We start from the raw sequence: 114629 nt of genomic DNA, 5'->3' as shown, positions 1-114629 counted from the left end.
GGCGTGGACTACATCGACGAGTCCGAGGTGCTCTCGCCCGCCGACTACGTCAATCACATCGACAAGTGGCCGTTCACGGTGCCGTTCGTGTGCGGCGCGACCAATCTCGGTGAGGCCCTCCGGCGCATCACCGAAGGTGCCGCCATGATCCGCTCGAAGGGCGAGGCCGGCACGGGCGATGTATCGGAGGCGACCAAACACATCCGCACGATCACCGGCGAGATCAATCGGCTCCGGTCGCTGACGAAGGACGAGCTGTACGTCGCGGCGAAGGAGCTGCAAGCGCCCCACGAGCTCGTCGCGGAGGTTGCCGAGACCGGCGTGCTTCCAGTCGTGCTGTTCACCGCCGGCGGCGTGGCCACCCCCGCCGACGCCGCGCTCATGATGCAGCTGGGCGCCGACGGCGTCTTCGTCGGCTCGGGCATCTTCAAATCCGGCAATCCCGCCCAGCGCGCGGCGGCGATCGTCAAGGCCACGACGTTCTTCAACGAGCCGGCGGTGCTCGCGGAGGTCTCCCGGGGCCTGGGCGAGGCGATGGTGGGGATCAACGTCAGCGACCTGGCCGCCCCGCACCGCCTGGCCCAGCGCGGCTGGTAGTGATGACCGCTCGGCCCCGCGTGGGGGTGCTCGCCCTGCAGGGCGACGTGCGCGAGCACGCGCGGGTGCTCACGGTCCTGGGCGCCGACGTGGTGCCGGTGCGGCGCCCCGAAGAACTCGCCGCCGTCGAGGGCATCGTCCTGCCCGGCGGGGAGTCCAGTGTCATCGACAAGCTTGCCCGCGCGTTCGGGATGCAGCGTCCGCTGCGCGACGCGATCGCCGGCGGCCTGCCGGTCTACGGCACGTGCGCGGGGATGATCCTCCTCGCCGACGAGATCACCGGCGGGATCGCCGGGCAGGAGACCTTCGGCGGCCTGGACGTGCGCGTGGCCCGAAACGCCTTCGGCAGTCAGGGCGACTCCTTCGAGACGGAGCTGGCGGTGGAAGGGTTCGACCGCCCCGTGCATGCCGCGTTCATCCGTGCGCCCCTCGTCGAGCATGTGGGGGAGCGCGCGCGGGCGATCGCGTCGCTCGCCGACGGGCGGGTCGTGGCCGTCGAGCAGGGGCCGCTGCTGGCCACGGCCTTCCACCCCGAGGTCACCGGTGAGACGCGTTTCCACGAGCGGTTCCTCGCTCACGTGCGGGCACGCTGAACCAGGATCGCGCAGCACGGTGCCGCTGGCGGGGGCCTACGCTGGGCGCGTGACGGAGTGGGTGGCGCTGCTGCGCGGAGTGAATGTCGGGGGCATCACGGTGCGCAGCGCCGATCTGCGCGAGGTGCTCACAGGTCTCGGGCTGACCGACGTGCGCACGATCCTCGCCAGCGGCAACGCGGCGTTCCGCGCCGACGAGTCGCGGACGCACCTGAGGACGCGGATCGAGAAGGCTCTGCGCGACCGATTCGCCTACGACGCGTGGGTGCTGGTGTTCCGCCGGGACGAGCTGGCGGCCGCCGCAGCGGGCTTCCCCTTCGATGCCGGCGACGACTCGCGTCAGCCCTGGCTCCTCTTCTGCTCGGATGCCGCGACCCGCGACGAGCTCGTCGCCGCCGCAGCATCCCTCGATGCCACCCTCGACCCCGTGGCCGCCGGCCCGGGCGTCGTCTACTGGAACCCGCCCAAGGGATCGACGACGGACACCCCGTTCGCGAAGCTGATCGCCAGGCGCGTCTACAAGGAGCGCACGACCAACCGGAACCTGCGGACGGTGCTCAAGATCCTCGCGTGAGGGGCACGAGCCGGCCGAACGCCTCGACCGTGCGACGGATGTCGGACTCCTCCGTCGACCACGACGACATCGCACACCGCAGCACCGCGTGACCGGCCCACTCCGCGCCCGTGACCGCCGCGGTCCCCTCCTCGAGGATCGCCGCCCCCAGCGCACGGGTGGCGGCATCGTCGTCCAGGCGGAACATGACCTGCGTGTAGTCGACCTCGTTCACGATCGTCACCCCGGGGATCTCCCGCAGCCCGCGCTCCAGCGCGAGCGCGTTGAGGTGCAGTCGCTCCACGAGCTCCGCGACTCCTCTCCGGCCGAGGCTGCGCAGTGCCGCCCACACCGGCACGCCGCGGGCGCGACGGGACAGCTCGGGGGTGACGTCCCACGGATCCAGGCTCGAGTACATGAGATAGTCGCCGCCGGTGCGGAACACCGCGATCGAGTCGGCCGGGTCCCGCACGATCGCCATGCCGCAGTCGTACGGGACGTTGAGGGTCTTGTGTGCGTCGGTGGTCCACGAATCGGCGGCGTCCATGCCGATCGTCAGATACGCCAGAGCGGGGGATGCCGCCGCCCACGCGCCGAAGGCCCCGTCGATGTGCACCCATGCCCCGGCCGCCTGCGCGAGCGGGACGAGGTCGGGAAACGGGTCGAACGCCCCCGTGTGCACCTCGCCGGCCTGCAGGCACACCACCACGGGATCGTCGCCGCACTCCCCGAGCGCACCGGTGAGGGCCTCCGGCAGCGTCCGGCCTTCCCCGTCGGCGGCCGCGACGACCAGATCGTCCTGGCCGATCCCGAGGAACCGGGCGGCTCGATCGACCGAGCCGTGACGGTGCGCGCCCACGACGAGCCGCACACGCGGTGCTCCGTACAGTCCCTGCCTGGCGAGATCCCACCCGCGCCGGCGGAGGACGGCGGCCCGGGCGGCGGCCAGGCACACGAAGTTCGACACCTGCGCGCCCGTGACGAATCCCACCGATGCGGTGGCCGGCAACCCCAGCAGGTCGAGGATCCACTCGCCGGCCGTGCGCTCCAGCGCCACCGTCGCGGGGGTCAGTGTGCTGGACCCCGAGTTCTGGTCCCATGCCGACACGAGCCAGTCCGCGCCCAGGGGCGCCGGGAGGGTCGCACCGATCACGAAACCGAAGAAGCGCGCCCCGGGGATCGCGACCAGCCCCGGATCGGCGCGTTCGGCCAGTTCGCGCACCACCTCGTCCGCGGGGCGTCCCTCCTCGTCGAGCGGGCCGCCGACCCGTTCGAGCATCTCGGCCAGGTCGGCCCGCGGCCACACCGGGCGCTCGGGCAGCGTGGCCAGGAAATCCGTTGCGGCGGAGTGCGCGGCCGCCAGTGCACGTTCACGTTCGTCCACGACGTCAGTGTGGACCCGGGCGAGACGGGGGACAAGGCCGCCCGCAGCGACGGTGCATCAGAGCCCGGGGGATCAGCGCAGCGGATCAGAGCAGCTGCCGTAGCCACTCCAGCGTCACGGTGGCCTGTGCGCCCTGGAATGCACGCAGATGCGGGATGCCCGGGGGATGCGGCCGGCCCGATGACCACAGCATCCAGCCCGCCCATGCGGCGACCAGGCGCCGCACCGCGTCCGGGTCGGCGCCTGCCGCCAGAGGAGAGCGGGCGAACACCTCCGCGGCGGCGGGGCCGCCCTCCAGCGACACGGTCGGGGCGAAGAAGACCGCATCCACCCACGGCGCACCGCGCCCGGCGTGCGGCCAGTCGAGCACATGCACGGTGTCGCCGTCGAGGAGGACGTTGTCGCTGCGGAGGTCCATGTGCACGATGGCGTCACCGCCTGCGTCATCCGCCACGCACCCCCGCTCCCACCGGGAGAATTCCCCGACGTGCGCGGCCGCCCAGGCGGGCACGCGTGCGTCGCCGCCCGCCCGAAGGCGACTCCACCCGACGAACAATTCGCGCAGGCGCGGCCCGATGGGTTCGAGCACAGGGGGAGCCGCATGCGCGGCCAGCGCGGCGTGGCCGGCGAGGATGCGCGCCAGGTCGGCGTCGCTCCACGGGTTGCCGGGGTGGCGGCCGTCGACCGCGTCGAAGGCCAGGACGACCCATCCGTCCTGCACGAGACTCCAGCGCAGGGCCGGGGCGACACCGGCGGGAAGCGCGCGCGCGATCTCGGCCTCACGCGTGTGCAGCCGGAAGGTCTCGGCGTTGGTGGTCCCGTCGCCGGCCTTCACGAAGAGCCTCCCGCCGCCGGCCAGGTGCAGCACGCCCGCGAAACCGGGACTGAAGCCGGTCGCTGCCAGATCGCTGGCGACGACATCAGCGCCTGCGGCGGCGATGATCGTCCGCCGCACCGCCGCGGGGAGATCGTGCCACGCGACACGCCCCGTCGGCGGCGGATTTGCCTGCGCGATCATCCGCCCATTGTGCCCCCGCATAGAATTGCCTGCATGTCCGGCCACTCCAAGTGGGCGACGACCAAGCACAAGAAGGCGATCATCGATTCGCGCCGTGCCAAGTCGTTCGCCAAGCTCATCAAGAACATCGAAGTCGCCGCCAAGATGGGCGGCGCCGACCTCGCAGGCAACCCCACGCTGTACGACGCTGTGCAGAAGGCCAAGAAGACCTCGGTGCCCAATGACAACATCGACCGCGCCATCAAGCGCGGAGCGGGCATCGGCGGGGAGGCCGTCGAGTACACCTCCATCATGTACGAGGGGTACGGCCCCAACGGCGTGGCCCTCATGATCGAGTGTCTGACCGACAACAAGAACCGGGCTGCCGCGGAGGTGCGCACGGCCCTCAGCCGCAACGGCGGCAACCTCGCCGACCCCGGCAGCGTCGCCTACAACTTCACCCGCAAGGGCGTCATCGTGGTGTCGTCCGAGAACACCACGGAGGACGACGTGATGCTCGCCGTTCTCGACGCCGGGGCCGAGGAGATCCAGCCCCACGGGCAGGGTTTCGAGGTCATCACCGAGGCCTCCGATCTCGTCCCCGTGCGCACCGCCCTGCAGGATGCCGGCATCGACTACGAGTCGGCGGACGTGGAGTTCGTCCCCAATCTGAAGGTGGAGATCGACGCCGACACCGCTCGCAAGGTGTTCCGCCTCATCGACGCGCTCGAAGACAGCGACGACGTGCAGAACGTCTTCAGCAACTTCGACCTCACGCCCGAGGTCCAGGCCGAGCTCGAGAACGACGAGGACTGAGCCGGTAGCGCACCTCCCTCCGGGCGCGCCTCGGGGCGGAGCGGGCGCGCGGGCATAGCGTGGGGGAGTGACTTCCCGCACGTCCCTGCGCGTCCTCGGCATCGACCCAGGACTCACCCGGTGCGGCGTGGGGATCGTGGATGTCGCCCCCGACCGCAGCGCGCGGCTGGTGCACGTGGGCGTCGTGCGTTCGGCCACCGACCTGCCGATCGAGCGCCGTCTCGCCGCGATCGCGGCCGGGCTGCGCGAGGTGATCGCCGCGCACTCGCCTCACGTGGTGGCGGTGGAGCGCGTCTTCGCACAGGACAATCTGCACACCGTGATGGGCACTGCTCAGGCCAGCGGCATCGCGCTCCTCCTCGCCGCAGAGCACGGCCTGCCCGCTGCCACCCACACCCCCAGTGAGGTCAAGGCGGCCGTGACCGGATACGGCTCGGCCGACAAGCGGCAGGTGCAGACGATGGTCGCCCGCGTCCTGCGCCTGGACGAGCTCCCGCAGCCCGCTGACGCGGCCGACGCCCTGGCCCTCGCTCTGTGTCATGCATGGCGGTCGGGGCCCGGCAGCGCGGCGGCGACGGGCGGCGCGCTCACCCCGGCGCAGAAGGCGTGGCGCGACGCCGAGCAGCGCACCACGCGTGTCGCTCGAACAAAGATGCGAACTCGCACGTAGGCTCGGAGAATGATCTCCTCACTGACGGGCGCCGTCGCCCACGTCGACGATGACGCGCTCGTCGTCGTCGTCGGCGGCGTCGGGTTCAGCGTCGCGGTGGTTCCGCAGCTCGCCCGGACGATCGCCGTCGGCTCCGACATCCACCTGCACACCAACCTCATCGTGCGCGAAGACGCCCTCGCGCTGTTCGGATTCGAGACCCGCGAAGAGCTCGTCGTGTTCGGCCAGCTGCTCAGCGTCACCGGCGTCGGTCCGAAGTCGGCGCTGGGCGTGCTGTCATCACTCACGGTCCCGCAGATCGCCGAGGCCGTGGCCGCCGACGACGACGCCCCGTTCAAGCGGGTCTCCGGCATCGGCCCCAAGACCGCCAAGCTGATCGTCGTCCAGCTGGCCGGCAAGCTCGCCCCGCCCCGGTCGGCCGCGCCGGCGACGGCACGGGCCGCCGGCGCCATTCCCGCGCAGGTGGCGCAGGCACTCATCGGCCTGGGGTGGTCGGAGCGGGTGGCCGCCGAGGCCGTCGCGAGCGTCGCCGACGGAGCATCCGAGGCTGATCGCGCGTCGGTGCAGGCGCTGCTGCGGCTGACGCTGTCGGTCTTGGGGCCTGCACGTCGGGAGCCCGCCGGTGGTTGACGTGCGCGACGCCGACCCGCCCGAGGACGAGGGCGAGCTCGCGATCGAGGGCGCTCTGCGCCCCACGTCCCTCGCCGATTTCGTCGGCCAGCACAAGGTGCGCGGTCAGTTGCAGCTCCTGCTCGACGCCGCGCGCATCCAGCAGCGCTCGCCCGACCACATCCTCCTCTCCGGTCCTCCGGGACTGGGGAAGACGACCCTGGCGATGATCGTCGCCCACGAGAGCGAGCGCCCGCTGCGTCTGTCCAGCGGCCCCGCCATCCAGCACGCCGGCGACCTGGCGGCGCTGCTGTCGAGCCTCACGCCGGGCGAAGTGCTCTTCATCGACGAGGTGCACCGGATGGCGCGCTCGGCCGAGGAGATGCTCTACCTCGCGATGGAGGACTTCCGCATCGACATCATGGTCGGCAAGGGCGCCGGCGCGACGAGCATCCCGCTCGATCTCGCGCCGTTCACGCTCGTGGGCGCGACCACCCGCAGCGGGCTGCTGCCCAACCCCCTGCGCGACCGCTTCGGGTTCACCGCTCACCTGGAGTACTACGAGCCGGAGGAGCTCGAGCGGGTCGTCGAACGTTCATCGGCGATGCTCGGCGTCCCCCTTCCGCCGCTCGCACGCGCCGAGATCGCGCGACGCTCCCGCGGCACCCCGCGCATCGCCAACCGGCTGCTGCGGCGCGTGCGCGACTATCTCGTGGTGCACGGCGAGCTGGATGCCGACCTCGATGCCGTCGGCGCCGCCCTCACCCTGTACGACGTCGACTCCATCGGGCTCGACCGCCTCGACCGTGCCGTGCTGGACGCTCTCGTCCGGCGGTTCCGCGGCGGGCCGGTGGGCCTGTCGACTCTCGCGGTGGCCGTGGGGGAGGAGGCGGAGACGATCGAGTCGGTCGTCGAGCCCTATCTCGTGCGCATCGGCTTCATGGGGCGGACGCCGCGCGGGCGCATCGCGACACCGGCAGCCGCCGCGCACCTGGGCGTGCACGCCGACGACGGTGCGCTGCGACTGCATGACCTATAATCGCTGAAGGCTATCGCCGCCAACTTCCCTTATGGCAGTGCCGCAGCGGCGCGCCCGAACCGAAAGGTGCCCGACTGATGGATCTCGCGGACTTCTTCGCCAATTACGGGCTCATCATCCTGCTCGTCCTTCTCCTGGTCTTCATGTTCTGGAGCTCGCGCCGCCGCATGCAGAAGCAGAAGCTCGAGATGGAGGCCAAGGCCCGCCAGACCGTGCCGGGCGCCGAGGTGCTGCTGCAGGGCGGCCTGTACGGCACCATCGTCGAGTACGACGCCGATGACCTGGACAAGCCCGCCCGCGTGGAGATCGCCCCCGGCGTCGAGATCAAGGTGCACAGCCAGGCCATCCTGCGCATCGTGAACGCCACCGAAGACACCGTCACCGAGGACGATTTCATCGAGGCCGAGGAGACCGAGGCCGAGTACGTCGCCGGAGTCGCAGACGGTGACGTCACCTCGATCAGCGACGACCAGAAGCGCGCACGCGACGCCGACGGCGAGCCCACGGACAAGCCCCAGGCCTGACCTTCCCGCTTCCACGTACAGAGAGCTGACTTCGTGGCGCCTTCCACCCCCGTTCGATCCGCGTGGCGCGCGCTGACTGGACTGCTGGTCATCACGGCCGTGCTGTTCGGCGTGAACGCTCTGGGCGTGCACGTCTTCCAGCAGAGTTCCTGGACGCCCGAGCTCGCGCTCGACCTGCAGGGCGGCACGCAGATCATCCTGGAGGCGCAGACCGCCGACGGAGCTGCCCCGTCGGCGGAGCAGATGCAGCAGGCGGTCACGATCATCCGTCAGCGCGTGGATGCCACGGGCGTCGGTGAGGCCGACATCACCACCGAGGGTGGACGCAACATCGTCGTCCAGATCCCCGGCGAGGCCGACCCCGAGACGCGCGAGCGCATCGAGGCGACGGCGCAGCTGCAGTTGCGCGCCGTCCTCTACGCCGGAGCGCCGGCGACCACGTTCGTCGGCGAGGACGGCGCCGAGACGCCCTACCCGTCACCCGATCCCGCGCTGCCGGCCACCCCGACGGCCGAGCCCACCAACGGCAGCGACCTCGCGTGGATCACCCCCGCGCTGCAGGCCCAGTTCCTCGCGTACGACTGCGCGAACCCCGGCAACGATCCCGCCGACGCGCCCGCCGATCAGCCGCTCATCACGTGCGACGCCGGTCAGACCATCAAGTACATCCTCGGGCCGGTGGAGCTGGACGGCACGTCGATCGATGACGCGACCAACGGCGTCGACCCGCAGAACGGCCGCTGGGTCGTCAACCTCGACTTCAACGACGCGGGCACCGAGGTCTTCGGCAAGATCAGCCAGCGCCTGTACGGAGCCACGCCGCCGCTGGACCAGTTCGCCTTCGTGCTGGACGGGTCGGTGCTCTCGGCACCCCAGATGAACGGCATCATCCTCGACGGGAACCCCTCGATCAGCGGATCGTTCACGCAGGAGTCCTCCAAGACCCTCGCCGATCAGCTGAAGTACGGGGCCCTGCCGCTCAGTTTCGCGGTGGTCAGCTCCGACACCATCTCGGCGACCCTCGGCTCGCAGCAGCTGCAGATCGGCCTCATCGCCGGTCTCATCGGGCTCGCGCTGGTGGCCATCTACTCGCTGGTGGTGTACCGCGCCCTGGGCTCGGTCATCATCGCGTCCCTCGCGGTCATGGGCGTGCTGACCTACATCGCGCTGTGCATCCTCGCGTGGCGCATGGGCTTCCGCCTGTCGCTGGCCGGTGTGGCCGGGCTCATCGTGACGATCGGATTCACCGCCGACTCGTTCATCGTGTACTTCGAACGCATCCGAGACGAGCTGCGCGACGGCAAGTCGATCACCAGCGCGGTGGAGGATGGATGGTCTCGCGCCAAGCGCACGATCTACATCTCGAAGTCCATCAACATCCTCGCCGCCGTCGTGCTGTACATCCTCGCCGACGCGACCGTGAAGGGCTTCGCGTTCACGCTGGGGCTCACCACCGTCATCGACATCCTCATCTTCATCCTCTTCACCCACCCGGTGATGCAGCTGCTCGCACGCACGCGCTTCTTCGGATCGGGGCATCCGCTCTCGGGCATGGATCCGAAGTCGCTGGGTGCGGTGTACCGGGGGCGGGCGCAGTTCCGTGCACCGGTCGTGACCGAGCGCGGCCGCGCGGCACGCTCCCGCGGTGAGGCGCAGCGCCGCCAGACGATCGCCGAACGCAAACAGGCCGAGTTGTCGGGCTCGAAGGGCCGGAGCGGCGATACGCTCACGGCCGTCAAGGAGGATGACGACTGATGCGCACCATGGGTCAGCTCGGTAACGACCTCTACACCGGCAAGACGTCGTTCCCCTTCGTCGGCCGCCGCCGGCTGTGGTTCATCATCGCCGCCATCCTCGTGATCGGATCGGCGCTGGTGCCGCTGTTCCGTCCCGTGCAGCTGTCCATCGAGTTCACCGGCGGATCGCAGTTCACCGTGTCCGGGCTCACGGCGCCCGACCAGACGATCGCGAGCGAGGCGGTCGAATCCGTCGTCGCCGACGCGACCACCCGCGTGACCACGGTCGGCGACTCCGCCGTGCGCGTGCAGACCGACCAGATGAGCAACGCCGAGACGCTCGAGGTCTCCTCGGCCCTCGCCGAGGCCTACGACGTCTCCACCGCCGAGGTCACGGCGTCGTTCATCGGCCCGTCGTGGGGCGCCGACGTCACCCGGCAGTCGCTGTGGGGACTGGCGATCTTCCTCGCACTGACCTTCCTCATCCTCGCGCTGTACTTCCGCACGTGGAAGATGTCGGTGGCGGCGATGGTCGGCGTCGTCGACGTCCTGATCATCACGGTGGGGATCTACGCCCTGTGCGGCTTCGAGATCTCACCGGCCGCCGTCATCGGATTCCTCACGATCCTGTCCTACTCGCTGTACGACACCACGGTCGTCTTCGACAAAGTGCGGGAGAACACCAGCGACGACGGGGAGATCTCCGGTCGCACGTTCGGGGAGTCGGTCAACCTCGCCGTCAACCAGACGCTCATCCGCTCGATCAACACGACGGTCGTCGCCGTGCTGCCGGTGGGCGCGATCCTGTTCATCGGCGCCATCTGGCTGGGCGCGCGCACCCTCAGCGACATCTCGCTGTCGATCTTCGTCGGAACGATCGTCGCGGCGTACTCGACGCTGTTCGTCGCCGCCCCGCTGTACTCGCTCATGCGCGAGGGCGAGCCGGCGCTCAAGGAGCGCGACGCACGCCTGCGGGAGTCGCGCGAGCGCGCCGGCGTCCCGGCCTGAGCGGGATCGGCGCGGGCGTAGGATGAGCGCTACGAAGCGAACAGGGGAGGTGGCCACATGACCGAGATCGTGCCACCGGTGACCCAGACCTCGTCCCTGCGCCGCCTCGTTCCCCGCATCTTCTCCCGTTCGGCCAAGCGCGACGGCGTCGACCAGCTGCTTCGCACCGTGCGCACGCACCATCCCAAGGGCGACCTCGGCATCATCGAGCGCGCGTACGCGGTCGCCGAGCGCAAGCACGAGGGCCAGAAGCGCCAGAGCGGCGAGCCGTACATCACCCACCCCCTCGCGGTCGCGCAGATCCTCGCCGACCTGGGACTGGGACCGAAGGCGATCGCGGCCGCCCTGCTGCACGACACCGTCGAAGACACCGGCTACCCCCTCGCGGAACTCGCGGCCGAGTTCGGCGACGAGGTCGCGATGCTCGTGGACGGCGTCACCAAGCTCGACAAGGTCAAGTACGGCGAGAGCGCCCAGGCCGAGACCGTCCGCAAGATGATCGTGGCGATGTCGCGGGATATCCGCGTCCTCGTCATCAAGCTCGCCGACCGGCTGCACAACGCGCGCACATGGGGCTTCGTGCCGCCGGAGAAGGCCGCGAAGAAGGCCACCGAGACGCTCGAGATCTACGCTCCGCTCGCCCACCGCCTCGGCATCCAGGCGATCAAGAGCGAACTCGAGGAGCTCTCCTTCGCCGTGCTGCACCCGAAGCTGTACGCCGAGATCGAGAGTCTCGTGAAGCAGCGCACGCCCCAGCGCGAGCAGTACGTGCAGAACGTGATCGCCGCCGTCGACGCCGACCTGCGCGAGCTGCGGATCCGCGGGCGCGTGGTCGGCAGGCCGAAGCAGCTGTACTCCGTCTACCAGAAGATGGTCGTGCGAGGCCGCGAGTTCGACGACATCTACGACCTCATCGGCATCCGCGTGCTGGTGGGCACCGTGCGCGACTGCTACGCGGTGCTCGGCGCCATCCACGCGCGGTGGACGCCGCTCCCGGGGCGGTTCAAGGACTACATCGCCACGCCGAAGTTCAACCTCTACCAGTCGCTGCACACGACCGTCATCGGCCCGGGCGGCCGCACGGTGGAGATCCAGATCCGCACGCACGAGATGCACCAGCAGGCCGAGTACGGCGTCGCTGCGCACTGGAAGTACAAGGAGCGGGTGGCCGGCGGCGGCAAGACCGACGGCAAGTCGGTCGACACCGACATGGCATGGCTGGCGCACATCTCCGACTGGCAGGCCGAGACCGCCGATCCGGGCGAGTTCCTGGACGCGCTGCGGTTCGAGATCGGCGCGAAGGAGGTGTACGTCTTCACGCCCAAGGGCCGTGTGATCGGCCTTCCCGCCGGTGCCACGCCGGTGGACTTCGCCTATGCCGTGCACACCGAGATCGGTCACCGCACGATGGGCGCCAAGGTCAACGGCCGGCTCGTGCCGCTGGAGTCGGAGCTGAAGAGCGGCGATGTGGTGGAGGTGTTCACCTCCAAGAACCCCGACGCCGGGCCCAGCCAGGACTGGCTCAGCTTCGTCCAGAGCACCCGCGCGCGCAACAAGATCCGCGGATGGTTCACCAAGGAGCGCCGCGAAGAGGCCATCGAGCAGGGCAAGGAGGCGATCGCACGCGCGATGCGCCGGCAGAACATGCCGCTGCAGCGCCTCATGAGCCAGGACTCCTTCACCGAGGTGGCCCACCAGCTGCGGTACGAGGACGTCGCCGCGCTGTATGCGGCTGTGGGGGAGGGCCACGTCTCGACGCAGTCGGTCATCGAGAAGGTCACCGCCCTCGTCGGAGCCAACGACACCTCGACCGGGCCCATCGACCTGCCGCAGGTCGGGCGCAGCAAAGCACCGCGCGGAGGCGATTCCGGCGTGCTCGTGCGCGGGGCTCCCGACATCCTGGTCAAGCTCGCCAAGTGCTGCACCCCGGTTCCCGGCGACGAGATCGTCGGATTCGTCACCCGCGGGAGCGGGGTGTCGGTGCACCGCGCCGACTGCACGAACGTGAAGTCCCTCCGCGAGGACCCCGAACGCATCATCGAGGTGGAGTGGGCCCCGACGTCCAAGAGCGTCTTCCTCGTCCACATCCAGGTCGAGGCGCTTGATCGCTCGGGCCTGCTCAGCGACGTCACCCGGGTGCTCAGCGAGCACCACGTCAACATCCTCTCGGCCACCGTGCAGACCACCAACGACCGCCTCGCGATCAGCCGGTTCGTCTTCGAGATGGGCGACACCGTCCATCTGGACCGCGTCCTCAACGCGGTCCGCCGCATCGACGCCGTCTACGACGTCTACCGCGTCACCTCCTCCTGACCCGCATCCACTTCCGGCCGGGCAGCAGCTCTCAGCTCGGCCAGCAGCTCCGCCGCGCGGCGCCGATGCGGGATGCGCGGATGCGCCGCCAGCCACGACAGCCCCAGCTCGGCGACCTCCGGGTCTCGTGCCGACCACGAGCGCAGCGCCTCGGGATGGCCGTCACCGGGTGTGCGGGCGAGGTCGGCCGCCGTGCGCGCGGGCGTGGTCACGAGGACGCCGCCGACGCGGCGCAGGTCACCGGCTCCGATCCTGGGATCGTGGTAGATTACGCGCCGGTCGATGACGTGGTGCAGGCGCTGCAGCACCGCCCGCTGCACGCTGTGGCGGGCGGGCGGGTCATCCACCCCGCCGTAGACCCACGCGGCGCTCAGATGCGATGCCGCCAGCGCGTCGCCCAGCAGCGCAGTCAGGCTCGCCGCCCGCAGTGGCGCCGTCTCGATCAGGTCGGCGGGGACGAATCCCTCACCGAGCGCGATGAGGTGGCCGTCAAGGCACGCCGCCGACAGCTCCGCCTGCGACAGCCGCTCCCCGGGGAAGTAGAGGAAAGGGGATGCCATGCCGGCAGTCTTGCGGCCCACGGCCCGTCGGGCGGCGCGTCGTCATGAAGCTGTGGACAGCCCTGCGGCGGGCAGGCCGGGGGAGGAGACGCTCAGCCGCCGACGGCGCGCAGCCACGTGCGGCGCGCTTCCAGCGCCTCGCGCGCCTGCTTGGCTGAGCGCTCGTCGCCGCGGGCCTCCGCCTCGGCGACCTCGGCCTCGAGCTTGTCGATGGCCTCCGTGAGCTGGCGGGTCATGTCGTTGGCGCGCGCCTTGGTCTCGGGGTTGTTGCGCTTCCAGTCCGCTTCCTCACGCGTGCGCACGCCCTGCTCGATGGCGCGGAGCTGGTCGTCCAGCGACCGCTCGACATCGCGGGGGTGCACGCGTCCGATCTCGTCCCAGCGGCGCTGGATGCCGGTCAGGAGCGCGCGGGCGCGGGCGACGTCCCGCTCATCGGCGATCGGCGCAGCCTCGGCGAGCAGTGCGCGCTTGGCCTCGATCTTCTCCTTGGAGGCTTCGACATCGGCGGCCTCGCGCTGAGCCCGGGCGCCGTACAGCGCATCGCCGGCCGCCTTGAACCGCGCCCACAGCGCGTCGTCGACCTTCTTGCCGGCGCGACCGGAGTTCTTCCACTCGTCCAGGAGGTCGCGGTAGGCACCGATCGCATCTTCGCCGCGCGGAGCCAGCGCCTCCGCGCGCTCGACGAGGCGGGTCTTGGCGTCGCGCGCGGCCTTGTGGGTCTGGTCGAGGCTCGCGTAGAACTCGCGGCGGTGGCGGTCGACCGTCGCGCGCGCATCGCGGAAGCGTCGCCACAGCTGCTGGCCGACGGCGCGGGGGAGTCGCGGTCCGTTCTGCTGGTGGCTCTGCCACCGGTCGAACAGCGCCGTCATCTCCTCCGACGCCTGCTTCCACTGCACCGTCTGCGGGTCGCGGGCGGCCATCGCCTCGGCTGCCTCGACGATGCCGGTGCGCTCACGCACGGCTTCCTCCACGGCCTCCTTGGCGGCGGCCGTCTCGGCTTCGCTGGCTTCGGCGAGGGTCGCGGTGAGCGCGTCCAGGCGCGTGCGGAGGTTCTCCAGATCGCCCACGGCCGCTGCATCCGCAGTGCGCGTGCGCAGCGTCTTCGCCGTGGAGCGCAGGTCGGCGGCGGATGCTCCGCCCCGGCGCGCCCGCGCCTCCAGCAGTGTCACCTCGCCGGCCAGGTCGGTGAACTTGCGCTGGTAGTAGGCGAGGGCCTCTTCGGCCGTGCCGTCGGGGTACTGCCCCACGACGCGCCAGGAATCGCCCTCGCGCACCGACACGGTGCCGTCGTCATCGACGCGGCCCCAAGCGGTCTGCGGGGCGGGGTTGGTGTCGGAAGTCTCGGCGTCGGCAGTCACGGAAGGCACCTCATCGCGGCTCGGGCCGCCTACGGTTAGGGACCCCTTGAGCCTAGTACGTCACCCGGCGGTGGCGCAGGGCGCACGTCACGGCGTGGGTGCGATGTCGCCGGGCGTGGGCGTGGGTCCCGGCTCGGTGGGCGGTGCGGGCTCGGTGGGCTCGGCGGGCGTCGTCGGGGTGGCGCTGGGCGAGGGCTCGGGTGTGCCGGGGCCGACGGTGAAGTAGGCCACCTGGCCGCCGACGGCGGCGAGGATGACGGCTCCGCCCAGGACGGCCGCGAGCACGTTGTCGCGGCGACGGCGGCGGCTCTGTCCCTCGTGGTACTGCCGGCGGGCCTGGTAGACCCGTGCGCGCTCGCGCGCCTCGCGTGTATCGCGCCCCTTGCCGGCCACAGCGTCCTCCTCCGCCCGGTGCTCCCAGGCGCGAAGCATCCTACGCACGGCGCACGGTCGGGGCCAAAAGCGGCATTCGTGGGGGTGGGCCCGGATAGCCTGGAGCGATGACGTCCTCCGCCGCGCTCTTCCGGGGGCAGACCCCGCTCGCGGTGCGGATGCGGCCCACTTCCCTCGACGAGGTCGCCGGCCAGGGGCATCTCCTGCGTCCCGGTTCCCCCCTCGTGGCGCTGGCGTCCTCCGACGCATCCGCCGCCGGGTCGTCGGTGATCCTGTGGGGACCACCGGGTACGGGCAAGACCACGCTCGCCCAGGCGATCGCGCGGTCGTCGGGGCGGCGGTTCGTCGAGCTCTCCGCGATCACGGCGGGCGTGAAAGACGTCCGCGAGGTCATGCAGGACGCGCTCAACCAGCGCGACCTGTACGGCCAGTCCACGATCCTGTTCCTCGACGAGATCCACCGCTTCACCAAGGCGCAGCAGGACGCCCTGCTGCCGGGCGTGGAGAACGGATGGGTCGTGCTGATCGCGGCGACCACGGAGAACCCCTCGTTCTCGGTCATCTCGCCCCTGCTCTCGCGGTCGCTGCTGCTGACACTGCGGCCCCTCGACGACGAAGACCTGGGGCTGCTGGTCGACCGCGCGATCGACGACCCGCGGGGCCTGGCCGGCGCGGTGACCCTCGAACCGGACGCGCGCGCCGCGCTCATCCGCCTCGCCTCAGGCGATGCCCGGCGGGCGCTGACGGCGCTCGAGGCCGCCGCATCCGTCGCCGCCGATGACGCCGAAGACGACGCGACCCCCGTGGTGACGGCCGAGCACATCGGGCAGGCGGTCGATCGCGCGCTGCTGCGCTACGACCGGCAGGGCGACGAGCACTACGACGTCATCAGCGCCTTCATCAAGTCCATCCGCGGCTCCGACGTCGACGCGGCCATCCACTATCTCGCGCGCATGATCGAAGCCGGCGAAGACCCGCGGTTCATCGCGCGGCGACTGGTGATCTCCGCCGCCGAGGACATCGGGCTGGCCGACCCGCAGGCCCTGCAGATCGCGGTGGCCGCCGCCGACGCCGTCGCCTTCATCGGGATGCCGGAGGGCCGCATCCCGCTCGCCGAGGCCACCGCCTACCTTGCGACCACGGCCAAATCCAACGCCGCCTACAACGCCATCAACGCGGCCATCGCCGACGTCCGCGCCGGCGGATTCGGGCGGGTGCCGGCGCACCTGCGCGACGCGCACTATCCCGGGGCCAAGCGCCTGGGCCACGGCAAGGGCTACAAGTACCCGCACGACAGCGACATCGGCATCGTGGCGCAGCAGTACCTCCCCGACGAGCTGCGCGGACGCCGCTACTACCAGCCGACCAACCACGGCACCGAGCGCGACGTCTCGGCGCGGCTGGAGAAGATCCGCCGCATCGTCGACGGGCAGTGACGTCCGGCCCCCGCCCGAGATCAGGAGAATCGCCCGGATCAGGACGAAAGGCCGCTGTTTCCTCCTGAATCGGGCGGATCTCCTGAATGCGGGCGGACGCTGCCGCGGGATCGGCGGCGGCGGATGGCGCGGATCGGGGAGCGCAGGGGAGCTCTGGTAGACTGAATCGGCTCGAAACCGAGTTTTCGGGCATCCCCCTCTTCCTGAACCACCGTACGGTGCGCCCCGGCGTGCGAACCGGACGGGCGGAAGGGGTTGATACGTCCGTGAGCCGCGAAGTGCGCGGCCACGTCTTCGGAAGGAATCCTTCGTGGCAACGAAGTCCCAGGACCGCCGTAAGGTCCGCCTGTCCCGCGCGCTCGGCATCGCGCTGACGCCCAAGGCAGCCAAGTACCTCGAGAAGCGTCCCTATGCTCCGGGTGAGCACGGACGCACCAAGCGCAAGCAGGACAGCGACTACGCCGTCCGTCTCCGCGAGAAGCAGCGTCTGCGCGAGCAGTACGGCATCCGCGAGAAGCAGCTGCGCATCGCCTTCAACGAGGCCCGCCGCACCGAGGGCCTGACCGGTGAGAACCTGGTCGAGTTGCTCGAGATGCGTCTGGACGCCCTCGTCGTGCGTTCGGGCCTGGCCCGCACCACCGCGCAGGCGCGCCAGCTCGTGGTGCACCGCCACATCCTCGTCGACGGCCAGACCGTCGACCGCCCGTCGTTCCGCGTGAAGCCGGGTCAGCTCATCCACGTCAAGGCCAAGAGCGAGGGCCTCGAGCCCTTCCAGGTCGCCGCCGCCGGCGGGCACGCCGAAGTGCTGCCCCCCGTCCCCGGCTACATCGAGGTCGAGCTGGACAAGCTGCAGGCGCGCCTGGTGCGTCGCCCCAAGCGCGCCGAGGTGCCCGTCACGTGTGACGTGCAGCTCGTCGTCGAGTACTACGCCGCGCGCTGAGCCCTGCTCACCGTGCACGAAGGGCGTCGGGTTCTCCCGGCGCCCTTCGGCGTCTGCCGTCTACGATGAGGGGATGCCGCGTGTGCGGCCCCGATCCGAGGAAGTGACGATCGTGAAGAACGTGCTCTGGTTTGTGCTCGGTGTCGCCGGTGGCTTCGCCGCCGCCCATCTCATGAACAAGGACCCGCGCGGGCACGAGGTGCTCGCGCAGGTGGACGCGCGCATCACCGAGTTCACCGACCGGCTGGGCGTCGCGTACCGCGAGCAGGAAGCCCGTTTCGCCGGCCCCGCGGCCGAGGTGAAAGACGCCGCCACGACGGCGTTCGAGACCGCCAGGGATGCCGTCGCCTCCGCGACCGGCACGGCGAAAGAAGCCATGACCTCCGCGGCCGAAGACAGCGCGGATGCCGCCATGGCCACCGAAGGCGCCGCCGAGGAGTCCGCATCCGGCGACGACCCGGACTCGCGTACCGTCTCCTCCTGACCGCCCCCTGCCTCCCTGCCCGTCGCCCGGGCCGGATGACTGCGCCTCCCGAAAGGCCCGCTGAATGAAGACCGCTGAGATCGCCCAGCGCTACCTCGATTACTTCGAGAAGAACGACCACACGATCGTCCCCTCCGCCTCCCTCGTCACCGACGACCCGTCGCTGCTGTTCACCGTCGCGGGGATGGTGCCGTTCATCCCGTATCTGACAGGGGTCGTGCCCGCGCCCTACCCGCGCGCGGCCGACGTGCAGAAGTGCATCCGCACCAACGACATCGAAGAGGTCGGACACACCGCCCGGCACGGCACGTTCTTCCAGATGCTGGGCAACTGGTCGTTCGGCGACTACTTCAAGGAGGGGGCGATCTCCTACGCGTGGGAGCTGCTCACCTCCTCGGAGTCCGAGGGCGGCCTGGGCTTCGCCGAGCGCGACCTGTGGGTCACGGTGTACCAGGACGACGACGAAGCCGCCGAGCTGTGGCAGAAGATCGCCGGCCTTCCCGTCGAGCGCATCCAGCGCCTGGGGCGCGAGGACAACTACTGGTCGACCGGCCAGCCGGGCCCTGCAGGGCCGTGCTCCGAGATCTACTTCGACCGCGGTCCCGCCTACGGGCGCGAGGGTGGCCCGGCCGTGGACGACAACCGGTTCACGGAGATCTGGAACCTCGTGTTCATGCAGTACGCGATCACCAACGTCCGCTCCAAGATCGATTTCGACATCATCGGCGATCTGCCGGCGAAGAACATCGACACCGGGATGGGCCTGGAGCGCGTCGCCTTCATCAAGCAGGGCGTCGACAACATGTACGAGACCGACCAGGTGCGCCCGGTGCTCGACCGCGCCGTCGAGCTCTCCGGCCGGCGCTACGGGGCCGACCACGAGGACGACGTGCGCTTCCGCGTGATCGCCGACCACGTGCGCTCCTCGCTCATGCTGCTCTCCGACGGCGTGACGCCCGCCAACGACGGTCGCGGCTACATCCTGCGCCGCCTGATGCGCCGCAGCGTCCGGGCCATGCGGCTGCTGGGGGTGGATGCTCCGACCTTCCCCGAGCTGTTCGCCGCATCCCGCGACGCGATGAAGGACGCCTACCCGGTCGTGGAGACCGACTGGCAGCGCATCTCGCAGTACGCCGTCGCGGAGGAGGAGACGTTCCTGCGCACCCTGGCGGCCGGTTCGACGATCCTCGACCTCGCTGTCGAAGACACCAAGAAGACCGGCGGCTCGACGCTGTCGGGGCCCGAGGCGTTCCTGCTGCACGACACGTACGGCTTCCCGATCGACCTCACGCTGGAGATCGCGGAGGAGGCCGGCCTTTCCGTCGACCGCGCGGCCTTCGACTCGCTCATGCTCGAGCAGCGCAACCGCGCCAAGGCCGACGCGAAGTCGCGCAAGCGCGCGTTCGCCGACCAGAGCGTGTACCGCGACTTCCGTGCTCACGGCGAGACGGTCTTCACCGGCTACACCGATCTGGAGACCGAGTCGCGCGTGCTCGGCGTGCTCGTGGACGGCGTCTCGGTCGACCGCGCCCGCACAGGCCAGGTCGCCGAGGTCATCCTCGCCGAGACGGCGCTGTACGCCGAGTCGGGCGGTCAGGTCGCCGACAAGGGCGTCATCGTCGGTCCCGGCTACGAGGCCGACGTGCTCGACGTGCAGAAGCCGGTGCCCGGCCTCATCAGCCACACCGTTCAGATCACCACCGGAGAAGTCGCCGTGGGCGAGCCGGCAACGACCGTGGTGGATGCGGCGAACCGCCGTGCCGCCCGGCAGGCGCACTCCGCCACGCACCTCGTCCACGCCGCCCTGCGCGACACCCTGGGCAAGTCGGCCACGCAGGCCGGCTCGCTCAACCGCGCCGGGTACCTCCGCTTCGACTTCTCGTGGGGTCAGTCGCTGTCACCGCAGACGCGGTCGGAGATCGAGGAGATCGCCAACAACGCGGTGCGCGACAACCTCGAGGTCACCACGCGCGTACTGCCGCTGGATCAGGCACGCGAGCTCGGCGCCGTGGCGCTGTTCGGGGAGAAGTACGGCGACACCGTCCGCATGGTCGACATCGGCGGCCCGTGGTCGCGCGAACTGTGCGCGGGGACCCATGTGTCCACGAGCGCCGAGGTCGGGCTCATCAACCTCGTCGGAGAATCCTCCGTCGGCGCCGCCAACCGCCGGGTGGAGGCCCTCGTCGGGCTCGACGCGTTCCGCGACCTCGCCGCCGAGCGCGCCATCGTCTCGCAGCTGACGTCGTCGCTGAAGACCCCGCGGGATCAGCTCCCCGCCCGCATCGCGGAGCTCACCGCGAGCCTGAAGGCCGCCGAGAAGCGCATCGCGCAGTTCGAGGCGCGGGCGCTGGCCGACCGCGTGCCGCAGCTGGCGAACACCGCCACCACGGCGGGACGCGTGCGGGTCGTCGCGCAGTCGATCGGCGCCGCGTCCTCTGCCGACGACGTCCGCTCGCTCGCGCTGCAGATTCGCGACCGCATGGGCGAGGGCCCCGCCGTCGTCGCCCTCGGTGCGACGCTGGGCGAGCGCGCGACCGTGGTCGTGGCCACCAACGACGGCGCCCGCGCAGCCGGGGCGAAGGCCGGGGCACTGGCCAAGGTCGCCGCGGCGGCCCTGGGCGGGGGCGGCGGCGGACGCGACGACGTGGCGCAGGGCGGCGGCACCGATGCGGGAGCGCTGGGCGCTGCGCTGGATGCCGTGGCCGCAGAGTTGGCCGCGCAGGGGGAGTGACGGCCATCCGCCGCGGCATCCGGCTCGGCGTCGACGTCGGGAAGGCGCGCGTCGGGGTCGCCCGCAGCGACCCCGACGCCCTGCTCGCCGTGCCCGTGGAAACGGTGCCACGCTCGGACACGACGATCCGGCGGCTTCTGGAGCTGGCCGCCGAGTACGAGGCGCTGGAGTTCCTCGTCGGCCTCCCGACGAACCTCAGCGGCGCAGACACGCCTTCCACGACCGACGCCCGTGACTTCGCCGCCGCGCTGGCGGCGGCCTCACCGACTCCCGTGCGGCTGGTCGACGAGCGCCTCAGCACGGTGAGCGCACACAGCGCTCTGCGATCCGCCGGGCGTTCCCAGCGTCGTTCTCGTAACATTGTTGACCAAGTCGCCGCCGTCGTCCTCCTCCAGCAGGCGCTCGATGTCGAGAGAAGCTCCGGCAACCCGGCCGGAGTGGCACTCCCTCCGGGACAGGAGCCCGCCTGACATGCCCGACACCTCCTCTGGATTCGACGATCCGTTCCCGGATCTGTACGGAAAGCTGCCCGACCCGCATCGGCGCGGCAACGCCGGCGACTCGACTCCGAGGTCGCGGCGGGAGGCGCGGGCGGCCCAGCGTGGCCGCAACGACGCACCGGCCGCACGCGACGACGGCACCGGCGAGACCCTCGGGGGCGAAGACACTGCCGCGCACGGACCCGCCCGTACGGCCGGCCGGGCGCCGGAGGACGGGCCGGTACCCGTCGCCGCCCGTGAGCGGGAATTCGTCGGTGCCTCTTCGGCTGCGCGCCCGGCTGGAGGAGGCCGCCCGGCAGCGGCTGCGACCCTGGACGATCTGTTCTCCGGGGACGAGTCCACGCGCGACCTCGGCGCCCCGCCGCCGCGACCGAGCAGGAAGCGGCGCAGGACGGCCGGTTGGATCGCGCTCGCGATCGTCCTCGCGCTCGTCGGCGGCGTCGCGGCGGGCGGCCTGTGGGTGTGGAACACGTATGAAGACGGCATCCGCTCGTTCATGGGGTGGGAGGAGCCCAACGACTACGAGCCGGGGCTGGCCCACGGCGAGACGACCATCACGATCGCCAGCGGCGACACCGGGGGGCCCGTGTCGCAGAAGCTGTTCGACGCCGGGGTGACCAAGACCCCCGAGGCGCTGTACGACTACATGATCGACAACAGCGTCGCCTTCACCTTCCAGCCGGGCGTCTACCGCCTGCAGCTGCAGATGAACGCCGCAGCAGTCCTGGAGAAGCTCGCCGATCCGGCCAGCCGGATGGAGAACACCGCCCAGCTGCGCGAAGGCCTCACCGCCGAGCAGAGCCTCACCACGCTGTCCGAGCAGCTCGAGATGCCCCTTGAAGAGCTGCAGGCCGCCGCGGCGGATCCCTCCGCGTACGGTGTGCCGTCGGACTCGCTGGAGGGGTGGCTCTTCCCCGCCACGTACACCTTCGATCCGGCGGCGACCCCGAGTGACGTGATCGCCCGGCTGGTCTCGCGCACCGTCGAGTCCCTCGATCAGGCGGGCGTGCCTGAAGCCGACCGGCAGCGCGTGCTGACCGTCGCGTCCATCGTGGAGCGCGAGGGCAGGCCCGATGACTTCGCCAAGGTGTCCCGCGTCATCCAGAACCGCCTCGACCAGGGCATGAAGCTGCAGATGGACTCCACCGCACAGTACGGCTACGGCGAGCTCCACGCCGGCTCGGCCAGCACGTCGGACGAGGCGCAGTTCGACGACAACCCGTGGAACACGTACGTCATCGACGGGCTGCCGGCGGGGCCGATCGCCAACCCCGGCGACGCGGCGATCGAGGCGGCCATGCACCCGGCGGACGGGCCCTGGCTGTTCTTCGTCACCGTCAACCTCGACACCGGCGAGACCGTCTTCACCTCCACCGCCGACGAGCACGAAGCAGCACGCCAGCAGTGGATCTCCTGGTGCAAGGACAACCCGGGCAAGGGATGCTGACGGGCACCAGACTCGCCGTCTGGGGAGATCCGATCGCGCACAGCCGCTCGCCGCGCCTGCATGCCGCGGCGTATCGCGTGCTCGGGCTGGACTGGGAGTACGGGCGCCGCCGCGTGAGCGAGGATCGGTTCGACGCCGAACTGGCAGGGCTCGATGCCACGTGGCGGGGGCTGTCGCTGACCATGCCGCTCAAGCACGCCGCCGCCCGCGCGGCGACGGTGCTGGACCGCCATGCGCAGGTGACCGGCGCCGTCAACACGCTGCTGCTCGGCGCGGAGCCGCACGGATTCAACACCGACGTCGGCGGCCTCGTGCGCGCCCTGCGCGAGCAGGGCGTCGATGAGGCCCCCGCGGCGCGGATCCTCGGCGCCGGCGCCACGGCCACCTCGGCGCTGGTGGCGCTGGCCGACCTCGGCGCGCGCCGCGTCGAGGTCGTCGCACGGCGTCCCGACGCCGTCGCCGCCCTCACTGCGCTGGGTGAGGCGCTCGGCGTGCTCGTCACCGCGTCCGGCTTCCACGAGGCCTCATCCGATCGCGTCGCGGTGACCATCGCGACGCTGCCCGGCGGCACCGACCTCGGCGCGCAGGCCGACCGTCTGGCGGCGGCGGGCGGCGTGCTGGTCGACGTCGTCTACGGCAACTGGCCCACCCCGCTCGCCGCGGCGTGGGAGCGGGCGGGGGGCGTGGCCTTCTCGGGATACGGGATGCTGCTGCATCAGGCTCTGCTGCAGGTGCGCGTCTTCGCCTGCGGCGACCCCGGCACCGCGCTGCCGGAGGAGCCTGCCGTCCTGGCCGCGATGCGTCGGGCGCTCGTGGGAGACTAGGGCAATGCTCCGCGTGCTCACGGCCGGCGAATCCCACGGCCCCGAACTGGTCGCCATCATGGAGGGTCTCCCCGCCGGCGTGCCGATCTCGTCCGATGCCATCCGCGCCGACCTCGCGCGGCGCAAGCTCGGCTACGGCCGCGGCTCGCGCATGAAGTTCGAGGAGGACGAGCTCACGATCTCCTCCGGCGTGCGGCACGGCTTGACCCTCGGCAGCCCCATCGCCCTGCGCATCGGCAACACCGAATGGCCCAAGTGGGTCGAGGTGATGAACCCGGAGCCGACCGAACTGACCGAGAAGTCCCGCGGACGTGGCGCCGCCCTCACCCGCCCCCGGCCCGGTCACGCCGACCTCGTCGGCATGCAGAAGTACGACTTCGACGAAGCGCGTCCGATCCTCGAGCGCGCCAGCGCCCGTGAGACGGCGGCCCGCGTGGCGCTGGGCGCCCTGGCGCGCGCCTTCCTGTCGGAGCTCGGCATCCGCCTCGTCAGCCACACCCTCTCCATCGGTCCCATGCGCGTCCCCGAGGACGCATCCCTGCCCACCCCCGACGACGTCGACGTGCTCGACGCCGATCCGCTGCGCTGCTTCGACGCCGCCACCAGCGCCCGCATGGTCGCGGAGGTCGACGACGCACGCCGGGCCGGCGACACCCTCGGCGGTGTCGTCGAGGTGCTCGCATACGGCCTGCCGCCGGGGCTCGGTTCGCACGTGCACTGGGACCGCCGCCTGGACGGCAAGCTCGCGCAGGCGCTCATGAGCATCCAGGCGATCAAGGGCGTGGAGGTCGGCGACGGATTCGTCACGACCACGCGGCGCGGGTCGCAGGCCCACGACGAGCTGTTCGCGACGGCGGAGGGCATCGCCCGTGCGAGCGACCGCGCCGGCGGTACGGAGGGCGGTATGTCCACCGGGACCGTGCTGCGCGTGCGGGCAGGCATGAAGCCGATCGCGACCGTGCCGCATGCTCTGCGCACGATCGATGTCGCCACCGGAACAGCCGCCACCGCCCACCACCAGCGCTCCGATGTGTGCGCCGTGCCGGCGGCCGGCGTCGTGGCCGAGGCGATGACGGCGATCGTGCTGGCCGAGGCGGTGCTGGAGAAGTTCGGCGGCGACAGCGTCGGGGAGACCCGGCGCAACCTGCTGTCCTACCTCGACGCCCTCCCGGATGCGTTGCGCACGACGCCGGCCAGCGATGCGGCGGCGGCCGCCACCGATGCCGGCGTCTGACACCATCGCCCTCATCGGTCCGATGGGGGCGGGCAAATCCAGCGTGGGCCGCCGCGTCGCCAAGCAGCTGGGCGTGACCTTCACCGACACCGACGCCATCCTGGCCCGCACCCACGGTCCCATCCCCGACCTGTTCGCAGCGCACGGCGAAGAGGGCTTCCGCCGACTCGAGCGCGACGCGGTCCGCGAGGCGCTCCAGGGCGGCGGCGTCGTGTCGCTCGGCGGGGGCGCGGTGCTGCACCCCGACACCCGCGCCGACCTCGCGCCGGTGCGCGTCGTGCTCCTCACCGTCGACCCCGCCGTCGTGGCCGGCCGCATCCGCGGCGGATCCCGGCCGCTGCTGGCCGGCGAGGACGGCATGACGCGGTGGACCGAGATCTTCCAGGCCCGGCTGCCGATCTACGAGGCGCTGGCCGACGTGACCTTCGACACCTCCCGCGGCCCCCTGCGGGCCGTCGTGGATGCCGTGGCCCACTGGGCGCGCGCATCCGCACCGACCGGATCGAGCACCGCATGACCCTCTCCACCGTCACCGTCACCGTCACCGGAACGACCCCGTACGACGTCACCGTCGGGCGGGGTCTCCTCGGCAGCCTGGGCGAGTTCCTGCCCGCCGCCGCGCGCAAGGTCCTCATCGTGCACCCGCCGACGCTCGCCGAACGGGCAGAGGCGCTGCGGCAGTCACTCCTGACCGACCGCGAGGTGCTGCTGGCCGAGATCCCCGACGCCGAGCAGGGCAAGCGCGTGGAGGTGGCGGCGTTCTGCTGGCAGATCCTCGGGCAGGCGGACTTCACGCGGACCGACGCGGTCGTCGGATTCGGCGGGGGAGCGGTGACCGACCTCGCCGGCTTCGTCGCGGCCACATGGCTGCGCGGCGTGCCCGTGGTCCAGGTGCCCACCACAGTGCTCGGCATGGTCGACGCCGCCGTGGGGGGCAAGACGGGCATCAACACCGCCGAGGGGAAGAACCTCGTCGGCGCGTTCTGGCCCCCGCACGCGGTCGTGTGCGATCTGGACCTGCTCGACTCCCTGTCGCCCAACGAACGCGTCGCCGGCTATGCCGAGGTCGTCAAGGCCGGCTTCATCTGGCACCCCGAGATCCTGGACCTCATCGAGGCCGACCCGGTCGAGGTCGTGAACCCGCACAGCGACGCCTTCCGGCGCACGCTCGAGCTCGCCATCGACATGAAGGCGAGGGTCGTGAGCGAGGATCTGCGCGAGGCAGGCCTTCGCGAGGTTCTCAACTACGGCCACACCCTGGGACACGCCATCGAGCACGCCGAGCGCTATCGCTGGCGCCACGGCGCCGCCGTCTCGGTGGGCATGACCTTCGCCGCCGAGCTCTCCCGCCTTGCCGGGCGGCTGCCCGACGCCGTCGTGCAGCGCCACCGCGACATTCTCGGCGCACTGGGCCTGCCGATGACCTACCGCGCCGGTGCGTGGCCGCAGCTGCTGGCCACGATGCAGCGGGACAAGAAGAGCCGCGGGGGGATGCTGCGCTTCATTGTGCTCGACGACGTGGGCCGCCCGACGGTCCTGCAGGCTCCGGACGAGTCGCTCCTGTTCGCGGCCTACCAGGAAGTCGCCGGCTGATCCTCGCCTGCTCGCCGAAGGTTTAGGCTCGGATCATGGCGACGAAGCCCCCCACCCATGACATCGACGAGTCCGACGTCACGGTCGGCGCTCGCAAGCGCAAGGCCGTCGGCGTACCGGCCGTTCTGCACGCCCTCGACATCGCCGTGGACCAGATGGGCGTCACGCGCACGGCGCGGACCCTCATGCGGGTCAACCAGAAGGACGGTTTCGACTGCCCGGGATGCGCGTGGCCCGAAGAGGACAAGCGCCACCTGGCCGAGTTCTGCGAGAACGGCGCGAAGGCCGTGGCCGAGGAGGCCACCATCCGGCGCGTCCGCCCCGAGTTCTTCGCCGAGCACTCGCTCGCCGACCTGGCCGAGCACGACGATTGGTGGCTCGGCCAGCAGGGGCGTCTGACCCATCCGATGATGCTGGACGAGGGCGACACCCACTACCGGCCCATCTCGTGGGAGGACGCGCTCAGGACCGTGGCCGACGCGCTGCGCGAACTCGACGACCCGGACGAGGCGATCTTCTACACCTCGGGCCGAACCTCCAACGAGGCGGCGTTCCTATACCAGCTGCTCGTGCGCGGGCTGGGGACGAACAACCTGCCCGACTGCTCCAACATGTGCCACGAGTCCAGCGGCTCGGCTCTGGTGGAGACGATCGGCATCGGCAAGGGCACCGTCTCCCTCGAAGACATCCACCACGCCGACCTCCTGATCGTCGCCGGGCAGAACCCCGGCACCAACCATCCGCGCATGCTCAGTGCGCTGGAGAAGGCCAAGGGCAACGGCGCCACGATCGTCGCGGTCAACCCGCTCCCGGAGGCGGGTCTCCTGCGCTTCGAGAACCCGCAGACCCCGCGTGGCGTCATCCTGGGCGGCACGAAGCTCGCCGACGAGTTCGTCCAGATCCGCCTCGGCGGCGACCAGGCGCTCTTCCAGGCGATCGCCGCACATCTCCTGGAGGCCGAAGCCGCGGACGGCGGCGTGCTCGACACCGATTTCCTCGCGCGCCACACCAGCGGCTTCGAAGAGTTCCGCGACTCGATGCGCAACGCGCCGTGGGCGGAATTCGAGACGGCGACCGGGATCGCCGAGGCCGAGCTCCGCCGCATCGCCGAACTCGTCCGGACGTCCACATCCACCATCGTGTGCTGGGCCATGGGGCTCACGCAGCACAAGCACTCGGTGGCGACCCTGCGCGACGTCGTCAACATGCTCCTGCTGCAGGGCAACCTCGGGCGGCCCGGCGCGGGCGTGTGCCCCGTGCGCGGTCACTCGAACGTGCAGGGCGACCGGACGATGGGCATCTACGAGAAGCCGCACGAAGGTTTCCTCGCGTCCCTCGACGCAGAATTCGACTTCTACGCGCCCCGCAAGCACGGCTACGACACCGTCGAAGCCATCCGTGCCATGCGCGACGGCCGCGCACGCGTGTTCCTGGCGATGGGGGGCAACTTCGCCAGTGCGACGCCCGACACCCTGGTCACCGAGGCGGCACTGCGCAACGTCGACCTCACGGTGCAGGTGTCGACGAAGCTGAACCGGTCGCACGTAGTGACCGGGCGCCGCGCGCTCATCATCCCGACCCTGGGACGCACCGACCGGGATGTGCGCCGTGGCGGCGAGCAGCGCGTGACCGTCGAGGACTCCATGAGCGCCGTGCACGCCTCCCGCGGACGCCTCCGGCCGCCCGCCGACGACCTGATGTCGGAACCGGCGATCATCGCGCGCCTGTGCGAACTGGTCTTCGAAGGTCGCGAGGACTCCCCGAACGTTCCGCGGGCGGACTGGAAGCGACTGGGCGAGGACTACACGCTCATCCGTGACCACATCTCGCGCGTCGTCCCCGGTTTCTCCGACTACGAGCAGCGCATCGCCGGCGGCCGCACGTTCGTCCTGCCCAACGGACCCCGCGACGACCGCACGTTCGCCACGCCCGACGGCCTGGCCCACTTCACCGTCAACGAGCTCGAGTATCCCGTCATCCCGGAAGGGCGCCTGCTCCTGCAGACGCTGCGCTCGCACGATCAGTACAACACGACCATCTACGGCAAGGACGACCGCTACCGGGGCGTCTACGGCGGGCGCCGTGTCGTCTTCGTCAACCGTGACGACCTCGACGCCCAGAGAGTGGCGGACGGCGAGATCGTCGACCTCGTGTCGGAATGGACCGCGCGCGACGGTCGCGTCGAGGAACGGCGCGCGGAGAGCTTCCGCGTCGTGGCCTACGACACGCCCCGGGGCAACGCCGCCGCGTACTACCCCGAGACCAACGTGCTGGTCCCGCTGGATTCCACCGCCGACGGCAGCGGCACGCCCACGTCGAAGTCGGTGCTGGTGCGGATGGAGCGTCGCCAGGGCTGACCGCTCAGCGCCCGCCCCACCCCTCGGCGAGGGTCGTGATCGCCGCGACGGCGTCGCGGACCTGCTCCGGCGTTCCGCCGGCGCGTCCGGCAACGAGCCCCGCGACATACGCGCTGAAGGGCGCCGCCGGACGGGCCACCCCGTTGGCGACGTCGCGGGCGAGGTCGAGGATCAGCGCGATGGGCAGATCCTCCTCGGCGAGCCCGAAACGCTCCCGCAGGGCGCGGCCCCACTCCTCGAGGGCTTCAGGGGGCAGTGTGCGCGAGGAGTCCTCGGCCATGTTCGTCTCCTTCCGGGCGCCGAACCGCCGGCGCGCCTCGCGCAGATGATCCCACGTATCCACGTCCTCCGCCGCTGAAGCGGCACCCGGGCGCGGCGAGATGTCCAATCCCTCGTGCAGTGCGCGCGCGGGCGCATCGCGAACCCCGGCGCCGAGAGCCGCCACGCGGCGGCGCAGCGAAGAGGCACGGAACAGACCCGTGAGCCACTGCGCGCGGCCCTCCTCATCCCGCAGGCACGCCCCATCCGCGACGGGGACTTCGTCCGCCAGCGCCGCCACCGCCGGCCCCGGATGCATGAGGTCGGCGGGGAGGATCATGACCCATGGCGCGGTGGATTCCGCCAGCGCCGCAGCGACGCCCGCGACGGGACCCCCGAACGCGGGCACCTCCCGCACCCAGCGGACGTCGTCGACCCCGGCCACGGGCGGACCCGCCACGATGACCCGCGACGCCCCGGCGCCCCGAGCGGCCGCCACCGTGCGGCCCAGGAGCGAGCGTCCCCCCACCGTGAGCGCCGGCTTGGCCACCCCACCCATCCGGGCGGCGCGGCCCCCGGCCAGCACGACCGCATCGAACGAGAACTCCCCGCGCGCGCTCATGTCAGCAGCATGATCTCCACGCTGTCGCCAGGCTCGACCTTCTCGACCTCGGCGGGAACCACGGCGAACGCCTCCGCCCGGCCCAGCCCCCCGGCCAGATGCGAACGCGATCCGCCCGCGGTGGCCGGCTCCGCGGTCCACTCCGCCGGATCGGTGCGGTCGAGACGCACGGGCACGTACTGCCGGCGACCGGACGGCGTCCGCCAGCCGGCGGCAGCCCGCACGCGCAGCACCGGACGATGCACGTGAGAGCGCCGCTGCATCCGCAGCAGTGCCGGGCGCACGAAGACCTCGAACGACACCGCGACGCTCACCGGGTTTCCGGGGAGCCCGAAGAACAGCGCGCCGCCGGGCAGCACGCCGAAGCCCTGCGGTTTGCCCGGCTGCATCGCCACGGCCGAGAAGCGGATGTCTGCGGCGTCGCCGAGCGTGTTCTTGACGACCTCGAACGCCCCGGCGCTCACACCTCCGGAGGTGAGGACGACGTCGGCGCCGCGTTCGGCGGCCTGGGCGAGGGCGGAGCGGAACTCCTCCTCGTCGTCGCTCACGACACCGCGCAGCACGACCTCGGCGTCGGCCTCGGTCACGAGGGCGGCGAGGAGGGTCGCGTTGGATTCGGGGATCTGTCCCCGCCGAAGCGGCTCCCCGGGGGCGACGAGTTCGTCACCGGTGGAGAAGACCGCCACGCGCGGCGTACGAGTCGCCGAGACGACGGAGACCCCGGCCGCCGCGGCCGCCGCGAGCTGCCACGCTCCCAGGCGCGCGCCGGCGGGGAGGACGACATCGCCGCGGACGGCGTCTTCGCCGCGGCGCCGGATGTGCGCTCCACGGCCGGAGGGGGCGGCGATGACGGTGACCGTCTGCAGCGAGTCGGCAAGGCCGTCGCGGGTGTCCTCGAACGGGACGATCGCGTCGGCGTCAGCGGGGACGGGGGCGCCGGTCATGATGCGCGCGGCCTCGCCCGGTGCCAGCGGAGGATCCAGGTCCGAACCGGCGGGGACGTCGGCGACCACGCGCAGTGCGACCGGCGCATCCGCCCGTGCGGCCTCGACGTCGTCGTAGCGGACCGCGAAGCCGTCCATGGCGGAGTTGTCCCACACCGGGATGTCCACTGCGGCGGCGACGTCGGCGGCGAGGGTGCGGCCGGCGGCCTCGGCCAGGGGCAGGTCGACCGGAGGCAGCATCCGCACCGCTGCGACGACGTCGGCCCACTGCTCCTCGACGGTGCGCACCATCCCGCCACACTATCCGCCCGGCGTCCCGCGCCCCGCACCCTCGGCCGCCGTCGCCCGGCTGCGCCGCCCGCCGCTGCCCGAACTCCTCACATCCGGGCCGGACCCCGCCCACACACCCCCTTCCGCCGCCCAACTGCTCGAGTTTTGCGGAGTTCGGGCGGGGGAGAGGCCGCCCCGGCGGCACGGCGCACCGACCTCCCGTCCACGCCCGGCCGACCGAACTCCGCAAGAACGCACCCGACGGGGCCGAAACACCCGGCTTCGCGCGCCGGGCGGATCGGTTTTGCGGAGTTCGGGCGGGCCCGGCGGCGGAGCGACGAGGCTAGGCTCGGAAGACATCGCCATCGGAGGCTGAGATGGGACGCATCACGGTACGCAAGCCGATCCTCACGCTGAGCGTGGACGGCACGCAGCGCCGACGACCCGACACCCTCGCCGTCGAGGAGCCGCTGGAGATCCGCGTCGGCGGCTCGCCGCTGGCCGTCACGATGCGCACCCCGGGTCACGACGTGGAGCTGGCCGCCGGCTTCCTGGTGTCGGAGGGAGTCATCTCCCGCGGAGACGAGTTCGCCGGCGCCATCCACTGCGGAGGACCGGGCACCGGGGGAGTGGAGAACACGTACAACGTGCTCGACGTCACGCTCGCCCCCGGCGTCACGCCGCCTTCTCCCGACATCGCGCGGTCGTTCTACACGACCAGTTCGTGCGGCGTGTGCGGCAAGGCGTCGATCGACGCGGTGGAGACCGTGTCGGCGTACGACGTCTCCGGTGACCACGCGCACATCGACCTGTCGGTGCTGGCCGGTCTTCCCGACGCGCTCCGTGCGCAGCAGGCCGTGTTCGACAAGACCGGCGGGCTGCACGCGGCCGGACTCTTCGACGCGGCCACGGGCGAGCTGCTCGTCCTGCGCGAAGACGTCGGGCGACACAACGCCGTCGACAAGGTGGTGGGATGGGCCGCACTCTCGCACCGCCTCCCACTGCGCGGCACCGTGCTGCAGGTGTCGGGACGAGCGAGCTTCGAGCTCGTCCAGAAGGCCGCGATGGCCGGCATTCCCGTCCTCGCCGCCGTGTCGGCACCGTCCTCCCTGGCCGTCGACCTGGCCGCATCCCGGGGCCTGACCCTCGTCGGGTTCTCGCGCGGCCAGACGCTCAACGTCTACACCCGCGCCGACCGCGTGATCACCGCATCCGACGCCCCGGCCGCCGACCGGCTCGCTGGTAGTGTGCAGGCGTGACGACGAGCCACCGCCTGCTGCTGGTCAACGGTCCCAACCTCAACCTCCTGGGCACGCGCGAGCCGCACATCTACGGCACCGACACCCTCGCCGACGTCGAGCGCGTCACGACCGAGGCCGCCGCCGCGCGCGGATTCGCGGTCCGGGCGGTCCAGAGCAACCACGAAGGCGTGCTGATCGACGCGATCCACGACGCGCGCGAGGATTGTGCCGGCATCGTCATCAACGCGGGGGCGTACACGCACACCTCCGTGGCGCTGCGTGACGCGCTGTCGGCGGTCGCTCTGCCCGTCGCCGAGGTGCACATCTCCGACCTGTCGGCGCGGGAGCCGTTCCGCCAGCACTCCTACATCGCGGATGTCGCCGTCGTGCACGTCGTGGGCGAGGGTGTGCCCGGGTACGCGCGAGCCGTGGCGCTGCTGTGCGACGTCATCACCGGGCAGGCCGACGGCTGACCTCCAGCGGGCCACGCGTCATCGCGTAGAATGCTGAGCCGGGCCGCGTCCGGCCCCCTCCCCGACGAACGGACCCTCTTCGCCCATGGCTTCCACCGCAGACATCAAGAACGGCGTCGTCCTCAGGATCGACGGTCAGCTCTGGAGCGTCGTGGAGTTTCAGCACGTCAAGCCCGGCAAGGGCGGCGCGTTCGTGCGTACGAAGCTCAAGAACGTCGTGACGGGTAAGACCGTGGACCGCACGTACAACGCCGGCACCAAGATCGACATCGAGAACGTCGACCGCCGCGACTTCACGTACCTGTACAACGACGGCGACAGCTACGTCTTCATGGACACCGCCGATTACGATCAGCTCTCCGTTCCCGCTTCCGTCGTGGGGGATGCCGCGAACTTCCTGCTGGAGAACCAGCAGGTGCAGATCGCCCTCAACAACGAGAATCCGCTGTACGTCGAGCTGCCCGCATCCGTCGTGCTGGAGATCACCTACACCGAGCCGGGCCTGCAGGGCGACCGCTCGTCGGCGGGCACGAAGCCGGCCACGGTGGAGACCGGATACGAGATCCAGGTGCCGCTGTTCCTGGAGACCGGCACGAAGGTCAAGGTCGACACCCGCACGGGCGACTACCTCGGCCGCGTCAACTGACGCGTGAGCGCTCGCACCAAGGCGCGCAAACGCGCCCTCGACATCCTTTTCTCCGCCGATGTGCGCGGAGAGGACATCTCCACCGTGCTGGCCGCCGAGGCCAAGCGCGCCGCGAACGAACCGGCACGCGAGTCGTCCTGGCTCTACGCCCGCGAGATCGTCGACGGAGTGATCGACAACCACGACGACATCGACGAGCAGATCACCACGTTCGCGAAGGACTGGAGCCTCGCGCGCATGCCGGCCGTGGACCGCGCCCTGCTGCGGATCGGCACGTGGGAGATCCTCTACAACGACGAGGTCCCCGTCGCCGTCGCGATCGACGAGGCGGTGGAGCTGGCCAAGGAGTTCTCCACCGACGACTCCGGCGCCTTCGTCCACGGCGTGCTGGCGCGGATCTCGCGCGGCAGCTGACCCGGCGGCCGGCTGGGGTGTCGCACGTGCCCAGGAGGATGCGGCGATGTCGTCCTGGCGCGCGCTGATCCCGGCTTCCGAAGACCCCGCCGCCACGCCCCTGGGCCTGGGGATCGAGCTGCGCCAGCGCGACGCGTACGACCCCGGCCGGTGGGAGCCCCGCGCGGTCGCGGCGGTCACCCCGCGCGCCCTCGCCCGCCGTCAGGGCGACCTGTCGATCGCCATGCGGCCGCTCGTACCGGGGGCGCGCGGCGGATGGATCAGGGGCGACGTGTCGTGGGACGCGATCCGCCGCTTTCCCGAGCGCTACCGGGCCGCGCACGCGCGGTGGTTCACCGAACTGATCGGGATCGCCTCCGCTCCCCGCATCGCCGGGAGCTTCTCGCCCGGCCCCGAGTGGATCACGCTGGACACGGCGTCGTCGGCGCACGTGTGGCCGCATCTTGCCGCCGCCGCCGCGCTCGGGATCCCCGTCGTGGCCGCCCACACGCAGCAGGAGGTCTCCCTCGCCGCCGCCGCCCGCGTCGGCGTGACGCTGCACCCGGAGCCCGGCGGCGGCCTGCGGGTGAGCGCCACCGTGCAGATCGACGGGACGGATGCGGCGGCCGAGTGGGTGCGCCCGATCGGGACGAGCGGCCTGTACGCCTTCGCCCTGCACCGCGACCCGATCCCCGTCGTACTGGCTCCCGCCGATCTGCCCGACCCGGTCCCGGCGCTCCTGGGATCGGCGGGTCTCCTCGTGCCCGCCGGCGAAAAGGCGGAGTTCCTCGACCGGCTGTACCCCGTGCTGGCCCGGCGGACCGCCGTCACCGCCGCCGAGGGGCTCGTGCTGCCGGCGCCGGAGCGACCGTCCCTGCGGGTGGCGGTGGAGTTCCGGCCTTCGCACACCGTCCGCTACGACATGACGTGGGTGCACCCCGGCCGTCCGCCGGTCCCCTTCAGCAGCCGTGACCTCGACGGGCCGGAGGCCGACCTCGCCGAGCGCGTGCGAGCGGCGTGGGCGCACGCGACGTCGTCGCCGTTCGCCTCCGCCGCCACCGTCCGGGACCTGGATGCGGCGGAGTTCTCCGCGCGCGTCCTCCCGGCCCTGGAAGCCCTCCCGCGCGTACGCGTGGAGATCACGGGCGAGCGGCCCGAGTACCGCGAGCTCACCGGAGATCCCGCCATCACGATCACCGCCGTGGAGAGCCCCGACCCGGACTGGTTCGATCTCGGCGTCCTCGTCGTGGTCGAGGGGCGCACGATCCCCTTCGGCCCGCTGTTCACGGCGCTCGCGCGGGGACGCGCGCGCATGATGCTCTCCGACGGCGCGTACTTCTCCCTCGCCCACCCCGCGCTCGACCGGCTCAAGGAACTGCTGGAGGAGGCCGCATCCCTCGCCGAGTGGGAGACGGGGCCCCGCATCGCCCGCACGCAGGTGAGCCTGTGGACCGAGTTCGAGGATCTCGCCGACCGGGCCGAACCAGCTATGGCCTGGCGGGCGACGGTCGCCGGCCTCCGCGACACCGACGCGATCGAGCCGCCACCGCCACCGCCGGCCCTGCGGGCGCAGCTGCGCCCCTACCAGGAGGCCGGGTTCTCCTGGCTGGCGTTCCTGTGGCGGCACGGGCTCGGCGGCATCCTCGCCGACGACATGGGACTGGGAAAGACGCTGCAGACCCTCGCGCTGGTCGCCCATGCCCGGACCGAGGGCGAGCGGCGGCCGTTCCTCGTCGTTGCGCCCACCTCGGTGCTGGCCACGTGGGCCGAAGAAGCGGCGCGGTTCCTGCCGGAGCTGGTCGTGCGCACCGTCGATGCCACCGGTGGGCGCTCGCGCACGTCCCTCGCCCAGGCGGCGGCCGAGGCCGACCTCGTCGTCACGTCCTACGCGGTGCTGCGGCTGGATGCAGCGGCGTTCACGGCGCACGAGTGGGCGGGCGTCCTCCTGGACGAGGCCCAGTTCGCCAAGAACCCGCGGACCAAGCTGCACCAGGCCGTCGCGGGGCTTCACCGCGGCATGACGGTCGCGATCACCGGAACGCCGCTGGAGAACAGCCTCACCGATCTGTGGGCCCTGCTCTCCCTCACCGCACCGGGGCTCTTCCCCTCCGCGCGGCGGTTCCGCGAGGAATACATCCGCCCCATCGAACAAGCCCCCGCTGCCGCGAACACGCCGGTCGCCACCGACGCAGCCGCCCGCCACCGGGCCCGGCGCGTGGAGCGCCTGCGCCGCCGCATCCGCCCGTTCGTGCTGCGGCGCACGAAGGAGCTCGTCGCCCCCGAGCTGCCGCCGCGGCAGGAGCAGGACGTGCATGTCGAACTCGCGCCCGCGCACCGGGCCCGGTACGACGCCGTGCTGCAGCGCGAGCGGCGCAAGGTGCTCGGGCTCCTGGACGACCTCGACCGCCACCGCATGGTGGTCTTCCGCTCGCTCACCCTCCTGCGCCTGCTGAGCCTCGCCCCCGCGCTCGTGTCGCCCGAGGACGCCCACCTCGGCTCGGCCAAGCTCGACGCGCTGCTGGACCGGCTCACCGAGGTCGCCGCGGAGGGACACCGGGCGCTCGTGTTCAGTCAGTTCACGTCGTTCCTGGCCCTCGCCGCCGCGCGCCTGGATGCCGCCGGCATCGCGTACGCCTCCCTCGACGGGTCCACCGCCGATCGTGCGGGCGTCGTCGAGGGATTCCGCCGGGGGGATGCCACGGCCTTCCTGATCAGCCTCAAGGCCGGGGGGTTCGGCCTCACCCTCACCGAGGCCGACTACGTCTTCATCCTCGACCCGTGGTGGAACCCCGCCGCCGAGGCGCAGGCCGTGGACCGCACCCACCGCATCGGGCAGACCCGGAGCGTGTTCGTCTACCGGCTGCTGTCGGCGGGCACGATCGAGGAGAAGGTCGCCGCGCTGCAGCAGCGCAAGTCGGAGCTGTTCCGCTCCGTCCTGGACGACGGCGACCCGTTCTCCGGCGCGCTGGGGGCCGATGACATCCGCGGTCTCCTCGCGCCCTGACCCGGGTTTTGCCCGGCCCCGTCCACCCTCCGCCCAGGGAGGGCTCGCATAGAATCGGAGCCGTTCCACAGGGAGGGAAGTCATGCGCATCACCGGCCTCGGCCATGCGGGCATGTTCATCGAAACGACCGGCGGCAGCATCCTCTGCGACCCGGTCCTCGGCCCGAGCTTCTTCGGGTCGTGGTTCCCCTTCCCCGACAACCGCGGGCTGGACTGGGAGCGGTTCGGAGCGGCGGATTTCCTCTACATCTCCCACCGCCACCGCGACCACTTCGACCCGGCGCTGCTGGAGCGCTACGTGTCGAAGGACATCCGCGTGCTGCTGCCGGATTACCCCACCGACGACCTCGAGAACGATCTGCGCGGGCTCGGGTACGACAACATCGTCTACACCCGCACGGGTGAGGTCCTGGAGTACGGCGACCTCAAGCTGATGGTCACGCCGCTGCGGGCCCCCAGCGACGGGCCGATCGGCGACTCGTCGCTCTCGGTCGACGACGGCACCGCCAGCATCCTGAACCAGAACGACTCCCACCCCCTCGACCTCGACAAGCTGCTGAGCTTCAGCAAGCCGGATGCGTACTTCACGCAGGTCTCCGGCGCGATCTGGTGGCCGATGGTCTACGACCTGCCGCAGGAGGCGAAGCAGAACTTCGCCCAGCTCAAGCGCGACGCGCAGAACAAGCGCGCCATGTACTACATCGAGAAGGTCGACGCCGCGCACGTGTTCCCCATGGCGGGGCCGCCGATGTTCCTGCGCGAGGAGCTGTTCCGCTACAACGGCCTCGGGCTCGAGAACGACTCGATCTTCACCGATCAGCGTCAGTTCCTCGAGCACATGGCGCAGGTGCGTCCCGAGCAGAAGGGGCACCTGTTCCTCCCCGGCACGCAGGTGGACGTCCACGGCAGCACGGTGGAGGTCACCCAGACCCTCTACAGCGAGGCGGAGATCGAGCGGGTCTTCGGCGACAAGTGGGCCTACCTCGCCGAGCAGCGCGACACGCGCCAGGACGAGATCCGCGCCGAGGAGGCCTCCCGCGCGGACGTGCTGGCGCCGGCGGAGATGCTCGCGGCGATCAAGGAGTGGTGGGAGCCGCTGCTGCGCCGCGCCCGCACGGTGCGCAACGGCGTCGGCGGCAACGTCCGCTTCCGCATCGGCGACCTCGACATGGTCGTCGACTTCCCCAAGGCCAAGGTGCGCGAGTACGCGGGGGAGGAGTGCATCTACTGGTACACGATCCCCGCCGACCTGGTGTCCACGAACATCCGCGATCACGAGATCGACTGGTCGAACTCGATCTTCCTCTCGATGCAGTTCGAGGTCGGCCGCAGCGGCAAGTTCAACGAGTTCCTCACCACGTTCCTCAAGTGCCTTTCGCGCGACCGCATCGAGTACGTGGAGAACTGGTACGCCGAGCAGTCCGACCAGACCGAGGACATCCAGCTCGACGACTGGATCGTGCAGCGCCGATGCCCGCACCTGCGGGCGGATCTGTCCAAGACCGGCAAGATCGAGGACGGCGTGCTCACGTGCAGCCTCCACGACTGGAAGTGGGACCTGACCTCGGGCCGCTGCCTCACGACGCAGGGCCACCCCATCCGCTCCGCCCAGGCCGACCCGGCCGCCGCCGCCCCCGCCGCCTGACCCGCGCCCGCCCGCCCCCGCATCCGCAACCCGCGAGACTGCGCGCAGCCGACGAGACCGCGACATAAGGCCGCGGTCTCGTCGGGTGCGTGCAGTCTCGCGGAGGCGGGGAGGCGGGGAGGCGGCGCAGAGGGGGCACGGTAGGGTGGGAGCACCAAGCAACCTTTAACACCGTCCCGTGAGGCGGAGAAGGGAGCGGCGGATGAGCACGCGCACCGTGCTGCATGAGGCCGACATCGCCCGAGCACTGACCCGGATCTCCCACGAGATCCTCGAGTCCAACAAGGGCCCCGACGGCCTCGTCCTGCTGGGGATCCCCACGCGCGGCGTGCCGCTGGCTCAGCGCATCGCGAACCTCGTCGGCGAGTTCGCCGGCGTGCAGGTGCCGGTCGGATCGCTGGACGTGACGATGTACCGCGACGACCTGCACCGGAACCCCACGCGCGCCCCGCATCCCACCCAGATCCCGCCCGGCGGCATCGACGGCAAGGTCGTCGTGCTCGTGGACGACGTGCTGTTCTCCGGCCGCAGCATCCGCGCCGCCCTCGACGCGCTGCAGGACATCGGCCGCCCCACCGCCGTGCGCCTGGCGACGCTGGTGGACCGCGGGCACCGCGAGCTCCCGATCCGCCCCGACTTCGTCGGCAAGAACCTGCCGAGCTCGCGCGAGGAGCGCGTGTTCGTCCGCCTCGCCGAGACCGACGGCGAAGAGGCCGTCACGATCGAGGGGCGCTGACGGATGCGGCATCTCCTGGACACCCGGACCCTCACCTACGACGAGGCGCTGCGCATCCTCGACGTCGCCGAAGACATGTCCGACACGCAGCGCCGCGAAGTGCGCAAGCTCCCGACCCTCCGCGGCAAGACGGTCGTGAACCTGTTCTTCGAAGACTCCACGCGCACCCGCATCTCCTTCGAAGCCGCCGCCAAGCGCCTCTCCGCCGACGTCATCAACTTCTCCGCCAAGGGCTCGAGCGTGTCGAAGGGGGAGTCGCTGCAGGACACCGCCCAGACGCTCCAGGCGATGGGGGCGGATGCGGTCGTCATCCGTCACGGCGCCTCCGGCGCGCCGCGCACCCTCGCCACGAGCGGCTGGATCAGCGCGGGCGTGGTCAACGCCGGTGACGGGACGCATGCGCACCCCACGCAGGCACTGCTGGACGCCTTCACCATCCGCAAGCGCACGCACGGCGACGCCAGCCGCGGGCGCGACCTCGAGGGCCTCCGCGTCACGATCGTCGGCGACGTGCTGCACTCGCGCGTGGCCCGCTCGAACGTGTGGCTGCTCACGACGCTCGGGGCCGAGGTCACCCTCGTCGCACCGCCCACCCTCGTTCCGCAGGACGTCTCCCTGTGGCCGGTCCGCGTGATGTACGACCTGGACGACGCGATCGCCGCCGCTCCCGACGCCCTCATGATGCTGCGCATCCAGCTCGAGCGCATGAATGCGGCGTATTTCCCGACTGAGCGGGAGTATTCCCGCCGGTGGGGGCTGGACGCGCGGCGGTTGGCGTCGCTGCCGGCGGGTAGCATTGTCATGCACCCCGGACCGATGAACCGGGGTCTGGAGATCTCCGCCGAAGCCGCCGATTCCGATCGCTCGACGGTGCTCGAGCAGGTCGCGAACGGCGTGTCCGTGCGGATGGCCGTGCTGTACCTGCTGCTTGCGGGGGAGCGCGCCGCAAGCGAACGAGAGGACGACCGATGACCGAGACCTTCGTCCTCACCGGCGCCGCGATCGAAGGCGGCGGAACCGCCGACATCGTGATCGCCGACGGCGTGATCACCGACGTCGGCGCGGGCCTCAGCCGCGCCGGCGCCACCGTGATCGACGCCGACGGGCTCATCGCCCTTCCCGGCCTCGTCGATCTGCACACCCACCTGCGCGAACCCGGGTACGAGGCATCCGAGACGATCCTCAGCGGCTCGCGCGCCGCCGCGGCGGGCGGGTTCACGACGGTCTTCGCGATGCCGAACACCTCTCCCGTGGCCGACACCGCCGGCGTCGTGGAGCAGGAGCTCGCCCTCGGCGAAGCGGCCGGCTACGTGTCGGTGCAGCCGATCGGTGCGGTGACGGTGGGCCAGAAGGGCGAGCGCCTGGCGGAACTGGGCGCCATGGCCGACTCCCGTGCGCGCGTCCGCGTCTTCAGCGACGACGGGTTCTGCGTGTGGGATCCGCTCATCATGCGACGCGCCCTGGAGTACGTGAAGGCCTTCGACGGCGTCATCGCCCAGCACGCGCAGGATCCCCGCCTGACCGAGGGCGCCCAGATGAACGAGGGCTCGGTCTCGGCCGAACTCGGCCTGACCGGATGGCCCGCAGTGGCCGAGGAGTCGATCATCGCGCGCGACGTGCTGCTGGCCGAGCATGTCGGCTCCCGGCTGCACGTGTGCCACCTCTCCACCGCCGGGTCGGTCGACATCATCCGGTGGGCCAAGCGGCGCGGCGTGGACGTCACCGCGGAGGTGACGCCGCACCACCTGCTCCTCACCGAGGAGCTCGCGCGCGGCTACGACCCGCACTTCAAGGTGAACCCGCCGCTGCGCCGCGAGGAGGACGTGCTCGCCGTGCGCGAGGGGCTCGCCGACGGCACCATCGACATCGTCGCCACCGATCACGCGCCCCATCCCGCCGAGGCGAAGGCGTGCGAGTGGCCCGCCGCCGCCAACGGCATGGTGGGCCTGGAAAGCGCCCTGCGCGTCGTGCAGCTGGCGATGGTCGACACCGGGATGCTGGGGTGGGCCGACGTGGCGCGCGTCATGTCGCGCACCCCGGCGCGCATCGGCCGCCGCGCCGACGCGGGGACACCGCTGACGGCCGGGCAGCCCGCCTCGCTGACGCTGTACGACCCGCGTCCGCGGCGCGCGTTCGGCCGCGACGACCTCCACGGACGCAGCGTCAATTCGCCCTACCTCGGCCGGGAGCTGCCGGGCGAGGTGCGCTGGACCTTCCACGCCGGCACCCCCACGGTCGCCGACGGCGCGCTGCTGGAGACGCCGGGGGTGCGCGGATGAGCCGCGAAGCCGCCCTGGGCGTCATGATCGGCGTCGCCGTCGTCGCGCTCGCGCTGCTGGCGTGGGCGTGGATGCGGCGGACGCGCCGCGACGCGGGATACGCAGCCCCGATCGGCGAGGCCCCCGCCGACGCCGCCGTGCGTGCCGTCTTCCCCGGTCTGTACGTCGCCACGACCCGCCACGAGGAGCCGCTCGAGCGACTCGCGATCCGTGGCCTCGGCTTCCGCTCACGCGTGCAGGTCACCGTCACCGACGCCGGCGTCGTCCTCGATCTGCCCGGTCAGCCGCGCATGTTCCTCGCCACCGACCGGCTCGTGGACGCCGCGCAGGCCACCGTCGCGATCGACCGCGTCGTCGAGCGCGACGGCCTCGCCCGAGTGTCGTGGCGCATCGACGCCGACACCGTCGTGGACACCTACCTCCGTCCGCAGGATGCGTCCGCACGCGCCCTCGCCGACGCCATCCGCCCCCTTCTGCCGACAGGAAACGCATGAACCCCGGTCTTTCCACAGATCCCGCCGTCCTGGTGCTCGAGGACGGCAGCCGCTATCCCGGCCGCGCCTACGGCGCCCGCGGCACGACCCTCGGCGAGGTCGTCTTCGCCACCGGCATGACCGGCTACCAAGAGACGCTCACCGACCCCTCCTACGCCGGCCAGATCGTGCTGCAGACGGCGCCGCACATCGGCAACACCGGAATGAACACCGAAGACACCGAGTCGCGCCGCATCTGGGTGTCGGGCTACATCGTGCGCGACCCCTCCCGCGTCGTGTCGAACTGGCGCGCCGAGGAGTCGCTCGACGACGCCCTCGTGGCCGACGGCGTGGTGGGCATCAGCGGCATCGACACGCGCTCGGTGACCCGCCGCATCCGCTCCAGCGGCAGCATGCGCGGCGGCATCTTCTCCGGCGACGCCGTGGACATCGACCCGGAGGAGCAGCTGCGCATCGTGCAGGAGGCCCCCGAGATGTCGGGACGCAACCTGTCGGCGGAGGTCTCGGTCGCCGCCGCGGAGGTCACGCCCGCCCGCGGCGAGCGGATCGGCAACCTCGCGGTGCTCGACCTGGGCGTCAAGCAGGCCACGATCGAGAACCTCGCCGACCGCGGGTTCGACGTGCACGTCCTCCCGCAGGACGTCACGATCGACGACATCCGCGCGATCGATCCGGTCGCGGTGTTCTACTCCAACGGCCCCGGCGACCCCGCCGCCTCCGATGACCACGTCGAACTTCTGCGCGCCGTGCTGGATGACCGCCTGCCGTTCTTCGGCATCTGCTTCGGCAACCAGCTCCTCGGCCGCGCGCTCGGCTTCGGCACGTACAAGCTCCCCTTCGGCCACCGCGGCATCAACCAGCCGGTGATGGACCGGACGACCGGGCGGGTGGAGATCACCGCGCACAACCACGGCTTCGCCGTGGACGCGCCGCTGGACGGTGCCACCGAGAGCCCGTCGGGGTACGGCCGCGTCGAGGTGAGCCACGTGGGACTGAACGACCAGGTCGTCGAGGGCCTGCGCGCCCTGGACATCCCCGCCTTCTCGGTGCAGTACCACCCGGAGGCCGCCGCCGGCCCCCACGACGCCAACTACCTCTTCGACCGCTTCCGCGACATGGTGCTCGCCGCCCGCAGCGGCGCTGACCAGAAGGACAACGACTGATGCCCAAGCGCGACGACATCCGCTCCGTCCTCGTCATCGGCTCCGGCCCGATCGTCATCGGGCAGGCCGCCGAGTTCGACTACTCCGGGACGCAGGCCTGCCGCGTGCTGCGCGAAGAGGGCGTACGCGTCATCCTGGTCAACCCGAACCCGGCGACGATCATGACCGACCCCGACTTCGCCGACGCCACCTACATCGAGCCGATCACGCCCGAGGTGATCGAGACGATCCTGCTCAAGGAGAAGCCCGACGCGATCCTGCCGACCCTCGGCGGGCAGACGGCGCTGAACGCGGCGATGGCCCTGCACGACCGCGGCATCCTGGACAAGTACGGCGTCGAGCTCATCGGCGCCAAGGTCGACGCCATCCGCAAGGGGGAGGACCGCCAGGTCTTCAAGGAGCTCGTGATCGAGGCCGGCGCCGAAGTCGCCGCCTCCCGCATCTGCCACACGATGGACGAGGTGCTCGCCGGCGCCGCTGAGCTCGGCTACCCGCTCGTGGTGCGGCCCTCGTTCACGATGGGGGGCCTCGGATCCGGCTTCGCCTACGACGAGAAGGACCTGCGCCGCATCGCCGGGGCGGGCCTCCACGACTCGCCGACCTCGGAGGTGCTCCTGGAGGAGTCGATCCTCGGCTGGAAGGAGTACGAGCTCGAGCTCATGCGCGACACCGCCGACAACACCGTCGTGGTGTGCTCCATCGAGAACGTCGACCCCGTCGGCGTGCACACGGGCGATTCCATCACCGTCGCGCCGGCGCTGACCCTCACCGACCGCGAGTACCAGAAGATGCGCGACATCGGCATCGACATCATCCGCGCCGTGGGCGTGGACACCGGCGGCTGCAACATCCAGTTCGCCGTCGATCCTGCCAGCGGCCGCATCATCGTCATCGAGATGAACCCGCGCGTGTCGCGCTCCTCGGCGCTGGCGTCCAAGGCGACGGGCTTCCCGATCGCCAAGATCGCCGCGAAGCTCGCGATCGGCTACCGCCTGGACGAGATCCCCAACGACATCACCAAGGTCACCCCGGCCAGCTTCGAGCCGACCCTGGACTATGTCGTGGTGAAGGTGCCGCGGTTCAACTTCGAGAAGTTCCCCGCCGCCGACACGACCCTCACGACGACCATGAAATCCGTCGGCGAAGCCATGGCGATCGGGCGCAACTACACCACGGCGCTGCAGAAGGCGCTGCGCTCGCTCGAGAAGCGCGGATCCAGCTTCCACTGGGGCGAGGAGCCCCGTTCGGTCGAAGAGCTCCTGGAGATCGCGAAGACCCCCACCGACGGCCGCATCGTCGTGCTGCAGCAGGCGCTGCGCAAGGGCGCGACCGTGGAGCAGGCGTTCGAGGCCACGGCGATCGACCCGTGGTTCCTCGACCAGATGGTGCTCATCAACGAGGTCGCGGAGCTCGTCCGGACGGCCGGCGAGCTGGATGCGGCGACACTGCGCCTGGCCAAGGAGCACGGGTTCAGCGACGCCCAGATCGCCCAGCTGCGCGGGGACGACGAGGCGGAGGTGCGCGGCGTGCGCACAGCCCTCGGCATCCGCCCCGTGTACAAGACCGTCGACACGTGCGCGGGGGAGTTCCCCGCCCTCACGCCGTACCACTACTCCAGCTACGACTTCGAGACCGAGGTCGAAGCCTCCGACCGGACGAAGGTCGTCATCATCGGGTCGGGCCCCAACCGCATCGGGCAGGGCGTGGAGTTCGACTACTCGTGCGTGCACGCGTCGTTCGCGCTGTCGGACGCCGGGTTCGAGACGATCATGGTCAACTGCAACCCCGAGACCGTGTCCACCGACTACGACACCTCCGACCGGCTCTACTTCGAGCCCCTCACGCTCGAGGACGTGCTGGAGATCCTGCACGCCGAATCGGCGTCGGGGGAGATCCTCGGGGTCGTCTGCCAGCTCGGCGGGCAGACCCCGCTGGGCCTGGCGAAGGGCATCGAGGCCGCCGGCTACCGCATCCTCGGCACGAGCCCTGCCGCCATCGACCTCGCCGAGGAGCGCGAGCTGTTCTCGCGCCTGCTGGATGAGGCGGGCCTGATCGCGCCGCGCAGCGGCACGGCGACCGACGTCGACGGGGCCGTGGCGGTCGCCGAAGAGGTCGGCTACCCCGTGCTGGTGCGGCCGAGCTTCGTCCTCGGCGGACGCGGCATGGAGATCGTCTACGACACCCCGAGCCTGCGCGACTACTTCGTGCGGATCGCCGACCAGGCCATCATCGGTCCCGGGATGCCGCTGCTGGTGGACCGTTTCCTCGACGATGCGATCGAGCTCGACGTCGACGCGCTGTACGACGGCCGGGAGCTGTACGTCGGCGGGGTCATGGAGCACCTCGAGGAGGCCGGCATCCACTCCGGCGACTCCAGCTGCACGCTGCCGCCCATCTCCCTCGGGCGATCCGAGATCGACCGCGTCCGCACGGCGACGCTCGCCATCGCGGAGGGCGTGGGCGTGCGCGGACTGCTCAACGTGCAGTTCGCCATCTCGGCGGGCGTGCTCTACGTGATCGAGGCCAACCCCCGCGCGAGCCGCACCGTCCCGTTCGTGTCGAAGGCACTCGGCATCCCGCTGGCCAAGGCCGCCGCCCGGATCATGGCCGGCTCCACCATCGCGGAGCTGAAGGGCGAGGGACTCCTCCCGCCGCAGGACGGCTCGCGCGTGCCCCTGGACGCGCCGGTCGCGGTGAAGGAGGCAGTACTGCCGTTCAAGCGCTTCCGCACGAAGGACGGCCAGACCGTGGACTCGGTGCTGGGCCCGGAGATGCGCTCGACAGGCGAGGTGATGGGCATCGACCGTGACTTCCCGACGGCCTTCGCCAAGAGCCAGGAGGCCGCGTACGGCGGCATGCCGCTGTCGGGCACGGTCTTCATCTCCGTCGCCGACGCCGACAAGCGCGCGGTCATCCTCCCCGCCCACCGCCTGCAGGAGCTCGGGTTCTCGCTCGTGGCCACCGAGGGCACGGCGGAGATCCTCGCGCGCAACGGCATCGAGGTGCGCCTGGTCAACAAGTTCTCCGCGACTCAGGAATCGGGGGAGACGAACATCGTCGACCTGATCAACGCCGGCGAGATCGACATGGTCGTCAACACCCCCAGCGGCGGGCTGGCGCGCGCCGACGGGTACGAGATCCGTGCCGCCGCCGTCGCCGCCGACAAGGCGCTGTTCACGACCATGGCGGTGCTCGGCGCGGCCGTCAGCGCCCTGGGCGTGCTGCGCGAGGGCTTCCGCGTGCGGAGCCTCCAGGAGTACGCGGCCGACCGGGCGGGCCGCGGATGAGCGTGAGCTTCGGCGAGCGGCTGCAGCGCGCACACGACGCGTACGGGCCGCTGTGCGTGGGCATCGACCCGCACGAGCATCTGCTCGCGCAGTGGGGGATGGATGCCACGGCCGCGTCCGCCCGCGACTTCGGGCTGCGCGTGATCGAGGCCGCGGCCGGTCGCGTCGGCGTCGTCAAACCGCAGGTGGCCTTCTTCGAGCGATACGGGGCGGCCGGCTTCGCGGCGCTGGAGGATGTGCTGCGCGCCGGCCGGGAAGCGGGGCTCCTCGTCATCGCCGACGCCAAGCGCGGCGACATCGGCTCGACGATGGACGGGTACGCGGCGGCGTGGCTCACCTCCGGTGCCCCGCTGGAGGCGGACGCCCTGACGGTCACCCCCTATGTCGGGGTCGAAGCGCTCGAGGGCACCCTGCACCAGGCGCTCCGCGCGGGCAAGGGCGTGTTCGTCCTGGCCGCCACGAGCAATCCGGAAGCCCGTGAACTGCAGCGCGCCGACGTGGACGACGACACCGTGGCCGCCCTCGTGGTCGACCAGGTGACCGCGTTCAACGCCGCCACCACCGGCGAAGGCCGGTGGGGGAGCGTGGGCGTCGTGATCGGCGCCACCGTCGACCTCGTCGCGGCAGGACTCGGCCTGCGCACCGAGGATCCCGTCGCCCCGATCCTCGCGCCGGGATTCGGCGCGCAGGGCGCCCAGCCGCGCGATCTGCGGGTGCGGTTCGGTGCGCGCGCGGGCGCCGTTCTGGCCAGCGAGAGCCGCAGCATCCTTTCCGCCGGTGCAGACGGCCTCGCCGCCCGCATCGACGAGCGCTCCGCGCTGTACCGGGAGGCCACCGATGACTGAAGCACGCCGACCGCCCGAGGTCGACCGCGCCGCCGCCTCACGGCGCGCCGTGGCCGCGCGCCGTGAGCGCGCCGCCCTCAAGCGTGACGTCTCGACACGCGTGATCACGCCGCAGGAGCTGCTGCGCCGTGCGCTGGCCGACCCGGAGTCGCCGGCGGGGGCGATGCGGATGCCGGAGTTCCTCACTGCGATCCCGGCCATCGGAGAGGGCAAGCGCGACCGCATCCTGACCGACCTGGCCATCTCGCCCGTCAAGCGACTGGGGGGCCTGGGGGCGCGCCAGCGGCGCGACCTGATGGAGTTCCTCGACCGGCGCTGGCCCGAACCGCAGCCGCGCGCGGGCCGCAGCCGCCTGGTCGTGCTCGCCGGGCCGACCGCCGTGGGCAAGGGCACGGTCGCCGCCTACATCAAGGAGCACCACCCCGAGATCCGCCTGTCGGTGTCGGCGACGACCCGTCCGCCGCGGCCGGGGGAGGTCGAGGGCGAGCACTACTACTTCGTCGACGACGCCGAGTTCGACCGGCTCGTGGAATCGGGCGCGCTGCTGGAGCACGCGACCGTGCACAACCGCTACCGGTACGGCACGCCGCGCGCGCCCCTGGAGAAGGTGCTCGCCGAGGGCGGCACGGCACTGCTGGAAATCGATCTGCAGGGCGCTCGGCAGGTGCGCGCGGCGGATCCGTCCGCGACGCTGGTGTTCCTGCTGCCCCCGAGCTGGGACGAACTGGTCGATCGCCTCGTCGGTCGCGGCACCGAGGATGCGGAGGAGCGGGCGCGGCGCCTGCGGACGGCGCGCTCCGAACTCGCCGCGCAGAACGAGTTCGACTACCGGGTGGTCAACGACGACGTCGCCACGGCGGCGGAAGAGGTCGTGGCCCTGGCCCGCTGACCGTCGGCAGCGCGCGCACCGGCTGGGTGCGCCGTTCCGGGGAGGGGCGGATGCGGCGGCAGGGCCGGGGGAGCAGGCATCCGATGTTCGCCCCGCCCCTGACCGCGACCGGCCCGCCACCGCGGCGGGCCTGCGCCCGGTCGAGCGCCGGCTCCACGGCCGCCGCATCCGCCCGATTCAGGAGGATCGCCGGAAACAGGACGTTTCCGCGCGGATCGTCCTGTTTCGGGCATTTCTCCTGTTCTGGGGAGGGGCGGATGCGGCGGCAGGAGGGGCGGATGCGGCGGCAGGGGCGGCGGATGTCGTGACGTTACGCCGCGCCTGGGGATCCGGCGTCCGTGCGCGAGCATGGGGCGATGCCCGCCACGTCCACGGATCTCCGCACGCCCACGGCAGCGCAGGCCTCGCACGACCGGACGGCCGCGGCCACCACGACACCCGCCGTCCGCGCGGTGGGACTGGGGCGCACGTTCGCGACCGCGCACGGACCGCGCGAGGTGCTGCGGGGCATCGACCTCGACATCCGCGCCGGTGAGATCGTCGCGATCCTCGGGCCCTCGGGTGCGGGGAAGTCGACGCTGCTGCGCCTCATCGGCGGCCTCGACGCTCCCACCGCCGGCGCGGTGCAGGTCAGCGGCGCGACCGTCACCGACACCGACGAGCGCACCGCGGTGGCGTTCCAGGAGCCGCGCCTGCTGCCGTGGCGCTCGATCGCGCACAACGTCTCTCTCGGTCTGCCGCGGGGGACCACCCCGGGCGACGCCCGAGAGCGGGTGGCCGAGCTGCTGCACCTGGTCGGCCTCGATCACGCCGCCGCCCAGCGGCCGCGCGAGGTCTCCGGCGGGATGGCGCAGCGCGCCGCGCTGGCCCGAGCCCTCGCGCGCGACCCCGACGTGCTGCTGCTGGACGAGCCGTTCGGCGCGCTGGATGCCCTGACCCGCCTGCGGATGCAGGACCTGCTGTGCGAGATCCACGCCGCCCGGCCCACCACGGTCGTCCTGGTCACCCACGACGTCGAAGAGGCGCTGTATCTGGCCGATCGCGTCGTGCTGCTGCGATCCCTGGACGCCGGCTCGGCCTCCGTGGCACGCACCCTGGCCGTCCCCGGCGCCCGGCCCCGCGATCGCGCGGACCGCGCACTGGCCCGCTTGCGTGCCGAGCTCCTCGAAGGGCTCGGCGTCGACACCCACCCCCGCCCCACCCCCGAGGAGAACCGATGAGCCCCGTCATCCGCCGCGCCGTCCCCGCGATCGCCCTCGCCGGCGCGATGATGCTCGCCACGACCGGATGCCTCGCCGGTGAGCGGGCCGGCGGGGCCGGCGCCGCGCCTGCCGGCGGCGGCCAGAACGACTGGTCGGCCGCGACGCTGTCGATCGATTTCGCGACGTACAACCCGCTGAGCCTCGTCGTGAAGGACCAGGGACTCATCGAAGACGCCCTCGGCGAGGACGTCACGGTCGAGTGGGTGCAGTCGGCCGGCTCGAACAAGGCGAACGAGCTGCTGCGTGCCGGGTCGCTCGACGTGGGGTCCACAGCGGGGTCGGCCGCTCTGCTCGCCCGCGCGAACGGCTCGCCGATCCAGGTGATCGACGTGTACTCGCAGCCGGAATGGTCGGCGATCGTCGTCCCTGCCGAAAGCGCGATCACCTCCGTCGCCGATCTGCGGGGTGCGACGGTGGCCGCCACCGCCGGGACGGATCCGTACTTCTTCCTCCTCCAGGCCCTCGAGGCCGAGGGTCTGTCGATCGGTGATGTCGAGGTGCAGAACCTCCAGCACGCCGACGGCAGAGCCGCTCTGGAGGCCGGCTCCGTGGACGCGTGGGCGGGTCTTGACCCGATCATGGCCGCCGCCCAGGTGGAATCGGGGGCGAGGCTGGTGTACCGCGACGTCGACTTCAATTCGTACGGCTTCCTCAACGCCACCGAGGAGTTCATCACCGAGCACCCCGACCTCGCCCAGGTCGTCGTGGACGCCTACGAGCAGGCCCGCGCGTGGGCGATCACCCACCCCGAGGAGACCGCCGAGCTGCTCGCCGAGGTCGCCGGCATCGACATCGCCGTGGCGACCACGGTCATCCAGGAGCGGACGAACCTCGACGTCGACGGCGTCCCCGGCCCGGCTCAGCGCGACGTGCTCGGCCGGATCGCGCCGGTGCTCGTCGACTCCGACGCGGTCTCCGGCGGCCGGGCCGCCGTCGACGCGGCGCTGGAGAGCATCATCCACCCCGACTTCGCCCGCACCGCGACGGAGTCACGATGACCGCGCCCGCCGTGGCGACCGCCGCGGCGGGCACTCCCCGCGCGCCGCTGAGCCGGCGCCGGGGCGTGCGGATCGCGGGCGGGATGCTGCTGCCGCTCGCGGTGCTGGCGGTGTGGCACGCGGTGACCGCGTCCGGTCTCGTCCCGCCGTATCGGCTTCCGCCGCCCGCGGCGGTCGTCGAGGCGGCGGTGCAGCTCTCCGAGAGCGGGCAGCTGTGGCTGCACATCGCGATCTCCGTGCAGCGCATCCTGCTCGGCTTCGCCATCGGTTCCCTGGCCGGCCTGATCGTCGCCGCGGTGGTGGGGCTCACGCGCCTCGGCGACGTCCTGCTGACGCCGTCGCTGGCGGCACTGCGGGCGATCCCGTCCCTCGCGCTCGTCCCCCTGCTCGTCCTGTGGATGGGGATCGGGGAGGACTCGAAAGTGACCCTCATCGCCATCGGCGCCTTCTTCCCGGTGTTCACGACCGTCAGCTCCGCGCTCGGGCACGTCGACCCGCACCTCGTGGAGATGGGACGCACCTTCGGCCTGCGCGGCTGGGCGCTGCTGCGGACCGTCGAGCTCCCGGCGGTCGTGCCTGCCGTCGTATCGGGCCTGCGCCTGGCGCTGGCGCAGTCCTGGCTGTTCCTCGTCGCCGCCGAGCTCGTGGCCGCCGCCATGGGTCTGGGGTTCCTCCTCACCGACTCCCAGAGCACGGGGCGGGTGGATCGCATCCTCCTGGCCATCGTGCTGCTGGCCGTCCTGGGGGCGGCGACCAATGGTCTCGTGAGCGTCGCCCAGCGTCGCCTTCTGGCCCGGTGGACGTGAGTCGGGAGCGGCTCGCAGCCGATCCGGCGTAGAATGAGGGGATGCGTGTGCGCGCACCGCGCGTCGGCACACCGAAGATCTCCGCGGACGCGCGTCCGCGACACCCCATCCGCCACCCTTCAGGAGGACCTCCCATGGCCGGAACGAACCAGGGCATCATCGATCCCCCCATCGACAGCCTGCTCGAGAAGGTGGACTCCAAGTACCAGCTCGTGATCTACGCCTCGAAGCGTGCGCGTCAGATCAACGACTACTACTCCGACCTGCACGAGGGAAACCTCTTCGACAACGTCGGGCCGCTCGTGGACTCCACCGTCGAGGACAAGCCGCTGACGATCGCGCTGCACGAGATCCACGAAGACAAGCTGCGCCTGCGTCACGCCGAGTGACCCCACGCCGGGCCTGAGTCGCCCCGGTCGGCTGTCCGCCGCCCGGGGCATACTCGTGCCCGTACCCGATCCACCCGACTTCGGCCTGCGCCCGAGGGAGCACCCATGACCGAGCTGCGGCTGTTCACCTCCGAATCCGTCACGGAGGGGCACCCGGACAAGATCTGCGACCAGATCTCCGACAGCATCCTGGATGCGATCCTCGCCGAGGACCCCACCGGACGCGTCGCGGTCGAGACCCTGGTGACGACGGGCCTCGTGCACGTCGCCGGCGAGGTCTCCACGAGCGCGTACGTCGAGATCCCCGCGATCGTGCGGGATGTGGTCAACCGCATCGGCTACACCTCGAGCGAGACCGGCTTCGACGGCGAATCGTGCGGGGTGAGCGTGTCGATCGGCGCGCAGTCCTCCGACATCGCCGCCGGCGTGAACAAGGCGTTCGAGCAGCGCGAACGCGGCTCGATCGACCCGCGGGACGAACAGGGCGCCGGCGACCAGGGCATCATGTTCGGCTTCGCCACCACCGAGACCCCGCAGCTCATGCCGATGGCGAGCTGGACCGCGCACCGGATGGCCGAGCGCCTCGCCGACGCGCGACGCGACGGGCGCCTGCCGTTCCTGCGGCCCGACGGCAAGACGCAGGTGACCCTCGGGTACGACGGGCAGACCCCCCGCACCGTGGAGTCGGTCGTGCTGTCCACCCAGCACCACCCCGACATCTCCCAGGAGGAGCTGCGCGCACTCGTGCGGGCCGAGGTGATCGAGCCCGTCCTGGCCGACACGGGCCTGGACCTGCCCGACGTGAAGTACTACATCAACCCCGCCGGGCCGTTCGTGGTGGGCGGGCCCAAGGGCGACGCAGGCCTGACCGGACGCAAGATCATCATCGACACCTACGGCGGAGCCGCCCGCCACGGCGGCGGCGCGTTCAGCGGCAAAGACCCCTCGAAGGTCGACCGCTCGGCGGCGTACGCGATGCGCTGGGTCGCCAAGAACGCCGTCGCGGCGGGCCTGGCCGACCGCCTCGAGGTGCAGATCGCCTACGCGATCGGCAAGGCGAGCCCCGTGGGGCTGTACGTCGAGAGCTTCGGCACCGGGCGCGTGCCCGACGAGTCGATCACCCGGGCGATCCTGGACGTGTTCGACCTGCGCCCCAAGGCCATCATCGACTCACTCGACCTGCTGCGGCCGATCTACGCGCAGACCGCCGCGTACGGTCACTTCGGCCGCGAGCTGCCCGATTTCACGTGGGAGCGCACCGACCGCGTCGACGAGCTGCGCACCGCCGCCGGGCTCTGACGTGCATCCGCTCGGCGGGGCGAGCACATGACCGCCCGACGCGTCGCGCGAGTGCTGCTGGATTCCCCCCTGCCGCAGCTGGACCGGCTGTTCGACTATGCCCTCCCCGACGGTGTGGAGGTGGAACCCGGCGTGCGCGTGCGCGTCCCGCTGCGCTCGGCGGGCCGGCTGATCGACGGTTTCGTCGTCGAGGTCGATGACGAGGACGACGGCGATCGGCCGCTGTCGATGCTCGAAACGGTCGTCTCCACCGTGCCGGTGCTGCCGCCCGCGCTGTACGCGCTGGCCCGTCGCGTCGCCGATCGCGCCGCCGGCTCGGCCGCCGACATCCTGCGACTGGCGATCCCCAAGCGCATGGTCCGCGCTGAGAAGGCGTGGCTCGCGGTCGGCCCGCCGCCACCGCCCGCCCTCGACGCGGACGCGCTCACGCGCGCCGATGCGGTGCTGGGGGAGTACCCCGAGCTCCTCGCCGGCGTCCGGGCGGGGGAGCGCATGGTGGTGGATGCTCCGCCCCGGCCCGCTCGCGACATTCCCGCCGGGGCGTGGGCCGTGCTGCTGGCGGCAGCTGCCGCGCGCGAACTGGCCGACGGCCGCAGCGCGATCCTCGTCGTCCCCGACTACCGCGACCAGGCGCAGCTGGAGCGCGCACTGGCGGCATTCGTGCCGCCGGAGGCGGTCGTCCGCGACGATTCCGACCAATCGGGGCCGGCCCGATACGCGCAGTTCCTGCGCACGCTCGCCGACGCACCCTGCATCGTCATCGGACGCCGGTCGGCGGTGTATGCGCCCGTGCGCGCCGGGTTCGTCGCGATCTGGGACGACGGCGACCCGCTGCTGTCGGAGCCGCTGAGCCCGGGTGTGCACGCCCGCGACGCGGCCCTGGTGCGGCAGGAGCTGGAGGGCTCGGCGCTGCTGTTCGCCGGTCACACCCGCACGACCGACGTGCAGCGTCTCGTGGACGTGCGCTGGGTGCGCGAGATCGCCGCCGCCCGCCGCACCTCCCCTCGGGTGGTGCTGAGCGCGACCCGCGAGGGGGAGCGAGGCTCGCGCGTGCCCTCGAGCGCGTTCCAGGCCGCTCGCGAGGCCGTCGCGCACGGCCCGGTGCTCGTCCAGGTCTCCCGTCCCGGGTACGCGCCGTCGCTGGTGTGCGCGGAGTGCCGGCGTCCGGCGCGGTGCGCGGCGTGCGCGGGGCCGCTGCGCGCGGCGCGTGCGGGCGCCGTCCCCACGTGCGCGTGGTGCGGGCGCGCAGCCCACGGGTGGACGTGCGCGCACTGCCAGTCGGAGAAGGTGCGGATGGCCTCATCCGGCAGCGAGCGCACCGCCGACGAGCTCGGACGCGCCTTCCCGGGCGTGCGCGTGATCGTCTCCGACGGCGCGCATCCCGTCGCCGAGGTCGACGGCCGGCCCGCCCTGGTGGTCGCCACGCGCGGCGCCGAGCCCTTCGCCCCCGGCGGGTACGCCGCGGTCGTCCTGCTCGACGGCGAGCGGATGCTGCTGTCCGAAGCCCTCCGCATCGGCGAGGACTGCCTGCGCTGGTGGTCCGACGCCGCCGCCCTCGCGGCCCCGGGCGCACCGGTGCATCTCGTCGGCGTCACCGGCCCCGTCGCCCGTGCCCTGGCCACCTGGACGCAGGCGGCCTACGCCCGCAGCGAGCTGGCCGAGCGCGCGCCGCTGCACATGCCGCCCGCCGTGCGGCTCGCCTCGGTGGAGGGCCCGATCCGCGCCGTCGATGCGACCCTGGCCGAACTGCGCGCGGAAGTGCCCGACCTGGGCCCCGACGCGATCCTCGGTCCGGTCGCGCGGACGAGCTCACCTGACACGCCCACCGCACGCGCCCTCGTGCGATTCGACTACGCCACCGGGCGCGCCGTCGCGGAGAGCCTGCGGGCGGCCGTCGTCGCCGATGCCGCACGGGCGCGTGCGCGCACGCGCGGGAAGGGCACCCCTGCCCGCAATACACTCAGAGTCCGGTTCGACATCCCGGAACCGGACCTGTGAGGAGAACCATGCGCCTCGTCTTCGCCGGCACGCCCACGGCGGCCGTCCCCTCCCTGCGCGCCCTGGCGGCAGGGCCGCACGAGGTGGTCGCCGTGCTCACGCGCACCGACGCCCCGCTCGGCCGCAAGCGCGTGCTCACGCCGTCGCCGGTGGCCCAGGCCGCGGCCGACCTCGGCATCGACGTGATCAAGGCCGACCGGCTCGACGCCGACGTCACGGAAGTCGTGGCCGCACTCGCCCCCGACCTCGGCGTCATCGTCGCCTATGGGGGACTGGTGCGCGAGCCGCTGCTGTCCACGCCCGCGCACGGATGGATCAACCTGCACTTCTCGCTCCTCCCGCGCTGGCGCGGGGCGGCTCCCGTGCAGCGAGCCCTCATCGCGGGCGACGACGTGCTGGGCGCCAGCGTCTTCCAGCTGGTCCCCGAGCTCGACGCCGGACCCGTGTTCGCGGAGGAGGCGTCGCCGGCCGGAGACCTCACCGCCGGTGAGGCACTGGAGGCTCTCGCCGTCTCGGGCGCCGACCTGCTGGCCCGCGTCGTCGACGACATCGCCGCCGGCCGCGCGGCCGCCGTCCCGCAGGTCGGAGAACCCACCTTCGCCCCCAAGCTCACCCTCGCCGACGGCGCGATCGACTGGACGGCGGATGCAGGCAGCATCCTCGCCCGCATCCGCGGCGTGACCCCCGAACCGGGTGCGCACACCACCGTCGACGGCGCCCGGCTCAAGATCGTGCAGGCCGCCGCCGCGCCGGACGATGCCGCCATCCTTCCCCCGGGGAACTCGCCCTCGCCGACCGCCGCGTGCTCGCCGGGACGGGCACCCGCCCCGTGCATCTCGTCGCGGTTCAGCCCGCAGGTCGCGCCGCCATGGCCGCCGGCGACTGGTGGCGCGGCCTCCGGGCCGAGCGTCCGCGGGTGGGATCGTGAGCGTGCAGGGGGCGCGGCGGGTCGCCTACGACGTCCTGCGCGCCGTGGATGAGGCCGACGCGTACGCCAACCTCCTGCTTCCGCACGCGATCGAACGCGTCGGGCTCGATGCGAAGGACGCCGCCCTCGCGACCGAGCTCACCTACGGCACGCTGCGCCGGCGCGGCACCTACGATGCCGTGATCGCCCTGGCCGCCGACCGCAGCGTCGACGACATCGACCCGCCGGTCCGTGACGCGCTGCGCCTGGGCGTGCACCAGATCCTGTCCACGCGCGTGGCCTCGCACGCCGCCGTCAACGAGTCCGTCGAGCTCGTGCGCCGCGCCGGCGGGCGGAGCGCGGCGGGTTTCGCCAACGCCGTGCTGCGGCGGGTGGCGCGCGAGACCCCCGGCTCGTGGCTTCAGCGCGTGGGGGAATCCGCGCGCTCCAACGACGAACGCATCTCCCTCGCCTCCTCGCATCCGGTGTGGATCATCCGCGCCTTCCGCCGCGCGCTGGCCGCCGAGGGTCGCGCGGACGAGCTGGACGACCTGCTCCTGGCCGACAACGCCGCGCCGCGCGTGACCCTCGCCGCCCTCCCCGGGCTCGCGCCGGTCCCGTCCGACGCGCCGCGGGGCAGGTACTCGCCGTACGCGTTCCCCTTGGCCGGCGGCGATCCCGACGCCGCCGTCTCGGCCAGCGGCGGGCGCGTCCGCGTGCAGGACGAGGGATCGCAATTGGCCGCCCTCGCCCTCAGCCGCGCCGGCACGGTCCGGCCGGGGGAGCGGTGGCTGGACCTGTGCGCAGGGCCCGGCGGCAAGACCGCCCTCCTGGCGGCGGAGGCGCTCACGGCCGGCGCGACCCTGGAGGCCAACGAGCTCGTCCCCGCGCGCGCGGAGCTGGTGCGCCGCTCCGTCGCCGCGGTGCCGCTGGAGGTCCCCGTCTCCGAGGAGGACGGGCGCGTCCGCGCCGCCTCCACGCCCGGTGCGTACGACCGCATCCTCGTCGACGCGCCCTGCACGGGCATCGGTGCTCTCCGGCGCCGCCCGGAGGCCCGGTGGCGCAAGACCCCCGCCGACGTCCCGCCGTTGGCGACGCTGCAGCGCGAGCTGCTGCTCGCCGCGGTGGAGGGCCTGCGGCCCGGCGGCATCGTCGCGTACGTCACGTGCTCGCCGCACCTGGCCGAGACCGCCGGCGTCGTCGCCGAGGTGCGCCGCGAGCTCGGCGACGCCGTGGAAGAGCTCGATGCGCGCGCCGTGCTGCGCGAGGTCTCGCGGTCGCCGATCGACCTGCCGGATCAGACCGACGGGTCCGGGCGCGCGCAGCTGTGGCCGCACCGCCACGGCACGGATGCGATGTCGATCGCGCTGCTGCGCAAGCGGGCGTGAGGCGTGACCATAATGGAGCGGTGACCCCCACCCGCGAGTCCGGCGCCGTCCGGATCAACCCCAGCATCCTCGCCGCCGATTTCGTGAACATGCAGTCCGAGCTCGCGCGCATCGCCGGGGCGGACTTCGTGCACGTGGACGTCATGGACAACCATTTCGTCCCCAACCTCACGTTCGGTCCGCAGATGGTCGGGCGCATCCAGGACACCAGCCCCGTGCCGCTGGACGTGCACCTGATGATCGACGAGCCCGAGCGCTGGGCGCCCGGGTATGCCGAGCTGGGTGCGGCCTCGGTCACCTTCCACCTGGAGGCCTCCGCCGAACCGATCACCCTCGCGCGCAAGCTGCGCGCCGCCGGCGCGCGCGCGGGGGTCGCGATCAAGCCGGACACGCCGGGGGAGTCGCTCTACGACGTGCTCGACGAGTTCGACCAGGTGCTGGTGATGACGGTGGAACCCGGATTCGGCGGCCAGTCCTTCCGCGAGGAGACGATGCCCAAGCTGCGCACGCTCGTGGACGAGGCGCGCCGGCGCGGATCGGCGGTGTGGTTCCAGGTCGACGGGGGGATCTCCGAGTCGACGATCGCCCAGGCCGCCGAGGCCGGCGCCGACACGTTCGTCGCCGGATCCGCCGTGTTCGGCTCCGACGATCCGGACGCCGCGATCGCGCATCTGCGCAGTCTCGCCCGCCGCCACCACACCGGGCCCTGACCGGGAGGCGCGCCAGGTTCGATACTCTGGCTGAGTGAAGACGTTCGACGCCCTGTTCGCCGAGCTGAGCGCCAAGGCCATCGAGCGCCCCGCCGGCTCGGGCACCGTCGCGCAGCTGGATGCGGGAATCCACACGATCGGCAAGAAGGTCGTCGAAGAGGCCGCCGAGGTGTGGATGGCGGCGGAGTACGAATCCGACGACGCCACGGCCGAAGAGATCTCCCAGCTGCTCTACCACCTGCAGGTGCTCATGCTCGCCAAGGGCCTGACCCTCCAGGACGTCTACCGACATCTCTGAACATCCCTCGCCGGCCCGTTCACCACTCCCACGAAAGCCCCGTCATGCTGCGCATCGCCGTGCCGAACAAGGGCTCGCTCGCCGACACCGCCTCCGAGATGCTCTCGGAGGCCGGTTACACCGGCCGGCGTGACCCCAAAGACCTCCATGTGATCGACCCCGCGAACGAGGTCGAGTTCTTCTACCTCCGCCCCCGCGACATCGCCACCTACGTCGGCTCCGGCGCCCTGGATGTCGGTCTCACCGGCCGTGACCTCCTGCTGGATGCCCGCATGCCGGGGGCCCGCGAGATCGAGGCGCTCGGCTTCGGCGACTCCACGTTCCGCTTCGCCGGCCCGCCCGGACGCTTCACCGAACTCGCCGATCTCGAGGGCACCCGCGTGGCCACGGCCTACCCGGGCCTGGTCGACGGATTCCTCGACGAACGCGGCATCGCCGTGGACCTGGTCCCGCTGGACGGGGCGGTCGAATCCGCCGTGCAGCTGGGCGTCGCCGACGCCGTCGCCGATGTGGTGTCCACGGGCACGACGCTGCGCCAGGCGGGGCTGGAGATCTTCGGTCCGGCGCTGCTGGAGTCCGAGGCGGTGCTCATCGCCGGTCCCCGCGAGGTCGAGGGCACCGACACGCTCCTGCGGCGCCTGCGCGGCGTGCTCGTGGCCCGACGGTACGTGCTCATCGACTACGACCTGCCCGCGCGGCTGGTCGACGACGCCGTCGCGGTGGCACCGGGGATCGAGTCGCCGACCATCTCGCCGCTGCGCGATCCGGAGTGGGTCGCGGTGCGCGTGATGAGCCCCCGCCGCGGCGTGAACCAGGTGATGGACGCGCTGTACGCCATCGGAGCCCGTGCGATCCTCGTGACCGAGATCCACGCGGCGCGGCTGTGAGCGCGGAGGCCCCCACGATGTCCCTCGCCCGCCGCGTCATCCCGTGCCTGGATGTGGCCGCCGGGCGCGTGGTCAAGGGCGTGAACTTCGAGAACCTCCGCGACATGGGCGACCCGGTCGAACTGGCTCGCCTCTACTTCGATCAGGGCGCCGACGAGATCACGTTCCTGGACGTCACCGCGACCGTCGACGAGCGCGCCACGACGTACGACGTCGTGCGGCGCACCGCGGAAGAGGTCTTCATCCCGCTCACGGTCGGGGGCGGCGTGCGCTCCGCCGACGACGTCGCCCGGCTCCTGGGCGTGGGTGCCGACAAGGTCGGCGTCAACTCCGCCGCGATCGCCCGGCCGGCGCTGGTGGATGAGATCGCCGACCGGTTCGGCGCACAGGTCCTCGTGCTCTCCCTCGACGTCAAGCGTTCGCGCGCCGCCGAGTCCGGTTTCGTCGTCACGACGCACGGCGGACGCACCGAGACGTCGCTGGATGCCCTGGCCTGGGCGCGCGAGGCCATTGCGCGCGGGGCCGGCGAGCTGCTGGTGAACTCCATCGACGCCGACGGCACGAAGGCGGGATTCGACCTGGAACTCGTCGCGCTCATGCGCGAGGTCTCCAGCGTCCCCGTCATCGCCTCGGGCGGTGCGGGGGCGCTCGAGCATTTCGCCCCCGCCATCCACGCGGGCGCCGACGCGGTGCTGGCGGCATCGGTGTTCCACACCGGCGCGCTCACCGTCGGCGATGTGAAAGCGGCTCTGGCCGCGGACGGGATCGAGGTGCGGCGATGACCGACAGCGTGGAAGAGCGCATCGCGCGCGTGGCCTTCACCCCCGAGGGTCTCGCGCCGGCGATCATCCAGCAGTGGGACTCCGGCGAGGTGCTCATGCTGGGGTGGATGGATGCCGAGGCGCTGCGCCGGACGCTCACCAGCGGCCGCGTGACCTTCTGGTCGCGGTCGCGGCAGGAGTACTGGCGCAAGGGCGACACCTCCGGGCACATCCAGCTCGTGCGCGGCGCGCGCCTGGACTGCGACGCAGACGCACTGCTGATCCAGGTGGAGCAGGTCGGCCCGGCCTGCCACACCGGCACCCGGACGTGCTTCGACGCCGACGACCTCGATCCGGTGGCGGACGCGACGTCATGATCCGGCGCGCGCGCCTCATCGCCGTCGTCGCCACCCTGGCCGCGGGGGCGACCGGCGTCATCTCGGCGACCCAGACGTGGCTCACGGTCGTGCTCGCCGACGGATCCGCCGAGCCGCTCCTGGTCCCCGGGGCCGCGGCCCTTCCGGTTCTGACCCCCCTGAGCCTCGCCGCACTCGCGCTGGGGGCGGCGCTGTCGATCGTCGGCACCGTGGTGCGTGTCGTCTTCGGGGCGATCGGGCTCGCGATCGCGGCCGTGCTGGGATGGCTCTCAGCGGTCGTCGCCTTCGCGCCGCCGGTCACGGCGGTCGCCGCCACGGTGAGTGCGGCGACCGGGATCTCGGGCGTCGACGGCGTCGGGCGCCTGGTGGAGAGCATCGCCCCCACGCCGTGGCCGGCCCTGACCCTGGCGGCCCAGGTGGTGCTGGCGGCGGCGAGCGTCTTCACGATCGTCACCGCGCGCCGGTGGCGCAGCGGCGCCGACCGGCGATACCGCACGACCCCGGGGCCCGCGGGCTCACGGCCTGCCGACGCGATCGACTCGTGGGACGACCTGTCGCGCGGCGAGGACCCCACGCGCTAGTCCGGCCGCGCCGGTTCTCGGAGGCGCCGGAGGCACCGATAGACTTGCACGGCACACGACACGCCGTGCCCGCACCCGAAGGAGACCCATGAGCAGCAACATCGGCGACCCCGGTCACGGACACTCGCCGGCCGCGTGGACGGCCGTGACGATCATGCTCGCCGCGATCGCGATCGGGACCACCGCGTTCTTCTTCGACCTCCAGTGGCTCGTGTGGGCCTCCGCCGCTCTGGTCGTCGTGGGGTTGCTCGTGGGCTGGGGCATGGCGAAGGCCGGCTACGGCGTGGGCGGCGCGAAGTACACCCCCAAAGAGCATTGAACATGCTCGCCGACCTCACCGCCGGCGCCGTGGAGGACGCTTCGCAGCGGTCCCTCATCCGGCCCCAGGCCGAGGTCGAGCGTGCCGCGCTGAGCCAGGCGCCCGCGCGTGATGCGCTCGCGGCACTGGCCCCGGCCGACCGGGTCCGGATCATCGCGGAGGTCAAGCGCGCGAGTCCTTCGCGCGGCGACCTCGCCGACATCCCCGACCCCGCGGCACAGGCGCGGCTGTACGAGGAGGGCGGGGCATCCGCGATCTCCGTGCTCACCGAGGGGCGCCGGTTCAAGGGCAGCCTCGCCGACCTGGAGGCGGTCAAGGCCGCCGTTTCGGCGCCCGTGCTGCGCAAGGACTTCATCGCGACGCCGTACCAGGTGCTGGAAGCCCGGGCGGCCGGCGCCGACCTCGTGCTGCTGATCGTGGCCGCGCTCGAGCAGCGCGTGCTGGCGGAGCTGCACCGACTCGTCCTCGATCTCGGAATGACTCCACTGGTGGAGACCCATTCCGCCGAGGAGGCCGCGCGCGCCGCCGACATCGGAGCGCGCCTGGTGGGCGTCAACGCCCGCGACCTGTCGACCTTCGCGCTCGATCGCGATCTGTTCGGCCGGCTCGTCGACCGCCTGCCCGCCGACGCCGTCAAAGTGGCCGAGTCGGCGGTGCTGAGCCCCGACGACGTCGCGCACTACCGCGCAGCCGGCGCCGACGCCGTGCTGATCGGGGAAGCCCTGGTCACGGGCGACCCCGTCGCGACACTCCGTGCCTTCCTGGGAGCATCCACATGAGCCTACGTTCGGAAACCGGCCCGTTCTTCGGGGAGTTCGGCGGTCGCTACATGCCGGAATCCCTCATCGCCGCGATCGACGAGCTCACCGCCGTCTACGAATCGGCCATGGCCGATCCCGCCTTCCTGGCGGAGTTCCGCAGCCTGCTGCACAGCTACGCCGGCCGTCCCTCGCCGATCACCGAGGTGCCGCGCTTCGCCGAGCATGCCGGGGGCGCACGCATCTTCCTCAAACGGGAAGACCTCAATCACACCGGCTCGCACAAGATCAACAACGTCCTCGGCCAGGCGCTGCTGACCCGTCGGCTGGGCAAGACCCGCGTCATCGCCGAGACCGGCGCCGGCCAGCACGGCGTCGCCACGGCAACGGCCGCGGCGCTCTTCGGCTTCGAGTGCACGATCTACATGGGCGAGGTCGACACCGAGCGCCAGGCGCTCAACGTCGCGCGGATGCGGCTCCTGGGCGCCGAGGTGGTCCCCGTGCGCACGGGGTCGCGCACGCTCAAGGACGCCATCAACGAGGCGTACCGCGACTGGGTCGGCAGCGTGGAGACGACCAACTACATCTTCGGCACCGCTGCGGGACCGCATCCGTTCCCCGCGATGGTGCGCGACTTCCAGAAGGTGATCGGCGAGGAGGCCCGCGCCCAGCTGCTCGAGGAGGTCGGCCGCCTTCCCGACGCGGTCTTCGCGTGCGTGGGCGGGGGCTCCAACGCGATCGGGATGTTCGACGCCTTCCTGGACGACGCCGACGTGCGCCTGTACGGCGTGGAGGCAGCCGGCGACGGCGTGGACACGCCCCGGCACGCCGCCTCGATCGAGCGCGGGCGACCCGGGGTGCTCCACGGCGCACGCACCTTCGTGCTGCAGGACGAGGACGGCCAGACCGTCGAGTCGCACTCGATCTCCGCCGGCCTGGACTACCCGGGGGTGGGCCCCGAGCACGCGTGGCTGGCTTCCATCGGGCGCGCCGCGTACATCCCGGCCACCGATGACGAGGCCATGCAGGCGCTCCGCCTGCTGAGCGAGACCGAGGGCATCATCCCCGCGATCGAGTCGGCGCACGCGCTGGCGGGGGCGCTGCGCATGGGACCCGAGCTCGGCTCCGACGCCGTGATCGCGGTGTGCCTGTCGGGCCGGGGGGACAAGGACATGGACACCGCCGCGCGGTACTTCGAGCTCTACGACGCGCAGCAGGCCGAGATCGTCAACGTGCCACCGGAAGACGAGGCCGCCAGCGGAGAGGGTATCGAGCTGTGACCTCCCGGGTCGCCGCCGCCATCGACGCGGCGCACGCGCAGGGGCGCGGAGCGTTCATCGGCTACCTGCCGGCCGGGTTCCCCGACGTGCGCACCGGCATCGAAGCGGCCGTCGCGCTGGCGGACAGCGGCGCCGACGTGCTGGAGATCGGGCCGCCCTACAGCGACCCCGTGATGGACGGGGAGGTCATCCAGGAGGCCACGCAGGCGGCCCTGGCGGGCGGCTTCCGGCTGCGCGATCTGTTCCCCGCGATCGCCGAGATCACCAGCCGCGTGGACGTGCCGGTGCTGGTCATGACGTACTGGAACCCGGTCGTGCAGTACGGCGTCGACCGGTACGCCGACGCGCTCGTGGCGGCGGGGGCGGCGGGTCTGATCACCCCCGACATCACGCCGGAAGAAGCGGGGGAGTGGATCGCCGCGAGCAAGCGGACAGGCCTTGACCGCGTGTTCCTCGCGGCTCCCACATCCAGCGACGAGCGCCTGGAGATGATCGCGAAGGCGTCCACCGGCTTCGTCTACACGGTGTCGACGATGGGCATCACAGGGGAGCGTGCCGACCTGGATGCCGCCGCACGCACGCTCGTCGGACGCCTGCGCGCGGCGGGAGCCGAGCGGGCCTGCGTGGGCATCGGCATCTCCACGCCCGACCACGTCGCCGGCGTCGTGGACTACGCCGACGGCGCGATCGTGGGCACCGCCCTCGTGCGGGCGCTGCGCGATCGCGGCTTGGACGGTCTCGCCGAGACCGCACGCGCCCTCGCCGGCGGCACTGCACGCCAGCCCTCGACGCGCTGATCACCCACCGGCCCCGCGCGCCTTAGACTCGAACCCATGACGTTCGCCCCTTCGAGCGCCCTCAGTGGCGTGCTCGGCAGCATCCCGAGCCCCGAGATCAGCTTCATCGAGCTCGGCCCGCTGCGGATCCACTTCTACGCCCTGTGCATCATCACCGGCATCGTCGCGGCGGTGCTGCTGACCAATGCGCGTCTGACCCGCCGCGGTGCCGAGCCGTGGGTCGTCATCGACATCGCCCTGCTCGCCGTTCCACTGGCCATCATCGGGGCCCGGATCTATCACGTGCTCACCCATCCCGGCTTCTACTTCGGCGAGGGCGCGGACGTGTGGGCGGTCTTCCGCATCTGGGAAGGCGGCATCGCCATCTACGGCGCACTCATCGGCGGCGCCGTGGGCGCATGGCTGGGTTGCCGCTGGACCGGTATCCGCTTCTGGACCCTCGCCGACGCGATCGCTCCGGGGCTGCTGCTGGCCCAGGCGCTCGGCCGTTTCGGCAACTGGTTCAACCAGGAGCTGTTCGGTCAGCCCACCGACCTTCCGTGGGGACTGGAGATCGACTCCGACAACCCCGCGTTCCCGGCGGGCCTGGAGCCGGACACCCTGTTCCACCCCACATTCCTGTACGAAGTCATCTGGAACCTGCTCGGCGTGGCGGTGCTCCTGTGGGCCGGCCGACGCTTCCGACTGCAGTGGGGACGCCTGTTCGCGATCTACCTGATCTGGTACAGCGCCGGGCGCATCGTATGGGAGTCGATCCGCATCGACCCGAGTGAGATCTACTTCGGTCTGCGCACCAACGTGTGGGCCGCCATCGCCGGGGTGGTCCTGGGTCTGGTGATCTTCTTCGTGCAGCGGCGCCGTCACCCCGGCTACGAGCCCTCGCCGTACATGCCCGGTCGCGAAGCCGAGGGGCAAGGCGCTGTACAATCGGCTGACCCCAACGACTTCGTCGACGTGAGCGAGCCGCCCGCGACGGAGAATCGCGTCGGCAGCGCCACAAGCACCACCGCCACGAGCTAGGAAACCTTCTGGGCCGACGTCGTCCCATCTTGAGCATCAACGTGAGGACGGATGGTATGGCCTCGAGCAACCGTTCCGACGCCGTGGGAGGAGCTCTGCCTCCGCGGCAGGGCATGTACAACCCGGCGTTCGAGAAGGACGCGTGCGGCCTGGCGATGGTCGCGACCCTGCGCGGTGAGCCCGGTCACGACATCATCGACCTGGCTCTGACGGCGCTGCGCAACCTGGAGCACCGTGGGGCGATCGGCTCGGATGCGGGTACCGGCGACGGTGCCGGCATCCTGACGCAGATGCCGGACGCGTTCCTGCGCGCCGTGGTCGATTTCGACCTGCCGCCGGCCGGGGAGTACGCCGCCGGCCTGGCCTTCCTGCCCCGTGACGCCGACGAGCGCGCCGCGCAGAAGGCCGGCATCGAGCGGATCGCCCAGAGCGAGAACCTCGTCGTCCTGGGCTGGCGGGAGGTCCCGGTCGACACCGGCAACCTCGGCAAGCTCGCCTATCAGGCACGCCCCGCGTTCGAGCAGCTGTTCGTGTCACGACCGGGCACGGGCGACGCTCCCGCACTCTCCGGCATCAACCTGGATCGGCGCGTGTACCGCCTGCGAAAGCGGGCCGGCCACGAGCTGGATGCGTACTTCGTCTCCCTGTCCAGCCGCACGCTGGGATACAAGGGCATGGTCACGACGCTGCAGCTGGAGCCGTTCTACCCCGACCTCCAGGACGAGCGCTTCGCCTCCGAGCTGGCCGTGGTCCACTCGCGGTACTCCACCAACACCTTCCCGTCGTGGCCGCTGGCCCAGCCGCTGCGGATGCTGGCACACAACGGCGAGATCAACACCGTCAACGGCAACCGCAACTGGATGCGGGCACGCCAGTCGCAGCTGGAGTCCGAGCTGCTGGGCGACGTCGCGCCGCTGCTGCCGATCTGCACCCAAGGGGCCAGCGACTCCGCCTCGTTCGACGAGGTGCTCGAGCTGCTGACCCTCACCGGGCGGAGCCTTCCGCACGCCATGATGATGATGGTGCCGGAGGCGTACGAGAAGCAGCCGGACATGGATCCGCAGCTACGGGCCTTCTACGAGTACCACTCGATGCAGATGGAGCCGTGGGACGGCCCCGCGGCCCTCATCTTCACCGACGGCACCCTCGTGGGAGCGACCCTCGACCGCAACGGGCTGCGTCCGGGCCGGTGGACGGAGACGACGGACGGTCTCATCGTCATCGGCAGCGAGACCGGCGTGCTCGACTTCGAGCCCGCCCGCATCAAGCGTCGCGGCCGTCTGCGGCCCGGGCGGATGTTCCTGGTCGACACCGCCCAGGGTCGCATCGTCGAGGACGAGGAGATCAAAGCCGACCTCGCCGGCATGCGCCCGTGGCAGCAGTGGCTGGATGCCGGACGCGTGCGCCTGGCCGACCTCCCCGAGCGCGAGCACATCGTGCACCCGATCGCCTCGATCACGCGCCGTCAGCGCACCTTCGGCTACACCGAGGAGGAGGTGCGGATCCTCCTCACCCCGATGGGCCAGAACGGCGCCGAACCCCTCGGTGCGATGGGCAGCGACACCCCCGTGGCGGTGCTGAGCGAGCGACCGCGCCTGCTCTTCGACTACTTCGTGCAGCAGTTCGCCCAGGTGACCAATCCGCCGCTGGACTCCATCCGCGAAGAGGTCGTCACCTCCCTGGGGCTGGGGCTCGGCCCCGAGCGGAACCTGCTGGACTGGGGTGCCGAGCACACGCGTGTGATCACGCTGGATTTCCCGGTCATCGACAACGACGAACTGGCCAAGCTCCAGAACATCGACAAGGCGCTGCCCGGGCGCCGTTCGGTCACGATCCGCGGCCTGTACCACTTCGATCAGGGCCCCGGCGCCCTCGAGGCGCGTCTGGAGGCCATCAGCGCGGAAGTCGATGAGGCCATCGCCGACGGTGCCGAGTTCCTGATCCTCAGCGACCGCGACTCGAACAAGGACCTCGTCCCGATCCCGTCGCTCCTGCTGGTCTCCGCCGTGCACCATCACCTCATCCGGCGTCAGAACCGCATGAAGGTCGGGCTCGTGGTCGAAGCCGGCGACGTGCGCGAAGTGCACCACGTCGCGACGCTGCTCGGCTACGGCGCATCCGCGGTGAACCCGTACCTTGCCATGGAGACCGTCGAGTACCTCGTGCGTGCCGGTTTCATCACCGGCGTCACGCCCGAGAAGGCGGTCAAGAACCTCATCTACGCCCTGGGCAAGGGCGTGCTGAAGATCATGTCGAAGATGGGCATCTCGACCGTGTCCTCCTACGCCGGCGCGCAGGTGTTCGAGGCGGTGGGACTGTCGGCGGAGTTCGTCGAGAAGTACTTCACCGGCACCGAGACCAAGCTCGGCGGCATCGGCATCGAGCACGTCGCCGCGGAGAACCAGGCCCGCCACGACTTCGCCTACCCCGAAGACGCCGCGCCCCGCGCGCACGAGCGGCTGTGGACCGGCGGCGAGTACCAGTGGCGCCGCGACGGCGCCCCGCACCTGTTCAACCCCGACACCGTGTTCCGCCTGCAGCACGCGACCCGCGAGCGCCGGTACGACATCTTCCGCGAGTACACGCGTCTGGTCGATGACCAGGCGGGTGAGCTCAAGACGCTGCGCGGGATGTTCGGGCTGCGCACGGGCGAGCGTGCGCCGGTGCCGCTGGACGAAGTCGAACCCGTCTCCGCCATCGTGCGGCGGTTCTCCACCGGCGCGATGAGCTACGGCTCCATCTCGAAGGAGGCGCACGAGACCCTCGCGATCGCGATGAACCGCATCGGCGCCAAGTCGAACACGGGGGAGGGCGGCGAGGACGTCGATCGCCTGCTCGACCCCGAGCGCCGCAGCGCGATCAAGCAGGTCGCGTCGGGCCGGTTCGGGGTCACGAGCCTCTACCTCACCGAGGCCGACGACATCCAGATCAAGCTCGCCCAGGGCGCCAAGCCCGGCGAGGGCGGGCAGCTGCCCCCGCGAAGGTGTACCCGTGGGTGGCGCGCACGCGGCACGCCACCGCCGGTGTCGGGCTGATCTCACCCCCGCCCCATCACGACATCTACTCCATCGAAGACCTCAAGCAGCTCATCTTCGACCTCAAGCGCGCCAACCCCGGCGCCCGCATCCACACGAAGCTCGTGAGCCAGTCGGGCATCGGTGCCGTGGCGGCCGGCGTCGCCAAGGCGCTGTCGGATGTCATCCTCGTCTCCGGCCACGACGGGGGGACCGGGGCCAGCCCGCTGAACTCCCTCAAGCACGCCGGGACGCCGTGGGAGCTGGGCCTGGCCGAGACCCAGCAGACGCTCATGCTCAACGGCATGCGCGATCGCGTCGTCGTTCAGGTCGACGGACAGCTCAAGACCGGCCGCGACGTCATCATCGGCGCGCTCCTGGGGGCCGAGGAGTTCGGCTTCGCCACGGCCCCGCTCGTGGTGTCGGGGTGCGTCATGATGCGCGTGTGCCACCTGGACACCTGCCCGGTCGGCGTTGCCACGCAGAATCCCGTCCTGCGCGCGCGGTTCACCGGGAAGCCCGAATTCGTCGTGAACTTCATGGAGTTCATCGCGCAGGAGGTGCGCGAGTACCTCGCTGCTCTCGGCTTCCGTTCGCTGGACGAGGTGATCGGGCACGCCGAGCTGCTGGACGTCGACCGTGCCGTCGAGCACTGGAAGACCGGCGGTCTCGATCTCAGCCCGATCCTGGAGGGCCCGCACTTCGCCGCCGACGAGCCTCGCCGGGCTCACCGCGCGCAGAACCACGAACTCGACGAGCACTTCGACGTGGCCCTCATCGAGCGTGCACAGGATGTCATCGCCCACGGCGGGAACATCGAGATCGCCCTGCCCATCCGCAACACCGCTCGCGCTGTGGGCACGATGCTCGGCCACCACGTCACGCGCGCGCACGGTGCGAACGGACTGACTTCCGGTTCCATCGACGTGTCGCTGACCGGTTCGGCCGGGCAGTCGTTCGGGGCGTTCCTGCCGGCCGGCATCACACTGCGGCTCGAGGGCGATTCCAACGACTACGTCGGCAAGGGCCTCTCCGGCGGCAAGGTCGTCATCCGCCCTCCGCACGCGTCGACGTTCCCGGCATCCGAGAACGTCATCGCCGGCAACGTGCTCGGGTACGGCGCCACGCAGGGGTCGATGTTCCTCAGCGGCGTCGTGGGGGAGCGGTTCTTCGTGCGCAACTCCGGGGCGACCGCGGTCGTCGAAGGCGTCGGCGATCACGCACTGGAGTACATGACCGGCGGACTCGCGGTGATCCTGGGCGCCACCGGCCGCAACTTCGGGGCGGGGATGTCCGGCGGCACGGCCTACGTGTACCGCCTGGACCTCGCGCTGGTGAACCGTGAGGCGCTCGCCTCGGGCGAGCTCGAACTCGGCTCGCTGGGCGCGGGCGACGCGGAGATGCTCCGCGACCTGCTGCAGGAGCACGTGACCGAGACCGGCTCCGAGCTGGCGCAGCGTCTGCTGGCGGATTTCGACGCCGAGCTGGCGAACTTCGTCCGCGTGGTGCCGCGCGACTACGCCGCCGTCCTGCAGACCCGGCAGGCGGCCGTGGCGGAAGGCCTCGACCCCGACGGCGACGTCGTCTGGACCCGCATCATGGAGGTGACCGGTGGCTGACCCGAAGGGTTTCCTGAAGACCACTCAGCGTGAACTGCCGCCGCGGCGGCCGGTGCCCGTGCGCATCATGGATTACAAAGAGGTCTATGAGGCCGCCGACCCGGCGATGGTGCGCCGCCAGGCCGGTCGCTGCATGGACTGCGGCATCCCGTTCTGTCACAAGGGCTGTCCGCTGGGAAACCTCATCCCCGAGTGGAACGACCTCATGTGGCGCGGCGAGGGACGCGCCGCGATCGAGCGGCTGCATGCCACCAACAACTTCCCGGAGTTCACCGGGCGGCTGTGCCCAGCGCCGTGCGAGAGCTCGTGCGTGCTGGGGATCAACCAGCCGGCCGTGACGATCAAGCAGGTCGAGGTCTCGATCATCGACGAGGCGTTCGCCCACGGCTGGGTGGAGCCCGAGCCGCCGCAGCGGCTGACCGGCAAGACGGTGGCGGTCGTCGGGTCCGGCCCGGCCGGGCTGGCCGCCGCGCAGCAGCTCACGCGCGCGGGTCACACCGTCGCGGTGTACGAGCGCGACGATCGCATCGGCGGTCTGCTGCGCTACGGCATCCCCGACTTCAAGATGGAGAAGCGTCACCTCGAGGCGCGCCTGCGGCAGATGCGCGACGAGGGCACGCGGTTCCGCGCGGGCGTGGAGATCGGCGTGGACATCTCGTGGTCCGACCTGCGCAGCCGGTACGACGCGGTCGTGGTCACCACCGGCGCCACGGTGCCGCGCGACCTACCGATCCCCGGTCGCGACCTCGCCGGTGTGCACTTCGCGATGGAGTACCTCGTCGAATCCAACCGCGCCGTCGCCGGTGACCAGGTCGACCATCAGATCAGCGCGCACGGCAAGCACGTCGTCGTCCTCGGCGGCGGCGACACGGGTGCAGACTGCATCGGCACGGCGCACCGGCAGGGCGCCCTGAGCGTGACGAACCTCGCGATCGGCGTGCAGCCGCCCGAGGCCCGCCCGACGCATCAGCCGTGGCCCATGACGCCGACGCTGTTCGAGATGTCGTCCGCGCACGAGGAGGGCGGCGAGCGGACCTATCTCGCCTCGACCGTGGAGTTCCTCGGTGACGGTGCGGGCGAAGTGCGCGCACTGCGCGTGGCCGAGACCGAGTTCGTCGACGGGCGACGCGTGCCCAAGAGCGGCACCGAGCGCGAGATCCCCGCCGACCTCGTGCTCATCGCGCTGGGCTTCACCGGCCCCGAGCGCACGGCACTGGAGGATCAGCTGGGCGCGCAGTTCACCGCGCGCGGCAGCCTCGCGCGCGACGACGACTACGCCACGACCGCCGCAGGCGTGTTCGTGGCCGGCGACGCCGGCCGCGGGCAGTCGCTCATCGTGTGGGCGATCGCCGAGGGCGGGCTGCCGCCGCGGCGGTCGATCGCCACCTGATGGGCGCCACGGCGCTGCCGTCCCCGGTGCGCCCGGCCGATGTCGCGATCGGTCTGCAGCCCGCGTAGGCTGGCAAACGCCACCCCCCGACCACCTTTCCCTTCCTTTTCCGTGGAGTACACACATAGTGAGACGCGCCAAGATCGTCGCCACCCTGGGCCCGGCAACCTCGTCGTACGAGATGGTTCGCGCCATCATCGACGCGGGTGTCAACGTGGCCCGACTGAACCTCAGCCACGGCGATTACTCCGTGCACGAGGCCAACTTCGCCAACGTGCGGCGAGCGGCGGATGATGCGGGGCGCCCGGTTGCGATCCTGGTCGACCTGCAGGGCCCGAAGATCCGTCTCGGCCGCTTCGAGAACGGTCCGCACGACCTGGCCGCCGGTGACATCTTCACCATCACGATCGACGACGTCCCGGGGACGAAAGACCTCGTCTCCACGACGTACAAGGGCCTCCCTCAGGACGTCGCCCCCGGGGACTTCCTCCTCATCGACGACGGCAAGGTGCGCGTGCGCGTCATCGAGTCCGACGAGCGCACCGTGACCACCGAGGTCGTGGTGGGTGGCCCCGTGTCCAACAACAAGGGGATCAACCTCCCCGGCGTGGCCGTCAACGTCCCGGCTCTCAGTGAGAAGGACGAGGCCGACCTGCGCTGGGGCCTGCGCGCGGGAGCCGACCTCATCGCCCTGTCGTTCGTCCGCTCCGCCCAGGATGTCGAGCGGGCACACGTCATCATGGCCGAGGAGGGACGCCGCATCCCCCTCATCGCGAAGATCGAGAAGCCCCAGGCCGTCGACAACCTCGAAGAGATCATCGACGCCTTCGACGGAATCATGGTCGCCCGCGGCGACCTGGGTGTCGAGCTGCCGCTGGAAGCGGTCCCGATCGTGCAGAAGCGCGCCGTGGAGCTGGCCCGCCGGATGGCCAAGCCCGTCATCGTGGCCACCCAGATGCTGGAGTCCATGATCACCAGCCCCGTCCCCACGCGCGCCGAGACCAGCGACGTCGCCAACGCCGTCCTCGACGGCGCCGACGCGGTCATGCTCTCCGGCGAGACGAGCGTGGGGGAGTACCCCGTCACGGTCGTGGAGACGATGGCCCGCATCGTCGCCTCCACCGAGGAGCACGGACTGGACCGCATCGCTCCTCTTGGGGTCAAGCCCCGGACGCAGGGCGGCGCGATCACCCTCGCCGCAGTGGAGGTGGCCGACTTCGTGGAGGCGAAGTTCCTGTGCGTCTTCACCGAGTCCGGCGACTCCGCACGCCGGCTCGCCCGCATCCGCTCGATGATCCCCATGCTCGCCTTCACGCCCGAGCCTGGGATCCGCCGTCGCCTGGCCCTGACGTGGGGTATGCACGCGACGCTCGTGGAGCACGTGCCGCACACCGACCGCATGTTCATCCAGGTGGACGAGTACCTCCTGAGCCGAGAACTGGCGAAGGTGGGGGACAAGGTCGTGGTGATCTCCGGATCGCCTCCCGGAATCGCCGGCTCCACGAACGATCTGCGCGTTCACCGCGTGGGTGACGCCGTGCACGGGGCCGCTCCCATCTATCAGGCCGACCTCTGACGCTCGTGCGCGGGTGGGCCCTGATCGGGCCCATCCGCGCACGTGCGCTAGGGTCGATGCCGACACGCAGGCCGGTGTGGCGGAATGGCAGACGCGGGGCACTCAAAATGCTCTGTCCGAAAGGACGTGTGGGTTCGAGTCCCACCACCGGTACCATCAGAACTCTCAGTCGCTGACGCGGAATCTCGCGCGGCGCAGATCGCTGTCCCGCGACGAGGGGCCGACCAGCAGGTCGAACTCTCCCGGCTCCACCACACGCCTTCCAGCGGCATCCACGATCGTGCATGCCGCGACCGGCACCTCAAGACGCACGCGCACCGTCTCTCCCGGCGGCAACGGCACCTGCTGGAAGGCCTTCAGCTCCTTGTCCGCCCAGCTCGCCGAGGTCACGTCGTCGCGCACGTAAGCCTGCACGGTCTCAAGGACCGGACGGTGTCCGGTGTTCGACACCGTGACATGAGCCACGAGGATGTCGTCCGGGCCCACAACGTCCACCTGCAGTGTCGGATCGCCGTACTCCACCGTCGTGTAGCTCAGCCCTTCGCCGAATGCCCACGCGGGCGACTGCGTGAGATCGGCGTAGCGCGCACCGTGCTGCCCGCGCACCTGGTTGTAGTACGTCGGCTGCTGCCCGACGTGGCGTGCGAAGGAGATGGGCAGTCGGCCTGAGGGCTCGACCCGGCCGGCCAGGATCTCCGCGAGGGCGACACCGCCCTTCATCCCCGGATTCGCCGTCCACACGATGGCGGCGGCTTCGCGTACGCAGTCGGGCAGGATCAACGGCTTGGAAGCCATGAGCACGACGATGACCGGCTTTCCGGTGGCGATCATCGCGTCCAGAAGCGCATTCTGGTCGCCGATGAGCTCCAGCGTGGCCGTCGACCGGTGCTCGCCGACGAGTTCGATGCGGTCGCCGACCACTGCAACGATCACATCGCTGACAGAGGCGAGCGCGCGCGCCTCTTCGATGAGTGCCGGGTCCGGTTCGCAGGGGAGCACGATGGGCGGCCGAGGCTGCCCGTCGGGGAACGTCTCTCCCAGGGGATCAGGGTGCAGCTCGAGGATGGCGGCGCCGGGAGCATGCACGATCGCGCCGGCGGTGGGGAGGACCTCTCTGAGCCCGTCGACGACGGTGGCGATCATGTCACGCGGCTGCCCGTCGATCCAGTCCGCCTGTCCGGATCCGCCCGCCCAGTCACCCAGCTGCGACTGCGCATCGTCCGCGAGCGGCCCGACGACGGCGATCTTCAACGCCGATGATGCGCGCAGCGGGAGCGTCCCGTCGTTGTGCAGGAGAACGATGGAGCGGCGGGCGATGTCGAGGTTCAGCCTGGCGTGTTCGGCACTTCCGATGATCTCGCCCCGATCGGGGGAGGGCAGACGGGGATCCTCGAACAGACCGAGCTCGAACTTGAGCGCGAGGATGCGCGCGACCGCGTCATCGAACGCGTCCGGCGACAGCAGTCCGGCTTCGACCGCGTCCTGCGCACCGGCGAAGAATCCCGGTGTCGTCATGATCATGTCGTTGCCCGCTCGCACGGCAGCGGCGGAGGCATGAGCGTAGTCGGGCTGCACGCGCTGCTCCCACACCATTCGACCCACGTTGTCCCAGTCCGTGATGAGCGTCCCCGTGTATCCCCACTCGCCCCGCAGCACGTCCGTGAGGAGCCAGTCGTTGGTCGTGATCGGCACGCCGTCCATGGTCTGGTATCCGAGCATGAAGGTGCGGCATCCCTCACGCGCAACCCGCTCGAACGGCGGGAGGAACCAGGAGCGGAGCTTCCGGCGGGAGATGTCGGCCTCGCTGGCATCTCGGCCGCCCTGCGTCTCCGAATAGCCGGCGAAATGCTTGGCGGTCGCGAGGATCGCCGTTGGATCGCCCAGACCCGCGCCCTGATATCCGCGCACCATCGCCGAGGCGAGTTCACCGATGAGAAAGGGGTCCTCTCCGAAAGTCTCGTTCACCCTTCCCCAGCGCAGGTCTCGCGCGACGCACAGCACCGGCGAAAAAGTCCAGTGCACACCGGTTGCCGCCACCTCCAGGGCGGTCGCTCGCGCGACCTTCTCGACCAGCTCCGGGTCCCAGGACGCCGCCATCCCGAGCTGAGTCGGGTAGATCGTCGCACCCGGCCAGAACGAATGGCCGTGGATGCAGTCTTCGGCGACCAACAGCGGGATACGCAGACGCGTCATCCCGGTCAGCTCGTTCGCGCGGAGCACCCGCTCGGGCGAGGTATGCAGGATTGAGCCGACGTGGCGACGCAGCACATGGTCCTCGAGGTCGCCTCGAGCATCGAGCTGCATCATCTGCCCGATCTTCTCCTCCAGGGACATCCGCGAGAGAAGGTCGGCGACGCGCTCGGAGATGGAGCGCGTCGGATCCCGATAGACGGCTTTCAGGTGTTCGTCCACAGTCATGCCCTAGTAGGTGGCGCGTCCGCCGCTGATGTCGTACACGGCGCCGGTCGAGAAACTGACCAGGTCGGACGTCAGCCATGCGACCAGTTCGGCCACCTCCTCTGCACGCCCCACACGCCGCATCGGAATGAGACTGGTGATATGGGCTAGGACTTCGTCCGCCGTCGCGTCGTTCATGGGTGTGGCAATGACCGCGGGAGCGATGGCGTTGACGAGCACGCCGGTCGTGGCGAGCTCCTTGCCCGCCGACTTCGTCAGCGCGATCACGGCAGCCTTCGACGCGGAGTATGCGGCCAGACCGGGATTGCCGTCCTTACCCGCCATGCTCGCGAAATTCACGACACGTCCCCACCCCCGGGACACCATGCCGGGCACGAATGCTTTCATCATGCCGACGGTCCCGAGCACGTTGACCTCGATGGTCTGCCGCCATCCATCGAGATCGGTGTCGACCAGCGGCTGATTGGGGCCGACGATCCCGGCGGAGTTGACGAGGATGTCTGCGCCGCCGATACGGTCTGCCAGGTCGATGACGGCCCTTTCGTCCGTCACGTCGACGATCTCGTCGGCGTCACCGGCACGGTCCACGGTGACGCAGTCGATGCCGACGGCGCGGAGGCGGCTCGCCGTGGCGGCACCCAGGCCGCTCGCTCCGCCTGTGATGACCGCGCGTCTCATCGCTCTCCTCCCATCCGCGGGCCGATGACGCTCTGTCGTTGCGATCCGAGGCCGTCGATGGCGACCTCCATGACATCGCCCTGCTGCAGCCACACCTGGGGTGTCATACCCATGCCGACTCCCGGCGGAGTGCCGGTGTTGATGAGGTCGCCGGGCTCGAGCACGAGGAACTGGCTGATGTAGTGCACGAGGAAGAACGGATCGAAGATCATCGTCGCCGTGGAGCCGTCTTGGCGCCGCTCGCCGTTGACATCCAGCCGCATTCCCAGGGAGAGGACGTCCGCGATCTCATCCGGGGTGACCAGCCACGGTCCCGCCGGGTTGAAGGTCTCAGCGGACTTGCCCTTGAGCCACTGCCCGCCGCGCTCCATCTGGAACGCACGCTCGCTGACATCGTTGACGACGAGCCAGCCCGCGATGCAGTCTCGCGCCTCATCGATGGAATCGAGGTAGGAGGCGCGGCTCCCGATCACGATGCCGAGTTCCACCTCCCAATCGAGCTTCTCCGCGCCGCGGGGAATCCGCACGTCGTCGTTCGGACCGACGAGGGTGTTGGGAGACTTCGTGAAGAGGATCGGCTCACTCGGCACGGCCTGCCCCGTCTCCGCTGCGTGATCGCTGTAGTTGAGCCCCACGCAGATGATCTGGTGGGGTCGGGCGATCGGGGCGCCGATCCTGACGGAGCCGAGCGTCTGCGTCTGTGCGCGGCCGACGCGATCGGTGACAAGGGGGCGCAGCATCTCGATGCCCCCGGTGGCGAAGAAGTGCTCATCGAAATCGGTGACCACGTCAGAGACATCGATGTACCGGTTCTCATCGACGAGAACGGCCGGGCGCTCCGAGCCGGCAGCACCTATGCGGAGGAGTTTCATATCGTGCCTTTCACATGTGTACACAGCGGAGGGACCTCGTCCACACGAGGCTCTCCGGTCGGGGGGAACGGGGAGGAATGAGGTGCGTCAGAACAGCGTCCGGATCAACCCGACGACGGGCTCATCCGGGCGCACCGGTCCGGATATCTCCACGATGTCGCGCCACCGGTCCATGGTCGTGCAGGAGTGCGAGACCCCGCAGACGACCTTGTCACCCACTCGGACGCGCTCCGAAAAGGTCGACACGTCCAGGAAGGCGTGCTGATCGTTCAACGCCGACACCTCCAGCGGTGCCTCGAGGCGCTCCACGACGCCGCCATCCCGCCACACCTCGAGAGCCACGGGCAGACCGTGGTCGTGACCGGCATCACGTCGACCCACGTCGAGGATCGCCCGTGCGCCCTCATGGACGGACAGGACGGTGGACACCAGCGCGAGCGCCGGCCGGAAGCGCGGTACGCCTGGCGGTGCATGCTCCTGCTGCCGGGCGTACAGGCCGTGATCATGCACGATGGACATTCCCGAGCGGATGAGCACGACACCATCCTCCGGCGGGCACGCTGCAAGGGCGCGCCCCACCTCGTCGAGCTGATCGCTTCCGGCGATCGAGAGATAAATCTCGCCGGCGCATTCCGGCTGCACGATCGAGCGGTGGATGTGGAGCAGAGCCCGGAGGTAGTCCGCCATCGGGGCGTGAGCGTCCGCCTCGGCGGGACCTATCGCTCCTTCGTAGCCGGCGGTGCCCACCAGACGGACGCCGGTGGTCGTGCGCACGGCGTCGACGACCGCGGCTGCCTCGGCAGCGTCGCGCACCCCGGTCCGTCCGCCCGGCCACCCCACGTCCAGCAGAACCGCGATCTCCGGGCCCGCGTCCGAGCGCAGCGCCTCGACTGCCGCCACGCTGTCCACCCAGACGAGAACCTCGCGCCGAGGCACCCGCTGAAGCCGTTCCCGGAGCGTCCGGACCCCCTCGGGCCGCACGAGATTGTTCGCCAGCTGCAGGCGGGGCACCCCCGCGCGCCACGCGATGTCCAGTTGTGCTTCGGTGGCCACCGTGATCCCCCACGATCCGGCGGACATCTGCCGCTGCCAGATCTGGGGCGCCATCGTGGTCTTGCCGTGTGGCGCGGTTCGGAACCCCCGCTCGTGACACCACTGCTCCAGGGCCATCGCATTGCCGGCGACCGCTCCAGCGTCGATGGTCAGCAGCGGCGTCGCGAAGCCATCGACGGTGAGCCCCAGCGTCGAGATTCGTTCCCGCGGCACGCCATCCAGTCCCCGCGCCTTGACCTTGCCCCAGGGATCGACCGGCGCGCTGCGGATGTCGTCCGAGAACGACCCGCTCGTCGTCACGAGGGCACGCTCGGCAGCACCGCGACGCAGTCGATCTCGACGAGGATGCCGTCCAGGTCGGCGCCCACCGTGGTCCTGGCGGGCATGGGGGCGCCGAAATACTCGCGGTACACGCGGTCCATGGCCGCGAAGTCGCTGATGTTCTGCAGGAAGACACCGCAGCGCACCACGTCGGACAGCTGTGCTCCGCCGTCGGCGAGCACCGCGGCGACGTTGTCCAGGGTCACGCGCGTCTGCTCCTCCACGTCGCCGCCCGCTACCTTTCCATCCCGCAGCGGGCCCTGCCCCGAGACGAAGAGGAACCGGCCCTGCGCGAGCATGCCGGGGGAGTAGCTTCCCGACGGCTGCGATCCGCTCACCGCTTCCTTTGCGCCCGATCCGTTGCTTTCTGACGATGTCATTCGTGTCCTCCCAGACCCCATGCCGATTCCAGTTGTGCAGCCGCCGCCCCGAGCGCTTCCGCGATCCGCGGGATGCGGTCGTCGGTCATGCGATAGCTCGGACCGCTGACCGAGAGTGCGAAGGCCGCCCTTCCGCTGCGGTCGCGGGCTGCCACGCCGACGCAACGCAGCCCGATCTCGCTCTCCTCGTCGTCCAGCGCGAACCCCCGCCCCCGGATGCCCGTCAGGTCCCGTTCCAGGTCGTCCGGGCTCGTGCGCGTGTTCACGGTGAGGGACGGGAGGGGCAGCTTCCCGATGAGCGCCCGCGCCTCGGGGGCCGGCATCGCCGAGAGAAGCGCCTTGCCGACCGATGTCGAGTGCCACTCCTCCACGTCGCCCACGCGCGCGAGCTTGCTGATCCCATGCCGTCCCGGACGCGCGTCCAGGACGATGAGTCGTTCGTCGGGCTCCCGACCTGCCAGTTCGACGGTCTCGCCGAATTCGGTGGAGAGTTCGTCGAGGATGGGCGCGGCGATCTTCTTCGGGTCGTAGGCGCCGTGGGCGGCCTCGCCCCATTCGTATAGCCGCATTCCGAGGGAGTACGTACCGGTGGCGGCGTCACGGCGAATGATCCGATGCTGACGGAGCGAATTGAGATAGCGCAGCGCCGTCGGCTCGCTCAGACCTGTGGCCCGGGCCAGCTGCGCAAGCGTGACAGGAGCCTCCGCTCTGACGACGTCGACGATCACCACCATCCGGTCGAGGACCTGGAACCCGGGCCGCTGGCCCTGCTTGGTGTCGGAGTCCTCGTGCGTGCTCTCGGTGGTCATCGAGTGCCCCCCTCGTGCTTCATGTCCTGAGACCGGCGTATCCCGGTCCCCGGTGTCGCGCCCGTCAGGGCGCCCGCACGCAGGACCGGCACACCTCCCACGAGCACATCGTCGATGCCCGTGGCGAGCGTGCGTGGCCGAGCATAGTCCGCGTGGTCGGCCACCTCGGCGACGTCCACGATCGCGAGGTCGGCGATCCACCCTGTGCGGATCCGTCCCCGCGCACCCAGGCGCATCGTCTCCGCCGCCGTGGTGGACAGGTGCGCGACGGCCTCACCGAGGGAGAGATCGCCGCGGTCCCGCACATGCCGTGCGAGGAATCGGGCGAAGGTTCCCCATGCACGCGGGTGCGGGTGCGATCCGAGATGGATGCCGTCGGATCCGGCGACGTGGCGGGGATGGCGGAACACCTCGGCGAGCTCCCCGATCTCTCGCTGACGCGGGTTCGCGATGACGGCGGTCGTCTGCAGTCCACTCGCGGCGAGAATGAGCATCGCCAACTCCAGCGGGTCGCGCGCCTCACGTCCGGCCGCCTCGGCGAGGGTCATGCCCCCCGTCCACGTGTACTGCTCCGATCCGGCGTGCGCGATCGTGGCGTGCTCCGCCCAATTCGGGCCCATGTCCGGACGCGCTGCGACCACCGCGGCCCAGGAATCCAGCAGGGCGGCCCGAGAGCGCGAATCCGTGAGGGTCGCCACGACGTGAGAGGTCCCGAGTGCGAGCAGGGCCGGGGGGAGCACGGGCATCGCCAGGAGTGTGAACCCCCGGCGGTAGGGGTACGCATCGAAGGTCAGCTCGATGCGGTCGTTAGCCTCATCCACGAGGCGGCGCACGAGCTGGGCGGGGCCGTGGAAGTGCGAAACGTGCGTGCGCACACCACTGGCCTCTGCGATGGTCTGCAGCTCCGCGATGCCGTCACCGGAGGCGTGCTCGTACCCGCCGCGCATGTGCGAGACGTGGACGCCGTCGTGCCGCGCGACCGGCGCCGCGAGAGCCGTCAGCTCCGCAGTGGTCGCGAAGATGCCGGGCACATAGTCCAGACCGGTGGACAGGCCCAGGGCGCCTTCGCGCATGCCGACTTCCACGAGAGCGGCCATCTCCGCGAGCTCGTCGCTCGTTGCGGGACGGGCTTCGTCTCCGACGACCTCGTGCCGCACGGTGCCGGCCGGCACGAGATATCCGACGTTCAGCGCCGTCGCCGCGTCGTAGCCGGCCAGCAGCTCTGCGACACCGCCCCCGGTGTAGGTCGGGTGGGTGCCGTTGAGGGAACCGAAGTACTCGGTGGCATATGCGCCGGAACCCGGAGCGAACCCGACTCCGTCCTGTCCTGTGATGACCGTCGTCACGCCCTGCCGGAGGTTGGCCTCCTGCACGGCGCGGGAGAAGACCGTACCGTCCGCGTGGGAGTGAGCGTCGATGAACCCGGGCAGGATCCACCGTCCGGTGCAGTCGATGGTCTCGTCTGCGCGCTCCCGGCTCAGGTCTCCCACGCGGTCGATGACGCCGCCGCGGACGAGGACGTCCGCCGTGACGGCGTCGCTCTCCGGGTCCGCCAGCACTGTTCCGCCAACCAGCAGGGTCGTGGATTCCCTACCGCGACTCATCCCTTCGTCCCCGTCAACGCGATCCCCTCGACGAATCGACGCTGAAGGATCACGTAGGCGATGAACGGCCCCAGGAACGACACCGTCGCACCTGCCGTGAGCAGTCCGTAGTTCGTCGTGGATCGGCCCTCCAGGTTGGCGATGGCGTACGTCACCGTCTGCATCTGATCCTGCGAGATCGACACCAGCGGCCACAGGAAATCGTTCCATGCCGCCAGGAAGGTGAAGATGAGCAGCGCCGTGATGACGGGCTTCATCAGCGGCACCGCGATTCGCAGCAGCACCATGCGATCAGGGGCCCCGTCGATCCGCGCAGCCTCGATGATCTCGTCGGGGAGTCCGTCCGCGAACTGCTTCATCAGGAACACTCCGAAGCCGGTGACGATGGGGAGCGCCAAGCCCAGATGCGTGTTGAGCAGGCCGAGCTCGCGCATGATCGTGTACAGCGGGACGAGTGTCACCTGAACCGGCACCATCATGGTGGCGATGATCACCCAGAACACCGCCTTCGAGCCGGGGAACGGCTTCTTCGACAGGCCGAACGCCGCCATGGTCGCCGTGACCACGTTGAGGGTGCACGCGATGACGACGACCGCGACGGTGGTCAGGATGCGGGTGAGGAAGCTGTGCGTCGTGAACAGAGTCACGTAGTTGTCGAGGTGGTACGCCGAGAAGTCCCACGACAGGGCGAGGTTCGTCGTGGTGCGGAACGATGTGAGGAACATCAGCCCGAAGGGCAGCGCGCACGCCAGGGCGAGCGAGAACAGCAGGAGACCGAGCAAGACGGTGGTGACGCGGCGCATGGTCAATCCTTGGATGCCAGGGAGCGGTTCTGGATGAGGCTGAGCGCGAGGACCGCGATCAGCAGGACGACGGCGATCGCGCTGGCGTACCCCATCTGGAAGTTCTGGAAGCCGAATCGGTAGATCGCGAACACGAGCGTCGATGTCGCGCCGCCAGGGCCGCCGCCGGTGAGCACGTAGATCAAGTCGAAGGTCTGGAAGGACCAGATCGTCCCGAGCACGGTGACGATCACCGTCGCGGGACGGACACCGGGCAGAGTGATGTGACGGAACTGCCGGAGCGGCCCCGCTCCGTCCAGAGCGGAGGCCTCATAGAGGGTGGCGGGCACTTCGAGGATCGCCGCGTAGTAGATGACCACGAAGTAGCCGATGTTCGCCCAGACCGTGACGAAGGAGATCACCAGCAGTGCAGCCGTCGGTTCACCGAGCCAGTTCCCGCCGGGAAGGCCGAGTCCGCGGAGCGTTTCGTTCAGGGGTCCTTTCTCGCTGAGGAGCATCCGCCACACCGTTCCGGAGACCACCATGGAGGCGATTGCCGGGACGAACAGCACCGAGCGCACGCCTGAACCGAACCTCGTGCGGAAGCGTTTGGCCAGCGCCTCCGCGATCAAGAGCGCCCCGATGGTCTGCAACGGGACGGACAACAGGGTGTAGATGACGGTGATGCGCAGCGCGTTCAGGAACACGGGGTCCGTGAGCATCCGCTCGTAGTTGCGCAGCCCGACGACCTCGCCGGCTTGGAGGATGCTGTAGTCCGTGAAGCTGAATCCGACACTCATCCCGACCGGGATCAGTGCGGTGAAAAGGAGGATCGCCGCCGATGGCGCGACGTAGAGGATGCCGCTCCAGTCCTGCCGCCGGGGACGCAGAGGCGGAAGGCCCTGCGTCCCCGGGGAGGACCGACGACGCGATCGCGCTGCTGCGAGAGTCATCGGTCTCTTCCGGCTTACTTGGCGTTCTGCGCCAGCGCTTCGTTGGCCGCTGACTCCGCTGCAGCCAGGGCTTCTTGCGGGGTCTTCTGCCCGAGGAGCATCTGCTGGAGGTTTTCGTACAGGCTCGTGTAGACGACGGAGGAGTTGGGCACCGCCGGGTACTGACGCAGGATCTCCGCCTCCGTCGAATACAGATCGGCGAACAGCGGGTTGACGTCGGAGGTCTGCTCGGAGGAGATCGGCGGGTAGTCCGCGATCGAATTGAAGGAGTCCATCGACGGGCCGGACAGCATGAACAGCGCCAGTTCGGTCGCCAGTTCCTTGTTCTTGGAGCTCTCCGCCATCACGAGCACGTCGGTGGCCACGAACGAGTACTGCTCCTCGTCGGTGAGCACGACAGCGCCGATGTCGAGACCGGCCTCCTGGTATGCCGGAGCGTCCCCGTCATTACCGAAGGCGAAGGCCACCTCGCCGGCGGCGAAGGCGGCCTGCAGTTCCGCTCGATTCATCGCGGTGGTGTTCTCGGCGAGAAGTCCGTGCTCGAATCGCAGGTCGCTGATGAACTGCGCCGCCTTGAGTCCCGCGTCGGAGTTGAACGCCGCCGCGGTGCCGTCTTCGTTGACGAGTTCGCCTCCGGCCTGCCAGAGGAAGTTGACGTAGTTCTCGGCCATGACACCGATCCCGCCCTCGCCCCACGCCATCGCGAGACCGGTTGTGTCGGTGTTCTGCTCGACCTGCAGTGCGGCGTCGACGAGGTCGTCCCACGTCTCAGGCGGGGTGGTGATCCCCGCCTCCGACAGCAGGGCATTGTTGTAGAAGACCACGCGCGCACCGCCGACCACGATCGGCAGGCCGTACTGGTCACCGTCGTACAGACCCTGGTCCAGGAAATGGAAGGCGTCGGTGTCTGCGTCTTCCAGATAGGGCTCGTAAGACGCCAGCTGACCACGGGAGATGTAGTCGCCGATCATCTCGGCGTACATGTAACCGAGGTCGGGCCCGTCTCCGCTGGAGAAGCCGGTCAGGAAGCGTGTCTCGAAGCTCTCCCACGGAACGATCGTGATGTCCACCTTCACGTCGTGCTCCTCGGCGAACGGCGCGACGATGTCCTGCCAGAGCGCGAGGTCGCCCTTCTCCGCGCCTTCGGCGGCGAAGGGAGGCAACCAGACGGACAGGGTACGGTCTTCGCCGCCGGACCCCTGCTGGCAGCCGGTGAGCGCCAGGGCGAGGGTGCCCGCAAGGAGTGCTGCGCTGATCGTCGTCGATCGGGTTTTGCGTTGCATGGTCATGTCTCCCGGGTAGTGGCCGTGGGAACGATCCGGCCCGCGAGGGCGCCCGTTCCGAGGTTTGCCAATTCTGTCGCTCTGTGGAAGCATCTGTCAACAGATGAAACCTCCGAGAAACATAGCACTCGGCGGGGTCGCATCTCGGTCACGGAAAGGAGCCTCCGATGCTCTGGTCAAACCTCATCCACCTCGGTTACAACCTGAACCTGGATCGCGAGGGCATTCACGAGGATGAACTCGCGGCCCGCAACGCGCCGGCGGACTACTTCCGCTGGAAGCCCTACGCCCGCATCGACGATTCGACGTGGAACGCGGTCGTCGATGCCACGGCCGCGGCCGGTCTCAACTCGCTCGTCATCGCCCCGGCGGACGGGGTCGTCTTCGACTCCCATCCGGAGATCGCCACGCCGGGCGCCTGGTCGAAGAGCCGTCTGATGGACGAACTGAGCCGTCTGCGCGAGCTCGGCATCGAGCCGATCCCCAAGCTGAACTTCGCCGCCGGGCACGACATCTGGCTCGGCGATTACTCCCGCATGGTCACCAGCCCGACGTACTACGAGGTCGTCGCCGATCTCATCCATGAGGTGGCGGAGACGTTCGGGAGCCCCGAGCTCTTCCACATCGGTATGGATGAGGAGACGTACGAGCATCAGAGGCTGTCCGAACTCGTGGTCATCCGACAGGGCGAACTGTGGTGGCACGACCTGAACTTCATCGCCGACGAGGTGCGCAAGACCGGCAGCCGGCCGTGGATGTGGTCGGACGCCGCCTGGGTGAAGGTGGGCGAGTACTTCGACCGCATGCCGAAGGACATCATGCAGTCGAACTGGTATTACCACAACGTCTTCACCGGTGACGAGGGTGGACGCCCGCGCGCGGTAGATCACGGCGAGAAGACCGCCTGGCTCACGTACCTCGACCTGGACGACGCCGGGTTGGACCAGATCCCGACCGGGAGCACCTTCTTCGAGGAGGACAACCTCATCGAAACCGTGCGTTTCGTCAAGGCGAGGGTGAACCCCGAGAAGGTGCACGGGTTCCTGCAGTCGACGTGGCTCCCGCTCCTGCCGCACCACCTCGACGTTCATCTCAAGGCGATCGACGAGCTTGCCCGCGCACGTCGGATCTGGGAAGGTCTCGACGCGTGAGCACGGGCCTTGCCTCGCCTCTGGGGGGAGTGCTCCCCGTTCTCTCCGTGCCCTTCACCGAGGGCTGGAGTATCGACGAGCCCGCCCTGCGAGCCGAGATGGACTGGCTCTTCTCGCTCGGCGTCGACGGCGTCGTCGTCGGCATGGTGTCCGAGATCCTCCGCATGGATGTCGGCATGCGCCGCGATCTCGCCGAGGTCGTCGTGGCGTCGGCCGAGGGTCGTGGCGCGAGCGTGATCGGCGTGGGCGCCGAGTCCACTCCGCTTGCCGTCGAACTCGCCGCTCACGCGGCGCGTCTCGGCGCGACGGCGGTGATGGTGAATGGGCCGCTCACGAGCGTCGCCGACGACGACGCGCTGGAAGCGTACTTCCGTGCGATCGCGGATGCCACCGGCGACACTCCCGTGGTCGTCCAGGACGCCTCGGGCTACGTCGGACGCCCTCTCGCCACCGGTCTGCTGCTATCTCTTCTGGACTCGTACGGGGCCACCAAGATCCAGTTCAAGCCGGAGGCCGAACCGCTCGGCCCGCGGATGGGTGAACTCATCGCGGCGACGGGCGGCCGCGCCCGCGTCTTCGATGGAAGCGGTGGGCGGGCCCTCGTCGAGACCCACGTCCGCGGCGCCGTCGGCACCATGCCCGGCCCCGATCTGGCCTGGGCGATCGTCCCTCTGTGGGACGCGCTGCAACGCGGGGACCTCGATCGCGCCGACGCTCTCGGAGCCGCAGTGTCCGCTGTGCTCTCCCACACCACTTCGCTGGACTCCTATATCGCCGTCGAGAAGCACCTCCTTGTTCAGCAGGGGGTGATCACCTCCGCCCGCGCCCTCGGGCCGACAGGCTTCCGCCTGGACCCGACGACCGTTGCAGAGGTGGACCGCCTGGTCGAACGTCTGCGTGCCGTCGTATCAGAAACGATCGGAGAGCAACGATGAACAACAACCCGGATGCAGCGCGCTTCGCCGGCAAGTCCATCCTGATCACGGGGGCCGCCTCGGGCATCGGGCAGCGGCTCGCTGAACGGTTCACCGCCTGCGGCGCGCGTGTCGCCATCGTCGACATCGACGGCGAGGGGGCACGACGGATCGCGGACAGTCTGCCGGGGGCGATCGCGCTCACCGCCGATCTGTCGCAGCCAGAAGCGACGCGTCAGGTCGTTCACGACGTCGTCGACGCACTCGGCGGCATCGACGTCCTCGTCAACAATGCGGCCACGTGTGCTGATTCCCCGTTCGAGGAGCTGTCTGATCTGGAATGGGAGCGCGATCTGGCCGTCGACCTGTCCGCGCCCTTCCGTCTCACGCAGGAGTGCGTGCCCGCGCTGAGCCAGCGCGGGGGCGTCGTCCTGAACATCGTCAGCGTGAACGCCCTGCAGTACTACGGCAACGAGTCGTACTCTGCAGCCAAGGCCGCCCTCATCTCGCTCACCCGATCGCTGGCCGTCCGACTGGGACCTCGAGGCATCCGTGTGACGGCGATCGCACCGGGCACGATCGTCACGCCCATCTGGGACGAACGCCTGGCCCTGGACCCGGGTGTCCTGGACAAGGCGCAGCGCTGGTACCCGCTGGGTCGTCTGGGGACACCCGACGACGTCGCCAACGCGTCGCTGTTCCTCTGCTCTGCGGACGCGTCGTGGATCACCGGGACGACCCTCGTCGTGGATGGCGGCCTGACGGCGGGCAACGCCGTCATGGCCCAAGAGATCGTCCCAGCCCAATGACCTTCCTGGCCACCAGCGGCGGCCCCGACGGCGGGCTGTGGGTCGTGGCGGACGGGGCCGGGCCGCGCCGGATCGCCGACATCCCCGACACATCCTTCGCCATGCGGTTGCCGGACGGCTGCATCCTCGCTCTGTCGGGGGGCGCCGAGGGCCGCGTGCAGTTGCTCGAGCCACACGGTGATGCATTCCGGGAGCGCGACAGCGCGCCCTCCGGCGGCGGCGAGCCCTGCTTCGCCGTGCTGGACCCGTCGGGCACTCACATCGTCATCGTCAACTACGGGCCGCCGGGCGTCGGGGTGTGGCGGATCGGCTCTCCGCTCGCATCGCTCACCACGACGGCGTTGCCGGCCGGGGGATCGGGTGCGGTCCCCGATCGCCAGGAATCCTCCCATCCGCACCACGCCGTGTTCATCTCGCCGGACGAGATGCTCATCGCAGATCTGGGCGCCGACGCGATCCTGCGGTGCCAGTGGCACGGCGGCACGGTGCGGCATACCGGCACCGTCCACACTCCTGCAGGGTCCGGTCCTCGGCACCTGGCGGTGGCGGGAGAGCTTCTCGTCGCCAGCGCCGAGCTGTCGAACGAGGTGCTGGCCACGACGCTCACGGAGCTCCGCCGCGCGGACGGTCCCGGCGTCTGGACGCGCTCGGCGGCGACGACGCACGGCGAAGCGGCCTCGAGCCGAGGCGACCACATCTCCTACCCGGGGGACATCGCCATCGACTCGCTCGGCGATGTGCTCGTGGCCAACCGGGGCGCCGACACGATCACGCGACTTCGGTACGACAGCGGCAGACTCCGCACCTTGGAGGAGCGCGCCGCCGGCGGGAGCTGGCCGCAACGCATCCTCGTCGACGGCGATCGGGTTCTCCTCGCGGTGCGAGGCAGCGACGCCGTCTTCGACGGGGCGGTGAGGATCGCCGATGTGCCGATGCCCACGTGGATCGGCCCCTGGTAGGCGGACCAGTCCCGCACGAGCGACTGCTCGCCGCCTTCCGGGCGCCGGGACCGTCGTGCGACACCCCGCGCGCGTATCGCTGGATCGCCGGCGGCCGCGTATCCTCGGCATTGTTCCACCGGCGGCGGGAAGCCGCCGCTCTCAGTTCTAGGATGGATACGTGACCGAGCAAGAGCCCCCCGCCGCATCCGCCCCCCGCCGTGTCGTCGTGGCCGAGGACGAGTCGCTGATCCGGCTGGACATCGTCGAAATCCTCCGCGACAACGGCTACGACGTGGTGGGGGAGGCAGGCGACGGCGAGACCGCCGTGCAGCTGGCCACCGAGCTTCGCCCCGACCTCGTCATCATGGACGTGAAGATGCCCCAGCTGGACGGCATCAGCGCCGCCGAGCGACTGAGCAAGAACCACATCGCGCCGGTCGTGCTGCTGACCGCCTTCAGCCAGAAGGAGCTCGTGGAGCGGGCGAGCGAGGCCGGTGCGCTGGCCTACGTCGTCAAGCCCTTCACTCCGAACGACCTGCTGCCGGCGATCGAGATCGCCCTGGCCCGTTACGAGCAGATCATCACGCTCGAAGCCGAAGTCGCCGACATGGTCGAGCGCTTCGAGACGCGCAAGCTCGTCGACCGCGCCAAGGGCCTGCTCAACGAGAAGATGGGCCTGACCGAGCCCGAGGCGTTCCGCTGGATCCAGAAGGCGTCGATGGACCGCCGCCTGACGATGCAGGACGTGGCCAAGGCCATCATCGAGCAGCTGGCGCCCAAGAAGTCCTGACGCCCCGCACGCGGATGCGCCGGCTCATTCGGCCGGTGCATCCTTGATGTGGTTGGTGATGCGCACGGTGGAGCACCGCCGTCCCTGCTCATCGGTGACGACGATCTCGTGCACCGTGAGGGAGCGGCCCAGATGCAGCGGCGTGCACACGCCCGTCACCCGCCCCGAGGTCGCCGAGCGGGTGTGCGTGGCGTTGATGTCCACACCCACCGCCAGGCGGCCGGGGCCCGCGTACAGGTTCGCGGCCATCGACCCGAGCGACTCGCCCAGCACGACGTACGCCCCACCGTGGAGCAGGCCCACCGGCTGCGTGTTGCCCTCGACGGGCATTGTGGCGACGGCCCGTTCGACGGTGAACTCCACCCATTCGAAGCCCATCTTCTCGGCCAGGGCGCCCATGCCGCGCTGGGCCACCCAGGCGAGTCCGGAGTCGGTGTCGGGGGCAGTCGAGCTCATCATCGCCTTCGTCGGGGAGGGGCCGGAGATGTCCTCTCCCGTCGTTAGGCTGATCGGGTGACGGACTCCGAAAAGCCTACCCTCCTCGTCGTCGACGGCCACTCGCTCGCCTACCGCGCCTTCTTCGCGCTGCCGGTCGACAACTTCTCCACGAAGGACGGGCAGCACACCAACGGCATCTACGGATTCCTCTCGATGCTGGTCAACCTCATCAAGGCCGAGAAGCCCACGCACCTGGCCGTCGCCTTCGACATGGCGCGGCACTCCTTCCGCACCGACCAGTACCCCGAGTACAAGGCCAACCGCTCCGAGACGCCCAGCGAGTTCAAGGGCCAGATCCCGATCCTGCAGGACTGCCTGGCCGCCATGAGCATCCCGGTGCTGCAGAAGGAGGGCATCGAGGCCGACGACATCCTCGCCACCCTCGCCACGCAGGGCGCCGCGGAGGGGTTCCACGTCCTGGTGTGCTCGGGAGACCGCGACACCATCCAGCTCGTCACCGACGACGTGACCCTGCTCTACCCCAATGTCCAGGGCGTGTCGCAGCTCAAGCGTTACGACCCCGAGACCGTCGTGGCGAAGTACGGACTGCCGCCCGCCCAGTATCCCGACATCGCCGCGCTCGTGGGTGAGACCAGCGACAACCTCCCCGGCGTGCCCAAGGTGGGGGAGAAGACCGCGGTGAAGTGGCTCACGCAGTACGGGTCGCTGGATGCGCTGCTGGAGAACGCCGACAAGGTCACCGGGGTCGTCGGCAACAATCTGCGCGAGCACCTCGAAGACGTGCGCCGCAACCGCCGGCTGAACCGGCTGCTGCGCGACGTCGAGCTGCCGGTGACGCCCGCCGACCTCGAGGTGCGCCCGATCGACGCGCAGGCCGTGCGCGACATCTTCGCGCGCCTGGAGTTCCGCACCCTCCTCCCGCGCGTGTTCGAAGTCGCCGGAGCCGACGCCACCGGTTCGGATGCCAGCATCCCCGTCGCGCAGGCCCCCGCCGCGGTGCAGGCCGACGCCGCTGCGCTGGCCTCGTGGACCGCCGAGGCCACCTCCGAAGTCGGCGTCACCCTTGTGCTGACCGGCGGCCGTCCGACGCGCGTGGGGCTGGCGACGACGTCGGGCGCCGTCGAGGCGGATTGGACGCCGGAGACGCGCGACGCGCTGGCGGCATGGCTCGCCTCGGACCGGCCGAAGGTGTTCGTCGACGCCAAGCCGCAGGTCAAGGCGCTGCTGCGGGAGGGGATCGACGTGGGTGGTCTGTCGCTCGACGTCCTCCTCGCCGGATGGCTGCTGCGTCCGAGCTTCCCCGACAAGAACCTCGCCGACCTCGTCGCGCGCTACCTCGGCGAGAAGCTCCCCGAGGCCGACCCCACGCAGCTCGTTCCCGAGACCGAGGGGGCAACCCCCGGTCAGCTGTCGTGGTTCCTGCTGCGCGTGGCCGATGCGCTGCGCGCCGAGCTTCCCGCGCCCGTCGCCACGGTGCTCACCGACATCGAGCTGCCCACCCTGCAGGCCCTCGCCGCCATGGAGCTGGCCGGCGTCGCGGTGTCGCACGAGAAGCTCTCCGCGTTCTCGGGCGAGCTCGCCGCGCGGGCCGACGCCCTCGCGCAGGAGGCGTACGCGGCGATCGGGCGGGAGGTGAACCTCGGCTCGCCCAAGCAGCTGCAGGAAGTCCTCTTCGACGAGCTGGAGCTGCCCAAGACCCGCAAGACCAAGTCGGGATACTCCACGGATGCCGCGGCCCTGACCGACCTGCAGGAGACCCACCCGCACCCGTTCCTCGCGCTCCTGCTGCAGCACCGCGAGGCGACGAAGCTGCGGCAGATCATCGAATCCCTGGATGTCGCGATCGATGACACCGGGCGCATCCACACCACGTACCTGCAGACCGGCAGCCAGACCGGGCGCCTGTCCAGCACCGACCCGAATCTGCAGAACATCCCGATCCGCAACGAGGAGAGCAGCCGCATCCGCGCCGCCTTCGAAGTCGGCGAGGGGTACGAGACGCTGCTGACGGCCGACTACTCCCAGATCGAGATGCGCATCATGGCGCATCTGTCGGGCGACCCCGGCCTCATCGAGGCGTTCAACTCCGGGGAGGACCTGCACCGCTTCGTCGGCGCGCGCGTGTTCGGTGTCGCACAGGAAGAGGTCACCCCCGCGATGCGGACGAAGGTCAAGGCGATGTCGTACGGCCTCGTGTACGGCCTGTCGGCGTTCGGGCTGTCCAAGCAGCTGCGCATCGACCAGTCCGAGGCGCGGGAGCTCATGATGGAGTACTTCGCCCGCTTCGGAGCGGTGCGCGACTACCTGCGCACGTCGGTGGAGAAGGCGCGCGTCGACGGGTACACCGAGACGATCTTCGGCCGGCGCCGGCCGTTCCCCGACCTCAACAGCCCCAACCGCGTGCTGCGCGAGAACGCCGAGCGAGCGGCGCTGAACGCGCCCATCCAGGGAAGCGCCGCCGACATCATGAAGATCGCGCTCTTCCACATCCACGCCGATCTGGGCGAGGCGGGCCTGCGCTCGCGCGTGCTGCTGCAGATCCATGACGAGCTCGTGCTCGAGGTCGCGCCGGGGGAGTGGGATGCGGCCGAGCAGATCGTCCGCACCCGCATGGGTGACGCCGCCGATCTGTCCGTCCCCCTCGACGTGCAGATCGGGCGCGGGCCCGACTGGAACGAGGCCGGTCACTGACCCCTCCCGCGCCCACGGCCGCGCGAGGTACCCCACCCCTTCCCGAACTCCTCAAACCCGAGCCGCCCGCACCCGCAACCGGGGCGATCCGGCCCTCGCGGCCGCGGATCTGAGGAGTTCGGGCACGAATGGGGCTCGCCCGGCCCGCCACCGCCGCGAGCCGCGCCCATCGGCGCCGCGGGTCTCGGGCTCACGCCAGGTCGCGGCCCGGCGTGGATGCAGGAAGAACGACCTGCCGACACCCGAGCCACCCGGACTCCTCAAACCCGAGCCGCCCGCGGCCGTAACCGGGCTGGTTCGACCCTCGTGACCGCGGATCTGAGGAGTTCGGGCACGAATGGGGCTCACCCGCCCCCACCGCCGCCACCGCCGACGCCGCCCGCGCGAGGTACCCCACCCCTTCCCGAACTCCTCAAACCCGAGCCGCCCGCGGCCGTAACCGGGGTGATCCGGCCCTCGCGGCCGCGGATCTGAGGAGTTCGGGCACAGATGGATGCCGTCACGCCGGCACGCCGCCAGCACACGCCGGCACGCCGCCGCCGGGACACGCCGGCACGCCGCCGGCACCCCGGCAGCACCCCGGCGGCACCGGCGACGTCGCCTCCGCTACTCGCAGGCACCGGCGGCACCGGGTTGGCCGCGCGGCGGGCCAACCGTAGGCTCGGTGCATGACTGACGCATCCCGCACCCCGTCGGCGATCGACGCGATCGCCGACGCGTGGGTGGACACCATCGCCGAACTCGAGCCGACCGCCGCCACCTACATCGGTCGCTCCGAGTACAACGACCGCTTCGGCGACTATTCGCCCGACGGACACGCCCGGATGGCGGCGGCGACTCGTGACGCCCTGGCGACGCTGGAAGCGGCCGAGCCGGTCGACGACGTGGACCAGGTGACGAAGGCCGACCTCGCGCGCGAGCTGCGGCTGAGCCTGGACCTGTACGACGCTCAGTGGCACCTGCGCGATCTGAACGTGATCGCCTCGCCCGCACAGGACATCCGCATGGTCTTCGACCTCATGCCCACCGCCACCGCGGAGGACTGGTCGGTCATCTCCACACGCCTGAAGGCGCTGCCGGCCGCCCTGGACGGCTACATCGCGACGCTGCGGGAGGGGATCGCCCTCGGTGTCGTGCCCGCCCGCCGGCAGGTGCTCGAAGTCGTCACCCAGATCGACCGATACACCGCCGACCACGGCTACTTCGCCGAGTTCGCCGCCGAAGCCGGGCCGGAAGAGGGCCAGCTCCCCGCCTCCCTGGCGCGCGAACTGGCCGACAACGCCAACGCCGCGCGGGTGGCGTACGGCGAACTCGCGTCGTTCCTCGGTGGGGAGCTGGCACCTGCCGCGGGGGAGAAGGATGCGGTCGGCCGTGAGCTGTACGCGCTGCACTCCCGCCGGTTCCTGGGCGCGACGGTCGACCTCGACGAGACCTACGAGTGGGGCGTCGAGGAGCTGGCCCGCATGGTGGCCGAGCAGGAGGCGATCGCCGAGGAGATCCTTCCCGGCTCCAGCGTCGAGGAGGCCGTCGCCTTCCTCGAGGCCGATCCCGCACGCAAGCTCCGCGGCACCGACGCGCTGCAGAAGTGGATGCAGGAGACCAGCGACCGCGCGATCCAGCAGCTGGGGGCGACGCACTTCGACATCCCCGACCCCATCCGCACCCTGGAGTGCATGATCGCCCCCACCAAGGAGGGCGGCATCTACTACACCGGTCCCACCGACGACTTCTCCCGCCCAGGGCGCATGTGGTGGTCGGTGCCGGAGGGCGTGACCGAATTCGACACGTGGCGCGAGCTGACCACGGTGTACCACGAGGGCGTGCCCGGGCATCACCTGCAGATCGCCCAGGCCGTGTACAACCGCGCCCAGCTGAACTCGTGGCGCCGGCTGCTGGCGGGAACCTCCGGCCACGCCGAAGGGTGGGCCCTGTACGCCGAGCGTCTGATGCAGTCCCTCGGGTTCCTCGACGATCCCGCCGACCGGCTCGGAATGCTCGACGGCCAGCGGATGCGCGCGGCCCGGGTGGTGCTGGACATCGGCGTGCACCTGGAGAAGCCGCGCCTGGACGGCGCCGGGACGTGGGATCACGACTATGCGCTGGAGTTCATGCTGCGCAACGTCAACATGTCGAACGAGTTCGTGCGCTTCGAGGTCAACCGCTACCTCGGCTGGCCCGGGCAGGCACCTTCGTACAAGGTGGGCCAGCGCATCTGGGAGCAGATCCGCGACGGGTACGCCGAGGCGCAGGGCGACGCGTTCGACATCAAGAGCTTCCACAAGCGCGCGCTCGACCTCGGCGGCGTCGGGCTCGACACGCTGCGGGAAGCGCTCCTGCCCTGACGCGACCTCACGTGGGGAGGCCGGGTGCCAGCAGGCGCGCGACCTCCCCGTCGGTGGTCTGCGGGAAGCGGTCGTAGAACTGCCCGACCGCGCGGAAGTCGCGGGGTCGGTGCGGGCACACGAAGGCGTCGGCGACGCCGTCATCCGGCTCCCAGTCGTGGGGCGCGACCGGGACGGCCAGGATGACCTCGCTGGCACCCCGGCCCCGTACTGCACGACACGCCGCGAGAGCGGTCGAGCCCGTCGCGACGCCGTCGTCGACGACGATCGCAACGCGACCCGTCAGGTCGAGTCCCGGCGACGGGTACGCTGCCGTGCGGCGGGCGAGCTCGGCGCGCTCGGCCTCCTCCACCCGCTCGAGGTCGGTGGGCGTCGTGCCGGTCAGTCGCATCGTCCGCTCCGAGATCACCCGGACGTTCTCGGCGATCGCGCCCACGGTGAGTTCGGCGTTGCCGTGCGCCCCGAGCTTGCGCACCGGGACCAGATCCAGCGGCCAGCCGTACGCCGCGGCGACGACGGCCGCGACGACGACACCGCCCCGCGGGATGCCGAGCACGACCGCATCCCGCCCCCGCCACGCACGGAGGGATGCCGCGAGCTGTGTGCCTGCGTCGGCCCGGTCGGCGAACAACGCCATGCCGTGAGGATACCTCTGGCGGTTCTGACCGGGTGGCGGTGGGCACCGCCACCCGGTCAGGTCTCAGGCCGCCGTCGCCGTGGCGTCGTCGATCTCGCCGACGAGCACTTCGAGCACGTCTTCGAGGTAGAGCAGACCAACAGTGCGCCCGTCGGCGTCGAGGCTGCGGGCCACGTGGGCGCCCCGGCGCCGGAGGATCGCCATCGCGTCCTCCAGCTCAGCTGTGCGCGGCAGCGACGCCAGACGGCGCAGTCGCTTCTCGGGGATGGGCGCGTGGAACTCCTCCGGGCGATCGAGGTCCATCACGTCCTTCATGTGCACGTAGGCGACGGGTTCGCCGTCGGTGCCGGCCACCACGTACCGGGAGTACCCGTGCGCCGCCACCGCCTGCTGCACGTCTGCCGGTGTCGCCCCGGCGGGCAGGAGCACCATCGCGCCGAGGGGTACGTCGACATCCGCGACGGTCTTCTCGGTGAACTCGAAGGCGCCCGCGAGGGTCCCCGAGGCGTCGTGCAGCGTGCCTTCCCGGCGAGACTGCTCGACGATGTTGGCGACCTCGTCCAGCGTGTACGTGCTCGTCGCCTCATCCTTGGGCTGCACCCCGAACAGGCGCAGGATGCCGTTGGCGGCGGCGTTGAGCGTCCAGATGACGGGCTTGATGACCCGTGCGACAGCGACCAGCGCCGGTGCCAGGATGAGCGCGGCGCGGTCGGGCACCGAGAACGCGATGTTCTTCGGCACCATCTCGCCGAAGACCACGTGCAGGAAGGTGACCAGGGCCAGAGCGACGGCGAACGCGATGATGCTGATGAGCTCGGGCGTGAGACCGGTCAGCCCCAGCGGGATCTCCAGCAGGTGATGAATCGCCGGCTCGGAGACGTTGAGGATCAACAGGGAGCACACCGTGATGCCCAGCTGGCTGGTGGCGAGCATGAGGGTCGCGTGTTCCATCGCCCATAGCGTCGTCTTGGCCGCACGGCTGCCACGGGCCGCGCGCGGCTCGATCTGCGAACGGCGCGCCGAGATGACGGCGAACTCCGCTCCGACGAAGAAGGCGTTGCCCAGGAGCAGGACGAACAGCCAGATGATTCCGGGAACGTACTCACTCATGACCGGCTCCGCTCACGAGGGCTTGGACCGTCCGGTCGTGACTGTTCATGAGGCTGGGATCGTGCTCCGGGTCGTCGGGAAGGTAACGCAGCCGGACGATGCGGTGTCCGTCGATGCGCTCGATGCGCAGCGTGCCGTGCGCGGTGCGGACTTCGTCGCCGAGTTCGGGCAAGCGCCCGAGCGCATCGGTGACGTACCCGCCTGCGGTGTCGTAGTCGGCGCCGTCGGGGATCTCCACCGCGATGCGGTCGAGCACCTCGTCGGGGCGCCACTGGGCGTCGAAGGTGATCGAACGACCCGAGCGGAGCACGCCGGTGCGCGTGCGGTCGTGTTCGTCCTCCAGTTCGCCGACGATCTCCTCCACGAGGTCCTCGAGCGTCACGATGCCCGCCGTACCCCCGTGCTCGTCGCCCACGACCGCGATCTGCAGCCCCTCCGCGCGCAGCAGCGCCAGGAGGTCGTCCGCGCCCATCCCTTCCGGGACGGTCCGCACGTCGCTCATCAGCACGTCGGCGCGCACGGAGGCCCGCTCGTCGAGCGGGATGGCGAACGCGTGCTTGACGTGCACCACGCCGACCACGCGGTCGGGCGTGCCGTCGATGACGGGGAAGCGGGAGTATCCGGTGGCCCGGGAACGGGCGATGATCACATCGGCCGTGTCGGCAAGATCCACGCTCGCCATCCGCACGCGCGGAGTCATCACCTCGGACGCGTCGCGCTCGCTGAATCGCAGCGTCCGGCGCAGCAGCTGCGCGTCGGACGTGTCCAGCAGACCCGCCGTGGCGGAGTGTCGGATCAGGTACGACAGCTCGTCAGCGCTGCGGGCGCCCGACAGCTCCTCCTTGGGCTCGATCCCCATGGCGCGGATGACCGCGTTGGCGGTGTTGTTGAACAGCATCACGAGCGGCTTGAACACCGCCGTGAAGGCGCGCTGGAACGGCGTGACGAGCTTCGCGGTGGCCAGGGGGACCGCGAGGGCGAAGTTCTTCGGCACGAGTTCGCCGATGATCATCGAGAACAGTGTCGCCAGCACGATGCCGACGACCACGCCGATCGGAGTGACGGCGCCTTCGGGCAGTCCGACGCTCAGCAGCGGGCCGCGCAGCAGGCTGCTGACGGCCGGTTCGAACGTGTATCCGGTCAGCAGGGTCGTCAGCGTGATCCCCAGCTGAGCGCTGGAGAGGTGCGTCGAGGTGACCTTCAGGGCTTTGATCGTGCCATCGAGGCCTCGTTCGCCCCGCGCGCGTCGCGCTTCGAGCTCGTGCCGGTCGAGGTTGACCAGCGCGAACTCGCTTGCCACGAACAGCCCCGTGCCGATGGTCAGGACGAGACCGATGGCGAGCATGATCCACTCGTTCATTCGTTACACCCCCTGACCCGAGAACGTTCCGCAGCGGCGGATGGGTGGTCAGAGGGCGTCGGACTATGAGAGGGAGGGTCATCCATGATGGATCCACAGTAGTGGCGAAGAATTTAGCGTGCGCTGAGAACGGCGGGAATGCCCGCGGATGCGGCACAGTTCACGCACGGGAACAGTCGGGAGAAGCGGATGGCGGCGCGCGCGGTGGAGCTGGGTATCGACACGTTCGGGGATGTCGCGATGGGGCCCGGTGGCGCCCGGGCGAGCGACGCAGCGACGATCCGGCAGGTGGTCGACCAGGCCGTCCGCGCCGATGAGGTGGGTCTGGCGTTCTTCGGCGTGGGCGAGCATCACCGGCCCGAGTTCGCGGTGTCCAGCCCCGAGATCGTGCTGGCCGCCGCGGCGGCCCGCACCTCCCGCATCCATCTCGGCACGGCCGTCACCGTGCTCTCCTCCGACGACCCTGTGCGGGTCTACGAGCGGTTCGCGACCCTCGACGCCGTCTCGGAGGGCCGCGCCGAGGTCATCCTCGGACGGGGTTCCTTCATCGAGTCCTTCCCGCTGTTCGGGTATGACCTCGCCGACTACGAGGTGCTCTTCGAAGAGAAGCTCGACCTGTTCCGGCGGCTGCTGGATGAGCGGCCCGTGACGTGGTCGGGCTCCACGCGCCCGGCGCTGGAGAACGCCGACGTCTACCCGAAGACGGAGTCCGGCCTCACGGCGTGGGTGGGTGTGGGCGGCAGCCCCGAATCGGCGGTGCGGGCAGCTCGGCACGGGTTCGGCCTCATGCTCGCGATCATCGGCGGCCCCGCGCACCGGTTCCGCCCGCTCGTGGATCTGTACCACCGGTCGCTGGAGTCGTTCGGACATGACCGCCGAGCCGTCGGCGTCCACTCTCCAGGCCACGTCGCCGAGACGGATGCGCAGGCGTGGGAACAGGCCTACCCCGGCGTCGAACGCAACTACACCGTCATCGGCCGTGAGCGCGGGTGGCCCGCGTACAACCGGCTCCGATTCCAGCACGACGTGGGGCCGGAGGGCTCGATGTACGTCGGCTCGCCGGAGACGGTCGCGCGCAAGATCGCCGACACCGTCCGGACGCTGGGTGCGGACCGGTTCGACATGAAGATCGGCACGGGCGGCCTTCCGCAGGATCAGGCGCTGCGCAGCATCGAGCTGTACGGCACCCGCGTGCTGCCGCTCGTGCGTGACATGCTCTCGTCATGACCGAAGCGTCGACGTCATCCGTCACGATCTCCGAGCGCCTCGACCGGTTGCCGTTCGGGCGCGGGCACGTGCGCGTGCTCGCCGGCTCGGGCATCGGCTGGGCACTGGATGCCATGGACGTGGGACTGATCTCGTTCGTCCTGGCCGTTCTGGCGCAGCAGTGGGCCCTCCAGCCGGGGGAGACGGCGTGGATCGCCTCGGCCGGCTTCGCGGGCATGGCCGTGGGGGCGAGCCTCGGCGGCCTGCTGGCCGACCGCTTCGGGCGGCGCCAGGTGTTCGCGCTGACCCTCCTCGTCTACGGCGTGGCCACGGGAGCCAGTGCCCTCGCGGGTGGGCTGGCCGTCCTCATCGTCCTGCGATTCCTGGTGGGCCTCGGGCTGGGCGCCGAGCTCCCCGTCGCCTCCACGTACGTGAGCGAGTTCGCGCCCGCGCGCATCCGAGGACGCCTCATCGTGATCCTGGAGGCGTTCTGGGCAATCGGGTGGACCGCCGCCGCGCTGATCGGGTACTTCGTCGTCCCCGCATCCGCCGACGGATGGCGGTGGGCGTTCGCCCTCGGTGCGGTGCCGGCGGTGTACGCCCTGGTCGTGCGGTGGGGGCTGCCGGAATCGCCCCGCTGGCTCGCGCGCCGCGGGCGCCACGCCGAGGCCGATCGCATCGTCGCGGAGTTCGAGGGCACCGCCGCCGCACCGGCGGCGCGCGACACGCAGCCGCCGGCCGTGGCCCCCGCCGCGGCGCGCGGGACCGGCGAGCGACTGAGGACCCTGTGGTCGCCGGAGTTCCGTGTCCGCACGCTGAGCCTGTGGACGGTGTGGTTCTGCGTCAACTTCTCGTACTACGGCGCGTTCATCTGGATCCCCACCATCCTCGTCGCCGCCGGCTACGACCTGGTGCGCTCCTTCGGCTTCACCCTCATCATCACCCTCGCCCAGCTGCCCGGGTATGCCGTGTCGGCGTGGCTCATCGAGGTGTGGGGCCGGCGCATCACGCTCGCGACGTTCTTGGCCGGTTCGGCGGTCGCGGCCATCCTGTTCGGTACGGCCACGAGCGAGGCGATGGTGATCGCGACCGGGATGGCCCTGTCGTTCTTCAACCTCGGCGCGTGGGGTGCGCTGTACGCCGTAACGCCGGAGACCTATCCCACGTCGCTGCGGGCGACCGGCAGCGGGTGGGCGGCCGCGGTGGGCCGGATCGCTTCGATCATCGCACCCCTGGCCGTGCCGCCGCTGCTCGCTGCCGGTGGTGCACCCGTGCTGTTCGTGGTCTTCGCGGCGTTCTTCGCCGTCGCCGTCTTCGCGACATGGGGCCTCGCCGACCGCCGCGGCCGCGCACTCGACGATCGTTGATCCTGCCCCCGGTCGTAGGGTAGCGAGGTGACTTCCGTACGTCTGGCTTCCATCGGCGACTCCTTCACGGAAGGAGTGGGAGACGAGCTGCCGGACGGCACGGTGCGCGGATGGGCCGACCTGGCCGCGCAGGGCTGGGCGCAGGCGCTGGGCGAGCCGATCGAATACGCCAACTTCGCCATCCGCGGCAAGCTCGTGTGGCCGATCGTGCGGGAACAGCTCGAGCCGGCGTTGGCGCTGCATCCGACTCACCTCTCCTTCAACGGCGGCGGCAACGACATGCTCCGCCCGCGCGCCGACATCCCGCACATCGCCGACGCCTTCACCCACGTCCTCCGCCGCTGCGACGAGGAGGGGGTGCGGGTCATCCTGCTCTCCGGCGCGAATCCGTCGGCGCAGTTGCCGTTCGGGCGCCTGGTACAGCGCCGCGGCGATCTGCTGTCAGCCGCCGTCACCGGACGCGTCGCCGACCGTCCCGACGTCATCCAGGCGCTGAACTGGCCCGACCGCGAGCTGTCCACGCCCGGCTACTGGTCGGCAGACCGGCTCCACATGAACACCCGCGGACACCATCGTGTCGCCGCGCGTGTCCTGCGCGCGCTGGATCTGACCGTCCCCGACGAGTGGGACTCGCTGCCCGACGCCTCTGCCGCCGAGCGGCTGGCCGGCGCCGCGTACTACCGCGCCCACGTGGGTCCCTGGGTGCGCCGGCGCCTCACCGGCACGTCATCCGGCGACGGCCGCACGGCGAAGTTCCCCACCTGGGTCACCGTGACCCCCGCCTCCGCCTAGCCGACCCGCGCAGAATTCAGGAGAATCGGGCTTCCGAGCGGCGTCTGAGCCCCCGCCCACGGCGTGTCTCCTGAATTCTGCGCGACGCGACGGGGCGCGACGCGACGCGATGCGACGAGCGACCCGCGACGCGGCTACGGGGCCGCGGGCAGGACGCGGTACGCGACCTCGACGAACTGACCCGCCGCCCGCACGGACTGCAGCTGCAGCCGCTCGGGCCCGATGCGACGGGGGAGGAGGGGCTTTCCCGCCGGCAGGAATGCCGGAGCCACCGAAAGGCGGATCTCGTCGAGGTGGCCGGCGTCGTCGAATTGACCCACGAGATCGCCTCCGCCGACCAGCCACAGCACCCCGTCGCCGGCAGCCTCGACGAGATCGGGCCAGAAGGAGGCCACTTCACCCTGCACGAAGCGCACGTTCCCACCCGGCGGCACCGCGAGGCTGCGGTGTGTCATGACGAAGCAGGCGAGCGTGCCGTAGCTCTCGGCCCACATCCCCGGACGCTGCTCCTCGTCGTGGCGGAGCACCCATTCGTACGTCGCCGCGCCCATGACGAAGGCGCCCACGGTAGCCAGGAAATCGCCCATCTCGTTCTCCGCCTCGTCGGCGCCCGGCACGGCGAAGAGCCAGTCGAGGGAGTCGTGCTCGTCGGCGAGGAACCCGTTGACGGTGACCGCGGTGTTGAAGACAGTCGTGACCATGCTGCAACGCTAAGCGCGCCCACCGACATCGCCGCGTGCCGGCCGCATCCGGTGGTCCGATCGGTTGTCAAGCCCTCGGGGTGTGGCCACCCGGGCCGCCATCATGGGGACGCGGCACCGCGCCGCGGGGGCGCGCGTCTGCGCGCCGGAAAGGGAGACCATGAGCATCGGAGCGGGAATCGCCCTGTTCGTCATCGGAGCCATTCTGGCGTTCGCTGTGAACGTGCAGCTCGAATGGGTCAACCTCGACCTCATCGGATACATCCTCATGGGTGCCGGCGCCGTCGTCTTCATCATCGGCCTGGTCCTCATGATGCGCCGCCGTTCGACCGACACGGTCACCCGGACAGCGGTGGACCCGACCGCGGGGGAGCGCGTCACGCGCCAGTCCACGCGTTCCACCGGCGACGACGTCATCTGATCGAGAAGAGCGACCGCGCGGCCCTCAGCCGTGCGGTCGCTCTTCGGCGTCAGACCCTCGATCGGTCAGTCGATGAGGCGGTCCGCCAGGGCCACCGAGACGACGCCGTCGAGTTCCGAGAGCTGTCCGGCGAGCGAGGGCAGCTTGTCGAGGTCGCCGGTGAAGCGCATCACCAGTTCGCGCAGATTCGAGTCCTCCTCGTGCGAGGCCTCCTCCAGCGCCGAGTGGTAGCCGGACTGCGCGGAGGTCTCCAGGACCTGCCGGAGCACGCTGTACCCACGGCGGTACCTGATGGTCAGGACGGGTTCGGGCAGCTCGGGCCGGATGCGCCGGCCGACATAGCTCAGCGGCCCCACCGTCAGCAGGTGCAGGACGGTCGCGGCCACGGCGATGAGGGGCATCCCCGCTCCGCACGTCATGCCGATCGCCGCGGTCATCCAGATGCTGGCCGCGGTGGTGAGGCCGTTGACGGTGCCCTTCTGCACGAAGATCACCCCGGCCCCGAGGAAGCCGATGCCCGAGACGATCTGCGCCGCGATCCGCGAGGGGTCCAGGACGACATCCACGCCGACGACGTTGCTGAAGCCGTAGGCCGACACCAGCGTGAACACCGCCGAGCCGAGACCGACGAGGGTGTGGGTGCGCAGACCGGCACTCTTGAGCTTGCGCTGCCGCTCGACTCCGATGACGGCGGAGAGCAGGAACGCCAGTCCCAGAAGCGCCAGCTCGGTGAGGGTCGATTCGTTGTAGAGCTCGATCAGCATGCCGTGTCCTCCTGCGGATGGCGCGTGATGTCGGGCGCGAACGCGAACAGACGCAGCATCCGCTCGGCCTCGACGGTGACGGCGTCTGCGCCCCGAGCGATATAGGTGCGCGAGTCGACGACGTCGGGTCGTGCATGCAGCGCCTCGCGGACGGCGGCCGTGAAATGCGTGTTCAGTTGCGTCGAGACGTTGATCTTGGTCATGCCGGCACGGATGGCGCGGACGATCTGTTCATCCGCGACCCCCGACGATCCGTGCAGGACCAGCGGGACGGACAACGCCGAGTGCAGCCGCTCGATGAGGTCGTGGTCGAGTTCGGCGGTGCGCTCCCGCATCGCGTGTGACGACCCGACGGCGACGGCGAGGGCATCCACTCCCGTTTCCGCCACGAACTCCCTCGCTTCCACCGGGTCGGTGCGCACGCCGGGCGCATGGGCGCCGTCTTTGCCACCGATGCGGCCGAGCTCCGCTTCGACGAAGCAGCCACTCGCGTGTGCGTATGCAGTCGCCTGCCGCGTCTGGGTGACGTTGTCGGCGAAATCGAGCGCGGAGCCGTCGTACATGACCGAACCGAACCCGAGGTCCACCGCGCGGTGGACGAGCTCGACGTCCTCGGCATGATCCAGGTGCACCGCGACGGCGGCACTGGAGCGCTCGGCGACCGACAGCATCGCTCGCGCGATCGGGTCGAGGTCGCCGTGGTAGGCGACGCAGTTCTGCGAGACCTGCAGGATGACCGGCTGCCCGGCCTGCTCGGCTGCGCGCACGAGCGCGGTGGCCGTCTCGAGATGGATCACGTTGAACGCGCCCAGCCCGCGCCCGGCAGTGCGGGCCGAGGACATCAGGGCGCGGGTGGGGACGAGGGTCACGGACGCTCCTGGGAGTCGGGGTATGAGTGGAGGGCGACCTCGGCGGCGAGTTCGCGGTGGGTCGGGGAGATCTCGCCGGCGAGCGGCATGAGAACGGCGGCCGCCGACCAGGACGTGGCCGCGCGGAGCAGTTCCGCCGAGCTGGGGCTTCCCCCCGCCAGCAGCATCGCCGCGGCGGCCACACCGGCGTCGCCGGCACCGGTCGGGTTGCCGCGAAGGATGCGGGGGAGCACCGCGCGGGTCCAGGCCGAACCGGGGCGAGCTGCGAGCATGCCGTCCTCGCCGAGGGAGACGAGCACCGTGCCCGCACCGAGATCGAGGAGGGTCCGGGTTCCTGCGGCGAGATCGTCTTCACCGGTCGCTTCGGCCAGTTCGAACGCATTCGGCTTCAGCAGATCGGCGCCCGCGGCTGCCGCGGCGAGCAGCGCCGGGCCAGAGGTGTCGACGATCACCGGAATGTCCCGGCTGCGCGACGTCGCCACGAGCGCCGCGACCTCCTCCGGCGGGAACCCGGCGGGCAGGCTGCCGGAGATCACGAGGCACGACGCGACCGGGAGGGAGTTCTCCACCGTCGAGCGCAGCCGGGCGCGTTCGTCGTCGGAGAGCACGGCGCCCGACTCGCTCAGCAGCGTGGTGGTCCCGTCGGTGCGCTCGACGACGGCGATCGTGCGCCGCGTGGGGGAGCCGACGGCGACCGCCTCGTGCGGTACACCGGAATACTCCAGGTCGGCGACGACCTGCGCTCCGGTGGCGCCACCGGCGGTGAGGATCGCGTGCACCGGGATTCCCTGCCCGTGCAGGACCCGTGCGACGTTGACCCCCTTGCCGCCGGCGCGCGCAGAGCCCTCCGTCACGCGGTGGGTTTCGCCGGGGTGGAGCGCGTCGATCGGGTAGGTGAGGTCGAGAGCCGGGTTGGGCGTGACGGTGACGATCATGCCGGGTTCGGGACGATCGCCACCTTGCCGGACTGCCCGGCGTCGGCGATCCGGTACGCCTGGTCCGCGTCCTGGAGCGCGAAGGCGTGGGAGACGACGACCTCGGGGTGAAGACCCCACACCGGTAGGCGCTCGACCAGCTCGCGCATGTGCGCCAGGTTCGTCACCCACGAGCCGTGCACCGTGAGCTGGCGGTGGATGAGCTGCGGGCTCGCCTCTTCGACCTGGAAGCCATGGCCCTCGCCGATGAGGACGAGCCGGCCGCGGGTTCGCAGCGTCGCGAGCGCCGTCGCCCGCCCGGCGGTGCTTCCGGAGCAGTCCACGGCCACATGCCACTCCGCCGCCACCCGCGATGCCGGATCGGTCGGGTCGACGGCCTCATCCACGGCGCCGATGCGCAGGGCGAACTCGCGGCGTTCGGCGCTGGGGTCGAAGCCGATGCGGGGCGTTGCGCCCAGCTTGCCACCGAGCAGCCCCGCGGCGAGCCCCACCGGTCCGAGACCGACGACGGCCAGCGAGTCGCGCCCGCTGACCCCGGCGCGGAGCAGGCCTTCGTACGCGGTGCCGAAGCCGCACGCGACGCAGGCGCCGTCCTGGTACGTGACGTCGTCGGGCAGGACGATGCAGTCCCGCTCGTCGGCGAGCATGAGCTCTGCGTGGCCACCGTTGCGCTGCCAGCCGTACGCCGCGCGCTGAGGGGAGGTGCAGCTGATCTGGTAACCGCTGATGCAGTCGTCGCACTGGCCGCATCCGCTGATGTGGTAGACCGCCACGCGATCTCCGGCCTGAAGCCGGGACACCCCCTCGCCCACGGCGACGACCTGCCCGGCAGGTTCATGTCCCGCGACGACGTTCTGATACGACTCCGCAGGATCGCCCTGGATGTGTTCGCGGTAGATGGCGCGGATGTCGGATCCGCAGATGGTGGACGCGCGCACGGCGATGACGACCTGCCCGGGTCCCGGAGCCGGGTCCTCGATCTGGCGAAGGTCGACGGTGCTGTCACCGGGCAGATACACGCCGAGCATGGCGCTCCTTCCTTAGGCGCTGTTGCGCGACGGGCGATGCGGGTCGGGGCGGCGTCGGATGGCGCGAGGCGACGGTGCCGCCCTGACTTGTCGCTGTGCGTCGATCCTATTAGGGTCGAAACCAAACGCAACCGACATGCGATGAATACGTTCGGAATCGAAAGTTCGCTGCTTTGATTCGAACGCAGGCGCATCCGCCTGTTCCGGGCATCGGTGGCGAGGACTCAGAGTGGAGAAGAACGCGTGGGATCAATCGAGTTCAAAGGCGTCACCAAGCGGTTCGGCGAGAACACCGTCATCGGTGATCTCGACCTGACGATCGAAGACGGCTCGTTCACCGTCCTGGTCGGACCCTCCGGATGCGGCAAGACCACGCTCCTGCGGATGATCGCGGGGTTGGACACCCAGACCCACGGTCAGCTGCTCATCGACGGCAAAGACGTCACGCACGCGCGCCCCGGCGATCGCGACATCGCCATGGTGTTCCAGAACTATGCGATCTACCCGACCATGTCGGTGCGCGGGAACATCGAATTCGGGCTGAAGAACAACAAGGTCTCCCGCGACGACCGCCGGCAGCTGGTGGAGAGCATCAGCAAGACCGTCGGGCTGTTCGACTACCTCGATCGCAAGCCCAGCACGCTCTCGGGCGGACAGCGACAGCGCGTGGCGCTGGCCCGCGCGATGGTGAAGAAGCCCGGCGTCTTCCTGATGGACGAGCCGCTGTCCAACCTCGACGCCAAGCTCCGCTTCCAGATGCGCGTGGAGCTCATCGAGCTGCACAAGATGCTCGGCACCACGTTCGTGTACGTCACCCACGATCAGGGCGAGGCGATGTCGATGGCCGACACGATCGTGCTGATGAACGGCGGCAAGATCCAGCAGATGGCACCGCCGGAGGTCATGTACCGCCAGCCCGCCAACGTCTTCACCGCCGAGTTCATGGGCATACCCCCGATGAACGTGACGCGGGCCGGCGCCGACGGCATCCGGGTGGGCTTCCGCCCCGAGAACGCGAGGCTCTCCTACGCACCGCTGGACGGCGCGTTCACCGCGGAGGGACGGATCGTGACCCGCGAAATGCTCGGGTCCGAGACGGTGTACCAGGTGCGCGGCGGCGACGACGTCTTCATGGTGAAGTCGGCCGACTCCGGAATCGACGTCGATCGTGACGTGTACCTCGCTGTAGCGGGGGAGCACCTCGTGCGCTTCGGCGCCGACGGTGTGCGCATCGACGCGCCGGTCACGGAGGCGAGGCCGGCACATGCGTAACGGAACACTCTGGCCGCGCCTGCGCCCTTATGCCATGGTGGCGCCGGTCATCGTGGGCATCGTCCTGTTCGTCTTCTACCCGATCGCCTATCTCGGGCAGCTGAGCCTGAACGACTACAACCTGCTGAACCCGGCGATGAGCGAGTTCATCGGGCTGGAGAACTACGTCGAGATCTTCCAGCGGGGCGACTTCTACGTCGCCCTGCGGAACACCCTCGTCTACACGCTCGGGACCGTATCCATCACCCTGACCCTCGCCGTGCTGTTCGCGCTGCTGCTCAAGCGGCACACGAGGCTCGGTTCGATCGTGCAGGCGGGCATCTTCATCCCCCACGTCATCTCCATCGTGTCGATCTCGCTGGTATGGCTGCTGATGATGGAGCCGAGCTTCGGTCTCATCAACACGATTCTGAAAGCGCTCGGCCTCCCCACGTCGATGTGGTTGCAGAGCTCCGAGACGTCGATGCTCTCGATCATCATCGTCTCGGTGTGGCACAGCACCGGCTACTTCACGCTGATCGTGCTGGCCGCGCTGCACTCCATCCCCGCGTCGCTGTACGAGGCGGCCGCGCTGGACAACGCCGGGCCGGTGCGCGTCTTCTTCAAGATCACGCTGCCCATGCTGTCGCCGCAGCTCTTCTTCATGCTGATCATCTCCACGATCGGTGCGCTGAAGGTGTTCGACACCGTCAACATCATGACCGGCGGCGGACCGAACAACTCGACGACCTCGCTGGCCTATTACATCTTCCAGAACCGCACGAGCAACATCGGCTACGCCTCCGCCTCGGGCATCGTGCTCATGGTCCTGGTCGCGGTGTTCACGATCATCTACTTCCGCATTCTCTCGAAGAAGGTGCACTACCAATGAGCGTCGGACTCGCAGCACCTGTCCTGGCCGAACCAGGCCCTCCCGCACCGCAGCCCGAGGTCTCGATCCCGCCGCGCAGGCCCTGGGCCCAGCGCATCGGCCGGGTCCTGGCCGCCGTGCTCAAGGTGGCCCTCCTGGCGGGATTCATCGCGCCGTTCCTGTGGATGCTGTCGACCTCGCTGCAGACCAGCGCGGAGAGCTCCTCGTTCCCGATCACGCTCATCCCCGAAGTGCCGCAGTTCGGCAACTACGTGGAGGCGATGACCTCCGGGCCGTTCCTGACGTACTTCCGCAACTCGGTCATCGTGACGGTGAGCATCCTCGTGATCCAGCTCGCGCTGATGATCCCGGCGGCGTACGCGTTCGCGGTCTACGACTTCCGCTTCAAGAACATCCTGTTCGGCATGGTGCTGCTGGCCTTCATGATCCCCGGCCAGGTCACCTTCATCCCGGTCTACCTGATGATGGCCGAGTGGGGGCTCATCCAGACCCTGCTGCCTCAGATCATCCCGGCGATGACCAATGCATTCGGCGTCTTCCTCCTGCGGCAGTACTTCATGCAGATCCCGCGGGAGATCATCGAGGCCGCCCGCCTCGACAACGCCAGCGAGTGGCGCATCATGCTGCGGATCATGGTGCCGATGTCGATCCCGGCGCTGGCCACGGTCGTGCTGTTCAGCTTCGTCTCGCACTGGAACGACTACTTCTGGCCGCTCGTGATGACCGACTCCGCCGCCGTTCGCCCCCTGCCCATCGGCATCGCGATGCTCCGGGAGTCGGAGGGCATCAGCCAGTGGAACATCATCATGGCCGGCAACGTCGTGCTCGTCGTGCCGATCCTGATCGTGTACTTCTTCGCCGCCAAGCACATCATCCGCGCGTTCGCGTACTCAGGCATCAAGTGACCCAATCCCCTCATCACATACACACGGAAGAAGGACGTATGAAAACCCAAAGACTCCTGCGCGCAGGCATCGGCATCGCCGCCGTCACCTCGCTCACCCTGCTGGCCGGATGCTCCGGGGGCGATGACTCCGCAGCCGACAGCAACAGCGGTGTCGCCCCCGAGGGGGAGACCACCACCATCCAGTTCTGGCACTCGATGAGCGGCACGAACGGCGAGAGCATCGACGCCGTCGTGGAATCCTTCAACGCGTCGCAGGACGAGGTCGAGGTGGTCGCCACCTTCCAGGGCTCGTACCCCGAGACCCTCACCAAGCTGCAGCAGTCGATCCCCGCGGGCACCGGTCCCGACATCTCCATGATCGAGCGCGCCTTCGTGCCGCTGCTGGCCGAGGCCAAGGTCCTCGCCGACCTGAACCCGTTCCTGGAGTCCTCGGACATGTCGGAGGACTCCTTCGTCGAGGGCCTCATGGGCAACATCACGTTCGACGGCGAGCTCAACGCCATCCCGTTCAACCGCTCCAGCCCGATGCTGCACGTGAACAAGACCGCCCTGGATGAGCTGGGCCTCGAGGTGCCTACCACGTGGGAGGAGACCGAGGCGGTCGCCAACGCCCTGGTCGTGAAGAACGGCAATGAGACCAGCCGTTACGGCCTGACGATGAACTACGAGAGCTGGTGGCCGATCTCGCTCATCGTCCAGCAGGGCGGCAGCTTCTTCAACGAAGACGGCACCGCCATCGGGTTCGACGAAGAGGGCGTCGAGGCGTTCGAGTTCATCAAGCGGATGCAGGACAGCGGCGCGCTCTACTACCCCCCGACCACCGACTCCGGCAACGTCGTCGGTCAGATGTTCCTCGGCGGACAGGTCGCCATGGTCGTCAACTCCAGCGGCAGCATCGGCGGTTACCTGCAGAACGCCACGTTCGACTACCAGACCGCGTTCCTGCCCGAGGGTGAGCGCGCAGCCGCTCCCACCGGTGGCGCCAACCTGGTGATGCTCGCCGACTCCGACAAGCAGGACCCGGCGTGGGCCTTCCTGGAGTGGCTGATCAACGACCCCGAGGGCGGACAGCGCTTCATCAAGGACACCGGCTACGTGCCGTTCACGCCGGCGATCGCCGAGTCCGAGGAATTCGTCGAGCTGTTCGAAGCGGAGCCGCAGCGCAAGGTCGCCTATGACCAGCTCGCCAACTCCATCGACACCAACAACAGCCCGCACTTCGCGGAGATCGACCAGGAGTTCCTGAAGACCATCCAGGCCATCATGTACGACGATGCCGACATCGAGACCTCTCTCGACGCCTTCATCGAGCGTGCGAACGCGATCCTCGCTGACTGACAGCGACTGATCGCACCGTTCGGGCGGGCGGGTCATCACCCGCCCGCCCGAACGACCGAAAGAGGGAAGAGAACGTGAAGATCAGAGCAATCGCGCATCGGGGATACTCCGCGAAGTACCCCGAGAACACCGTGACCGCGCTGAAGGCGGCCGTCGATCTGAACTACAGCCACGTCGAGTTCGACGTCCAGCTGAGCAAGGACGGCGTCCCCGTCCTGATGCACGACTACAACGTCGACCGGATCACCGACGCGTCCGGTGCGGTGCGCGACTTCACCCTCGCCGAGCTGCAGTCCTTCGAGATCGCCGGCGGCGAGCGGATCGCGACGCTCGAGGAAGCCCTCGACATCGTCAAGGGCAAGATCACCCCGATGGTCGAGCTCAAGCAGGCCGGTGACCTGTATCCCGGCCTGGAGGAGAAGTCCCTCGACCTGATCCGCCAGAGCGGCATCGGCGACGACTGCATCATCATCAGCTTCGATCACTTCTGCATCGAGCGCCTGCGCACGCTGGATGCCGACATCCCGCTGGGCCTGACCAGCAGTTGCGCCATGCCCTACGTGTTCGACTTCATGGCGGAGATGCGCTGCGATCTGCTCGGGGTGCCGGTGAAGATGCTGACTGCGCGGTACGACCGGATGATCACCGAGCGCGGTTACATCGTGGGCCCGTGGGTGGTGGACTCCCTGGCCGACATGCAGCTGATCGCCGAGAAGTACCCACACACCCTCATCACGACGAACGAGCTCGAGCGGTGGGCCGACTTCTATCTCGCCCACCCCGAACTGCATCAGGACGCCGGCAAGTGAGCGCACCGGCATCGCCGACGGACACCGGCCTCCTGATGCGCGCCGCCGTCCTGCAGGGTCCAGGCGTACTGGAAGTCCGCGACGTCGAACGACCGACGCCGGGGCCCGGGGAGGCGCTGGTCCAGGTGATGGTGAGCGGCATCTGCGGATCCGACCTGCCGCGCGTCTTGGGCTCGGGGGCGCGGCGATACCCGCTGATCCTCGGTCACGAGTTCTCCGGTGTGGTGGCCGAAGCGGGGCAGGGGACCGAGATCGCTCTCGGCACCCGCGTGGCCGGGGTGCCTCTGCTGCCGTGCGACGAGTGCCAGGACTGCGCATCCGGCCACTACAGCCAGTGCCGCAACTATTCGTTCCTCGGCTCGCGGGTGGACGGCGCATGGGCGGAGTACGTCGTCGTGCCCGAACGGAACCTCCTCCGCCTCGCCGACGCGATGACCTTCGAGGCCGGCGCGATGATCGAGCCTTCCTCGGTCGCGCTGCATGCCTTCCGCCTCGCGGGGTACGACGGCGGTGGCCGTGTGGCCGTCATCGGCGCCGGCAACATCGGCGTCTTCGCCACGCAGTGGGCCAGGCTCCTGGGCGCCGACCAGGTCACGGTTTTCGACATCGACGAAGCGCGTCTGGCGACGGCGACCGCTCTCGGGGCCGACCTGGTCCAGCGCACCGATCTGCAGCAGGACGACTGGCGCGAGCAGACCGGCGGCCGCGGCTTCGACCTCGTCATCGAATCGTCGGGCGTGTCGCCTGCGCTCACGAGTGCGCTCCAGCTGGTGGCGAGCAAGGGGACCATCGTCTCCGTCGGCAGCCCGACGCGACCCGTCGAGTTCGAGCCGCATGTGTTCGAGCTGCTGCAACGGAAGGAGGCGACATTCGTCGGCTCCTGGATGTCCTACAGCAGCCCCTTCCCGGGGGAGGAGTGGACCTCCTCCGTGCGCGCGTTCGAGACCGGACGACTGACCTGCGACTCGCTGGTCGCCGCCCGATTCGCCCTCGACGACGCGAACGGGGCCTTCGACCTCTACCGCTCGGGAAACGCCGTGCGCGGCAAAGTCCTGCTATACAACAACGAGTACTTGCGTTCGATGGGGACTGAGGGGCGATGATGCGCGAGGGTGGAAGGCGCCTGCTGGCGATCGAGCGGCGCCAGTACATCCTCGACTTCCTGCGTGAGCACAAGAGCGTCGAGGTCTCCTTCCTCTCCGACGAACTGGGCGTGTCCGAAGTCACCGTCCGCAAGGACCTGGAGAAGCTCGAACAGGACCGCCTCGTCGTCCGCAGCCATGGCGGCGCCGTGCTGAGCGCGGGCCTGCTGGTGGAGCCTTCCTTCGTGGAGAAGGACGATCAGTTCGCCGACGAGAAGAATGCCATCGCACTGGAGGCAGCGAGTCTGGTCGGCGATGCTGTCACGGTGGCCCTGGCCACCGGGACGAGCGTCGGACGCCTCGCGCTCCACCTGCTGGATCGGGCGGGTCTGACGGTGGTGACCAACGCCGTGAACATCGCCACGACCTTCATGCCGCACGAGGCGGAGGTCTTCCTCACCGGCGGCACGATCCGCCCGCACACCTACGGGCTGGTGGGGGAGGTGGCCGAGCGGGCGCTGGATGGAGTGATGTGCGATTTCGCCTTCATCGGCACCAACGGGGTGAGCCTGGAGCGCGGCCTGACGACGCCGAACATGGAGGAGGCCCGCGTCGTGCGGGCGATGATGAACAGCGCCCGGCGAGTGGTCCTCCTCGCCGATCACACCAAGTTCGCCCACGTGGGGTTCTACCGGATCGCGCCCGCCGAACGCGTGCACATGATCATCACGGATGCGAAGGCCCCGACCGACGAGGTGGAACGCCTGCGCTCCGCCGGCGTAGAGGTCCGCGTGGTCGAGCCGTCCGACCGCCGGGCGTAGGCCGCGTCGGCAGCCGACACGGCGTCGCGTCCGCCGTGCCTCAGCGCTCGTCCAGCACGTCGGGGTTCGTGACGACGATCGCCGAGTCCTGCCATCTCCAGGTCACGTCGGACGGGAGCCCCGCCGCGGCATCCTCCAGGTTCAGCACCTGAGACGTGTCTGAGGCCGGTCGCACCATCAGTTCCAGGTAGTGGATCTCCGACTGAGCGGTGCTGGCCGCCGCGGTCAGCACCGCCAGGGCCGTGCTGGTCTCGACCGGCTCATCGCCCCTGACGGAGATGACGACGGTCATGATCCGCGCGAAACCGGAGGGGCCGACCTGCAGCGTCAGCACCTCATCCACCCGCGGATCGGCCGCGAGGATCGCCGGCTTGACGACGCCGGGGGCCGGTGTCCCGCTGCGCTCGCGCTGCAGGGCGTTCCACTCCTCGCGCACGACGACGCATCCGGTGAGCAGGGGCACGGTCGCGACCACCGCCACGAGGACCAGCGACAGACGGCGGCCGGCGGCGGTGCGGCTCATGACTCCCTTTCGGCAGGTGGCGCCCGCGATCAACGCGGACATATCCGCTCATCCTGGCATTGGTCGTGCGTGCGATGCACATCGGTGGGGTGAGGAGAACCTCCCTCCTGAGTCGAGGTAAGGGGCTCGTTCACGCCCGGTGGCGCCAGCGGCGGATCGTGAGGGAGGTGAGGGCGATGCCGACGGCGAGCAGGAGAACGGGTGACTGGAGGACGAGCGCGGCGGATGCGCCGGCCAACGCGGTGAGGAGGACGCCGTCCATCGCCCACGTGAGGCGCGCGGCGGCGCCCAGGTCGCCCATGGGTGTGGGGATCGGGCTGAGCAGTGCGGGTGGGAGTGGCCCCTTCAGCGCGTTCCCGATGCGCGCGATGACCGCGAGGATCCCGAGGGCGAGAGAACCGAGGATCGCCGGGATGGCGTGTCCGATGAGGAGCGCGCAGGCCGCGGTGGTGACGACCAACGTGGCGATCGTCGCGAAGACCGGGAAGAGCGTGTGGTAGGTGAGGAGCCGTGCGTCGCTGATTCCGTAGAGGGGAAGGTCCGACGCGACACTTGCGGCGTGCCGGATGCCGTCGGTGAACGGACCAAGCCCGGCGAACAGGATGACGCCAGCAACCGCGCCGAGTGCCCAATCGGGCCACTCCGGGACGAGCGAGAGCGTGAAGAGCGCCGCTGCCGCAGCGAGGGCGAGAGCAGCCGCAGCGAGCCTCACCGGTGTGCGTGCGGCGCCCACGGCGTCGCGGAGAAGGAACACGACTGGGCTTGGAAGGGCGGGTCTGACGGCACGCAGGTGGCGTCCGACCTTCGGTGCCGCCTGGTAGACGGTTGCGGCTGCAGCCAGTTCCATGCCGGTCGCGTATGAGGTGGCGGCCGCCCATCGCGCCGCTTGTGCAGCCAGCAGCGTGATGCTGAGCCTGCTCATCAGAGCCGGCGCGGCGGCGGCGGCAGTCGCGGTCACGGCGAGGATAGGCGCGAGCGTTCCCGTCGCCGCGGCGACCGGGTAGGCGAGGCCGACCCATCCCCATGGGGTGAAGGGCTGCATCTCCGGGACAGTGCTGGTGACCGCGCCCAGCGCGAAGACGACGGGGGAAATGAGCGCTGCAGCGCGCGGCATCGCCTGACCGGCCAGCCAGGCGATGGAGGAGATGACGCCGACGCAGGTGCTTGCGAGGACGAACAGCCCGGCGTCGCTGGGTGTGCTGTGTCCGGTGGAGACCAGGCTCGCGCCGATGAGGACGCCTACGGCAGTGGTGAGCGCGACCACCATCGTCCCCGATCCGAGGAGCGGTCCACGGAAGGAGGTCGCTCGGGGGACGTCGCTCGAGGCCAGCGCATGGGTCACGAACGGAGACCTCAGCGCAGGACCGCGGACTCTGCCCAGCAACAGCGAGAACGCCCACATGCCCGAGACTGCGAGCATCGTGACGCTCGGCGCCTCAGGCGATGTGAGGAGCGCGACTCCTTCCGCGCTGGTCATGCTCACTGAGATCGCGCGCACGATGGGAGCGATGGTGACCAGCGTCATCATCAAGATCATGTATGCGAGGTAGGCGTGATCACCTCGTGTTCGGGTATTGCGTGAACGCCAGAGACGAAGTGGCGCAGAGACGCGACTGGTCATGCCGCTTCGCCCAGCCAGAGCGTGTGGTCTGCGAGCGCCTCGGCCAGCCGCGGATCATGCGTCGCAAGCACGAGGGTCGCACCGTTGTCGCGCCGGACGCGCAGCGCGTCGATCACCATATCGATGTGTTCGGGGTCAAGCCGCTGCTCAGGCTCATCGATGATCAGGACGTCGAACGGCCTGGCCAGCACGAGCCCGAGTGCGAACAATTGCGTCTGCCCAGAGGACAACTCGTGGGGAAAGCGCGCCGCCAAAGGCGTGAGCCCCAGCTCGCCGAGCACCCCACGCGCGAGCTCGGTCGCCGCGAGCGGATCATCCAGCCACGTCGACGCCACCAAGAGCACGTGATCCGCGACGGTCAGATCCGGGGCGATCGGGGGGAGCCCGATCATGGCGGCGACCCGTCGCCGGAATCGGCGGTCGCGCTCGGTCACGATTTCATCGCCGATACGAATCGTTCCGCTCGTAGGCGTCCGGACGCCCGCCATCGCCCGCAGCAACGTGGACTTGCCGGCGCCGTTGCGCCCACGAACGACGAGGACATCGCCCGACCCGACCGAGGCGGACACCGGTGCCAGCAGCATCACATCTCCAACGGAGACGGTCACCTCGTTCAGATCGATCAC

104 protein-coding genes, 1 tRNA gene and 3 pseudogenes (2 of these 108 running past the window's edge) are annotated in these 114629 nt (G+C 70.5%); 78 read left to right on the top strand and 30 right to left on the bottom strand.

Features of this window, described 5'->3' with window-relative positions:
• The 3 genes in view from pdxS to F6J85_RS08535 are tightly spaced (at most 49 nt apart) and all read left to right on the top strand, a layout consistent with a single transcriptional unit that may run on beyond the window.
• A protein-coding gene (gene pdxS, locus F6J85_RS08545) for a pyridoxal 5'-phosphate synthase lyase subunit PdxS (protein ID WP_150924632.1) crosses the window boundary here: on the top strand, window positions 1-597 show its 3' portion. 288 nt of this gene lie to the left of the window's left edge; 597 of the gene's 885 nt are visible here — the last part of the coding sequence; its start codon lies off the left edge, out of view; it ends in the stop codon at window positions 595-597.
• Window positions 598-599: 2 nt separating this feature from the next.
• Complete coding sequence (gene pdxT / locus F6J85_RS08540) at window positions 600-1190, top strand: pyridoxal 5'-phosphate synthase glutaminase subunit PdxT (protein WP_150924631.1); 591 nt, start codon at window positions 600-602, stop codon at window positions 1188-1190.
• A 49-nt stretch (window positions 1191-1239) separates the two neighbouring features.
• Window positions 1240-1764, top strand: coding sequence for a DUF1697 domain-containing protein (locus tag F6J85_RS08535; RefSeq protein WP_150924630.1), 525 nt, complete (start codon window positions 1240-1242; stop codon window positions 1762-1764).
• On the opposite strand, the gene F6J85_RS08530 is transcribed toward F6J85_RS08535, so the two are convergent.
• Window positions 1748-3127 carry a pyridoxal phosphate-dependent decarboxylase family protein gene (locus tag F6J85_RS08530; RefSeq protein ID WP_150924629.1) on the bottom strand — a complete coding sequence of 460 codons (1380 nt, stop codon included), beginning with the start codon at window positions 3125-3127 and terminating at the stop codon, window positions 1748-1750. The genes F6J85_RS08535 and F6J85_RS08530 overlap by 17 nt on opposite strands.
• A gap of 85 nt (window positions 3128-3212) precedes the next feature.
• A complete protein-coding gene (locus F6J85_RS08525; protein ID WP_150924628.1) occupies window positions 3213-4145 on the bottom strand; it encodes a phosphotransferase in 933 nt (310 codons plus the stop codon).
• A gap of 33 nt (window positions 4146-4178) precedes the next feature.
• On the opposite strand from F6J85_RS08525, the gene F6J85_RS08520 reads away from it, so the two are divergent.
• From F6J85_RS08520 to F6J85_RS08485, 8 genes are all read left to right on the top strand, one after another.
• Window positions 4179-4940, top strand: coding sequence for a YebC/PmpR family DNA-binding transcriptional regulator (locus F6J85_RS08520; protein WP_150921058.1), 762 nt, complete (start codon window positions 4179-4181; stop codon window positions 4938-4940).
• Between the two features lie 67 nt (window positions 4941-5007).
• Entirely contained in the window at window positions 5008-5610 is a 603-nt protein-coding gene (gene ruvC / locus F6J85_RS08515; RefSeq protein ID WP_150921059.1) for a crossover junction endodeoxyribonuclease RuvC, read from the top strand.
• Between the two features lie 9 nt (window positions 5611-5619).
• Window positions 5620-6240, top strand: a complete 621-nt coding sequence (gene ruvA / locus F6J85_RS08510) for a Holliday junction branch migration protein RuvA (protein WP_150924627.1) — start codon at window positions 5620-5622, stop codon at window positions 6238-6240.
• On the top strand, window positions 6233-7258 hold the full coding sequence (ruvB, locus tag F6J85_RS08505) for a Holliday junction branch migration DNA helicase RuvB (RefSeq protein WP_150924626.1): 1026 nt from the start codon (window positions 6233-6235) through the stop codon (window positions 7256-7258). Before ruvA ends, ruvB begins: the two co-directional genes overlap by 8 nt.
• Before the next feature lie 77 nt (window positions 7259-7335).
• Complete coding sequence (locus F6J85_RS08500; RefSeq protein WP_150924625.1) at window positions 7336-7782, top strand: preprotein translocase subunit YajC; 447 nt, start codon at window positions 7336-7338, stop codon at window positions 7780-7782.
• A 33-nt stretch (window positions 7783-7815) separates the two neighbouring features.
• A complete protein-coding gene (secD, locus tag F6J85_RS08495; protein WP_150924624.1) occupies window positions 7816-9537 on the top strand; it encodes a protein translocase subunit SecD in 1722 nt (573 codons plus the stop codon).
• Window positions 9537-10526 carry a protein translocase subunit SecF gene (gene secF / locus F6J85_RS08490; RefSeq protein ID WP_150924623.1) on the top strand — a complete coding sequence of 330 codons (990 nt, stop codon included), beginning with the start codon at window positions 9537-9539 and terminating at the stop codon, window positions 10524-10526. Before secD ends, secF begins: the two co-directional genes overlap by 1 nt.
• A 57-nt stretch (window positions 10527-10583) precedes the next feature.
• Complete coding sequence (locus tag F6J85_RS08485; protein ID WP_150921065.1) at window positions 10584-12839, top strand: RelA/SpoT family protein; 2256 nt, start codon at window positions 10584-10586, stop codon at window positions 12837-12839.
• On the opposite strand, the gene F6J85_RS08480 is transcribed toward F6J85_RS08485, so the two are convergent.
• The 3 genes from F6J85_RS08480 to F6J85_RS08470 all read right to left on the bottom strand — a co-directional run bounded on the left by F6J85_RS08480 (window position 12818) and on the right by F6J85_RS08470 (window position 15150).
• Window positions 12818-13399: a hypothetical protein gene (locus tag F6J85_RS08480; protein ID WP_150924622.1), complete on the bottom strand. Its 582-nt coding sequence runs from the start codon at window positions 13397-13399 to the stop codon at window positions 12818-12820. The two genes, F6J85_RS08485 and F6J85_RS08480, sit on opposite strands and share 22 nt — an antisense overlap.
• A gap of 92 nt (window positions 13400-13491) precedes the next feature.
• Complete coding sequence (locus tag F6J85_RS08475; protein WP_150924621.1) at window positions 13492-14757, bottom strand: DUF349 domain-containing protein; 1266 nt, start codon at window positions 14755-14757, stop codon at window positions 13492-13494.
• An 87-nt stretch (window positions 14758-14844) separates the two neighbouring features.
• On the bottom strand, window positions 14845-15150 hold the full coding sequence (locus F6J85_RS08470) for a dioxygenase (protein WP_150924620.1): 306 nt from the start codon (window positions 15148-15150) through the stop codon (window positions 14845-14847).
• Window positions 15151-15257: 107 nt separating this feature from the next.
• Between F6J85_RS08470 and F6J85_RS08465 the strand changes: the two genes are divergently transcribed.
• The 11 genes from F6J85_RS08465 (at window position 15258) to F6J85_RS08415 (ending at window position 28696) form a co-directional block, all read left to right on the top strand.
• A complete protein-coding gene (locus F6J85_RS08465; RefSeq protein ID WP_150924619.1) occupies window positions 15258-16586 on the top strand; it encodes a replication-associated recombination protein A in 1329 nt (442 codons plus the stop codon).
• A 310-nt stretch (window positions 16587-16896) separates the two neighbouring features.
• Window positions 16897-17526, top strand: a complete 630-nt coding sequence (rpsD, locus tag F6J85_RS08460; protein ID WP_150924618.1) for a 30S ribosomal protein S4 — start codon at window positions 16897-16899, stop codon at window positions 17524-17526.
• 73 nt (window positions 17527-17599) lie between these two features.
• Window positions 17600-18010, top strand: a complete 411-nt coding sequence (locus F6J85_RS17975) for an ATPase (protein ID WP_238707101.1) — start codon at window positions 17600-17602, stop codon at window positions 18008-18010.
• Between the two features lie 64 nt (window positions 18011-18074).
• Window positions 18075-20741, top strand: a complete 2667-nt coding sequence (gene alaS / locus F6J85_RS08450; protein ID WP_150924617.1) for an alanine--tRNA ligase — start codon at window positions 18075-18077, stop codon at window positions 20739-20741.
• A complete protein-coding gene (gene ruvX, locus F6J85_RS08445; protein WP_150924616.1) occupies window positions 20738-21211 on the top strand; it encodes a Holliday junction resolvase RuvX in 474 nt (157 codons plus the stop codon). Before alaS ends, ruvX begins: the two co-directional genes overlap by 4 nt.
• A 1-nt stretch (window position 21212) precedes the next feature.
• A complete protein-coding gene (gene mltG, locus F6J85_RS08440) occupies window positions 21213-22688 on the top strand; it encodes an endolytic transglycosylase MltG (protein WP_150924615.1) in 1476 nt (491 codons plus the stop codon).
• Window positions 22682-23512, top strand: a complete 831-nt coding sequence (locus F6J85_RS08435; RefSeq protein WP_150927294.1) for a shikimate dehydrogenase family protein — start codon at window positions 22682-22684, stop codon at window positions 23510-23512. The genes mltG and F6J85_RS08435 overlap by 7 nt, the downstream gene beginning before the upstream one ends.
• 4 nt (window positions 23513-23516) lie before the next feature.
• The gene (gene aroC / locus F6J85_RS08430; RefSeq protein ID WP_150924614.1) at window positions 23517-24746 is read left to right on the top strand and encodes a chorismate synthase; all 1230 of its coding nucleotides are present in this window, start codon (window positions 23517-23519) and stop codon (window positions 24744-24746) included.
• Entirely contained in the window at window positions 24733-25263 is a 531-nt protein-coding gene (locus F6J85_RS08425; RefSeq protein ID WP_150924613.1) for a shikimate kinase, read from the top strand. Before aroC ends, F6J85_RS08425 begins: the two co-directional genes overlap by 14 nt.
• Complete coding sequence (gene aroB / locus F6J85_RS08420; protein WP_150924612.1) at window positions 25260-26339, top strand: 3-dehydroquinate synthase; 1080 nt, start codon at window positions 25260-25262, stop codon at window positions 26337-26339. The genes F6J85_RS08425 and aroB overlap by 4 nt, the downstream gene beginning before the upstream one ends.
• Before the next feature lie 35 nt (window positions 26340-26374).
• Complete coding sequence (locus tag F6J85_RS08415; RefSeq protein ID WP_150924611.1) at window positions 26375-28696, top strand: FdhF/YdeP family oxidoreductase; 2322 nt, start codon at window positions 26375-26377, stop codon at window positions 28694-28696.
• A gap of 4 nt (window positions 28697-28700) precedes the next feature.
• Here the strand turns inward: F6J85_RS08415 and F6J85_RS08410 are convergent, their stop codons facing one another.
• Both F6J85_RS08410 and F6J85_RS08405 read right to left on the bottom strand, forming a co-directional pair.
• A complete protein-coding gene (locus F6J85_RS08410) occupies window positions 28701-29576 on the bottom strand; it encodes an NTP transferase domain-containing protein (RefSeq protein WP_150924610.1) in 876 nt (291 codons plus the stop codon).
• Complete coding sequence (locus tag F6J85_RS08405; RefSeq protein WP_150924609.1) at window positions 29573-30811, bottom strand: molybdopterin molybdotransferase MoeA; 1239 nt, start codon at window positions 30809-30811, stop codon at window positions 29573-29575. Before F6J85_RS08405 ends, F6J85_RS08410 begins: the two co-directional genes overlap by 4 nt.
• 356 nt (window positions 30812-31167) lie before the next feature.
• Between F6J85_RS08405 and fdhD the strand changes: the two genes are divergently transcribed.
• The 37 genes and pseudogenes from fdhD to F6J85_RS08220 all read left to right on the top strand — a co-directional run bounded on the left by fdhD (window position 31168) and on the right by F6J85_RS08220 (window position 72475).
• Window positions 31168-32049 (top strand): formate dehydrogenase accessory sulfurtransferase FdhD, encoded by an 882-nt coding sequence (gene fdhD, locus F6J85_RS08400; protein ID WP_150924608.1) that lies wholly within the window; start codon window positions 31168-31170, stop codon window positions 32047-32049.
• A complete protein-coding gene (aroQ, locus tag F6J85_RS08395) occupies window positions 32046-32504 on the top strand; it encodes a type II 3-dehydroquinate dehydratase (protein ID WP_150924607.1) in 459 nt (152 codons plus the stop codon). Before fdhD ends, aroQ begins: the two co-directional genes overlap by 4 nt.
• Window positions 32505-32589: 85 nt before the next feature.
• Entirely contained in the window at window positions 32590-33150 is a 561-nt protein-coding gene (efp, locus tag F6J85_RS08390; RefSeq protein WP_150920304.1) for an elongation factor P, read from the top strand.
• Window positions 33151-33153: 3 nt separating this feature from the next.
• Entirely contained in the window at window positions 33154-33564 is a 411-nt protein-coding gene (gene nusB / locus F6J85_RS08385) for a transcription antitermination factor NusB (RefSeq protein WP_150920305.1), read from the top strand.
• A 46-nt stretch (window positions 33565-33610) separates the two neighbouring features.
• Window positions 33611-36547 carry a DEAD/DEAH box helicase gene (locus tag F6J85_RS08380; RefSeq protein WP_150924606.1) on the top strand — a complete coding sequence of 979 codons (2937 nt, stop codon included), beginning with the start codon at window positions 33611-33613 and terminating at the stop codon, window positions 36545-36547.
• 82 nt (window positions 36548-36629) lie between these two features.
• Complete coding sequence (locus F6J85_RS08375) at window positions 36630-38192, top strand: Rieske 2Fe-2S domain-containing protein (protein ID WP_150924605.1); 1563 nt, start codon at window positions 36630-36632, stop codon at window positions 38190-38192.
• 202 nt (window positions 38193-38394) lie between these two features.
• Window positions 38395-38928, top strand: a complete 534-nt coding sequence (gene pyrR, locus F6J85_RS08370; RefSeq protein ID WP_150920308.1) for a bifunctional pyr operon transcriptional regulator/uracil phosphoribosyltransferase PyrR — start codon at window positions 38395-38397, stop codon at window positions 38926-38928.
• A 3-nt stretch (window positions 38929-38931) separates the two neighbouring features.
• A complete protein-coding gene (locus F6J85_RS08365) occupies window positions 38932-39900 on the top strand; it encodes an aspartate carbamoyltransferase catalytic subunit (RefSeq protein ID WP_150920309.1) in 969 nt (322 codons plus the stop codon).
• Window positions 39897-41207: a dihydroorotase gene (locus tag F6J85_RS08360; protein WP_150924604.1), complete on the top strand. Its 1311-nt coding sequence runs from the start codon at window positions 39897-39899 to the stop codon at window positions 41205-41207. The genes F6J85_RS08365 and F6J85_RS08360 overlap by 4 nt, the downstream gene beginning before the upstream one ends.
• On the top strand, window positions 41204-41701 hold the full coding sequence (locus F6J85_RS08355; RefSeq protein ID WP_150924603.1) for a PH-like domain-containing protein: 498 nt from the start codon (window positions 41204-41206) through the stop codon (window positions 41699-41701). The genes F6J85_RS08360 and F6J85_RS08355 overlap by 4 nt, the downstream gene beginning before the upstream one ends.
• Window positions 41698-42864, top strand: a complete 1167-nt coding sequence (gene carA, locus F6J85_RS08350) for a glutamine-hydrolyzing carbamoyl-phosphate synthase small subunit (RefSeq protein WP_150924602.1) — start codon at window positions 41698-41700, stop codon at window positions 42862-42864. Before F6J85_RS08355 ends, carA begins: the two co-directional genes overlap by 4 nt.
• Window positions 42864-46151, top strand: a complete 3288-nt coding sequence (carB, locus tag F6J85_RS08345; protein WP_150924601.1) for a carbamoyl-phosphate synthase large subunit — start codon at window positions 42864-42866, stop codon at window positions 46149-46151. The genes carA and carB overlap by 1 nt, the downstream gene beginning before the upstream one ends.
• A complete protein-coding gene (gene pyrF / locus F6J85_RS08340) occupies window positions 46148-46996 on the top strand; it encodes an orotidine-5'-phosphate decarboxylase (protein ID WP_150924600.1) in 849 nt (282 codons plus the stop codon). The genes carB and pyrF overlap by 4 nt, the downstream gene beginning before the upstream one ends.
• Complete coding sequence (gene gmk, locus F6J85_RS08335; protein WP_150924599.1) at window positions 46989-47885, top strand: guanylate kinase; 897 nt, start codon at window positions 46989-46991, stop codon at window positions 47883-47885. The genes pyrF and gmk overlap by 8 nt, the downstream gene beginning before the upstream one ends.
• Window positions 47886-48241: 356 nt before the next feature.
• Window positions 48242-49105, top strand: coding sequence for an ABC transporter ATP-binding protein (locus F6J85_RS08330; protein WP_150924598.1), 864 nt, complete (start codon window positions 48242-48244; stop codon window positions 49103-49105).
• Complete coding sequence (locus F6J85_RS08325; protein WP_150924597.1) at window positions 49102-50145, top strand: aliphatic sulfonate ABC transporter substrate-binding protein; 1044 nt, start codon at window positions 49102-49104, stop codon at window positions 50143-50145. Before F6J85_RS08330 ends, F6J85_RS08325 begins: the two co-directional genes overlap by 4 nt.
• Window positions 50142-50951, top strand: coding sequence for an ABC transporter permease (locus F6J85_RS08320; protein WP_150924596.1), 810 nt, complete (start codon window positions 50142-50144; stop codon window positions 50949-50951). The genes F6J85_RS08325 and F6J85_RS08320 overlap by 4 nt, the downstream gene beginning before the upstream one ends.
• 134 nt (window positions 50952-51085) lie before the next feature.
• Entirely contained in the window at window positions 51086-51340 is a 255-nt protein-coding gene (gene rpoZ, locus F6J85_RS08315; RefSeq protein WP_135066236.1) for a DNA-directed RNA polymerase subunit omega, read from the top strand.
• A 105-nt stretch (window positions 51341-51445) separates the two neighbouring features.
• Window positions 51446-52639: a methionine adenosyltransferase gene (gene metK / locus F6J85_RS08310; RefSeq protein WP_150924595.1), complete on the top strand. Its 1194-nt coding sequence runs from the start codon at window positions 51446-51448 to the stop codon at window positions 52637-52639.
• Window positions 52640-52666: 27 nt separating this feature from the next.
• Window positions 52667-54637 (top strand): primosomal protein N' family DNA-binding protein, encoded by a 1971-nt coding sequence (locus F6J85_RS08305; RefSeq protein WP_150924594.1) that lies wholly within the window; start codon window positions 52667-52669, stop codon window positions 54635-54637.
• A gap of 8 nt (window positions 54638-54645) precedes the next feature.
• A pseudogene (gene fmt, locus F6J85_RS08300) lies at window positions 54646-55565 on the top strand (methionyl-tRNA formyltransferase).
• 2 nt (window positions 55566-55567) lie between these two features.
• Window positions 55568-56932, top strand: a complete 1365-nt coding sequence (locus F6J85_RS08295) for a transcription antitermination factor NusB (RefSeq protein ID WP_191906805.1) — start codon at window positions 55568-55570, stop codon at window positions 56930-56932.
• Between the two features lie 20 nt (window positions 56933-56952).
• Entirely contained in the window at window positions 56953-57642 is a 690-nt protein-coding gene (rpe, locus tag F6J85_RS08290; RefSeq protein ID WP_150924591.1) for a ribulose-phosphate 3-epimerase, read from the top strand.
• A gap of 34 nt (window positions 57643-57676) precedes the next feature.
• Entirely contained in the window at window positions 57677-57940 is a 264-nt protein-coding gene (locus tag F6J85_RS08285; protein WP_150920154.1) for a phosphoribosyl-ATP diphosphatase, read from the top strand.
• A 44-nt stretch (window positions 57941-57984) separates the two neighbouring features.
• Window positions 57985-58827 carry an ATP phosphoribosyltransferase gene (gene hisG / locus F6J85_RS08280; protein WP_150924590.1) on the top strand — a complete coding sequence of 281 codons (843 nt, stop codon included), beginning with the start codon at window positions 57985-57987 and terminating at the stop codon, window positions 58825-58827.
• 17 nt (window positions 58828-58844) lie between these two features.
• Window positions 58845-59609, top strand: coding sequence for an imidazole glycerol phosphate synthase subunit HisF (gene hisF / locus F6J85_RS08275; protein ID WP_150924589.1), 765 nt, complete (start codon window positions 58845-58847; stop codon window positions 59607-59609).
• On the top strand, window positions 59606-59965 hold the full coding sequence (gene hisI / locus F6J85_RS08270) for a phosphoribosyl-AMP cyclohydrolase (protein WP_150924588.1): 360 nt from the start codon (window positions 59606-59608) through the stop codon (window positions 59963-59965). Before hisF ends, hisI begins: the two co-directional genes overlap by 4 nt.
• A complete protein-coding gene (locus tag F6J85_RS08265) occupies window positions 59962-60546 on the top strand; it encodes a Trp biosynthesis-associated membrane protein (protein WP_150924587.1) in 585 nt (194 codons plus the stop codon). The genes hisI and F6J85_RS08265 overlap by 4 nt, the downstream gene beginning before the upstream one ends.
• 88 nt (window positions 60547-60634) lie before the next feature.
• Entirely contained in the window at window positions 60635-60865 is a 231-nt protein-coding gene (locus F6J85_RS08260; protein WP_150924586.1) for a DUF6704 family protein, read from the top strand.
• 2 nt (window positions 60866-60867) lie between these two features.
• Window positions 60868-61644 carry an indole-3-glycerol phosphate synthase TrpC gene (gene trpC / locus F6J85_RS08255; RefSeq protein WP_150924585.1) on the top strand — a complete coding sequence of 259 codons (777 nt, stop codon included), beginning with the start codon at window positions 60868-60870 and terminating at the stop codon, window positions 61642-61644.
• Entirely contained in the window at window positions 61641-62903 is a 1263-nt protein-coding gene (trpB, locus tag F6J85_RS08250) for a tryptophan synthase subunit beta (RefSeq protein WP_150924584.1), read from the top strand. Before trpC ends, trpB begins: the two co-directional genes overlap by 4 nt.
• Window positions 62900-63700 (top strand): tryptophan synthase subunit alpha, encoded by an 801-nt coding sequence (trpA, locus tag F6J85_RS08245; protein ID WP_150924583.1) that lies wholly within the window; start codon window positions 62900-62902, stop codon window positions 63698-63700. The genes trpB and trpA overlap by 4 nt, the downstream gene beginning before the upstream one ends.
• Before the next feature lie 36 nt (window positions 63701-63736).
• Window positions 63737-64720, top strand: a complete 984-nt coding sequence (lgt, locus tag F6J85_RS08240) for a prolipoprotein diacylglyceryl transferase (protein ID WP_150924582.1) — start codon at window positions 63737-63739, stop codon at window positions 64718-64720.
• Window positions 64721-64776: 56 nt separating this feature from the next.
• Window positions 64777-69353 (top strand): annotated as a pseudogene (gltB, locus tag F6J85_RS08235) (glutamate synthase large subunit).
• Window positions 69346-70811, top strand: a pseudogene (locus F6J85_RS08230) (glutamate synthase subunit beta). The pseudogenes gltB and F6J85_RS08230 overlap by 8 nt, the downstream one beginning before the upstream one ends.
• Before the next feature lie 59 nt (window positions 70812-70870).
• Window positions 70871-72319: a pyruvate kinase gene (gene pyk / locus F6J85_RS08225; RefSeq protein WP_150924581.1), complete on the top strand. Its 1449-nt coding sequence runs from the start codon at window positions 70871-70873 to the stop codon at window positions 72317-72319.
• A gap of 70 nt (window positions 72320-72389) precedes the next feature.
• Window positions 72390-72475, top strand: a tRNA-Leu gene (locus F6J85_RS08220).
• 9 nt (window positions 72476-72484) lie between these two features.
• On the opposite strand, the gene F6J85_RS08215 is transcribed toward F6J85_RS08220, so the two are convergent.
• From F6J85_RS08215 to F6J85_RS08170, 10 genes are all read right to left on the bottom strand, one after another.
• Window positions 72485-74731 carry an exo-beta-d-1,3/1,6-glucosidase gene (locus F6J85_RS08215; protein WP_420846142.1) on the bottom strand — a complete coding sequence of 749 codons (2247 nt, stop codon included), beginning with the start codon at window positions 74729-74731 and terminating at the stop codon, window positions 72485-72487.
• A gap of 9 nt (window positions 74732-74740) precedes the next feature.
• Window positions 74741-75415 carry an SDR family NAD(P)-dependent oxidoreductase gene (locus F6J85_RS08210; RefSeq protein ID WP_150924579.1) on the bottom strand — a complete coding sequence of 225 codons (675 nt, stop codon included), beginning with the start codon at window positions 75413-75415 and terminating at the stop codon, window positions 74741-74743.
• Window positions 75412-76287 carry a fumarylacetoacetate hydrolase family protein gene (locus F6J85_RS08205; protein ID WP_150924578.1) on the bottom strand — a complete coding sequence of 292 codons (876 nt, stop codon included), beginning with the start codon at window positions 76285-76287 and terminating at the stop codon, window positions 75412-75414. The genes F6J85_RS08210 and F6J85_RS08205 overlap by 4 nt, the downstream gene beginning before the upstream one ends.
• Window positions 76288-76374: 87 nt before the next feature.
• Window positions 76375-77640 carry a type III PLP-dependent enzyme domain-containing protein gene (locus F6J85_RS08200; RefSeq protein ID WP_150924577.1) on the bottom strand — a complete coding sequence of 422 codons (1266 nt, stop codon included), beginning with the start codon at window positions 77638-77640 and terminating at the stop codon, window positions 76375-76377.
• The gene (locus tag F6J85_RS08195) at window positions 77637-78041 is read right to left on the bottom strand and encodes a RidA family protein (protein ID WP_150924576.1); all 405 of its coding nucleotides are present in this window, start codon (window positions 78039-78041) and stop codon (window positions 77637-77639) included. Before F6J85_RS08195 ends, F6J85_RS08200 begins: the two co-directional genes overlap by 4 nt.
• Entirely contained in the window at window positions 78038-78850 is an 813-nt protein-coding gene (locus F6J85_RS08190; protein ID WP_150924575.1) for an IclR family transcriptional regulator, read from the bottom strand. The genes F6J85_RS08195 and F6J85_RS08190 overlap by 4 nt, the downstream gene beginning before the upstream one ends.
• Window positions 78847-80454, bottom strand: a complete 1608-nt coding sequence (locus F6J85_RS08185; RefSeq protein ID WP_150924574.1) for an N-acyl-D-amino-acid deacylase family protein — start codon at window positions 80452-80454, stop codon at window positions 78847-78849. Before F6J85_RS08185 ends, F6J85_RS08190 begins: the two co-directional genes overlap by 4 nt.
• Window positions 80451-81257 (bottom strand): carbohydrate ABC transporter permease, encoded by an 807-nt coding sequence (locus F6J85_RS08180; protein ID WP_150920134.1) that lies wholly within the window; start codon window positions 81255-81257, stop codon window positions 80451-80453. Before F6J85_RS08180 ends, F6J85_RS08185 begins: the two co-directional genes overlap by 4 nt.
• 2 nt (window positions 81258-81259) lie before the next feature.
• Window positions 81260-82189, bottom strand: coding sequence for a carbohydrate ABC transporter permease (locus tag F6J85_RS08175; protein ID WP_202980884.1), 930 nt, complete (start codon window positions 82187-82189; stop codon window positions 81260-81262).
• A 14-nt stretch (window positions 82190-82203) separates the two neighbouring features.
• A complete protein-coding gene (locus F6J85_RS08170) occupies window positions 82204-83478 on the bottom strand; it encodes an ABC transporter substrate-binding protein (RefSeq protein ID WP_191906790.1) in 1275 nt (424 codons plus the stop codon).
• Window positions 83479-83639: 161 nt separating this feature from the next.
• On the opposite strand from F6J85_RS08170, the gene F6J85_RS08165 reads away from it, so the two are divergent.
• The 5 genes from F6J85_RS08165 (at window position 83640) to F6J85_RS08145 (ending at window position 88077) form a co-directional block, all read left to right on the top strand.
• Window positions 83640-84623 carry a Tat pathway signal protein gene (locus F6J85_RS08165; RefSeq protein ID WP_150920132.1) on the top strand — a complete coding sequence of 328 codons (984 nt, stop codon included), beginning with the start codon at window positions 83640-83642 and terminating at the stop codon, window positions 84621-84623.
• Window positions 84620-85558, top strand: coding sequence for a dihydrodipicolinate synthase family protein (locus F6J85_RS08160; RefSeq protein WP_202980883.1), 939 nt, complete (start codon window positions 84620-84622; stop codon window positions 85556-85558). Before F6J85_RS08165 ends, F6J85_RS08160 begins: the two co-directional genes overlap by 4 nt.
• Window positions 85555-86346, top strand: coding sequence for an SDR family NAD(P)-dependent oxidoreductase (locus F6J85_RS08155; protein WP_150924572.1), 792 nt, complete (start codon window positions 85555-85557; stop codon window positions 86344-86346). The genes F6J85_RS08160 and F6J85_RS08155 overlap by 4 nt, the downstream gene beginning before the upstream one ends.
• Window positions 86343-87305, top strand: a complete 963-nt coding sequence (locus F6J85_RS08150; protein ID WP_150924571.1) for a lactonase family protein — start codon at window positions 86343-86345, stop codon at window positions 87303-87305. The genes F6J85_RS08155 and F6J85_RS08150 overlap by 4 nt, the downstream gene beginning before the upstream one ends.
• Before the next feature lie 160 nt (window positions 87306-87465).
• Window positions 87466-88077, top strand: a complete 612-nt coding sequence (locus tag F6J85_RS08145) for an ANTAR domain-containing response regulator (RefSeq protein WP_135066185.1) — start codon at window positions 87466-87468, stop codon at window positions 88075-88077.
• 24 nt (window positions 88078-88101) lie between these two features.
• Here F6J85_RS08145 and F6J85_RS08140 read toward each other — a convergent pair whose 3' ends face one another.
• Window positions 88102-88533, bottom strand: a complete 432-nt coding sequence (locus F6J85_RS08140) for a hotdog fold thioesterase (protein WP_150920129.1) — start codon at window positions 88531-88533, stop codon at window positions 88102-88104.
• Window positions 88534-88590: 57 nt separating this feature from the next.
• Here F6J85_RS08140 and polA point away from each other — a divergent pair, with 57 nt between their 5' ends.
• Window positions 88591-91227, top strand: a complete 2637-nt coding sequence (gene polA / locus F6J85_RS08135) for a DNA polymerase I (protein ID WP_150924570.1) — start codon at window positions 88591-88593, stop codon at window positions 91225-91227.
• Window positions 91228-91895: 668 nt separating this feature from the next.
• Window positions 91896-93569 carry a DUF885 domain-containing protein gene (locus F6J85_RS08130; RefSeq protein WP_150924569.1) on the top strand — a complete coding sequence of 558 codons (1674 nt, stop codon included), beginning with the start codon at window positions 91896-91898 and terminating at the stop codon, window positions 93567-93569.
• 7 nt (window positions 93570-93576) lie between these two features.
• Here the strand turns inward: F6J85_RS08130 and F6J85_RS08125 are convergent, their stop codons facing one another.
• The 3 genes from F6J85_RS08125 to F6J85_RS08115 form a co-directional block, all read right to left on the bottom strand.
• Complete coding sequence (locus F6J85_RS08125; protein WP_150924568.1) at window positions 93577-94206, bottom strand: phosphoribosyltransferase; 630 nt, start codon at window positions 94204-94206, stop codon at window positions 93577-93579.
• Window positions 94207-94269: 63 nt separating this feature from the next.
• Complete coding sequence (locus F6J85_RS08120; RefSeq protein ID WP_150924567.1) at window positions 94270-95316, bottom strand: hemolysin family protein; 1047 nt, start codon at window positions 95314-95316, stop codon at window positions 94270-94272.
• Window positions 95309-96676 (bottom strand): hemolysin family protein, encoded by a 1368-nt coding sequence (locus tag F6J85_RS08115; protein WP_150924566.1) that lies wholly within the window; start codon window positions 96674-96676, stop codon window positions 95309-95311. The genes F6J85_RS08120 and F6J85_RS08115 overlap by 8 nt, the downstream gene beginning before the upstream one ends.
• 189 nt (window positions 96677-96865) lie before the next feature.
• Here F6J85_RS08115 and F6J85_RS08110 point away from each other — a divergent pair, with 189 nt between their 5' ends.
• The 3 genes from F6J85_RS08110 to F6J85_RS08100 are packed head-to-tail and all read left to right on the top strand — an operon-like array spanning window position 96866 to window position 100041.
• Window positions 96866-97903: an LLM class flavin-dependent oxidoreductase gene (locus F6J85_RS08110; protein ID WP_150927286.1), complete on the top strand. Its 1038-nt coding sequence runs from the start codon at window positions 96866-96868 to the stop codon at window positions 97901-97903.
• Window positions 97900-99249: an MFS transporter gene (locus F6J85_RS08105; RefSeq protein WP_150924565.1), complete on the top strand. Its 1350-nt coding sequence runs from the start codon at window positions 97900-97902 to the stop codon at window positions 99247-99249. Before F6J85_RS08110 ends, F6J85_RS08105 begins: the two co-directional genes overlap by 4 nt.
• A gap of 27 nt (window positions 99250-99276) precedes the next feature.
• Window positions 99277-100041, top strand: coding sequence for an SGNH/GDSL hydrolase family protein (locus F6J85_RS08100; RefSeq protein WP_150924564.1), 765 nt, complete (start codon window positions 99277-99279; stop codon window positions 100039-100041).
• 134 nt (window positions 100042-100175) lie between these two features.
• Here F6J85_RS08100 and F6J85_RS08095 read toward each other — a convergent pair whose 3' ends face one another.
• Window positions 100176-100742, bottom strand: a complete 567-nt coding sequence (locus tag F6J85_RS08095; RefSeq protein WP_150924563.1) for a dihydrofolate reductase family protein — start codon at window positions 100740-100742, stop codon at window positions 100176-100178.
• A 160-nt stretch (window positions 100743-100902) separates the two neighbouring features.
• Between F6J85_RS08095 and F6J85_RS08090 the strand changes: the two genes are divergently transcribed.
• Window positions 100903-101163 carry a DUF6458 family protein gene (locus F6J85_RS08090; RefSeq protein WP_150924562.1) on the top strand — a complete coding sequence of 87 codons (261 nt, stop codon included), beginning with the start codon at window positions 100903-100905 and terminating at the stop codon, window positions 101161-101163.
• A gap of 65 nt (window positions 101164-101228) precedes the next feature.
• On the opposite strand, the gene F6J85_RS08085 is transcribed toward F6J85_RS08090, so the two are convergent.
• From F6J85_RS08085 to F6J85_RS08070, 4 genes are read right to left on the bottom strand one after another with little or no spacing between them, the layout of a single operon-like run.
• On the bottom strand, window positions 101229-101927 hold the full coding sequence (locus F6J85_RS08085) for an MgtC/SapB family protein (protein ID WP_150924561.1): 699 nt from the start codon (window positions 101925-101927) through the stop codon (window positions 101229-101231).
• A complete protein-coding gene (locus F6J85_RS08080) occupies window positions 101921-102796 on the bottom strand; it encodes a class II fructose-bisphosphate aldolase (RefSeq protein ID WP_150924560.1) in 876 nt (291 codons plus the stop codon). Before F6J85_RS08080 ends, F6J85_RS08085 begins: the two co-directional genes overlap by 7 nt.
• The gene (locus F6J85_RS08075; RefSeq protein ID WP_150924559.1) at window positions 102793-103731 is read right to left on the bottom strand and encodes a 1-phosphofructokinase family hexose kinase; all 939 of its coding nucleotides are present in this window, start codon (window positions 103729-103731) and stop codon (window positions 102793-102795) included. Before F6J85_RS08075 ends, F6J85_RS08080 begins: the two co-directional genes overlap by 4 nt.
• On the bottom strand, window positions 103728-104759 hold the full coding sequence (locus F6J85_RS08070) for a zinc-dependent alcohol dehydrogenase family protein (protein ID WP_150924558.1): 1032 nt from the start codon (window positions 104757-104759) through the stop codon (window positions 103728-103730). The genes F6J85_RS08075 and F6J85_RS08070 overlap by 4 nt, the downstream gene beginning before the upstream one ends.
• A gap of 243 nt (window positions 104760-105002) precedes the next feature.
• On the opposite strand from F6J85_RS08070, the gene F6J85_RS08065 reads away from it, so the two are divergent.
• From F6J85_RS08065 to F6J85_RS08035, 7 genes are all read left to right on the top strand, one after another.
• The gene (locus F6J85_RS08065; protein ID WP_150924557.1) at window positions 105003-106031 is read left to right on the top strand and encodes an ABC transporter ATP-binding protein; all 1029 of its coding nucleotides are present in this window, start codon (window positions 105003-105005) and stop codon (window positions 106029-106031) included.
• Complete coding sequence (locus tag F6J85_RS08060) at window positions 106024-106902, top strand: carbohydrate ABC transporter permease (protein WP_150921366.1); 879 nt, start codon at window positions 106024-106026, stop codon at window positions 106900-106902. Before F6J85_RS08065 ends, F6J85_RS08060 begins: the two co-directional genes overlap by 8 nt.
• Window positions 106899-107807 (top strand): carbohydrate ABC transporter permease, encoded by a 909-nt coding sequence (locus F6J85_RS08055; RefSeq protein WP_150924556.1) that lies wholly within the window; start codon window positions 106899-106901, stop codon window positions 107805-107807. Before F6J85_RS08060 ends, F6J85_RS08055 begins: the two co-directional genes overlap by 4 nt.
• Window positions 107808-107845: 38 nt before the next feature.
• Window positions 107846-109147 carry an ABC transporter substrate-binding protein gene (locus tag F6J85_RS08050; RefSeq protein WP_150924555.1) on the top strand — a complete coding sequence of 434 codons (1302 nt, stop codon included), beginning with the start codon at window positions 107846-107848 and terminating at the stop codon, window positions 109145-109147.
• A gap of 74 nt (window positions 109148-109221) precedes the next feature.
• Window positions 109222-109956, top strand: a complete 735-nt coding sequence (locus F6J85_RS08045; RefSeq protein WP_150922107.1) for a glycerophosphodiester phosphodiesterase — start codon at window positions 109222-109224, stop codon at window positions 109954-109956.
• Window positions 109953-111059 (top strand): galactitol-1-phosphate 5-dehydrogenase, encoded by a 1107-nt coding sequence (locus F6J85_RS08040; RefSeq protein ID WP_150924553.1) that lies wholly within the window; start codon window positions 109953-109955, stop codon window positions 111057-111059. Before F6J85_RS08045 ends, F6J85_RS08040 begins: the two co-directional genes overlap by 4 nt.
• On the top strand, window positions 111059-111859 hold the full coding sequence (locus F6J85_RS08035; protein WP_191906789.1) for a DeoR/GlpR family DNA-binding transcription regulator: 801 nt from the start codon (window positions 111059-111061) through the stop codon (window positions 111857-111859). The genes F6J85_RS08040 and F6J85_RS08035 overlap by 1 nt, the downstream gene beginning before the upstream one ends.
• 40 nt (window positions 111860-111899) lie before the next feature.
• Here the strand turns inward: F6J85_RS08035 and F6J85_RS08030 are convergent, their stop codons facing one another.
• Together F6J85_RS08030 and F6J85_RS08025 are read right to left on the bottom strand one after the other, a co-directional pair.
• Entirely contained in the window at window positions 111900-112382 is a 483-nt protein-coding gene (locus F6J85_RS08030; protein WP_150924552.1) for a hypothetical protein, read from the bottom strand.
• A gap of 130 nt (window positions 112383-112512) precedes the next feature.
• Window positions 112513-113724 (bottom strand): hypothetical protein, encoded by a 1212-nt coding sequence (locus F6J85_RS08025; protein WP_238707099.1) that lies wholly within the window; start codon window positions 113722-113724, stop codon window positions 112513-112515.
• Between the two features lie 58 nt (window positions 113725-113782).
• Between F6J85_RS08025 and F6J85_RS17970 the strand changes: the two genes are divergently transcribed.
• Window positions 113783-113932 (top strand): hypothetical protein, encoded by a 150-nt coding sequence (locus F6J85_RS17970; RefSeq protein WP_238707098.1) that lies wholly within the window; start codon window positions 113783-113785, stop codon window positions 113930-113932.
• 67 nt (window positions 113933-113999) lie between these two features.
• Here F6J85_RS17970 and F6J85_RS08020 read toward each other — a convergent pair whose 3' ends face one another.
• Window positions 114000-114629, bottom strand: a complete 630-nt coding sequence (locus F6J85_RS08020; RefSeq protein ID WP_238707097.1) for an ABC transporter ATP-binding protein — start codon at window positions 114627-114629, stop codon at window positions 114000-114002.
• On the bottom strand, window positions 114626-114629 hold the 3' portion of the coding sequence (locus tag F6J85_RS08015) for a hypothetical protein (protein WP_150924550.1). It continues 365 nt past the right edge of the window; the window shows 4 of its 369 coding nt (coding positions 366-369); the start codon falls outside the window, past its right edge; its stop codon occupies window positions 114626-114628. The genes F6J85_RS08020 and F6J85_RS08015 overlap by 4 nt, the downstream gene beginning before the upstream one ends.

Origin of the sequence: Microbacterium lushaniae, assembly GCF_008727775.1 — a bacterium.
GTDB lineage: Bacteria > Actinomycetota > Actinomycetes > Actinomycetales > Microbacteriaceae > Microbacterium > Microbacterium lushaniae.
The sequence above is the reverse complement of the archived record's forward strand: the minus strand, read 5'-3'. Positions and strand labels throughout refer to the sequence as shown.

Bases quoted from the DNA above. Each gene is read 5' to 3' on its own strand.
- carA (WP_150924602.1), top strand. From the start codon at position 41,698: ATGAACCCCGGTCTTTCCACAGATCCCGCCGTCCTGGTGCTCGAGGAC.
- F6J85_RS08035 (WP_191906789.1), top strand. From the start codon at position 111,059: ATGCGCGAGGGTGGAAGGCGCCTGCTGGCGATCGAGCGGCGCCAGTAC.
- F6J85_RS08110 (WP_150927286.1), top strand. From the start codon at position 96,866: ATGGCGGCGCGCGCGGTGGAGCTGGGTATCGACACGTTCGGGGATGTC.
- pyrR (WP_150920308.1), top strand. From the start codon at position 38,395: ATGAGCACGCGCACCGTGCTGCATGAGGCCGACATCGCCCGAGCACTG.
- F6J85_RS08260 (WP_150924586.1), top strand. From the start codon at position 60,635: ATGAGCAGCAACATCGGCGACCCCGGTCACGGACACTCGCCGGCCGCG.
- F6J85_RS08140 (WP_150920129.1), bottom strand. From the start codon at position 88,533: ATGAGCTCGACTGCCCCCGACACCGACTCCGGACTCGCCTGGGTGGCC.
- alaS (WP_150924617.1), top strand. From the start codon at position 18,075: ATGAAGACCGCTGAGATCGCCCAGCGCTACCTCGATTACTTCGAGAAG.
- F6J85_RS08055 (WP_150924556.1), top strand. From the start codon at position 106,899: ATGAGCGTCGGACTCGCAGCACCTGTCCTGGCCGAACCAGGCCCTCCC.
- lgt (WP_150924582.1), top strand. From the start codon at position 63,737: ATGACGTTCGCCCCTTCGAGCGCCCTCAGTGGCGTGCTCGGCAGCATC.
- F6J85_RS08130 (WP_150924569.1), top strand. From the start codon at position 91,896: ATGACTGACGCATCCCGCACCCCGTCGGCGATCGACGCGATCGCCGAC.
- F6J85_RS08195 (WP_150924576.1), bottom strand. From the start codon at position 78,041: ATGACATCGTCAGAAAGCAACGGATCGGGCGCAAAGGAAGCGGTGAGC.
- F6J85_RS08120 (WP_150924567.1), bottom strand. From the start codon at position 95,316: ATGAGTGAGTACGTTCCCGGAATCATCTGGCTGTTCGTCCTGCTCCTG.
- F6J85_RS17970 (WP_238707098.1), top strand. From the start codon at position 113,783: ATGCCCGAGACTGCGAGCATCGTGACGCTCGGCGCCTCAGGCGATGTG.
- F6J85_RS08165 (WP_150920132.1), top strand. From the start codon at position 83,640: ATGCTCTGGTCAAACCTCATCCACCTCGGTTACAACCTGAACCTGGAT.
- F6J85_RS08180 (WP_150920134.1), bottom strand. From the start codon at position 81,257: ATGCGCCGCGTCACCACCGTCTTGCTCGGTCTCCTGCTGTTCTCGCTC.
- F6J85_RS08155 (WP_150924572.1), top strand. From the start codon at position 85,555: ATGAACAACAACCCGGATGCAGCGCGCTTCGCCGGCAAGTCCATCCTG.
- F6J85_RS08365 (WP_150920309.1), top strand. From the start codon at position 38,932: ATGCGGCATCTCCTGGACACCCGGACCCTCACCTACGACGAGGCGCTG.
- F6J85_RS08415 (WP_150924611.1), top strand. From the start codon at position 26,375: ATGGCGACGAAGCCCCCCACCCATGACATCGACGAGTCCGACGTCACG.
- hisF (WP_150924589.1), top strand. From the start codon at position 58,845: ATGTCCCTCGCCCGCCGCGTCATCCCGTGCCTGGATGTGGCCGCCGGG.
- F6J85_RS08175 (WP_202980884.1), bottom strand. From the start codon at position 82,189: ATGACTCTCGCAGCAGCGCGATCGCGTCGTCGGTCCTCCCCGGGGACG.
- pdxT (WP_150924631.1), top strand. From the start codon at position 600: ATGACCGCTCGGCCCCGCGTGGGGGTGCTCGCCCTGCAGGGCGACGTG.
- secF (WP_150924623.1), top strand. From the start codon at position 9,537: ATGCGCACCATGGGTCAGCTCGGTAACGACCTCTACACCGGCAAGACG.
- F6J85_RS08305 (WP_150924594.1), top strand. From the start codon at position 52,667: ATGACCGCCCGACGCGTCGCGCGAGTGCTGCTGGATTCCCCCCTGCCG.
- F6J85_RS17975 (WP_238707101.1), top strand. From the start codon at position 17,600: ATGCCGCGTGTGCGGCCCCGATCCGAGGAAGTGACGATCGTGAAGAAC.
- F6J85_RS08050 (WP_150924555.1), top strand. From the start codon at position 107,846: ATGAAAACCCAAAGACTCCTGCGCGCAGGCATCGGCATCGCCGCCGTC.
- trpB (WP_150924584.1), top strand. From the start codon at position 61,641: ATGAGCCTACGTTCGGAAACCGGCCCGTTCTTCGGGGAGTTCGGCGGT.
- pyrF (WP_150924600.1), top strand. From the start codon at position 46,148: ATGAGCGTGAGCTTCGGCGAGCGGCTGCAGCGCGCACACGACGCGTAC.
- F6J85_RS08320 (WP_150924596.1), top strand. From the start codon at position 50,142: ATGACCGCGCCCGCCGTGGCGACCGCCGCGGCGGGCACTCCCCGCGCG.
- F6J85_RS08325 (WP_150924597.1), top strand. From the start codon at position 49,102: ATGAGCCCCGTCATCCGCCGCGCCGTCCCCGCGATCGCCCTCGCCGGC.
- F6J85_RS08210 (WP_150924579.1), bottom strand. From the start codon at position 75,415: ATGAGACGCGCGGTCATCACAGGCGGAGCGAGCGGCCTGGGTGCCGCC.
- F6J85_RS08190 (WP_150924575.1), bottom strand. From the start codon at position 78,850: ATGACCACCGAGAGCACGCACGAGGACTCCGACACCAAGCAGGGCCAG.
- fdhD (WP_150924608.1), top strand. From the start codon at position 31,168: ATGGGACGCATCACGGTACGCAAGCCGATCCTCACGCTGAGCGTGGAC.
- F6J85_RS08265 (WP_150924587.1), top strand. From the start codon at position 59,962: ATGATCCGGCGCGCGCGCCTCATCGCCGTCGTCGCCACCCTGGCCGCG.
- aroB (WP_150924612.1), top strand. From the start codon at position 25,260: ATGACCCTCTCCACCGTCACCGTCACCGTCACCGGAACGACCCCGTAC.
- F6J85_RS08105 (WP_150924565.1), top strand. From the start codon at position 97,900: ATGACCGAAGCGTCGACGTCATCCGTCACGATCTCCGAGCGCCTCGAC.
- F6J85_RS08520 (WP_150921058.1), top strand. From the start codon at position 4,179: ATGTCCGGCCACTCCAAGTGGGCGACGACCAAGCACAAGAAGGCGATC.
- F6J85_RS08380 (WP_150924606.1), top strand. From the start codon at position 33,611: ATGTCGTCCTGGCGCGCGCTGATCCCGGCTTCCGAAGACCCCGCCGCC.
- gmk (WP_150924599.1), top strand. From the start codon at position 46,989: ATGACTGAAGCACGCCGACCGCCCGAGGTCGACCGCGCCGCCGCCTCA.
- F6J85_RS08185 (WP_150924574.1), bottom strand. From the start codon at position 80,454: ATGAGTCGCGGTAGGGAATCCACGACCCTGCTGGTTGGCGGAACAGTG.
- F6J85_RS08330 (WP_150924598.1), top strand. From the start codon at position 48,242: ATGCCCGCCACGTCCACGGATCTCCGCACGCCCACGGCAGCGCAGGCC.
- F6J85_RS08090 (WP_150924562.1), top strand. From the start codon at position 100,903: ATGAGCATCGGAGCGGGAATCGCCCTGTTCGTCATCGGAGCCATTCTG.
- mltG (WP_150924615.1), top strand. From the start codon at position 21,213: ATGCCCGACACCTCCTCTGGATTCGACGATCCGTTCCCGGATCTGTAC.
- F6J85_RS08500 (WP_150924625.1), top strand. From the start codon at position 7,336: ATGGATCTCGCGGACTTCTTCGCCAATTACGGGCTCATCATCCTGCTC.
- F6J85_RS08425 (WP_150924613.1), top strand. From the start codon at position 24,733: ATGCCGGCGTCTGACACCATCGCCCTCATCGGTCCGATGGGGGCGGGC.
- F6J85_RS08410 (WP_150924610.1), bottom strand. From the start codon at position 29,576: ATGAGCGCGCGCGGGGAGTTCTCGTTCGATGCGGTCGTGCTGGCCGGG.
- hisI (WP_150924588.1), top strand. From the start codon at position 59,606: ATGACCGACAGCGTGGAAGAGCGCATCGCGCGCGTGGCCTTCACCCCC.
- aroC (WP_150924614.1), top strand. From the start codon at position 23,517: ATGCTCCGCGTGCTCACGGCCGGCGAATCCCACGGCCCCGAACTGGTC.
- F6J85_RS08070 (WP_150924558.1), bottom strand. From the start codon at position 104,759: ATGCTCGGCGTGTATCTGCCCGGTGACAGCACCGTCGACCTTCGCCAG.
- F6J85_RS08480 (WP_150924622.1), bottom strand. From the start codon at position 13,399: ATGGCATCCCCTTTCCTCTACTTCCCCGGGGAGCGGCTGTCGCAGGCG.
- F6J85_RS08435 (WP_150927294.1), top strand. From the start codon at position 22,682: ATGCTGACGGGCACCAGACTCGCCGTCTGGGGAGATCCGATCGCGCAC.
- ruvA (WP_150924627.1), top strand. From the start codon at position 5,620: ATGATCTCCTCACTGACGGGCGCCGTCGCCCACGTCGACGATGACGCG.
- F6J85_RS08465 (WP_150924619.1), top strand. From the start codon at position 15,258: ATGACGTCCTCCGCCGCGCTCTTCCGGGGGCAGACCCCGCTCGCGGTG.
- F6J85_RS08060 (WP_150921366.1), top strand. From the start codon at position 106,024: ATGCGTAACGGAACACTCTGGCCGCGCCTGCGCCCTTATGCCATGGTG.
- F6J85_RS08375 (WP_150924605.1), top strand. From the start codon at position 36,630: ATGCGCATCACCGGCCTCGGCCATGCGGGCATGTTCATCGAAACGACC.
- F6J85_RS08125 (WP_150924568.1), bottom strand. From the start codon at position 94,206: ATGGCGTTGTTCGCCGACCGGGCCGACGCAGGCACACAGCTCGCGGCA.
- F6J85_RS08115 (WP_150924566.1), bottom strand. From the start codon at position 96,676: ATGAACGAGTGGATCATGCTCGCCATCGGTCTCGTCCTGACCATCGGC.
- F6J85_RS08075 (WP_150924559.1), bottom strand. From the start codon at position 103,731: ATGATCGTCACCGTCACGCCCAACCCGGCTCTCGACCTCACCTACCCG.
- F6J85_RS08030 (WP_150924552.1), bottom strand. From the start codon at position 112,382: ATGAGCCGCACCGCCGCCGGCCGCCGTCTGTCGCTGGTCCTCGTGGCG.
- F6J85_RS08085 (WP_150924561.1), bottom strand. From the start codon at position 101,927: ATGCTGATCGAGCTCTACAACGAATCGACCCTCACCGAGCTGGCGCTT.
- hisG (WP_150924590.1), top strand. From the start codon at position 57,985: ATGCTGCGCATCGCCGTGCCGAACAAGGGCTCGCTCGCCGACACCGCC.
- F6J85_RS08405 (WP_150924609.1), bottom strand. From the start codon at position 30,811: ATGGTGCGCACCGTCGAGGAGCAGTGGGCCGACGTCGTCGCAGCGGTG.
- carB (WP_150924601.1), top strand. From the start codon at position 42,864: ATGCCCAAGCGCGACGACATCCGCTCCGTCCTCGTCATCGGCTCCGGC.
- efp (WP_150920304.1), top strand. From the start codon at position 32,590: ATGGCTTCCACCGCAGACATCAAGAACGGCGTCGTCCTCAGGATCGAC.
- F6J85_RS08360 (WP_150924604.1), top strand. From the start codon at position 39,897: ATGACCGAGACCTTCGTCCTCACCGGCGCCGCGATCGAAGGCGGCGGA.
- F6J85_RS08150 (WP_150924571.1), top strand. From the start codon at position 86,343: ATGACCTTCCTGGCCACCAGCGGCGGCCCCGACGGCGGGCTGTGGGTC.
- F6J85_RS08355 (WP_150924603.1), top strand. From the start codon at position 41,204: ATGAGCCGCGAAGCCGCCCTGGGCGTCATGATCGGCGTCGCCGTCGTC.
- trpC (WP_150924585.1), top strand. From the start codon at position 60,868: ATGCTCGCCGACCTCACCGCCGGCGCCGTGGAGGACGCTTCGCAGCGG.
- F6J85_RS08485 (WP_150921065.1), top strand. From the start codon at position 10,584: ATGACCGAGATCGTGCCACCGGTGACCCAGACCTCGTCCCTGCGCCGC.
- metK (WP_150924595.1), top strand. From the start codon at position 51,446: ATGACCGAGCTGCGGCTGTTCACCTCCGAATCCGTCACGGAGGGGCAC.
- F6J85_RS08095 (WP_150924563.1), bottom strand. From the start codon at position 100,742: ATGGTCACGACTGTCTTCAACACCGCGGTCACCGTCAACGGGTTCCTC.
- F6J85_RS08205 (WP_150924578.1), bottom strand. From the start codon at position 76,287: ATGAAACTCCTCCGCATAGGTGCTGCCGGCTCGGAGCGCCCGGCCGTT.
- F6J85_RS08170 (WP_191906790.1), bottom strand. From the start codon at position 83,478: ATGACCATGCAACGCAAAACCCGATCGACGACGATCAGCGCAGCACTC.
- rpoZ (WP_135066236.1), top strand. From the start codon at position 51,086: ATGGCCGGAACGAACCAGGGCATCATCGATCCCCCCATCGACAGCCTG.
- F6J85_RS08525 (WP_150924628.1), bottom strand. From the start codon at position 4,145: ATGATCGCGCAGGCAAATCCGCCGCCGACGGGGCGTGTCGCGTGGCAC.